This window comes from Burkholderia ubonensis, from assembly GCF_001718695.1.
GTDB lineage: Bacteria > Pseudomonadota > Gammaproteobacteria > Burkholderiales > Burkholderiaceae > Burkholderia > Burkholderia ubonensis_B.
The window spans coordinates 2,614,915-2,727,647 of sequence record NZ_CP013420.1 but is presented as its reverse complement, the minus strand read 5'-3'; the positions used below and the strand labels follow the sequence as shown (position 1 = coordinate 2,727,647).

At 69.3% G+C, this 112,733-nt stretch carries 100 protein-coding genes and 7 pseudogenes (2 of these 107 only partly in view); 48 read left to right on the top strand and 59 right to left on the bottom strand.

The annotated features are described in order from the left end of the window. The 4 genes from WJ35_RS12445 to WJ35_RS12430 all read right to left on the bottom strand — a co-directional run. Positions 1–2,905, bottom strand: the 5' portion of a protein-coding gene (locus WJ35_RS12445) for an indolepyruvate ferredoxin oxidoreductase family protein (RefSeq protein ID WP_060235838.1). Its footprint begins 668 nt before the window's first position; only the first 2,905 of its 3,573 coding nucleotides appear in the window; the start codon lies at positions 2,903–2,905; its stop codon lies off the left edge, out of view. Positions 2,906–4,738: 1,833 nt separating this feature from the next. Next, positions 4,739–5,296 carry a sugar O-acetyltransferase gene (locus tag WJ35_RS12440; protein WP_069239246.1) on the bottom strand — a complete coding sequence of 186 codons (558 nt, stop codon included), beginning with the start codon at positions 5,294–5,296 and terminating at the stop codon, positions 4,739–4,741. Positions 5,297–5,359: 63 nt separating this feature from the next. Then, entirely contained in the window at positions 5,360–6,328 is a 969-nt protein-coding gene (locus WJ35_RS12435; protein WP_069239245.1) for an ion channel, read from the bottom strand. A 92-nt stretch (positions 6,329–6,420) separates the two neighbouring features. After that, positions 6,421–7,443: a sulfate ABC transporter substrate-binding protein gene (locus WJ35_RS12430; RefSeq protein ID WP_010090492.1), complete on the bottom strand. Its 1,023-nt coding sequence runs from the start codon at positions 7,441–7,443 to the stop codon at positions 6,421–6,423. Positions 7,444–7,892: 449 nt separating this feature from the next. Here WJ35_RS12430 and dapA point away from each other — a divergent pair, with 449 nt between their 5' ends. Then, complete coding sequence (dapA, locus tag WJ35_RS12420; protein ID WP_060235708.1) at positions 7,893–8,786, top strand: 4-hydroxy-tetrahydrodipicolinate synthase; 894 nt, start codon at positions 7,893–7,895, stop codon at positions 8,784–8,786. An 80-nt stretch (positions 8,787–8,866) separates the two neighbouring features. On the opposite strand, the gene WJ35_RS12415 is transcribed toward dapA, so the two are convergent. After that, entirely contained in the window at positions 8,867–9,853 is a 987-nt protein-coding gene (locus WJ35_RS12415) for a LysR substrate-binding domain-containing protein (protein WP_415876994.1), read from the bottom strand. A 99-nt stretch (positions 9,854–9,952) separates the two neighbouring features. Here WJ35_RS12415 and WJ35_RS12410 point away from each other — a divergent pair, with 99 nt between their 5' ends. Beyond that, positions 9,953–11,206 carry an MFS transporter gene (locus WJ35_RS12410; protein WP_069239244.1) on the top strand — a complete coding sequence of 418 codons (1,254 nt, stop codon included), beginning with the start codon at positions 9,953–9,955 and terminating at the stop codon, positions 11,204–11,206. Positions 11,207–11,345: 139 nt separating this feature from the next. On the opposite strand, the gene WJ35_RS12405 is transcribed toward WJ35_RS12410, so the two are convergent. Genes WJ35_RS12405 through WJ35_RS12395 form a run of 3 tightly spaced genes read right to left on the bottom strand, consistent with a single transcriptional unit; the run spans position 11,346 to position 15,331 of the window. After that, the gene (locus WJ35_RS12405) at positions 11,346–13,571 is read right to left on the bottom strand and encodes a xanthine dehydrogenase family protein molybdopterin-binding subunit (protein WP_069239243.1); all 2,226 of its coding nucleotides are present in this window, start codon (positions 13,569–13,571) and stop codon (positions 11,346–11,348) included. Continuing rightward, complete coding sequence (locus tag WJ35_RS12400; RefSeq protein WP_011886194.1) at positions 13,568–14,566, bottom strand: FAD binding domain-containing protein; 999 nt, start codon at positions 14,564–14,566, stop codon at positions 13,568–13,570. The genes WJ35_RS12405 and WJ35_RS12400 overlap by 4 nt, the downstream gene beginning before the upstream one ends. A gap of 18 nt (positions 14,567–14,584) precedes the next feature. Continuing rightward, positions 14,585–15,331 (bottom strand): (2Fe-2S)-binding protein, encoded by a 747-nt coding sequence (locus WJ35_RS12395; protein WP_069239242.1) that lies wholly within the window; start codon positions 15,329–15,331, stop codon positions 14,585–14,587. A 545-nt stretch (positions 15,332–15,876) separates the two neighbouring features. Here WJ35_RS12395 and WJ35_RS12390 point away from each other — a divergent pair. Then, positions 15,877–16,155 carry a hypothetical protein gene (locus WJ35_RS12390; protein ID WP_069239241.1) on the top strand — a complete coding sequence of 93 codons (279 nt, stop codon included), beginning with the start codon at positions 15,877–15,879 and terminating at the stop codon, positions 16,153–16,155. Between the two features lie 48 nt (positions 16,156–16,203). Further along, positions 16,204–18,321, top strand: a complete 2,118-nt coding sequence (locus WJ35_RS12385; RefSeq protein WP_060235696.1) for a phosphocholine-specific phospholipase C — start codon at positions 16,204–16,206, stop codon at positions 18,319–18,321. 108 nt (positions 18,322–18,429) lie between these two features. Here WJ35_RS12385 and WJ35_RS12380 read toward each other — a convergent pair whose 3' ends face one another. Then, a complete protein-coding gene (locus tag WJ35_RS12380) occupies positions 18,430–19,053 on the bottom strand; it encodes an RBBP9/YdeN family alpha/beta hydrolase (RefSeq protein WP_060235694.1) in 624 nt (207 codons plus the stop codon). Positions 19,054–19,220: 167 nt separating this feature from the next. Between WJ35_RS12380 and WJ35_RS12375 the strand changes: the two genes are divergently transcribed. From WJ35_RS12375 to WJ35_RS30035, 5 genes and pseudogenes are all read left to right on the top strand, one after another. Then, positions 19,221–19,658, top strand: a complete 438-nt coding sequence (locus WJ35_RS12375; RefSeq protein ID WP_060235692.1) for a VOC family protein — start codon at positions 19,221–19,223, stop codon at positions 19,656–19,658. A gap of 4 nt (positions 19,659–19,662) precedes the next feature. Then, positions 19,663–20,604: a 2-hydroxyacid dehydrogenase gene (locus WJ35_RS12370; protein ID WP_060235689.1), complete on the top strand. Its 942-nt coding sequence runs from the start codon at positions 19,663–19,665 to the stop codon at positions 20,602–20,604. Positions 20,605–20,635: 31 nt separating this feature from the next. After that, the gene (locus tag WJ35_RS12365; RefSeq protein ID WP_060235688.1) at positions 20,636–21,568 is read left to right on the top strand and encodes a hydroxymethylglutaryl-CoA lyase; all 933 of its coding nucleotides are present in this window, start codon (positions 20,636–20,638) and stop codon (positions 21,566–21,568) included. 34 nt (positions 21,569–21,602) lie between these two features. Further along, positions 21,603–22,109, top strand: coding sequence for a YbaK/EbsC family protein (locus tag WJ35_RS12360; RefSeq protein ID WP_010090477.1), 507 nt, complete (start codon positions 21,603–21,605; stop codon positions 22,107–22,109). Next, a pseudogene (locus WJ35_RS30035) lies at positions 22,106–22,307 on the top strand (DUF1289 domain-containing protein). The gene WJ35_RS12360 and the pseudogene WJ35_RS30035 overlap by 4 nt, the downstream one beginning before the upstream one ends. A gap of 201 nt (positions 22,308–22,508) precedes the next feature. Here WJ35_RS30035 and WJ35_RS12355 read toward each other — a convergent pair. After that, entirely contained in the window at positions 22,509–23,411 is a 903-nt protein-coding gene (locus tag WJ35_RS12355; protein ID WP_060235684.1) for a DMT family transporter, read from the bottom strand. A gap of 112 nt (positions 23,412–23,523) precedes the next feature. Between WJ35_RS12355 and WJ35_RS12350 the strand changes: the two genes are divergently transcribed. Further along, positions 23,524–24,015 (top strand): Lrp/AsnC family transcriptional regulator, encoded by a 492-nt coding sequence (locus WJ35_RS12350; RefSeq protein WP_060238027.1) that lies wholly within the window; start codon positions 23,524–23,526, stop codon positions 24,013–24,015. A gap of 34 nt (positions 24,016–24,049) precedes the next feature. Here the strand turns inward: WJ35_RS12350 and WJ35_RS12345 are convergent, their stop codons facing one another. Next, positions 24,050–24,946, bottom strand: coding sequence for an alpha/beta fold hydrolase (locus tag WJ35_RS12345; RefSeq protein WP_060238026.1), 897 nt, complete (start codon positions 24,944–24,946; stop codon positions 24,050–24,052). Positions 24,947–25,219: 273 nt separating this feature from the next. Here WJ35_RS12345 and WJ35_RS12340 point away from each other — a divergent pair, with 273 nt between their 5' ends. Then, on the top strand, positions 25,220–26,179 hold the full coding sequence (locus WJ35_RS12340) for an NAD(P)H-dependent flavin oxidoreductase (RefSeq protein WP_060238024.1): 960 nt from the start codon (positions 25,220–25,222) through the stop codon (positions 26,177–26,179). 204 nt (positions 26,180–26,383) lie between these two features. Here the strand turns inward: WJ35_RS12340 and WJ35_RS12335 are convergent, their stop codons facing one another. The 3 genes from WJ35_RS12335 to WJ35_RS12325 form a co-directional block, all read right to left on the bottom strand. Further along, complete coding sequence (locus tag WJ35_RS12335) at positions 26,384–27,343, bottom strand: LysR family transcriptional regulator (protein WP_069239240.1); 960 nt, start codon at positions 27,341–27,343, stop codon at positions 26,384–26,386. A 170-nt stretch (positions 27,344–27,513) separates the two neighbouring features. Beyond that, on the bottom strand, positions 27,514–28,593 hold the full coding sequence (locus tag WJ35_RS12330) for a porin (RefSeq protein ID WP_060238016.1): 1,080 nt from the start codon (positions 28,591–28,593) through the stop codon (positions 27,514–27,516). A 353-nt stretch (positions 28,594–28,946) separates the two neighbouring features. Then, positions 28,947–29,414, bottom strand: coding sequence for a peptide-binding protein (locus tag WJ35_RS12325; RefSeq protein WP_069239239.1), 468 nt, complete (start codon positions 29,412–29,414; stop codon positions 28,947–28,949). Positions 29,415–29,769: 355 nt separating this feature from the next. Between WJ35_RS12325 and WJ35_RS12320 the strand changes: the two genes are divergently transcribed. The 6 genes from WJ35_RS12320 to WJ35_RS12295 all read left to right on the top strand — a co-directional run bounded on the left by WJ35_RS12320 (position 29,770) and on the right by WJ35_RS12295 (position 36,635). Beyond that, positions 29,770–30,807, top strand: coding sequence for a bile acid:sodium symporter family protein (locus WJ35_RS12320; RefSeq protein ID WP_069239238.1), 1,038 nt, complete (start codon positions 29,770–29,772; stop codon positions 30,805–30,807). A 259-nt stretch (positions 30,808–31,066) separates the two neighbouring features. Continuing rightward, complete coding sequence (locus tag WJ35_RS12315) at positions 31,067–32,902, top strand: EAL domain-containing protein (protein WP_069239237.1); 1,836 nt, start codon at positions 31,067–31,069, stop codon at positions 32,900–32,902. Positions 32,903–33,084: 182 nt separating this feature from the next. Beyond that, the gene (locus tag WJ35_RS12310) at positions 33,085–34,104 is read left to right on the top strand and encodes a LacI family DNA-binding transcriptional regulator (protein ID WP_060238006.1); all 1,020 of its coding nucleotides are present in this window, start codon (positions 33,085–33,087) and stop codon (positions 34,102–34,104) included. Next, positions 34,101–35,381, top strand: coding sequence for an AGE family epimerase/isomerase (locus tag WJ35_RS12305; RefSeq protein WP_010090464.1), 1,281 nt, complete (start codon positions 34,101–34,103; stop codon positions 35,379–35,381). Before WJ35_RS12310 ends, WJ35_RS12305 begins: the two co-directional genes overlap by 4 nt. Next, complete coding sequence (locus WJ35_RS12300; RefSeq protein WP_069239236.1) at positions 35,378–36,286, top strand: carbohydrate kinase family protein; 909 nt, start codon at positions 35,378–35,380, stop codon at positions 36,284–36,286. The genes WJ35_RS12305 and WJ35_RS12300 overlap by 4 nt, the downstream gene beginning before the upstream one ends. 127 nt (positions 36,287–36,413) lie before the next feature. After that, the gene (locus tag WJ35_RS12295) at positions 36,414–36,635 is read left to right on the top strand and encodes a hypothetical protein (RefSeq protein ID WP_069239235.1); all 222 of its coding nucleotides are present in this window, start codon (positions 36,414–36,416) and stop codon (positions 36,633–36,635) included. Positions 36,636–36,769: 134 nt separating this feature from the next. Here WJ35_RS12295 and WJ35_RS12290 read toward each other — a convergent pair whose 3' ends face one another. Further along, the gene (locus tag WJ35_RS12290) at positions 36,770–36,964 is read right to left on the bottom strand and encodes a DUF2905 domain-containing protein (protein ID WP_069239234.1); all 195 of its coding nucleotides are present in this window, start codon (positions 36,962–36,964) and stop codon (positions 36,770–36,772) included. 12 nt (positions 36,965–36,976) lie between these two features. After that, the gene (locus tag WJ35_RS12285; RefSeq protein WP_069239233.1) at positions 36,977–38,188 is read right to left on the bottom strand and encodes a class I SAM-dependent methyltransferase; all 1,212 of its coding nucleotides are present in this window, start codon (positions 38,186–38,188) and stop codon (positions 36,977–36,979) included. Positions 38,189–38,201: 13 nt separating this feature from the next. On the opposite strand from WJ35_RS12285, the gene WJ35_RS12280 reads away from it, so the two are divergent. The 7 genes from WJ35_RS12280 (at position 38,202) to WJ35_RS12250 (ending at position 44,505) form a co-directional block, all read left to right on the top strand. After that, a complete protein-coding gene (locus WJ35_RS12280) occupies positions 38,202–38,963 on the top strand; it encodes an SDR family oxidoreductase (protein ID WP_060235134.1) in 762 nt (253 codons plus the stop codon). Between the two features lie 55 nt (positions 38,964–39,018). After that, on the top strand, positions 39,019–39,423 hold the full coding sequence (locus WJ35_RS12275) for a dihydroneopterin aldolase (protein ID WP_060235135.1): 405 nt from the start codon (positions 39,019–39,021) through the stop codon (positions 39,421–39,423). Then, a complete protein-coding gene (ttcA, locus tag WJ35_RS12270) occupies positions 39,420–40,418 on the top strand; it encodes a tRNA 2-thiocytidine(32) synthetase TtcA (RefSeq protein ID WP_069239232.1) in 999 nt (332 codons plus the stop codon). The genes WJ35_RS12275 and ttcA overlap by 4 nt, the downstream gene beginning before the upstream one ends. A gap of 110 nt (positions 40,419–40,528) precedes the next feature. Further along, a complete protein-coding gene (glmU, locus tag WJ35_RS12265) occupies positions 40,529–41,890 on the top strand; it encodes a bifunctional UDP-N-acetylglucosamine diphosphorylase/glucosamine-1-phosphate N-acetyltransferase GlmU (RefSeq protein ID WP_059724054.1) in 1,362 nt (453 codons plus the stop codon). A gap of 52 nt (positions 41,891–41,942) precedes the next feature. Further along, complete coding sequence (gene glmS / locus WJ35_RS12260) at positions 41,943–43,760, top strand: glutamine--fructose-6-phosphate transaminase (isomerizing) (RefSeq protein WP_069239231.1); 1,818 nt, start codon at positions 41,943–41,945, stop codon at positions 43,758–43,760. Between the two features lie 50 nt (positions 43,761–43,810). Then, positions 43,811–44,287 carry a hypothetical protein gene (locus WJ35_RS12255; RefSeq protein ID WP_069239230.1) on the top strand — a complete coding sequence of 159 codons (477 nt, stop codon included), beginning with the start codon at positions 43,811–43,813 and terminating at the stop codon, positions 44,285–44,287. Then, positions 44,287–44,505 (top strand): hypothetical protein, encoded by a 219-nt coding sequence (locus tag WJ35_RS12250; protein WP_069239229.1) that lies wholly within the window; start codon positions 44,287–44,289, stop codon positions 44,503–44,505. Before WJ35_RS12255 ends, WJ35_RS12250 begins: the two co-directional genes overlap by 1 nt. Positions 44,506–44,577: 72 nt before the next feature. Here the strand turns inward: WJ35_RS12250 and WJ35_RS12245 are convergent, their stop codons facing one another. Beyond that, positions 44,578–45,414 (bottom strand): FTR1 family iron permease, encoded by an 837-nt coding sequence (locus WJ35_RS12245; RefSeq protein ID WP_069239228.1) that lies wholly within the window; start codon positions 45,412–45,414, stop codon positions 44,578–44,580. 12 nt (positions 45,415–45,426) lie between these two features. Continuing rightward, a complete protein-coding gene (locus WJ35_RS12240) occupies positions 45,427–45,759 on the bottom strand; it encodes a cupredoxin domain-containing protein (protein ID WP_010090449.1) in 333 nt (110 codons plus the stop codon). A gap of 305 nt (positions 45,760–46,064) precedes the next feature. Between WJ35_RS12240 and WJ35_RS12235 the strand changes: the two genes are divergently transcribed. Beyond that, positions 46,065–46,265, top strand: a complete 201-nt coding sequence (locus WJ35_RS12235; RefSeq protein ID WP_060235060.1) for a heavy-metal-associated domain-containing protein — start codon at positions 46,065–46,067, stop codon at positions 46,263–46,265. A gap of 50 nt (positions 46,266–46,315) precedes the next feature. Here the strand turns inward: WJ35_RS12235 and WJ35_RS12230 are convergent. Together WJ35_RS12230 and WJ35_RS12225 are read right to left on the bottom strand one after the other, a co-directional pair. Beyond that, positions 46,316–47,808, bottom strand: a pseudogene (locus WJ35_RS12230) (aldehyde dehydrogenase). 109 nt (positions 47,809–47,917) lie between these two features. Further along, positions 47,918–48,469: a cupin domain-containing protein gene (locus tag WJ35_RS12225; RefSeq protein ID WP_010095688.1), complete on the bottom strand. Its 552-nt coding sequence runs from the start codon at positions 48,467–48,469 to the stop codon at positions 47,918–47,920. A gap of 28 nt (positions 48,470–48,497) precedes the next feature. On the opposite strand from WJ35_RS12225, the gene WJ35_RS31215 reads away from it, so the two are divergent. The 12 genes and pseudogenes from WJ35_RS31215 to WJ35_RS12170 all read left to right on the top strand — a co-directional run bounded on the left by WJ35_RS31215 (position 48,498) and on the right by WJ35_RS12170 (position 61,741). Beyond that, a complete protein-coding gene (locus WJ35_RS31215) occupies positions 48,498–48,671 on the top strand; it encodes a hypothetical protein (RefSeq protein ID WP_155121900.1) in 174 nt (57 codons plus the stop codon). A gap of 212 nt (positions 48,672–48,883) precedes the next feature. Beyond that, entirely contained in the window at positions 48,884–49,111 is a 228-nt protein-coding gene (locus tag WJ35_RS32110; RefSeq protein WP_080434950.1) for a hypothetical protein, read from the top strand. Between the two features lie 302 nt (positions 49,112–49,413). Next, complete coding sequence (locus WJ35_RS12215; protein ID WP_060235062.1) at positions 49,414–50,199, top strand: gamma-glutamyl-gamma-aminobutyrate hydrolase family protein; 786 nt, start codon at positions 49,414–49,416, stop codon at positions 50,197–50,199. Positions 50,200–50,227: 28 nt separating this feature from the next. Next, positions 50,228–51,565: a glutamine synthetase family protein gene (locus WJ35_RS12210; RefSeq protein ID WP_069239227.1), complete on the top strand. Its 1,338-nt coding sequence runs from the start codon at positions 50,228–50,230 to the stop codon at positions 51,563–51,565. A 28-nt stretch (positions 51,566–51,593) separates the two neighbouring features. Further along, positions 51,594–53,021: an aspartate aminotransferase family protein gene (locus WJ35_RS12205; protein ID WP_069239226.1), complete on the top strand. Its 1,428-nt coding sequence runs from the start codon at positions 51,594–51,596 to the stop codon at positions 53,019–53,021. Positions 53,022–53,092: 71 nt separating this feature from the next. Further along, on the top strand, positions 53,093–54,211 hold the full coding sequence (locus tag WJ35_RS12200; protein WP_059477281.1) for a polyamine ABC transporter substrate-binding protein: 1,119 nt from the start codon (positions 53,093–53,095) through the stop codon (positions 54,209–54,211). Between the two features lie 138 nt (positions 54,212–54,349). Next, positions 54,350–55,504 carry an ABC transporter ATP-binding protein gene (locus tag WJ35_RS12195; RefSeq protein ID WP_060000960.1) on the top strand — a complete coding sequence of 385 codons (1,155 nt, stop codon included), beginning with the start codon at positions 54,350–54,352 and terminating at the stop codon, positions 55,502–55,504. Next, entirely contained in the window at positions 55,501–56,487 is a 987-nt protein-coding gene (locus tag WJ35_RS12190) for an ABC transporter permease subunit (protein WP_060235064.1), read from the top strand. The genes WJ35_RS12195 and WJ35_RS12190 overlap by 4 nt, the downstream gene beginning before the upstream one ends. Further along, entirely contained in the window at positions 56,484–57,323 is an 840-nt protein-coding gene (locus tag WJ35_RS12185) for an ABC transporter permease subunit (RefSeq protein ID WP_069239225.1), read from the top strand. Before WJ35_RS12190 ends, WJ35_RS12185 begins: the two co-directional genes overlap by 4 nt. Before the next feature lie 98 nt (positions 57,324–57,421). Next, the gene (locus WJ35_RS12180; RefSeq protein WP_069239224.1) at positions 57,422–59,011 is read left to right on the top strand and encodes a DUF3138 family protein; all 1,590 of its coding nucleotides are present in this window, start codon (positions 57,422–57,424) and stop codon (positions 59,009–59,011) included. 100 nt (positions 59,012–59,111) lie between these two features. Continuing rightward, positions 59,112–60,415: pseudogene (locus tag WJ35_RS12175) on the top strand (NAD(P)/FAD-dependent oxidoreductase). Positions 60,416–60,439: 24 nt separating this feature from the next. Further along, entirely contained in the window at positions 60,440–61,741 is a 1,302-nt protein-coding gene (locus WJ35_RS12170) for an NAD(P)/FAD-dependent oxidoreductase (RefSeq protein WP_060235067.1), read from the top strand. 125 nt (positions 61,742–61,866) lie between these two features. On the opposite strand, the gene WJ35_RS12165 is transcribed toward WJ35_RS12170, so the two are convergent. The 9 genes from WJ35_RS12165 to WJ35_RS12125 form a co-directional block, all read right to left on the bottom strand. Next, positions 61,867–62,541 carry a DUF799 domain-containing protein gene (locus WJ35_RS12165; protein WP_069239223.1) on the bottom strand — a complete coding sequence of 225 codons (675 nt, stop codon included), beginning with the start codon at positions 62,539–62,541 and terminating at the stop codon, positions 61,867–61,869. 10 nt (positions 62,542–62,551) lie between these two features. After that, positions 62,552–62,968 carry a DUF4810 domain-containing protein gene (locus WJ35_RS12160; RefSeq protein ID WP_042586491.1) on the bottom strand — a complete coding sequence of 139 codons (417 nt, stop codon included), beginning with the start codon at positions 62,966–62,968 and terminating at the stop codon, positions 62,552–62,554. Between the two features lie 48 nt (positions 62,969–63,016). Beyond that, on the bottom strand, positions 63,017–63,694 hold the full coding sequence (locus WJ35_RS12155) for a CsgG/HfaB family protein (protein WP_045567045.1): 678 nt from the start codon (positions 63,692–63,694) through the stop codon (positions 63,017–63,019). A gap of 507 nt (positions 63,695–64,201) precedes the next feature. After that, entirely contained in the window at positions 64,202–65,557 is a 1,356-nt protein-coding gene (gene gor, locus WJ35_RS12150; RefSeq protein ID WP_069239222.1) for a glutathione-disulfide reductase, read from the bottom strand. A 232-nt stretch (positions 65,558–65,789) separates the two neighbouring features. Continuing rightward, positions 65,790–66,017: a hypothetical protein gene (locus WJ35_RS12145; protein ID WP_059823898.1), complete on the bottom strand. Its 228-nt coding sequence runs from the start codon at positions 66,015–66,017 to the stop codon at positions 65,790–65,792. 333 nt (positions 66,018–66,350) lie between these two features. Then, positions 66,351–67,472 carry a porin gene (locus WJ35_RS12140; RefSeq protein ID WP_060235070.1) on the bottom strand — a complete coding sequence of 374 codons (1,122 nt, stop codon included), beginning with the start codon at positions 67,470–67,472 and terminating at the stop codon, positions 66,351–66,353. A gap of 418 nt (positions 67,473–67,890) precedes the next feature. Next, positions 67,891–68,697: a YoaK family protein gene (locus tag WJ35_RS12135; protein WP_069239221.1), complete on the bottom strand. Its 807-nt coding sequence runs from the start codon at positions 68,695–68,697 to the stop codon at positions 67,891–67,893. Positions 68,698–68,781: 84 nt separating this feature from the next. Beyond that, complete coding sequence (locus WJ35_RS12130) at positions 68,782–69,309, bottom strand: chromate transporter (RefSeq protein ID WP_069239220.1); 528 nt, start codon at positions 69,307–69,309, stop codon at positions 68,782–68,784. Continuing rightward, positions 69,306–69,977 carry a chromate transporter gene (locus WJ35_RS12125; RefSeq protein ID WP_060235073.1) on the bottom strand — a complete coding sequence of 224 codons (672 nt, stop codon included), beginning with the start codon at positions 69,975–69,977 and terminating at the stop codon, positions 69,306–69,308. The genes WJ35_RS12130 and WJ35_RS12125 overlap by 4 nt, the downstream gene beginning before the upstream one ends. Before the next feature lie 96 nt (positions 69,978–70,073). Between WJ35_RS12125 and WJ35_RS12120 the strand changes: the two genes are divergently transcribed. After that, positions 70,074–70,958: a transcriptional regulator GcvA gene (locus WJ35_RS12120; protein WP_060235074.1), complete on the top strand. Its 885-nt coding sequence runs from the start codon at positions 70,074–70,076 to the stop codon at positions 70,956–70,958. Between the two features lie 88 nt (positions 70,959–71,046). Here WJ35_RS12120 and WJ35_RS12115 read toward each other — a convergent pair whose 3' ends face one another. The 13 genes from WJ35_RS12115 to flgB form a co-directional block, all read right to left on the bottom strand. Continuing rightward, entirely contained in the window at positions 71,047–72,354 is a 1,308-nt protein-coding gene (locus tag WJ35_RS12115) for a solute carrier family 23 protein (RefSeq protein WP_060235075.1), read from the bottom strand. Positions 72,355–72,619: 265 nt separating this feature from the next. Continuing rightward, entirely contained in the window at positions 72,620–73,861 is a 1,242-nt protein-coding gene (flgL, locus tag WJ35_RS12110) for a flagellar hook-associated protein FlgL (RefSeq protein WP_069239219.1), read from the bottom strand. Between the two features lie 22 nt (positions 73,862–73,883). Then, complete coding sequence (flgK, locus tag WJ35_RS12105) at positions 73,884–75,869, bottom strand: flagellar hook-associated protein FlgK (RefSeq protein WP_060235077.1); 1,986 nt, start codon at positions 75,867–75,869, stop codon at positions 73,884–73,886. Between the two features lie 163 nt (positions 75,870–76,032). Further along, positions 76,033–76,788, bottom strand: coding sequence for a flagellar brake protein (locus WJ35_RS12100; protein WP_010098155.1), 756 nt, complete (start codon positions 76,786–76,788; stop codon positions 76,033–76,035). Positions 76,789–77,011: 223 nt separating this feature from the next. After that, positions 77,012–78,004 (bottom strand): flagellar assembly peptidoglycan hydrolase FlgJ, encoded by a 993-nt coding sequence (gene flgJ, locus WJ35_RS12095; RefSeq protein WP_060109086.1) that lies wholly within the window; start codon positions 78,002–78,004, stop codon positions 77,012–77,014. Beyond that, the gene (locus tag WJ35_RS12090) at positions 78,005–79,204 is read right to left on the bottom strand and encodes a flagellar basal body P-ring protein FlgI (protein ID WP_029226313.1); all 1,200 of its coding nucleotides are present in this window, start codon (positions 79,202–79,204) and stop codon (positions 78,005–78,007) included. It lies immediately after the preceding gene. Continuing rightward, positions 79,198–79,887 (bottom strand): flagellar basal body L-ring protein FlgH, encoded by a 690-nt coding sequence (flgH, locus tag WJ35_RS12085; RefSeq protein ID WP_010090430.1) that lies wholly within the window; start codon positions 79,885–79,887, stop codon positions 79,198–79,200. The genes WJ35_RS12090 and flgH overlap by 7 nt, the downstream gene beginning before the upstream one ends. A 24-nt stretch (positions 79,888–79,911) precedes the next feature. Continuing rightward, positions 79,912–80,700: a flagellar basal-body rod protein FlgG gene (gene flgG / locus WJ35_RS12080; protein WP_010090429.1), complete on the bottom strand. Its 789-nt coding sequence runs from the start codon at positions 80,698–80,700 to the stop codon at positions 79,912–79,914. A 28-nt stretch (positions 80,701–80,728) separates the two neighbouring features. After that, the gene (gene flgF / locus WJ35_RS12075) at positions 80,729–81,487 is read right to left on the bottom strand and encodes a flagellar basal-body rod protein FlgF (RefSeq protein ID WP_059487648.1); all 759 of its coding nucleotides are present in this window, start codon (positions 81,485–81,487) and stop codon (positions 80,729–80,731) included. Positions 81,488–81,507: 20 nt separating this feature from the next. Next, positions 81,508–82,746, bottom strand: a complete 1,239-nt coding sequence (flgE, locus tag WJ35_RS12070; RefSeq protein WP_069239218.1) for a flagellar hook protein FlgE — start codon at positions 82,744–82,746, stop codon at positions 81,508–81,510. Positions 82,747–82,773: 27 nt separating this feature from the next. Then, the gene (locus WJ35_RS12065) at positions 82,774–83,526 is read right to left on the bottom strand and encodes a flagellar hook assembly protein FlgD (protein WP_069239217.1); all 753 of its coding nucleotides are present in this window, start codon (positions 83,524–83,526) and stop codon (positions 82,774–82,776) included. A 56-nt stretch (positions 83,527–83,582) separates the two neighbouring features. Beyond that, positions 83,583–84,008 (bottom strand): flagellar basal body rod protein FlgC, encoded by a 426-nt coding sequence (flgC, locus tag WJ35_RS12060; protein ID WP_010090425.1) that lies wholly within the window; start codon positions 84,006–84,008, stop codon positions 83,583–83,585. Between the two features lie 31 nt (positions 84,009–84,039). Beyond that, positions 84,040–84,528: a flagellar basal body rod protein FlgB gene (gene flgB / locus WJ35_RS12055; protein WP_010090424.1), complete on the bottom strand. Its 489-nt coding sequence runs from the start codon at positions 84,526–84,528 to the stop codon at positions 84,040–84,042. A gap of 204 nt (positions 84,529–84,732) precedes the next feature. Here flgB and flgA point away from each other — a divergent pair, with 204 nt between their 5' ends. The 3 genes from flgA (at position 84,733) to WJ35_RS12040 (ending at position 86,993) form a co-directional block, all read left to right on the top strand. After that, positions 84,733–86,016, top strand: coding sequence for a flagellar basal body P-ring formation chaperone FlgA (gene flgA, locus WJ35_RS12050; protein WP_069239216.1), 1,284 nt, complete (start codon positions 84,733–84,735; stop codon positions 86,014–86,016). A gap of 118 nt (positions 86,017–86,134) precedes the next feature. Continuing rightward, positions 86,135–86,467, top strand: coding sequence for a flagellar biosynthesis anti-sigma factor FlgM (gene flgM / locus WJ35_RS12045; protein WP_069239215.1), 333 nt, complete (start codon positions 86,135–86,137; stop codon positions 86,465–86,467). 85 nt (positions 86,468–86,552) lie between these two features. Continuing rightward, positions 86,553–86,993 (top strand): flagella synthesis protein FlgN, encoded by a 441-nt coding sequence (locus tag WJ35_RS12040; RefSeq protein ID WP_010090420.1) that lies wholly within the window; start codon positions 86,553–86,555, stop codon positions 86,991–86,993. A gap of 67 nt (positions 86,994–87,060) precedes the next feature. Here the strand turns inward: WJ35_RS12040 and WJ35_RS32640 are convergent. Beyond that, positions 87,061–88,257: pseudogene (locus tag WJ35_RS32640) on the bottom strand (M24 family metallopeptidase); the annotation flags it as partial. Between the two features lie 168 nt (positions 88,258–88,425). Then, a pseudogene (locus WJ35_RS32635) lies at positions 88,426–89,079 on the bottom strand (aminopeptidase P family N-terminal domain-containing protein); the annotation flags it as partial. A gap of 361 nt (positions 89,080–89,440) precedes the next feature. On the opposite strand from WJ35_RS32635, the gene WJ35_RS12030 reads away from it, so the two are divergent. Continuing rightward, a complete protein-coding gene (locus WJ35_RS12030) occupies positions 89,441–90,241 on the top strand; it encodes a helix-turn-helix domain-containing protein (RefSeq protein ID WP_069239213.1) in 801 nt (266 codons plus the stop codon). Positions 90,242–90,547: 306 nt separating this feature from the next. On the opposite strand, the gene WJ35_RS12025 is transcribed toward WJ35_RS12030, so the two are convergent. The 4 genes and pseudogenes from WJ35_RS12025 to WJ35_RS12010 all read right to left on the bottom strand — a co-directional run bounded on the left by WJ35_RS12025 (position 90,548) and on the right by WJ35_RS12010 (position 95,527). Then, positions 90,548–91,789: a multifunctional CCA addition/repair protein gene (locus WJ35_RS12025; protein ID WP_069239212.1), complete on the bottom strand. Its 1,242-nt coding sequence runs from the start codon at positions 91,787–91,789 to the stop codon at positions 90,548–90,550. A gap of 24 nt (positions 91,790–91,813) precedes the next feature. Beyond that, positions 91,814–92,461 carry a glutathione S-transferase family protein gene (locus tag WJ35_RS12020; RefSeq protein WP_059966248.1) on the bottom strand — a complete coding sequence of 216 codons (648 nt, stop codon included), beginning with the start codon at positions 92,459–92,461 and terminating at the stop codon, positions 91,814–91,816. 55 nt (positions 92,462–92,516) lie between these two features. Then, positions 92,517–93,474 (bottom strand): annotated as a pseudogene (locus WJ35_RS12015) (complex I NDUFA9 subunit family protein). 94 nt (positions 93,475–93,568) lie between these two features. Beyond that, the gene (locus tag WJ35_RS12010) at positions 93,569–95,527 is read right to left on the bottom strand and encodes a lytic transglycosylase domain-containing protein (protein WP_069239211.1); all 1,959 of its coding nucleotides are present in this window, start codon (positions 95,525–95,527) and stop codon (positions 93,569–93,571) included. Between the two features lie 8 nt (positions 95,528–95,535). On the opposite strand from WJ35_RS12010, the gene WJ35_RS12005 reads away from it, so the two are divergent. Then, a complete protein-coding gene (locus tag WJ35_RS12005) occupies positions 95,536–96,144 on the top strand; it encodes a 5-formyltetrahydrofolate cyclo-ligase (RefSeq protein WP_060235087.1) in 609 nt (202 codons plus the stop codon). A 22-nt stretch (positions 96,145–96,166) separates the two neighbouring features. On the opposite strand, the gene WJ35_RS12000 is transcribed toward WJ35_RS12005, so the two are convergent. Beyond that, complete coding sequence (locus WJ35_RS12000) at positions 96,167–96,679, bottom strand: winged helix DNA-binding protein (RefSeq protein WP_042586520.1); 513 nt, start codon at positions 96,677–96,679, stop codon at positions 96,167–96,169. A gap of 150 nt (positions 96,680–96,829) precedes the next feature. Here WJ35_RS12000 and pxpB point away from each other — a divergent pair, with 150 nt between their 5' ends. From pxpB to pxpA, 3 genes are read left to right on the top strand one after another with little or no spacing between them, the layout of a single operon-like run. Beyond that, positions 96,830–97,486: a 5-oxoprolinase subunit PxpB gene (pxpB, locus tag WJ35_RS11995; protein ID WP_060235088.1), complete on the top strand. Its 657-nt coding sequence runs from the start codon at positions 96,830–96,832 to the stop codon at positions 97,484–97,486. Further along, positions 97,483–98,556, top strand: a complete 1,074-nt coding sequence (locus WJ35_RS11990; RefSeq protein ID WP_060235089.1) for a biotin-dependent carboxyltransferase family protein — start codon at positions 97,483–97,485, stop codon at positions 98,554–98,556. Before pxpB ends, WJ35_RS11990 begins: the two co-directional genes overlap by 4 nt. A 55-nt stretch (positions 98,557–98,611) precedes the next feature. Further along, the gene (gene pxpA, locus WJ35_RS11985) at positions 98,612–99,376 is read left to right on the top strand and encodes a 5-oxoprolinase subunit PxpA (RefSeq protein ID WP_010090410.1); all 765 of its coding nucleotides are present in this window, start codon (positions 98,612–98,614) and stop codon (positions 99,374–99,376) included. Positions 99,377–99,918: 542 nt separating this feature from the next. Here pxpA and WJ35_RS11980 read toward each other — a convergent pair. The 10 genes and pseudogenes from WJ35_RS11980 to WJ35_RS11935 form a co-directional block, all read right to left on the bottom strand. Continuing rightward, positions 99,919–101,069 (bottom strand): annotated as a pseudogene (locus WJ35_RS11980) (TraB/GumN family protein). Further along, positions 101,062–102,078, bottom strand: coding sequence for a peptide ABC transporter ATP-binding protein (locus WJ35_RS11975; RefSeq protein ID WP_060235091.1), 1,017 nt, complete (start codon positions 102,076–102,078; stop codon positions 101,062–101,064). The pseudogene WJ35_RS11980 and the gene WJ35_RS11975 overlap by 8 nt, the downstream one beginning before the upstream one ends. Continuing rightward, the gene (locus WJ35_RS11970; protein WP_060235092.1) at positions 102,075–103,073 is read right to left on the bottom strand and encodes an ABC transporter ATP-binding protein; all 999 of its coding nucleotides are present in this window, start codon (positions 103,071–103,073) and stop codon (positions 102,075–102,077) included. The genes WJ35_RS11975 and WJ35_RS11970 overlap by 4 nt, the downstream gene beginning before the upstream one ends. A 2-nt stretch (positions 103,074–103,075) precedes the next feature. Continuing rightward, the gene (locus tag WJ35_RS11965; RefSeq protein WP_060235093.1) at positions 103,076–103,993 is read right to left on the bottom strand and encodes an ABC transporter permease subunit; all 918 of its coding nucleotides are present in this window, start codon (positions 103,991–103,993) and stop codon (positions 103,076–103,078) included. A gap of 3 nt (positions 103,994–103,996) precedes the next feature. Then, on the bottom strand, positions 103,997–105,007 hold the full coding sequence (locus tag WJ35_RS11960) for an ABC transporter permease subunit (protein WP_069239210.1): 1,011 nt from the start codon (positions 105,005–105,007) through the stop codon (positions 103,997–103,999). A 112-nt stretch (positions 105,008–105,119) separates the two neighbouring features. Next, positions 105,120–106,748 carry an ABC transporter substrate-binding protein gene (locus WJ35_RS11955; protein ID WP_060235094.1) on the bottom strand — a complete coding sequence of 543 codons (1,629 nt, stop codon included), beginning with the start codon at positions 106,746–106,748 and terminating at the stop codon, positions 105,120–105,122. Between the two features lie 258 nt (positions 106,749–107,006). Next, complete coding sequence (locus tag WJ35_RS11950) at positions 107,007–108,314, bottom strand: MFS transporter (RefSeq protein WP_060235095.1); 1,308 nt, start codon at positions 108,312–108,314, stop codon at positions 107,007–107,009. Between the two features lie 196 nt (positions 108,315–108,510). Further along, complete coding sequence (locus WJ35_RS11945; protein ID WP_069239209.1) at positions 108,511–108,825, bottom strand: high-potential iron-sulfur protein; 315 nt, start codon at positions 108,823–108,825, stop codon at positions 108,511–108,513. 173 nt (positions 108,826–108,998) lie between these two features. Then, positions 108,999–110,108: an NAD(P)/FAD-dependent oxidoreductase gene (locus tag WJ35_RS11940; RefSeq protein ID WP_069239208.1), complete on the bottom strand. Its 1,110-nt coding sequence runs from the start codon at positions 110,106–110,108 to the stop codon at positions 108,999–109,001. Positions 110,109–110,258: 150 nt separating this feature from the next. Then, positions 110,259–111,239, bottom strand: a complete 981-nt coding sequence (locus WJ35_RS11935) for an AAA family ATPase (RefSeq protein WP_010090400.1) — start codon at positions 111,237–111,239, stop codon at positions 110,259–110,261. Positions 111,240–111,576: 337 nt separating this feature from the next. On the opposite strand from WJ35_RS11935, the gene WJ35_RS11930 reads away from it, so the two are divergent. Both WJ35_RS11930 and WJ35_RS11925 read left to right on the top strand, forming a co-directional pair. Beyond that, positions 111,577–112,059 (top strand): hypothetical protein, encoded by a 483-nt coding sequence (locus WJ35_RS11930; RefSeq protein WP_060235097.1) that lies wholly within the window; start codon positions 111,577–111,579, stop codon positions 112,057–112,059. A gap of 6 nt (positions 112,060–112,065) precedes the next feature. After that, positions 112,066–112,733, top strand: the 5' portion of a protein-coding gene (locus WJ35_RS11925; protein WP_060235098.1) for an endonuclease/exonuclease/phosphatase family protein. Its footprint extends 157 nt past the window's final position; the window shows 668 of its 825 coding nt (coding positions 1–668); the start codon lies at positions 112,066–112,068; its stop codon lies beyond the right edge, outside the window.

The following is a 112,733-nucleotide window of genomic DNA, read 5'->3' as shown; positions in this document are numbered from 1 at the left end:
CGTACGCGTCGAGACGCGCTTCGCGATCCGCGATCAGCTCGGCGAGCGTCTCGGGCGCGACGTGCGCCGCCGCCGCATGCCGCGCGTTCCACAGCGCGTCGAGCCCGGCCGGGTCCCCCGCCGCCATCCGGCCGACCGCGAACGCGAGCTTGTTCATCGGCACCGCGACGTTGTTCAGCTCGATCGCGCGCATCATCGCCGCGAGCGACACCGGCACGAGGCCGAGCTGCCATGCGTAGCCGAGCATCAGGATGTTCGCGCCGATCGAGTCGCCGAGGAATTTCGCGGCGAGCGCCTGCGCGTCGCAGCTCGACAGGAAGCCGTCGCCGGCCGCGTGGCGCATCTTCTCGAGCAGCGCGTCCGCGTGCAGGTTCGCGTCCGGGTTCTGCACGAACGACGCGTTCGGAATCCGGTGCGTGTTGACGACGATCCGCGAACGTCCGTGACGCACCGTCTGCAGCGCATCCGCGCTCGCGCCGACGACCATGTCGCATGCCAGCAGCACATCGGCCTGCTGCGTGTCGATGCGCACCTGGTTCAGCCATTCGTCGCGCGCGGCGATCCGCACGAACGACAGCACCGAGCCGCCCTTCTGCGCGAAGCCCATGAAGTCGAGCACCGACGCGCTCTTGCCTTCGAGGTGCGCGGCCATGCTGACCAGCGCGCCGACCGTCACGACGCCCGTGCCGCCGACGCCCGTCACGAGCATGTCGTACGGCGCCGCGTCGAGATGCGTCGCCGGCACCGGCAGCGCATCGACGCGCGCGGCGAGCGCCGCCTCGTCGAATGCCGCGCCCGCGGCCTTCTTCAGCGCCGCGCCTTCGACCGTCACGAAGCTCGGGCAGAAGCCGTTCACGCACGAGAAATCCTTGTTGCACGACGACTGGTCGATGCGGCGCTTGCGGCCGAGCGGCGTCTCGAGCGGCTCGACCGACAGGCAGTTCGACTGCACGCCGCAGTCGCCGCAGCCTTCGCACACCGCGTCGTTGATGAACAGGCGCTTGTCCGGGTCGGGGAACTCGCCCTTCTTGCGGCGGCGGCGCTTCTCCGCCGCGCAGGTCTGGTCGTAGATCAGCACGGTGACGCCCGGCGTCTCGCGCAGCTCGCGCTGCACCGCGTCGAGCTCGCTGCGGTGGTGGAACGTCGTGCCCTTCGGGAACAGCCCGTGATGGCCGTCGTACTTCTCCGGCTCGTCGGACACGACGACGAAGCGCGACACGCCTTCCGCCTCGACCTGCCGCGCGATCTGCGGCACCGAGATGCTGCCGTCGACCGGCTGGCCGCCCGTCATCGCGACCGCGTCGTTGTAGAGGATCTTGTACGTGATGTTCGCCTTCGCGGCGACCGCCTGGCGGATCGCGAGGATCCCCGAGTGGAAGTAGGTGCCGTCGCCGAGGTTCTGGAATACGTGCTTCGTGTTGGTGAACATCGCGTGCGCGGCCCAGTCGACGCCCTCGCCGCCCATCTGGATCAGCCCGGTCGTGTCGCGGTCCATCCACGACGCCATGAAATGGCAGCCGATGCCGGCCTGCGCGATCGAGCCTTCCGGCACCTTCGTCGACGTGTTGTGCGGGCAGCCCGAGCAGAAGTACGGCGTGCGCTTCACCGCGTCCGCCTCGTTCGACAGGATCTGCGGCGCGACCAGATCGACGACGCGCTCGCGGCGGTCGAGCGCCGGCTTGTGGCGCGCGAGCCAGGAGGCGAACACCGGCAGGATCCGCGACGGGCGCAGCTCGCCGAGCTCGGACAGCAGGCACGCGCCTTCGGCATCGTGCTTGCCGAGCACGCGCGGGCGCGCGTGCTCGGCGCGGTTGTACAGGTAGTCCTTGATCTGCTGCTCGATCACCGGGCCCTTCTCTTCGATGACGAGCACTTCGGCGAGGCCGTCGATGAAGGTCTCGATGCGCGTCATCTCGAGCGGATACGACAGGCCGACCTTGTAGATGCGCACGCCGGCCGCGTCGAGATCGGCGACGGTCAGGTCGAGGCGGCGCAGCGCTTCCATCAGGTCGAGGTGCGCCTTGCCGCAGGTGACGATGCCGACGTTCGCCTGCGCGCTCGGCGCGATCCACTTGTCGATGCTGTTCGTGCGCGCGAAATGGCGCACCGCGTCGAGCTTCGCGGCGAGACGCGCCTCGATCGTCAGGCTCGGCAGGTCGGGCCAGCGGTTGTGCAGGCCGCTCGGCGGCGGCGTGAAGCCTTGCGGCGCGGGCCAGTGCGTCTGCAGTGCGTCGAGGTCGACGGTCGAGCCCGATTCGACCGTTTCCGAGATCGCCTTGAAGCCGACCCATGCGCCCGAGTAGCGCGACAGCGCCCAGCCGTACAGCCCGAATTCGAGCATGTCGGCGATGTTCGACGGGTTCACGACCGGCATGTGCCACGCGATCATCGCGAAGTCGCTCTGGTGCGGCATCGACGACGACACGCAGCCGTGATCGTCGCCCGCGACGACCAGCACGCCGCCGTGCGGCGACGAGCCGTACGCGTTGCCGTGCTTCAGCGCGTCGCCCGCGCGGTCGACGCCCGGGCCCTTGCCGTACCACATCGCATAGACGCCGTCGACGGTGCGCTCCGGATCGGCCTCGACGCGCTGCGTGCCGAGCACCGCGGTGCCGCCGAGCTCCTCGTTGATCGCGGGCAGGAAGCGCACGCCGCCGCCGTCGAGCAGTTTCTTCGCCTTCCACAGCTGCTGGTCGACCATGCCGAGCGGCGAGCCGCGGTAGCCGCTGACGAAGCCGGCCGTGTTCAGGCCCTGCGCGGCGTCGGCCGCGCGCTGCATCAGCAGCAGGCGCACCAGCGCCTGCGTGCCGGTCAGGAAGATCCGGCCGCGCGTCGCGGTCAGGTTGTCGGTCAGACGGTAGTCGGATAGGGCGGGCGTGCCGTCGATGGGCAAGCGGGCGGTCATGGGGACGTCTCCTGATTGTGCTTTGTGCTGTGCCGGGCCGCGCGCCGCGGCGTCGGACGACGCCGGCCGCGAGCAGCGGGATGGCTCTATTTTTTCGCGCGGAAAGAAGAATGTTTTTTCTCATCTTGCTGACACGGCGTCGAAGCGAGAAAGACTGCACAGGTTTTGCTGCGGAATTGAGAGAGTTCTGCCGCAGGCTGGTGGGCGGCTCGCGGCGCACGCCGAGACGGGCGGGCGCGCTGCAGCGCTCACGCGGCGAGGCGGCGGCCGCGGGAGCAGCGGCACGTGCGCGCAAGGCCGCGCGGCAACGGTTTGCGCGGCGGATCTCTAGCGTCCTCACCCGTGAAATGCACAGCGTTCGAATTGGTCGCGGGCGCCGGATATCCACAACGCCCGGCTGCAGGCGGACGCTCACCGGTCGATTGCACAGCGTTTCGAGTGTCGTCGGGGGGTGGATTATCCACAACGCAATCGGCCCGCCCATCCAGCGGATCGAGGCGCTCACCATTCAAATCCACAGGGCTGCGAGTCGATCCGGAGGCCGGATATCCACACCCGCCTGCCCGCTTCCCGCCGATGCGGCGGCGACGCTCACCGGTCGAATGCACAGGATTGCGAGTCGATTGGGCGGGGGCGATTGTCCGCAGCGGTGTGCGGCTCGCGATGCTCTATTTACTGCCGGCGCGGCAGGCGCGGAAGCGTGTAGGTGCGGGGCACCTCGGGGGCAGCCACACACTAAAAACCCTGTGAGTTCCGATGGTGAGCAGCGGCACGCAAGCGAATGAGGAGGCCGATTTGGCTGTGGATAGAACCCACCCATCACAACTCGAAACGCTGTGCATTCCGACGGTGAGCGACGGCAAATCGATCGAACGGCCGCGCCGATTCGGGAATGAATGGCCCTTTCCGCGATCACTCGAAACGCTGTGCATTTCAAGGGTGAACGGCGATCGGGAGATCGATGTGGACAACTCACCCATGCAACCACTCGCAACACTGTGAAATCGAACGGTGAGCGTCGGCGGGGTATCGCATGACGACCGCCGATTCGGGCGCGAACCGACGCGCGAGATGCCGCGCAGCCCCGCGCGCCGGGGCTCGCGCACACACGGCCGCGCCGCACGCATCGGCGCTCACCGTCGGGATACACAGCACATCGACTGGTTCGGGCGAGCGCATATCCACATCGCGGCAAGCAGTCGAATGAAACGCGCGATCGCGAGTGCGGTTAGAATGCGCGACCGCCGAAGCCGTCCACGGGAACGCGCTAGGCCACGCAGGCAGACCTCGGGCGCGACCGGGCCGCGACGCTCACCATCGGAATACACAGCGCTGCGACTGCGTTCGGCGGCAAGTTATCCACAACGCGAAACGCGCGCGCGATCGATCGTCGAAGCGAGCCGAGCGCCTGAACGCGCAACGTGCCGAATGTCGTGCGGCGCGCGGAAGCCCGCGCGGCGCAAGCGTCACACGCGAGCGGACGCCGGCGCTCACCGTCCGCGAGCACAGCGTTTTTCGTCGTTGCGCGCCAGGTTGTCCACATGCTGCGGCAGGCATTCCTGCCCACGGGCGCATGCTCACCGACCAAATGCACAGCATTGCGACTGCGTGCGAAGCGAGATATCCACAACCGACATCGCGCGGACGTTGGCCGCCCGCGCATGCGCAACGTCGGCTAATGCACACGCCGGCGCGCCCGCGCCAACCGCCGCAAAGCCGCGCCGCTTCAGGCTTGCGCCGCATGCTCACCGGTCGCTTGCACAGCATTTCGATTGAGCGAAATGCCGGTTGTCCACATCCGCCGCGCAGTGGCGCCGCCGCCGCCCCACGCCGTCACTCCGCGATCGAACGGACGATCCGCGCCGGGTTGCCGGCGACCAGCGTATCCGGCGGGACGTCGCGCGTCACGACCGAGCCGGCGCCGACAACCGAGTTTTCGCCCACCGTCACGCCACCGATGATCGTCGCGCCGGCGCCGATCCAAACGTTGTTGCCGATCGAGATCGGCCGGGCCACGACCGCGTCGCGTCGGCGCGACGGCTCGAGCGGATGGCCCGTCGTGATGAGGCTCACGTTCGGCCCGATCATCACATCGTCGGCAATATCGAGCCCGCCAAGGTCGTAAAAAGTACAGTTCTGGTTGACGAACACGTTCCGGCCGATCCGCGTGGCTGCGCCGCCCGTCGCATAGAACGGCGGAATCAGCAGGAAGCCGTCGTCGATCGGCTTGCCCGTCAGTTCGCCGAACAGGCTGCGGACTTCGTCCGCATCGGCGAACGTCAGCCGGTTGAGCCGCGCGGTGATCGCCATCGCGCGCGCGAGCTCGGCGCGCATCGCCGCCGATTCGGGCGTGCGCCGGGAAATGACCGTCGTGCGGTCGTCGTGGGCCATGCGGTGCCTTCTCCGTGGGTTCGATCCGGCGCGCGGCGCATCACGCTGGGTGCGGCGCGCCGCTCATGCGGCCGGCCCGGGCGCGCGCGCCGACCCGCCCGCATCGACCACCTCGCCCGGCAGACCGCCTGCGTCGCTGTCCGCGTCGATCGGCACGATTTCGTGGAAGTGCGTGTAGTCGATGTGCGTGATGCCGTCCTCCTCGTGCATCAGGTCGACGTAGCGATGAAACCAGCGGATCTCGTCGTGCTCCCATGAGTGGCGGGCCAGCATCACCTGCGAGGTCGTCTCGTCCGAGCCCTCGATCGTGATCAGCAGCGACGCGTCGCGCGCCGCGAGCGACTCGGCCGACTCGCCGAACAGCGGGCTCGACTCGTCGATCACGTGCATCAGGTTCCAGCCGAGCAGGAAGATCGGGTGCTCGCTGCGCACGAGCGGCAGGTCGTGGATCTTGCGCAGCGTATAGCCCTCGTGCGAGCCTTCGACGCGCATCAGCCGCAGCTTCGCGCGCGCCTCGGCGATCACGTTCTGGCGTGCGTTCGCAACCCGCACCATCACCGTCATCCGGCCGTTCAGCGGCCGCACGATCGCGTAGCGTGCGAACAGGATCTTCGCGCGCGGCCGCGAGAAACGGGCGAACACGAGCCCGGTGGCCAGCGCGATCCCCGACATCCCGACGAAGATCTCGAGCGTCGCGACGACGTGCGCGTAGACGGTCTGCGGATGCATGTCGCCGTAGCCGACGGTCGCGAGCGTCTCGACGCTGAAGAAGAACGCGCCGCCGAAGCCGGCCGGCGACTGGTTCGCAATCGGCGTGCTGCCGAGCATGTACAGCGTCGCGAAGCCGCTGTTGATGAGCAGGAACAGCACCGCGAGCGACAGGAAGAACACGGGCCAGCTCACCGTCAGCGCGCGGTGGTACAGGTCGCGCCACCCGAGCGGCGGCATCCCGTACGCGATCACGTGACGGGTGCCCGACCAGATCTTGCGGCCGCGGCCGCGAGGGGGAGAAGCAAAAGAATCGACGTTCATCGCGCGGCGCCGCAGACGGGAAGGCGACGAGCGTAGCACGCGGGCCGCGGAAGCGGAAATGCGCGGCGCGGCCGCGCCGCGTCAGGCCGCCGTCATTTCCGGTCGACGATCACCCGGTCGAACGTGCCGCCGTCGGCGAAATGCGTCTTCTGCGCGTTCGCCCAGCTGCCGAAGACCTGCTCGACGCTGAACGTCTTCAGCGGCTTGAACTCGGCCGCGTGCTTCTTCAGCACGTTCGGGTCGCGCGGGCGCAGATGGTGCTGCGCGATGATCTCCTGCGCGTCCGGCGTGTACAGGTAGTCGAGATACGCCTGCGCGACCTTGCGCGTGCCCTTCTTGTCGACCACCTTGTCGACGAGCGCGACCGGCGGCTCCGCGAGGATGCTGGCCGACGGATACACCGCGTCGAACTGCGCGCCCGACGCGCCGGTGTCCATCAGCGCGACCTCGTTCTCGAACGTGACGAGCACGTCGCCGATGCCGCGCTGCGTGAACGTCGTCGTCGCGCCCCGGCCGCCCGAATCGAGCACCGGCACGTTGCGGAAGATCGCCTTCTCGAAGTCGAGCGCCTGCTGGTCGGTCGCGCCCTTCTGCTTCTGGTAGCCCCACGCGGCGAGATACGCGTAGCGGCCGTTGCCGGACGTCTTCGGGTTCGCGATGATCACCTGCACGCCCGGCTTCGCGAGATCGCTCCAGTCCTTGATCCCCTTCGGGTTGCCCTTGCGCACGAGGAACACCATCGTCGTCGAGTACGGCGAGCTGCCGTCCGGGAAGCGCGCGCGCCAGTCCTTCGGCAGCAGCTGGCCGCGCTCGGCGAGCAGGTCGATGTCGTTCGGCTGGTTCATCGTCACGACGTCGGCCTGCAGGCCCTGCAGCACCGACAGCGCCTGCGCGCTCGACGCGCCGTGCGACTGCTTGATCGCAACCGTCTCGCCGGTCTTCTGCTTGTAGGCGGCGGCGAAGCCCGCGTTGATGTCCTTGTACAGCTCGCGCGTCACGTCGTACGACACGTTCAGCAGCGACGTGTCCGCGTGCGCGGCCGCCGTCGAGACGACCAGCGCCGCTGCGGCGACACCCTTCAGCAGCCGGCTGCCGATTCCGTTCGTGTATCCCATCGTTGAATGCCCCGCTTCCAGTGGTTGATGCGTGCCGGCGCGCGCTCGCGCCGTCATCGAAACGTAAGCGGGCATTCTAGCGGCGGGCCGCGCGGCGCCTTCCAATCAGTCGTGGAAAGCAAAGCAGAATTTCGGATAAGCGACGGCGACCGCTCGCGCACGCGCCGGATGTGATGCTAAGATCGCCGTTCAGCCCTTTTCACGGTCCATCCATGTCCGCCGCCCTGCACCCGCATCCGATCCTCGCCGCCGTCGCGGCAGGCGCGCGCGCGGCCGGGCTGAAACTGAAAAAACGACTCCTCGACTGACGGGGACGTCGCGTCCCGTCAGGCGAATGCCGGACGGGATGCCCGCAGGTCGTTTCTTTCTCCTCGCTCGCAAGCCTCGCTCCGGCACCCCGTCGGCGGAACGGTTCCTTCCCACTTTCCGTTTTCACCATGAGGCTTTGCATGCAAACACGTTTCGAAGGTATCTGGCTGCCGCTCATCACGCCGTTTCACCACGGCGACGTCGACCATGCGGCGCTCGCGCGGCTCGCGCGCCGCTATGCGGCCGCCGGCGTCGCCGGGTTCGTCGCGGGTGCGACGACGGGCGAAGGCGCGCTGCTCGACGCGCGCGAGCAGGATGCGGTGTTCGCAACGCTGCGCGACGCCGCGCCGGGCCTGCCGATCGTCGTCGGGCTGACCGCGAGCGCGACGCAGTTCGCCGCGGCGCGCGCGCGCGAGCTCGCGGCGCTGGGTCCCGACGGCCTGCTCGTGACGCCGCCCGTCTACGTGCGGCCGACGCAGGACGGCATCCGGCGGCACTTCGAAGCGATCGTCGAAGCCGCCGACCGGCCGGTGCTCGTCTACAACATTCCGTACCGCACCGGCGTGAACGTCGAGCTGGAGACGCTGCAGGCGCTCGCGCGCGACGCTCGCGTCGCGGGCGTCAAGGAGTGCGGCGGCAGCATCGAGCGGATGACGCGTCTCGTGCACGAGACGCCGCTCGCGATCCTGTCCGGCGACGACACCCAGAACTTCGCGGCGCTGTGCGCGGGCGCGCACGGCACGATCGCGAGCAGCGCGCACGTGCTGACCGAGTGGCACGTGCGCATCTTCGGGCTGCTGCGCGACGGACGGCTCGCCGACGCGCGGCGGCTCGCGGTCGCGCTGCAGCCGCTCGTCGCGGCGCTGTTCGCTGAGCCGAATCCGGCGCCCGTGAAAGCGCTGCTGGCCGCGCAGGGCTGGTGCGAGGATGGGTTGAGGCTGCCGTTCGTGCCGGCGAGCGACGCACTGCGAGCGAAGGTGGTCGAGCTTCATGCGAAGCTGGAACGAATGGGGCAGGAGGTCGCAGCGGCCTGACACTTGGCACTTGCGGGGCACATGGCTTGTTCCGGTCGCGCGACCGGCGCCAAAGACAATTTCGCGTCAGCGGTAACGGCTCACTCGGCGGTCGCCCCGCTCACCGCCTGCGTCATGATCCGCGCGAGCCGATCGACGGTCGGCGTCGCTGACGGCGCGCGCCGCAGCAACACCAGCGGCACGCTCGGCAATTCGGGCAGGCCGAGCGGCGCGGCGTCGAGCAGCCGCACCGATGCGGGCAGCCCGTAATGCGAGCGCACCGTCAGCCCGAGGCCCGCGGCGGCGGCGGCCCACAGGCCCGCGAGGCTCGGCGTCGTGAACGCGACGCGCCACGGCACGCCCGCGCGGTCGAGCGCGTCCGTCGCCGCGCCGAAGAAACGGCACGGCCGGTCGAACACGACGAGCGGCAGCGGTTCGTCCCGCAAGCGCACAGACGGCTCGCCCGCGTCACCGTCTCCCGCCGCGCCTGAGCCGGCCGCGCCTGAGCCGGCCGCGCCGATCCACCGCATCGGCACGCGTGCGATCTCCTCGCTGTCGATCCCCGTGCGCGCGACGAACGCCGCCGACGCGGGATCGCCCCACACCAGCGCGAGATCGAGCTGGTTCGCGTCGAGCCGTTCGAGCAACGCCGCGTTATGCGCGACGCGCGCCTCGATCCGCACCTTCGGATGCGCGCGCGCGAAACGGCCCAGCACGCCGGGCAGGATCGCTTCGCCGAAATCCTCCTGCAGGCCGATCCGCACCCAGCCGTCGAGACTCACGCCGCGCACCGCGGCGGCAGCCTCGTCGTTCAGCTCGATCATCCGCCGCGCGTAGCGCAGCATCGCGTCGCCGGCATCGGTCAGCGCAAGCCCGCGCCCTGACTTGACGAACAGCGGCGTGCCCGCCTGCTCCTCGAGCTTGCGGATCTGCGCGCTCACCGCCGACGACGAGCGCGCGACCCGGTCGGCCGCCTTCGCGAAGCTGCCGAGATCCATCCCGGCGACGAGACTGCGCAGCGCCGCGACATCGAAGTTGGGTTGAGTCGCGGCGGATCGCGCCACATCGCTTTCAGACATGTCAATCATCCCGTTTTATCGAACGATTCATCAAAAACTTTCCGATTTTCAGGATGAATGTACGGCGCGAGACTGTGCGCGTCAACGGCCACTTCCCCGTCCCCCGTCATGGATACTTGCGCCACCCTCGCCTCCTCGTCGCCGGCACGCCACGCGCGCGGCCCGGCCCATCGCTGGCGTGTGCTCGCGGCCGGCGTCGCCGCGAACATGAGCTTTTCCGCCGCCGCGGCCGGCATCCCGACCACCGCCGTCTGGATGCGCGCCGACTACCGGCTCGACAACGGCGCGCTCGGCGTCGTGCTCGGCGCGCTCGGCCTCGGCGTCGCGCTGTCCGAGCTGCCGTGGGGCATCGCCGCCGACCGCTTCGGCGACCGGCGCATGCTGCTGTCCGGGCTGGTCGCGACCGCCGCGATGCTCGCGCTGATGGCGTTCGCGATCGCGCCGTCCGCGCAGGCGGTGCCGCCGCTGATGCGCGTCGCCGCCGCGCTGTTCGTCGTCGGGCTGCTCGGCGGCAGCGTCAACGGCTCGAGCGGCCGCGCGGTGATGCGCTGGTTCGGCGAACGCGAGCGCGGGCTCGCGATGAGCATCCGCCAGACCGCGGTGCCGCTCGGCGGCGGCGTCGGCGCGGCGCTGCTGCCATCGCTCGCGTCGCACGTCGGCTTCGCCGCCGTGTACGGCGCGCTCGCGCTGCTGTGCGCGGTGTCCGCCGTGCTCACGTGGCGCTGGCTGCACGAACCGCCGGAGCGCGACGCGCCCGTTGCTGCACACGGCCGCGGGCAGCCCGCGCCGCACGCACGCAGCCCGCTCGCGAGCGGCCCGGTGTGGCGGATCGTGCTCGGCATCGGCCTGCTGTGCGCGCCGCAGTTCGCGGTGCTCACGTTCGCGACCGTGTTCCTGCACGATGTCATCCGGCTCGGGCTCGCCGGCATCAGCGCGGCGATGGTCACGCTGCAGGCCGGCACGATGGCGATGCGCGTGTGGAGCGGACGCCATACGGACCGGCACGGCAACCGGCGCGCGTACCTGCGCGGCTCGGTGCTCGTCGCGGTGGCGTCGTTCGCGCTGCTCGCGGCCGCGACCGCCGCGTTCCCGCACGTGCCGCCCGCCGCGATCGTCGCGCTGCTGGTGTTCGCGGGTGTCTGCGTGTCCGCGTGGCACGGCGTCGCGTATACCGAGCTCGCGACGCTCGCCGGCGCGAATCAAGCCGGCACCGCGCTCGGGATGGCGAACACCTGCGTATACCTGGGCCTGTTCGCGACGCCGCTCGCGATCCCGCCGCTGCTCGCGCACGCGTCGTGGAGCGTCGTCTGGCTCGCGACCGCGTTGATCGCAGCGGCGACTTATCCGCTGTTCGCACGCTAACTCACGAGCTAATCGACGGACCAAGCCACCCGCCGACTCACGCGCGGGCGAGTCGGCGCGCGGCACATGCAGCCGCAGCCGCGCGCGACAACGCCCCATGCGCAGCAACTTGCGGCGCAGAACCCCGCGCCGCTGACGCTCAGCCCATCGCCGACGTCACCACCTTGTCGAGCGTGATCGGCAGATCGCGCACGCGCACGCCGGTCGCGTGATAGACGGCATTGGCGATCGCGGCCGGCACGCCGGTGATGCCGATCTCGCCGATCCCGCGGATGCCGAGCGGATTGAAATGCGTGTCGCGCTCGTCGACGAAGATCACGTCGAGTTCGCCGATGTCCGCGTTCACCGGCACGTGATATTCGGCGAGGTTCGCGTTCGTGAAGCGGCCGTGCCGCACGTCGAGATACGACCCCTCCTCGAGCGCGGTGCCGAGCCCCCACACCATGCCGCCGATCAGCTGGCTGCGCGCCGTCTTCGCGTTCAGCACGCTGCCGACGCTGTATGCGCCGACGATGCGCGGCACGCGGATCGTGCCCAGCTCGGCGTCGACGTGCACCTCCGCGAACACCGCCCCGAACGAATGCGACGCATAGCGCGACTTCTCGTCGCCCGGCTTCGTCGTCGCCTGCACGTCGATCGGCCGGCCGCCCGCGCGCGCGATCACCGCCGCGGCGGGATCGCGCCGCGACGGATCGCGGCGATGCACGACCCAGCCGTCGTCGACCGTCACGTCGTCGGCCGCGACGCCGTGCAGCGGCGAACCGGGTGCGCCCACGGCCAGCGCGATCAGCTGCGCGCGCGCCTGCAGCGCGGCCTCGCGCACGGCAGGCGCGACGCTCGCCGCCGTCTGCGAGCCGCCCGACACCGGTGCGCGCGGCAGCCCGGAGTCGCCCAGCACGAAACGCACGTCGCGCAACGCGAAGCCGAGCGCATCGGCGGCCACCTGCGTCATCACCGTGTAGGTGCCCGTGCCGATGTCCTGCGTGCCCGATGCCACTTCAGCCGTGCCGTCCGGCAGAATGCGCGCGCGCGCCGACGCCTCGCTGCGGTTCGCCGGGTACGTGGCGGCCGCCATCCCGAGGCCGATCAGCGTGTCGCCGTCGCGCATCGTGCGCGGCGCGCCGGTGCGGCGCGACCAGCCGAAGCGCTGCGCGCCGAGCCGGTAGCACGCGCGCAGTTCGTTGCTCGACCACGGCTTGCCGTCCTGCGGATCGACCTGCGCGTAGTTCGCGAGCCGCAATTCGACCGGGTCCATCCGCAGCTGCCACGCGAGTTCGTCCATCGCCGACTCGAGCGCGAACGACCCCGACGCCTCGCCCGGCGCGCGCATGAAGGTCGGCGTGCCGACGTTCAGCGACACGATCCGGTGCGTCGTCGCCTGGTTCGGCACCGCGTACATGATCCGCGACGGCATCCCGCACATCTCGGTCCAGTCCTCGAACGTCGAGGTGGTCACGACCGAATCGTGGCGCATCGCGGTCAGCGTGCCGTCGGCGCGTGCGGCCAGCACGACGCGCTGCTCGGTGTACGGCCGCGAGCCGACCGGGCCGAACATCTGCGGTCGCGTCAGCACGAGCCGCACCGGCCGACCGGCCTGCTTCGCGGCCATCGCGCACAGCGACACGTGCGACCACGACGAACCCTTGCAGCCGAAGCCGCCGCCGAGGAACGGCGACAGCACGCGCACCTGCTCCGGCGCGATGCCGAACACCGCGGCCACCGCGGTGCTCGCGCCCGCCACGCCCTGCGTCGCGTCGTGCAGCGTGAGCGTCGGGCCGTCCCAGCGGGCCATCGTCGCATGCGGCTCGATCGGGTTGTGATGCTGCATCGGCGTCGTGTAGGTCGCGTCGATGCGCACCGCGCCTTCGCGCAGCCCCGCGTCGACGTCGCCGCGCTGCGTGTCCATCGGCCGCCCCTGCTGCTTCGGCGGCACGCGCGCGGCCGCCTTCTCGCGCGCGAAATCGAGCGCGGCGGCGCCCGGGCGATAGCGCACGCGCACCGCATCGGCGGCGGCGCTCGCCTGCTCGAGCGTCTGCGCGACGACGACCGCGACGGGCTCGTTGCTGTAGCGCACCGTGTCGTCCTGCAGCAGCGTGAGGTGCCGGCCCGCGGGCGGCGACAGCGGCGGCCGGCCGCCGTTGGGCAGCCGCATCGCGTTCTCGTGCGTGATCACGAGCAGCACGCCGGGCATCGCCCGCGCACGCGCCGTGTCGATCGATTCGATCCGCCCGGCCGCGATCGTGCTCGTCACGAGCACCGCGTGCGCGAGCCGCGGATCGGCGAATTCCGCCGCGTAATGCGCGCCGCCCGTCACCTTCAGCATGCCGTCGACGCGATCGAGCGGCTGTCCGGTCAGCGTGTTCATGCTGCACCTCCATTGGCTGCGGCGCGTTTCACCGCGCGCACGATCGCGCGCTGCGCGAGCGCGACCTTGAACGCATTGCCGTCGAGCGGCCGCGCATCGCGCAGCGCGAGCGCGGCGGCGTCGTGCAGCAACGCATCGGTCGGCGCGCGTCCCGCGAGATGCTGCTCGGCGAGCGTCGCGCGCAGCGGCTTGTGCGCCACACCGCCGAGCGCGATGCGCGCCTCCTCGATGCGCGCGCCGTCCATCCGCAACGCGGCCGCCACCGACACGAGCGCAAACGCGTAGCTCGTGCGATCGCGCACCTTCAGGTAATGCGCATGGCCGGCGAAGCGCGGCGGCGGCAGGTCCACCGCGGTGATCAGCTCGCCGGGCGCGAGCGTCGTGTCGAGATCGGGCCGGTCGCCGGGCAGGCGGTGAAACGACTCGAACGGGATCTGCCGCGCGCCGCGCGGGCCGCTCACCTGCACGACGGCGTCCAGCGCGGCGAGCGCGACGCTCATGTCCGACGGGTTCACTGCCACGCACTGCGGACTCGCGCCGAGAATCGCATGCATCCGGTTGTGGCCGCCGATGGCCGCGCAGCCGCTGCCCGGCTCGCGCTTGTTGCATTGCGCGAAGGCCGTGTCGTAGAAGTACGGACAGCGCGTGCGCTGCATCAGGTTGCCGCCGATGGTCGCCATGTTGCGCAGCTGCGCCGACGCGCCCGCGAGCAGCGCCTGCGACAGCAGCGGATAGTCCGCGCGGATGCGCGCATGATCGGCCGCATCGCTGTTGCGCACGAGCGCGCCGATCCGCAGCCCGCCGTCGGGCAGCGCGTCGACCGTATCGAGGCCCGCGATGCGCGTGATGTCGATGAGCGCGACCGGTCGCGCCACGCCGCCCTTCATCAGATCGAGCAGGTTCGTGCCGCCGCCGATGAACGCCGCGCCCGGACGCTGCGCCGCGCGCACCGCGCCGGCGACGTCGGCCGCACGTTCGTAGGTGATCGCTTCCATTGCGATGCCCTCCGCCGGCTATGCGCTCGCCGCGTGCGCGGCGCGCACGGCGGCGACGATGTTGGAATACGCGCCGCAGCGGCACAGGTTGCCGCTCATGCGTTCGCGGATCTCGGCGTCCGTCAGCTGCACCGGGCGATGCCGCACGTCGGCGGTGACCGCGCTCGCCGCGCCGGCCGCGAACTCGTCGAGCAGCGCGGTCGCGGCGCACACCTGGCCGGGCGTGCAGTAACCGCACTGGAACGCATCGTGTGCGACGAACGCGCGCTGCACCGCGCTCGGCACGCCGTCGCGCGCGAGCCCTTTGACCGTCGTGATGCGCTGGCCTTCGTGCATCACCGCGAGCGTCAGACACGCATTGATGCGCCGCCCGTCGACGAGCACCGTGCAGGCGCCGCACTGCCCGCGGTCGCATCCCTTCTTCGTGCCGGTCAGCCCCGCGTACTCGCGCAGCGCGTCGAGCAGCGTGACGCGCGGCTCGAGTTGCAGCGTGTACGCGCGTCCGTTGATGTCGAGATGCACCGGCCGCGCGGGCACCGCGTCGCGGTGCGCAGGCGGCGCTGCGGCGGCCTCGCCCTGCGCATGCACGTGCGGCGCGGCGCCGACCGTCGCGGCGGCCGCCGCCGATTGCAGGAAGCGGCGACGCGCCGCGCTCGACGGCGTATCGGCCGGCTGCGACGGCGCCGGCCGGCCTTCGCCGAGCGGCGCGCGCGACGCGGCGCGCCCGGGTTCGGCAGATGAGGAATCGGATCGATCGGTGGACATGAGTTCTGCTCGCTCGATGAGGGATGGACGCGGATAGGTGGCCCGTGCCGGACCGGTCGTGCGCGAGCGCGCGCGCAGCGGCCCTCGGAGCAATTCCGGTGCCGCGCAGCAGCGATGCCGGCGTGCGTGCGCCGAGCACTCGGCCGGGATCGCGATGCGCGGCCGTATCCGAGCGCTGGATGGCGGCACGCTGACGCGCTGCTGGCAACGCGCCGACGAAGCGGCAACAAATACCGGCTCGCGGCATCGGAGGCGACATATCGACCGCCGCTCGCGCGCTGGCCGCGTCGCACTGCGCGCACATCGCGCGCGACACCGGTTCGCGCCTTCGCGTTGCACACGCATGTAAATGCGGCACGTCGTGCGCGTCCCGCTGGCAAATTCCGCCATGCACGTCTGCCTCGTGCAGCCTTCGCCGAAAGCCACGGGACAGCTTCGCGAAAGCGTTTCGCGATCATGTTCCGGTCGCAAACGATTCACCGAAACGTCGCATCGCGCCGGCATACTGGAAAACGTTTGCCGATCAGCCTGCCAGGAGAGAAGTGATGCGTCGTGTCGTCGTTGCCGCCGTTCTGTGTGCCACCGCGCTCGTCGCCGCCTGCAGCGACGACGCGCCGCACGACGAGCAAGCGGCCGACGCGTCGCAGCAGGCCGGCGCGTCGTCGGGCACCGCGAGCGCGTTCAACAGCGATGCCGGCGCGCACGCTGCCGCGGCGGATGCCGCGCCGCTCGCGCCGCCCGTCGTCCACTATCCGCCGGAAGACGACGACGATGCAAAACCGGCGGCCGATGCGTCGGCCGCCGCGGCATCGTCGCCGCATTGATCGCGCCGTCCCCGCTCCCGTCCCGCTCGCAGAACCGAGGTGAAAAACATGACGTCATCCAGCCGCCGCCGTTTCCTGCATACCGTCGCGCAGTCCGCGGGCGCCGCCGCCGCGCTCGGCGCGTTCCCCGAATCGATCCGCCGCGCGCTCGCGATTCCCGCCGCGCGCGGCACCGGCACGATCCGCGATGTCGAGCACATCGTCGTGTTCATGCAGGAGAACCGCTCGTTCGACCATTACTTCGGACACCTGCGCGGCGTGCGCGGCTACAACGACCGGTTCCCGATCCCGCTGCCGAACGGCAAGCCCGTGTGGTACCAGCCGTCGAAGGCGGACCCGGCGAAGCCCGTGCTGCCGTTCCGGCTCGACACGAAGACGACCAGCGCGCAGTGCCTCGGCGCGCTCGACCACTCGTGGGCGAAGACCCACGCGGCGATCGACGGCGGCCGCTACGACCAGTGGCCCGCGAACAAGACCGACATGACGATGGGCTACCACGTGCGCGAGGACATCCCGTTCCACTACGCGCTCGCCGATGCGTTCACCGTCTGCGATCACTACTTCTGCTCGCTGCCTGGCCCGACGCACCCGAACCGCGCGTACCTGATGACGGGCACGATCGACCCGACCGGCAAGTTCGGCGGCCCGCTGCTCGACAACGCCGACTACGTCGACGGCAACCTGCCGCCCGCGTACCAGCTGCTCACGTGGCAGACCTTCCCCGAGCGGCTCGAGGCGCGCGGCATTTCGTGGCAGGTCTACCAGCAGGGGCTCACGTGGGCCGATCCGGTCAACGGCAACTACGGCACGAACATCCTGCAGAACTTCGCGAACTTCATCCACGCGCAGCCGGGCTCGTCGCTGTACCGGCGCGCGCAGACGGTGCGCACGCTCGACGACCTGAAGTCCGACGTGATCAACGACCGCCTGCCGCAGGTGTCGTGGCTGCTGCCGCCCGCGGTGTTCTCCGAGCATCCGAAATACACGCCCGCCTACGGCGCGAACTACACGTCGCAGATCCTCGACGCGCTCACCGCGAACCCGGACGTGTGGAGCAAGACCGTGCTGTTCATCATGTATGACGAGAACGACGGCTTCTTTGATCACATCGTGCCGCCGCAGCCGCCGACGTCGGCCGCGCAGGGCGCGTCGACCGTCACGACCGACGGCGAGCTGCACACGGTCGTGAACCCGGGGCGCGGCGGCAGCTACACGGCCGACGGCCTGCCGTACGGCCTCGGCCCGCGCGTGCCGATGACGGTCGTGTCGCCGTGGACCAAGGGCGGCTTCGTGTGCTCGCAGGTGTTCGACCATACGTCGGTGATCCGCTTCATCGGCGAGCGCTTCGGCGTCGACGAGCCGAACATCACGCCGTGGCGCCGCACGGTGTGCGGCGACCTGCGCGCCGCGTTCGATTTCCGCACGCAGGACGCGACGTTCCCGCCGCTGCCCGACACGAGCCAGTACCGCTCGATCGCCGACCAGCAGTGCACGTCGCAGCCCGCGCCGACCGTGCCCGCGCAACCGGCGCCGATCGATCCGCAGGAGCCGGGCGTGCGGCCGGCGCGCGCGCTGCCGTACGAACTGCATGTGAACGCGCGCGTCGACGGCGCGAACCGGCTGCGCATCGAATTCGCGAACCGCGGCGAGCAGGGCGCGCACTTCAACGTGTATGCGACGAACCGCAGCGACGGGCCGTGGCGCTACACGGTCGGCGCGCACCGCACGCTGCACGCGGACTTCGACCTGACGGCGACGAACGGCGCGTATGCGTTCTCGGTGTACGGGCCGAACGGCTTCGTGCGGATCTTCTCGGGCAACGCGTCGGCCGCGGCCGCGCATCGGCGCAACCACGCGCAGCCGGAGGTCAAGGCCGGCTACGACGTCGCGAACGGCAACCTGTACCTGAAGCTGCGCAATCACGGGACGGGCCACGTCACGCTGACGCTGACCGACAACGCGTACGGCGCGCCGGCGCGGCAGGTGACGCTGCACGCGGGCGACGAGCGCGTCGAGAAATGGCTGCTCGCGTCGAGCCACCAGTGGTACGACGTGACGGTGAGCGACGGCGCGAACGGCACGTTCTCGCGCCGCTTCGCGGGCCACGTCGAGAACGGGCGGCCGAGCTATTCGGATCCGGCAGCGGTGAAGCCCGTCACCGCGTAACGGCCGCTCGCGCCGCGCGTCGAACGACGACGCCCTGCAGGGCGGGCATCGGCCCGCGCCGCAGGGCGTTGTTCATGGTGGCGCGCGGCATCGCGGATTCTCAATGCGTCAGACCGCGTGCGCGAGCACCCTGCCGGCGAAGGCGGCATCGAACTCCCCCGCGTCCTCCCGAAACCGCAGCGGCGCCGCGCAATGCACGAGCGTGTCGATGAAGTACTTCGCGCGCGGCCACGGCCCGAAGCCGGCCGCGGTGTTGATGTGGCCCGCGTCGCCGAGGTTGACGAACGCGCTGCCGAGCCGCTGCGCGAGGGTGCGGGCATCGCCGAGCGACATCCACGGATCGGTCTCGCTGCCGATCACGATCGACGGCACCGCGAGGCGCCGCGCATCGAACGCGCCGGCGAACGTGAACTTCCGCGGGCTGGCCGGCGCGACCAGCAGCACGCCCGCGACTTCGCCGGCATGCGGCCACTGCGCGAGCGCGTGCGCGGCCGCAAGGCAGCCGAAGCTGTGCGCGGCGAGCACGAACGGGCCGCGCTCGCGCTCGAGCAGCGTGCGCACGGACTGCGCCCAGCCCGCGAGATCCGGCGCGTCCCAGTCCGCCTGCTCGACGCGCAGCGAACGCGGGAACTGCCGTTCGAGCCAGGTCTGCCAGTGAGCGCCTTCGCTGCCGTGCAGGCCGGGAACGGTGACGAGCCGCGGCGGCCAGACCGATTTGCTGCATGCGCCCATGATTGCCCTCGCTGGCTTGAAGACGAGGCCCGATTGTGGCGCGCCGCGCGCGGCGGCCGAACCAATATTTTGTGCTTTGCTTTTCGGCGGGCGGGATCGCGCCCCCGCCCGCCGACGCAACCCGCCGCGAAACCGTAGAATGTGAGGTTCCAGAAAGGAGACACCCGATGCCCGCTACGCCCGCCGGCGCGCTGCGCCCGTTCCATCTTGCCTTTCCCGTGTCGAGCCTCGCCGACGCCCGCGCGTTCTACGGCGGCCTGCTCGGCTGCCCGGAAGGCCGCAGCTCGGATCATTGGGTCGATTTCGACTTCTTCGGCCACCAGCTCGTCGCGCATCTCGCGCCGCACGAAACAGGCGCGAGCGCGGTCAACCCGGTCGACGGCGACGACGTGCCGGTGCGCCACTTCGGCGTCGTGCTGGCGATGGACGAATGGCACGCGCTCGCGGACAAGCTGAAGGCCGCGCACACGCGCTTCGTGATCGAGCCGCACATCCGCTTCAAGGGCGAGGCCGGCGAGCAGGCGACGATGTTCTTCCTCGATCCGTGCGGCAACGCGCTCGAGTTCAAGGCATTCGCCGACATCGGCCAGCTGTTCGCGAAATGACCGCATGAAGATCCTGTTCCATTCGCCGCATCAGGAAGCCGGCGCGTGGCGCGACGAGCTCGCGCAGGCGCTGCCGGAAGCCGAGCTGCGCGCGTGGCAGCCGGGCGACACGGCCGCCGCCGACTACGCGCTCGTGTGGCGCGCGCCGCGCGAGCTGTTCGCGCCGCGCGACGGCCTGCGCGCGATCTTCAACCTGGGCGCGGGCGTCGACGCGCTGCTCGCGCTCGAACGCGCGCATCCGGGCACGCTGCCGCCGCACGTGCCGCTCGTGCGGCTCGAGGATTCGGGCATGGCGCAGCAGATGGTCGAGTACGTGACGCACGCGGTGCTGCGCTACCTGCGCCGCTTCGACGAATACGACGCACTGCAGCGCGAGCGCCGCTGGCACGTGCTCGAACCGCATCCGCGCGCGACCTTCACGGTCGCCGTGCTCGGCCTCGGCGTGCTCGGCGCGCAGGTCGCGCGAGCGCTCGCCGCGCTCGGCCTGCCGGTGCGCGGCTACAGCCGCAGCCCGAAGCAGCTCGACGGCATCGAGACCTGCGCGGGCGACGGCGCCTTCGACGCGTGCGTCGCCGGCGCGAAGGTGCTCGTCAACCTGCTGCCGAGCACGCCGGACACCGACGGCATCCTCTGCGCGCGCACGTTCGCGCGTCTCGCCCCCGGCGCCTACGTGATCAACGTCGCGCGCGGCGCGCATCTGGTCGAGGCCGACCTGCTCGACGCGCTCGCGGGCGGCCGCGTCGCCGCCGCGACGCTCGACGTGTTCCAGCACGAGCCGCTGCCGGACGACCATCCGTTCTGGCGCGCACCGCGCATCACGATCACGCCGCACAGCTCCGCCGAGACGCTGCGCGCGGAAGCGGTCGAGCAGATCGCCGGCAAGATCCGCGCGTTCGAGCGCGGCGAGCCCGTCAGCGGGATCGTCGACTACGCGCGCGGCTACTGAAAACGCGCATTCCAAAGACAAGGAGACAGTCATGACCTTCCCCACCGCCGTGAAGATCGTCGAAGTCGGCCCGCGCGACGGGCTGCAGAACGAAAAGACCTTCGTGCCCACCGACGTGAAGATCGCGCTGGTCGACCGCCTGTCGCACGCCGGCTTCCGCAACATCGAGGCCGCGTCGTTCGTGTCGCCGAAATGGGTGCCGCAGATGGCCGACGGCGCCGACGTGATGGCCGGCATCGAACGGCGCGCCGGCACCGTCTACTCGGTGCTCACGCCGAACCTGAAGGGCTTCGAGGGCGCGCTCGCCGCGCGCGCGGACGAGGTCGTGATCTTCGGCGCGGCGAGCGAGGCGTTCTCGCAGCGGAACATCAACTGCAGCATCGCCGAGAGCATCGCCCGCTTCGAGCCGGTCGCGAAGGCCGCGAAGGACGCGGGCCTGCGGCTGCGCGGCAGCGTGTCGTGCGCGCTCGGCTGCCCGTACCAGGGCGACGTGCCGGTCGCGTCGGTCGTCGACGTCGTCGAGCGCTTCGCGGCGCTCGGCTGCGACGAGATCGACATCGCCGACACGATCGGCGTCGGCACGCCGCAGCGCACGCGCGAGGTGCTCGCGGCGGTCGCGCGCGTGTTTCCGCGCGAGCGCCTGTCGGGCCACTTCCACGACACCTACGGGCAGGCGCTCGCGAACATCTACGCGGCGCTGTTCGAGGGCATCGAGATCTTCCACGCGTCGGTCGCGGGCCTCGGCGGCTGCCCGTACGCGAAGGGCGCGACCGGCAACGTCGCGACCGAGGACGTGCTGTACCTGATGCAGGGCCTCGGCATCGACACCGGCGTCGATCTCGCGCAGGTCGTCGCCGCCGGCGAATTCATCTCGAACGCGATCGGCCGCGCGAACGTGTCGCGCGCCGGCCGCGCGCTGCTCGCGAAGGCGCAAAGCGCGGCCGACGCGCCGAGCTGCGCCTGACCCCAGGCTTCATGCATTCAACGGATCCGACCACATGACGACACCCACTTCATTCGATTCCCTCCCCGATTCCGCGCGACGCGTCGCGACGCTGCTGCGCGAGCGCGGCCATGCGAAAGGCATCGTGATGCTGTCCGAAACCGGCAAGACGTCCGCGGAGGCGGCGGCCGGGCTTGGCTGCTCGGTCGCGCAGATCGCGAAGTCGATCCTGTTCCGCCGCCAGTCGGACGGCGCGCCGGTGCTGGTCGTCGCGAGCGGCGCGAACCGCGTCGACGAGCAGAAGGTCGCCGCGCAGGTCGGCGAGGTCGGCCGCGCGGACGCGAAGTTCGTGCGCGACAACACCGGCTATGCGATCGGCGGCGTGTGCCCGATCGGCCATCTGGTCGAGCCCGTCACGCTGATCGACGCCGACCTGCTCGCGCTCGACAGCCTGTGGGCCGCGGCCGGCCATCCGCACGCGGTGTTCAACCTGTCGCCGCAGGAGCTCGTCACGCTGACCGGCGCGCCGGTCGCCGACGTCGCGCTGCGGGAGACCGCATGAGCGACGTGCCGCAAAGCGAGCGCCGTCGCATCGCCGTGCACCGGCGTGTGCAGGATCGATCCGCGCACCGAATGGTGCGCGGGCTGCCTGCGCACCCGCGACGAGATCAAGGGATGGCGCGCGTCGGACGACGACGCGAAGCGTGCGGTGCTCGCGCGGCTCGACGCGCGGCGTGCGCTCGCGGCGAGCGACGCATAAAAAAAATGCCGTTCGGCCTGGCAGGCGAACGGCATCTCGAATCGGAATCCTGTGAACGTGATCAACGTCACAGCACGCATCATACGAGCGACGCCGACTGCATCGCATCGGGTGTTTCCCTACAAGTTCTTACAGGCCGTTTCATGTGCGCGCGGGGGACGTTTTTCGCGCCGCTGCGGCATGCCAAATCGCACGACCCTTTCAGCGCCCCGCCACCGCGCGGCGCGCCGGCACGATGCGCCAGCCGAGATTGACGCCGGCCGCCGCGAGCAGGATCAACAGCGCGCCGAGCACCTGCGTCCACACGAGCGTCTGCCCGAACGCGACGCGGTCGACCGCGATCGCGACGACCGGATAGACGAACGACAGCGCGCCCGTCATCGCGGTCGGCAGCTTCTGGATCGCACCGTACAGCAGCACGTACATCACACCCGTGTGCACGATGCCGAGCACGACGAGGTCGAACCATTGCGACGGCGTCGCGGGCAGCGTGTCGAAGCGGGTGAACGGCGCGAGCATCACGACGCCGAGCCCGACCTGCAGCAGCGCGATCAGGTGCGGCGGCGTGCCCTTCAGGTGCTTGGCGACGATCGACGACACCGCATACAGGAACGCGGCGCCGAGCGCGAGCGCGACGCCTTCGAGATACGCGCCCGGCACCGCGAGCACGGCCGGCTCGACGCGCACCACGCACACGAGGCCGACGAACGCGAGCAGCAGCCACACGAGCGTCGACGCGGTGATCCGTTCGCGGAACACGAGCGCGCCGAGCGCGACGAGCATGAACGGCTGCGTGTTGTAGACGGCGGTCGCCATCGAGATCGACGCGCGCGAATACGCGGCGAACAGCAGCAGCCAGTTCGCGACGATCGCGACGCTGCCGAGCGCGGCGAGACCGAGCATGCGCCACGAGAACAGCGAGCGGCGCAGGAGCCCGAGCGCCGCGCAGACGAGCGCGAGCGTCGCGCCGCCGAACACGCAGCGGAAGAACACGACGTTGGCGAGCGGCTGCCGCGACGACATCACGAGCCAGCCGATCGTGCCGGACATCAGCATCGCGACGACCATTTCGGCGGCGCCGCGGCGAATTTCGTTTGAGGCCATCGTGGGCTCCGGTGGCGAGGGAAGATGACTTCGATTCTAGGAGCTTGCTTTCCGTGCATCCACGGCTAAACTGAAGCGAATCATTCGATTCACCTTCGAAAGCAAAGCGATCATGACGAAACGCCTTTCCCCTCCATCCGTCGCCACGCTCGACGCGACCGACCGCGCGATCCTCGCCGCGCTCGCCGACGACGCGCGCATCGCGACCAGCGAGCTGGCGCGGCAGATCGGGCTGTCGGCGCCCGCGACCGCGGACCGCGTGCGGCGCCTCGAGGCGCAGGGCGTGATCGCCGGCTTCACCGTCGAGCTCGACCCGCGCGCGCTCGGCTATACGCTGCAGGCGATCGTCCGCGTGAAGCCGCTGCCCGGCCAGCTGCATCTCGTCGAGGAGCTGCTGCGGCGCATCCCCGAATTCGTCGAATGCGACAAGGTGACCGGCGACGACTGCTTCATCTGCCGGCTCTACCTGCGCTCGATCGAGCAGCTCGACGGCATCCTCGCGAAGGTGACCGAGCGCGCGGAGACGAGCACCGCGATCGTCAAGTCGACGCCGGTGCCGCGCCGGCTGCCGCCGCTTTCGGACGACGACGCGGCGCGGCGGTGACGCACGCGCGCCGCCGCCCGCGCCGCCATCCCCATCAGGCCGCCGGGTCGCGCGCCTCGAAGAACGCGAGCATCTCGTCGATCAGGTCGACCGGCGCCTCTTCCGGAATGTAGTGTCCGCACGGGAGCGCGCGGCCGCTGACGTCGCGCGCGACGTGCCGCCATTCGTCGAGCGGATCGAAGCAGCGTTCGACGATCCCGTCCGCGCCCCACAGCACGCGCAGCGGGCACGCGACCTTGGTGCCGCGCTCGAGATCCGCACGGTCGTGCTCGAGGTCGATCGTCGCCGACGCGCGGTAGTCCTCGCACATCGCGTGCACCGCGCCCGGCTGCGCGAGCGCTGCGCGATACGCGGCAAGCGCGTCGGGCGCGAACGGCGCGAGGCCCGCCGAGCGATTGCCCATCACGCGCTCGATGTACGCGTCGGTGTGGCCGCCGATCAGCGTCTCCGGCAGCGGCTCGGGCTGGATCAGGAAGAACCAGTGGAAGTACGCGGTCGCGAATGCGCGATCGGTCTTCTCGTACATCGCGAGCGTCGGTGCGATGTCGAGCAGCATCATTCGCTCCACCGCATCGGCATGATCGAGCGCGAGCCGGTGCGCGACGCGCGCGCCGCGATCGTGCGCGCACACGTAGAACCGCTCGAAGCCGAACTGCCGCATCACCGCGACCTGGTCGGCCGCCATCGCGCGCTTCGAATACGGCGTGTGCTGCGCGTCGCTCGCGGGCTTGCCGGACGCGCCGTAGCCGCGCAGATCGGTCGCGATCACCGTGAAATGATTCGCGAGCGTCGCGGCGACGCGATGCCAGATCATGTGGGTCTGCGGATGGCCGTGCAGCAGCAGAAGCGGCGGCCCCGCGCCTCCTTTGACACCGAAGATGTCGGTGTCCTGCACCGTTACGCGAAACGGTGCGAATGTCTCGAACGGCATGGTCTGTTTCTCGTTGGTTTGTTATAGGCGGCTATTGTAGGAGCGCGCTCGAAGCCGCACAGCGGCGTGGATACCCGAATTCGTAGAAAGAGAGCACTCACTCGATTGCCCGCACGCGGCGCGCTTTGCTAAGCTCGCATGCAAACGCACGATCGTTCGTATTAATATGTGCGGCAGACCTGCGCGGCGGCCGCACCGGCTACACTCGAAACGCCGTTCGCGCTGTCACTGTCACGTACAGCCACGATCAGGATCAGTATCAGGAGACTCCACATGGCACTGCCCGCCGTCCTTCAGCATCTGACGCTGCCCGTCATCGCGTCGCCGATGTTCATCGTCAGCTATCCCGAACTCGTTCTCGCGCAATGCAAGGCCGGCATCGTCGGCTCGTTCCCGGCGCTCAACGCGCGCCCGCCCGAACTGCTCGACGAATGGCTCACGAAGATCCAGGCCGAGCTCGCCGACCACAAGGCGAAGCATCCGGATGCGGTGATCGGCCCGATCGCGGTCAACCAGATCGTCCACCAGTCGAACGAGCGGCTCGAGCACGACATCCGCGTGTGCGTCGACCACAAGGTGCCGATCTTCATCACGAGCCTGCGCGCGCCCGCGCGCGAGATCGTCGACGCAGTGCACAGCTACGGCGGCATCGTGCTGCACGACGTGATCAACCTGCGGCACGCGCAGAAGGCGCTCGAAGCGGGCGTCGACGGGCTGATCCTCGTCGCGGCCGGCGCGGGCGGCCACGCGGGCACGACGTCGCCGTTCGCGCTCGTCGGCGAGGTGCGCAGGATGTTCGACGGCCCGATCGTGCTGTCCGGCGCGATCGCGAACGGCGGCTCGATCCTCGCCGCGCAAGCGATGGGCGCCGACCTCGCGTACATGGGCACGCGCTTCATCGCGACGCAGGAAGCGCACGCGATCGAGGACTACAAGCGCGCGATCCTCAACGCGAAATCCGCCGACATCATCTATACGAACCTCTTCACGGGCGTGCACGGCAACTACATCCGCGAAAGCATCGAGAAGGCCGGCCTCGATCCGGAAGCGCTGCCCGAATCCGACAAGACGAAGATGAATTTCGGCGGCGACAAGGCGAAGGCGTGGAAGGACATCTGGGGCGCGGGCCAGGGCGTCGGCCTGATGGACGACCTGCCGAGCGTCGGCGCGCTCGTCGAGCGGCTGAAACGCGAGTACGACGACGCGAAGGCGCGGCTCGGCATCACGCGCTGACGGATACGCGCGGCGCGGGCGCCGCGTGTGCGTCGCGCGGAGGTCGCGCGCACGTCACGCATGCGCCATCACGCGGACCACTGCAAGTCGCACGCACCGCGCGCGCGTCGCGTCACTCGCGTCAACCGCGCCGCAATGAAAAAAGCGCGAACCCAGTTACGGTTCGCGCTTTCTTCATCGACGCACGCTCGCGTGCAAACCCAGTCAAGCTCGCTTGATCCGCGTGATCGGCAGCACGCGCAGGCGCGCCTCGACCGACGGGCACAGCGATTCGTTCTCGAACCGCGCGGCGAGGAAATCGACGAACGAGCGCACCTTCGCCGACACATGGCGGCGGCTCGCGTACACCGCGTAGATCGGCAGCTCGCGCGGCGGCACCGCGTCGAGCAGCACCGGCACGAGACGCCCGGCCTCGACGTCGTCGCCGACCACTTCGGTGCCGAGCAGCGCGATGCCCGCGCCGCCGAGCACGGCCGCGCGCAGCCCTTCGAGGTGGTTGACGATCAGGTTGCCGTTGAGATTCACGCGCGACGCGGCGGCCGCGTCGGTCACCATCGCATCGAGCATCGTCGCGTTCGTGTCGCGCCGCAGGTAGTTGTGGTGCGCGAGATCGGCGATCGTCTGCGGCGTGCCGCGTTTCTCCAGATAGTCGGGCGACGCGACGAGCATGATGTGCGCGGTCGCGATCTGCCGCGCGACCAGCGACGACGACTTCAGCCCGCTCGGCGCCGCGCGCACCGCGACGTCGTAGCCTTCATCGATCAGCTCGACGACGCGGTCGGACAGCGTGATCTCGACCGTCACGTCGGGGTAGCGGTCCGCGTAGTCGGTGACCGCCCGCATCACGTGGCGCAGCCCGAACGCGGACAGCGACGTCACGCGCAGCCGGCCCTGCGGCACGACGCTCGCGGCGCCGACCGCCTGCCCGGCTTCGTCGAGTTCGGACAGCGCCTGCACGAGGCGCTCGTAGTATTCGCGCCCCGCTTCGGTGGGCGCGACGCGGCGGGTCGTGCGATGCAGCAGCCGCGCACCCAGCTGCTGCTCGAGATGCATCACGTGCTTGCTCGCCATCGCCGCGGACATCTGCATGCGCTCCGCCGCGCCGACGAAGCTGCCCACTTCGACGACGTAGCGAAACACATTCATGCTGACGAGGGTATCCATCGAACTGGCTCGCAATCCCAAAGAATCGAGAAATTACGAGATAGAGTAGCAAAAGAGAGGAAGCAAAAAGGTCAACAAACGCAAAACGGCGCCGCAATTGGCGGCGCCGTTCAACAAAACGAAACAGGGCACGAATCCGGCGCGGCTCGCGCGGCGGCGTGCCCGCGGGGTCAGAACTTCGCGCGAATGCCGGCGCCGAACGTGTTGCCGTTCGACAGGCTGCTGATGTGGTCGTTCATGTACGCCGCGTAGACGTCGGTGCGCTTCGACAGCGGATAGTCATAGCCGACGGCCCACGTCTGGCGCGTCTGGTTCAGGCCGCCCGCGTCGCGCGAGTATGCGTAAGACGCCATCGCGGTGCCGGTGCCGAGCGGCACCGTCACGCCGCCCTGCCCGGTATTCACGTGCCAGCTGCCCGCGACCTGGTCGTTCTTCGTATACATGTACTGGCCGAACAGCTTCACGACCTTCAGGTCGTAGGTCGCGCCGACCTGCGCGATGCCCTGGCTCTTCATGCCGGTGACGCCGGGAAGCGAGCCCAGGTCGCGCGGGCCGTTGTTGAAGTTCACGTACTGATACACCGCGGTCGCCGCGAACGGCCCGTTCGCATAGTTGAACTGAGCACTCCACTTCTTTGCGCCGTTGTCGCCCGCCTGGTTGCCGAGCCCGTACATCACGCCGAAGTTCGCGCCGCCGAACGCCGGCGACGTATACGACACCGCGTTGTTCCAGCCCGAATCGCCGACCGCGCCCTGGTCGCTCGGATAGGTCGGGAACGTGCCGAGGCCGAGAAACGTGTGATAGACCATCGGCGAGAACACGTACGAGTCGAAGAACGGGTTGAACAGGATCGTCGACAGGAACAGGTGCGTGGTCAGGCGGCCGGCGGTCACCGTGCCGTACGGCGAGCCGATGCCGACGTACGCGTTGCGCGCGAAGAAGGTGTCGCCGTCGAAGCGGCCGAACTTGCCGTTCTGCGCGCGGAAGAAGCTTTCCAGCGTGAAGATCGCCTTGTAGCCGCCGCCGAGATCCTCGGTGCCGTGCATGCCCCAATACGACGTCGACATCCCGCCGCCCGACACGTTCCATGCGCGATCGCTGCCCGGGAATTTCGTCGCGCCGACCCACTCGTCGACCTGGCCGTGCAGCGAGACGCTCGATTGCGCGTGGACGGGCGCGGCGGCGACGCAGGCGGCGGCCGCGACCAGCGCGGCGGACGTGCTCGACGCACGGCGGGCAAATGCTTTCATGGGATCTCCAGGGATTGTCGATAAGAAACCGGGCGGCGCGAGCGTTGTTATAGGGGCCGCTGCTTGCGTCGTGCTGGGGCGCAGCCATCTTTGCGGATCATTTCTCCGGTCAAAAATGCGTGTGCTTATTGCGGGTATAGCGGCGGCATTAACTTCGCGGCGGCGGTTCGAGGGCAGACGGGGCGCGGCGGCAACGCGCGAGCGCGTCACGCGGCGGCACGGCGGCGCGTCACGCGCGAACCGGGCGCGAAAGATAGCGCAATGCGGCGGGAAAATCAGCGGAAATCGATGCGCGACTGTGGCGAATTCGCATCAGTCGGCGGGGGACGGAACGCGGGCGCGTTCAGTTTCGCTCAGTTTCGGTAAAACGGCGAGAAATACGGCGAATGCGCGGGCTCTTCCTGCGCGCGCGGCGACGGCAGCGGGCGGCCGCCGCGCTCCTCGTTGTAGCGGGCGACGTCGGCGCGGATCGACCCGGCGCGCAGCGGCACGTTGCCGCCGCCCGGCGGGCGCGGCACCTGGCGCGCGTCGGCGCTGATCGGGCGGTACGGGCTCTGCGCGGCGTAGTGGCCGTACGACGGCGTCGGCCGCAGGCCCCAGCGGGGGCCGGAGCCGTTGACGCCCATGCGGGCCCCGGGGTTGCCGCCCCACTGCGGCGCATGGCGCCAGACAGGCGGGCCACCGGACGGACGCAGGCCGCGATCGCCGCCGCCGAACCCGTGTCCGTCGTGCGGGGGCTGCGCGAGCGCAAGCGGCACCAGCAGCGCGCCGAGCACGCCTGCCGCCCATCGTCCGATCTTCCGTTTCGCCCGTTCCGCCATCGCTCAGTGCCTGTTGCGGCCCGCAGCCGGACACTCCCCGGCCGACGCAAGCCTTTCAGCAGTAATTTATGAGCGAGGCGAAATCGTGTCGAGCCAAAAAGTGTTAGGTCCGGGGCATCGGTGTAACACCATGTTACTGCTGGGTTTTTTCACTTCCTGACGCGATCGTCGCAGAACATTCTTCGGTGGATTAGCGCAGATTTCGACCCGCCGCGACACCGGCTCCCGTGCAATGGAATCATCAATCGATTCCTACAATGAATTTGTGTATTGAATTCGCTGGCCGGACAATAGCGGCTTCGCGCGCGCGACACGCGCGCCTGCCCCCGCCGTTGTTTCCGACTCGAGTTTCACCATGGCCCGTCCCCGCTTTCTTCCCGACAACTTCACGCTCGCCCTCGTCGGCACCGTCGTGCTCGCGAGCCTGCTGCCGTGCCGCGGCCCGGCCGCGCACGCGTTCAACTGGGCGACCAACCTCGCGGTCGGCCTGCTGTTCTTCCTGCACGGCGCGAAGCTGTCGCGCGAGGCGATCGTCGCGGGTGCGACGCACTGGCGGCTGCACGCGGTCGTGCTGCTCAGCACCTTCGCGCTGTTCCCGCTGCTCGGCCTCGCGCTGAAGCCGCTGCTGCAGCCGCTCGTCACGCCGGCGCTGTATGCGGGCGTGCTGTTCCTCTGCACGCTGCCGTCGACGGTCCAGTCGTCGATCGCGTTCACGTCGATCGCGAAAGGCAACGTGCCGGCCGCGGTCTGCGCGGCGTCCGCGTCGAGCCTGCTCGGCATCTTCGTCACGCCGGCGCTCGTCGGGCTGATGATCACGACGCAGTCGGCGGCGAGCGCGTCGCCGTGGAGCACCGTCGGCAGCATCGTGATGCAGCTGCTCGTGCCGTTCGTCGCCGGCCAGCTGCTGCGGCCCGTGATCGGCGGCTGGATCGAGCGCAACCGCGCGGTGCTGCGCTTCGTCGACCAGGGCTCGATCCTGCTCGTCGTCTACGTCGCGTTCAGCGAGGCCGTGGACCAGGGCCTCTGGCACCAGATTCCGCCGCGCGCGCTCGCCGGGCTGCTGGCCGTCAACCTGCTGCTGCTCGCGCTCGCGCTGCTGCTGACCGCGTTGGTCAGCAAGCGGCTCGGCTTCAACCGCGCCGACCAGATCACGATCATCTTCTGCGGCTCGAAGAAAAGCCTCGCCGCCGGCGTGCCGATGGCGAAGGTGATCTTCTCCGCGCACGCGGTCGGCGCGATCGTGCTGCCGCTGATGCTGTTCCACCAGATCCAGCTGATGGCCTGCGCGGCGCTCGCGCAGCGCTGGGGCGCGCGCGACACGAGCGGCGAAGATGGGGGACGGGTCGCCGCGGGCGCACGCGGCGGCCGCGGGCTGAACGCGGGCAGGCGCTGACGCGGGCGGGCGCAGGTGGCGTAGCGGTAGGAGGCGGTTGGCTGGGTGCTTGCCGCGGGCGGGGTTCGCGGGCTGCGGCGTTGTGGGTTTTGCGGTCCCGGCTCGCTCTCGCTTGCGGCTGCTCGCCTGCGCGCCGTGTCCTCTTCGCCGCTCGCCGCACACCGACGCACCATCCTCGTGCATCAGGTCACGAAATCTTCACTCAATTGTCCGCGCGAGTTGCCGTTAAAGTCTGGCGTACCCTCGCTTCAGCCCGCCCATGCCTCCGCCCTCTTCCGGCTCCGCTGCCGCCGTCACCACGCGCCTGATCGCGGATCGCGCGCTCGCCGCCGTGTTCCAGCCGATCGTCGACCTCGGCTCCGGCACGGTCATCGCCTATGAGGGCCTGATCCGCGGCCCGCACGGCACCGACCTGGAGCTGCCCGCCGCGCTGTTCGCGCAGGCGGCGCGCGAAGGCGCGACCATCGCGCTCGAACACGCGGCCGCCATCACCTGCCTCGACGCGTTCGCGGCGCTCGGCTGCGACGGCAAGCTGTTCCTCAACTTCAGCGCGGGCGCGATCCTGGCGCTCGCGCGCGAACGCGAGCACGCGCGCATGCTGCTCGAGCGCGCGCAGATCGCCGCCGAGCGCATCGTGATCGAGCTGACCGAGCAGAATAATGCGTCGACCGATCTCGCGCAGGTCGCGCCGGCCGTCGCGTCGCTGCGCGACGCGGGCATTCAGTTCGCGCTCGACGACTACGGCACCGCGAACGCGAGCATGAACCTGTGGCTGCGCCTGCATCCCGACGTCGTGAAGATCGACCGCTTCTTCATCCACGACATCGCCCTCGATCCGCTGAAGTTCGAGGCGGTCAGGGCCATGCAGCACTTCGCGCACGCGAGCGGCGCGAAGCTGATCGCCGAAGGCATCGAGCACGAACGCGACCTGATCGTCGTGCGCGACATGGGCATCTGCTGCGTGCAGGGCTTCCTGCTGGGCCGCCCGCATGCGCGGCCGGAGCGCGTCGTCGCGCCCGCCGCGCGCGATGCGATCCGCGCGCCGCACATCGCGGTGTTTCCGGACGCGTCGCGCACGGCCCGCCCGAGCGGCACGGTCGCCGCGAAGATGCTCGTCGCCGCGCCCGCGCTGCCGCGCGACGTGACCAGCAACGACGTGCTCGCGCTGTTCAACCGGATGCCCGAGCTGCACGCGGTCGCGCTCGTCGAGCATGAGCGGCCCGTCGCGCTGGTGAATCGCCGCAGCTTCATGGACCGCTTCGCGCTGCCGTACCACCGCGAGGTGTTCGGCAGGAAGCCGTGCCTGCAGTTCGCGAACGACGCGCCGCTGATGATCGAGAACGCGACGACGGTCGAACAGCTCGCGCTGCTGCTCGCCAACAACGACCAGCGCTATCTCGCGGACGGCTTCGTGATCACCGAGCACGGCCGCTATGTCGGCCTCGGCACCGGCGAGAGCCTCGTGCGCGCGGTGACCGAGATGCGCATCGAGGCCGCGCGCTACGCGAACCCGCTGACGTTCCTGCCCGGCAACATCCCGATCAGCGCGCACATCGACCGGCTGCTCGCGCGCGACGCCGGGTTCCACGCGTGCTACGTCGACCTGAACCAGTTCAAGCCGTTCAACGACCAGTACGGCTACTGGCAGGGTGACGAGGTGCTGAAGTACGCCGCAACCGTGCTGGCCGGCATCTGCGATCCGCAGCGGGACTTCCTCGGCCACGTCGGCGGCGACGATTTCCTGGTGCTGTTCCAGAGCGACGACTGGCATGCGCGCGCGGCCGCCGCGATCGGCCGCTTCAACGAAGGCGCGCAGCGCTTCTACACGCTGGTCGACCAGCGCGCGGGCGGCCTGCGCGGCGAGGATCGCCACGGCAACCCGGCGTTCTTCGGCTTCGTGACGATGGCGATCGGCGCGGTCGGCGTGCCGGCGGGCGCGCACCGCGCGATGCGCTACGGCAGCGACGAGATCGCGTCGGTCGCGGCGCTCGCGAAACGGCGCGCGAAGCAGCAGCCCGGCGGCCTCGCGGTCGTCGATCTCGACGCGGGCCGCGCGGCGCTGCTCGCGCGCGGCGAACCGCCCGCGGCGCACTGAGCGCCACGCGCGGACACCTTGCCTTTTGCCGCGCCTGTTTAGTATTTTTAGTAAAAGCGCCAACGCAGATTAGTGCTTTAGATTCGCATATTTACGGGTATTCCCCGGGAATCTGGCGCGATTTTACCGATACGTTTTACTATACAATCGCCGTCACCCTAAACAAACCGGATTTCCGAACGATGGGCACCACCATTCGCGACGTGGCGCGGGCGGCAGAGGTCTCGATCGGCACCGTGTCCCGCGCGCTGAAGAACCAGCCCGGCCTGTCCGAAGCCACGCGCGCGCGCATCGTCGAGATCGCGCAGCGCCTCGGCTACGATCCCGCGCAACTGCGGCCGCGCATCCGCCGGCTGACGTTCCTGCTGCACCGCCAGCACAACCGCTTTCCCGCCAGCCCGTTCTTCTCGCACGTGCTGCACGGCGTCGAGGACGCGTGCCGCGAGCGCGGCATCGTGCCGACGCTGCTGACCGTCGGCCCGAACGACGACGTGCTGCGCCAGATGCGCCCGCACGCGCCCGACGCGATCGCGGTGGCCGGCTTCATGGAGCCGGAGACGATCGAGGCGCTCGCCGCGACCGGCCGCCCGCTCGTGCTGATCGACCTGTGGGCGCCCGGGCTGCGCTCGGTCAACATCGACAACGCGACCGGCGCGGCGCTCGCGATGCGCCACCTGCTGGCCACCGGCCGCTCGCGCATTGCGTTCATCGGCGGCTCGCCGGCGCACTACAGCATCACGCAGCGCGCGATCGGCTACCGGCGCGCGTTCTTCGAGGCCGGGCGGCTGTTCGACCCGGCCTACGAAGTGACGATCGACGCCGGACTCGACCCGGACGCCGGCGCCGCGCGCGCGATGCAGCAGCTGCTCGACGCGCCGGGCCCGCGCCCGGACGCGGTGTTCGCGTACAACGACGCGGCCGCGCTCGCCGCGCAGCGCGTGTGCCTTGCGCGCGGGCTGCGGGTGCCGGACGACATCGCGATCGTCGGCTTCGACGACATCCCCGCCGCCGCGCACGCGAGCCCGCCGCTCACGACGCTCGCCGTCGACAAGGAAGCGCTCGGCCGCCGCGGCGTCGAGCTGCTGCTGGCCGAAGCGCCCGAGCACACCGAGATCTGCCTGCCCGTCGAGCTGATCGTGCGGGCCAGCAGCCGGCCCGCCGCGACGCGGGCGCCCGTCACCGCCACGAGCACCGAACCATGACTACGCCCCCGGTCCAACCCGCCCCGGCGACGCCGGCCGCGCATGCCCATCCGGCCCCGTTCGTCGCGAGCTTCCGCGATCCGTCGTTCCTGCTGTCGCACGTCGAGGACACGCTGCGCTTCTATGCGCCGAACGCGCTCGACCCGACGGGCGGCTTCTACCACTACTTCCGCGACGACGGCAGCGTGTACAACCGCACGTCGCGCCACCTCGTCAGCAGCTGCCGGTTCGTCTTCAACTACGCGATGGCGTACCGGCATTTCGGCGATCCGCGCCATCTCGACTACACGCGCCACGGGCTGCGCTTCCTGCGCGACGCGCACTGGGACGACGCGCTGCAAGGCTACGACTGGGAGCTCGACTGGCGCGACGGCGCGAAGCGCGCGACGCTCGACGGCACGCGCCACTGCTACGGCCTCGCGTTCGTGCTGCTCGCCGCCGCGCACGCGACGATGGCGGGCGTCGACGAGGCGCGGCCGCTGATCGCCGCGACCTACGAGCTCGCCGAGCATCGCTTCTGGGACGCCGCCGCGGGCCTCTACGCGGACGATGCGTCGCCGAACTGGATCGTGTCGAGCTACCGCGGCCAGAACGCGAACATGCACATGACCGAGGCGCTGCTCGCCGCGTACGAGGCGACCGGCCACCTCACCTACCTCGACCGCGCGGAAAAGCTCGCGACGCACATCACGCGGCGCCAGGCGGCGCTGTCGGGCGGCCTCGTGTGGGAGCACTATCACGCGGACTGGTCGGTCGACTGGGACTACAACAAGGAAGACAGCTCGAACATCTTCCGCCCATGGGGTTTCCAGCCGGGGCACCAGACCGAGTGGGCGAAGCTCCTGCTGATCCTCGAGCGGCACCGCCCGCTCGACTGGCTGGCCCCGCGCGCGGCCGAGCTGTTCGACGCGGCGCTCACGCACGCGTGGGACGCCGATCACGGCGGGCTCTGCTACGGCTTCGGCCCCGACTTCACGATCTGCGATCACAACAAGTATTTCTGGGTGCAGGCGGAATCGTTCGCGGCGGCCGCGATGCTCGGCGCGCGCACCGGCGCCGAACGCTACTGGGACTGGTACGACGAGATCTGGCGCTACTGCTGGGCGCATTTCGTCGATCACCGCTACGGCGCGTGGTACCGGATCCTGACCTGCGACAACCGCAAGTACGGCGACGAGAAGAGCCCCGCCGGCAAGACCGACTACCACACGATGGGCGCGTGCTACGACGTGCTCGCGACGCTCGCGCGCGCGGCGCGCAGCGAACCCACGCAATGAGCGGCGGCGGCTTTCCGGCGTTCGTGTCCGCCGGCGACATCCTGACCGACATGGTGCGCGCGGGCGACGCGCGCTGGACTTCGGTGCCGGGCGGCGCCGGCTGGAACGTCGCGCGCGCGGTCGCGCGGCTCGGCGTGCCGAGCGCGCTCGCCGGCGCGATCGGCGAGGACTGCTTCTCCGACACGCTGTGGCGCGCGAGCGACGCGGCCGGGCTCGACATGCGGTTCCTGCAGCGCGTCGCGCGAGCGCCGCTGCTCGCGATCGTCCACGAGACGCGGCCGCCTGCCTATTTCTTCATCGGCGAAGCGAGCGCCGATCTCGCGTTCGACCCGGCGCGGCTGCCGGCCGGCTGGGCCGATCACGTGAAATGGGCGCACTTCGGCTGCATCAGCCTCGTGCGCGAGCCGCTCGCCGGCACGCTGATCGCGCTCGCCGCCGACCTGCACGCGCGCGGCGTGAAGATCAGCTTCGATCCGAATTACCGGAACCTGATGACGGCCGCGTACCGGCCGACGCTCGAGAAGATGGCGGGCCTCGCGGACCTGATCAAGGCGTCCGACGAAGACCTGCGGCACCTGTTCGGCGGCAGCGAGGCCGCTGCGATCGCAGCGCTGCGCGCGCTGAATCCGCGCGCGGCGCTGCTGGTGACGCGCGGCGCGGACGCCGCGACGCTGTACGCGGACGGCGACGCGCACGAAGCGCGCCCGCCGCGCGTCGAGGTGGCCGACACGGTCGGCGCGGGCGACGCGTCGATCGGCGGGATGCTGTTCAGCCTGATGGCGGCGCCGCAGCGGGCGTGGCCGGAGCACCTCGCGTTCGCGCTCGCCGCGGGCGCCGCCGCGTGCCGCCACACCGGCGCGCACGCGCCGACGCTCGACGAGGTCGTGGCGCTGCTCGAACGATGACGCGTGACGGGGCGCGGACGGGCCGCGAACGGGGCACCGGCGACGCGTCGATCGGTCGCCGTTTCGCGGTGCTGTACATGTTGCGGCGCGGTGCTACGATGAAGTGTCCTTTTGCGGGAGAGGCATCATGGACACCAACACGTTCACGAAGGGCATCTACACGGCCAAGGCGCATACCCGGCACGCCGGCCACGGCCAGTTCCAGGGCTACGTGATCCTCGCCCGGGACGACGGCAGCGAGACCGAAAACATGCGCTACGACGTCCATACGACGAGCACGAGCGAGGAAGAGGCATTCGAGGAAGCGATCGCGCTCGCGCACCGGATCCTCGGCGAGATCGAGCTTTGAGATGTGCGCTTTGATCCGCGAGCGTTGATCCTCGGGCTTGGACCTCGAGCTTCGACTCACGCGCCGCCACCAACCCAACCCTCAAGCGCGCGCCACGACCCCAGCCGTGGCGCGCCGCCGCCGTTGCGGGCCGCTCACAGCAGCCGCGCGACCATCGACACCAGCATCGTGATCACCAGCGTCGACATGAACGGAAACGGGTAGCGCCGCCCGCCGAGCGTCAGCGTCACGTCGCCGGGCAGCCGCCCGACGCCCAGCTTGCCGAGCCACGGCCAGCAGCGCGTGAGGATCATCACCGCGACGAATGACGCCATCAGCCAGCGCAGCATCGGCCGTTCCCGTCAGAGCGCATGCGAGCGGTCGCCGCGCGCGAACGCGTCGAGCGTGCCGTCGAGGCCGCGCGAGAACGCGATCACCTTGAACAGCTCGCCCATCTCCGCTTCCGAGATCAGCTTCTGCACCGCGTTCGCGGCGGGCAGGAACGCGTGGACGTCGGACGGATCGATCGCGGCGAGCACGTCGGTGATGCCCGCATTGAGCAGGAAGCGCGCCTGCGACGTGTAGCCGAGCAGGTCCGCGCCGGTCGCGACGCCAGCCGCGTAGATCCCCGAGAATTCGACGTGCGCGGTAATGTCCTGCAGGCCCGGATAGAGGAACGGATCATCGTGTGCGCGGTGCCGGTAGTGGCACATCAGCGTGCCGCGGTCGCGCTGCGGATGGTAGTACTCGTGCGCGGGGAAACCGTAGTCGATCAGCAGCACCGCACCGCGCGCGAGCATCGTGCAGACGGTGCGGGTGAACGCGAGCGCCGCCTCGTGCGTCTCGGTCACGTAGCCGTCGCCGGCATCGGCATCGGCATCGAGCGCGGCGAGCGCCGGCGGCAAGTCGGCCGACGCGGCCGGCGCGGCCGGCCGGTCCTCGAACACGAACGCCTGCCGCGCGTCGAGCGCGACGCCGCGCTCGCGCCACGCGCCGTCCGCCTTCGCGAACAGCCGCACCGGCATCGCGTCGAGCACCTCGTTGCCGACCACGACGCCCTCGAAGCGCTCGGGCAGCGCGTCGAGCCAGCGCACCTTCGACGCGAGGCCGGGAGCAGCAGCGGCGATCGTGTCGCGTTGCCGCTCGCGCAACTCGCCGGACAGGTCGACAATCAGGTATTCGTCGAGCTCGGCCGCCAGCGCGTCGAGCGCCGCGAGCAGCCCCGCCGCCAGCTTGCCGGTGCCCGCGCCGAATTCCATCACGCGGCGCGTGCCGCTCGCCGCGAGCGCCTGCGCGACGGGCCGCGCGAGCGTCTGCGCGAACAGCGGCGACAGCTCGGGCGCGGTGACGAAGTCGCTGCCGTCGTCGGCGCGGCGGCCGAACTTGCGGGCGCCGCCGCTGTAGTAGCCGAGGCCGGGCGCGTACAGCGCGCGCTCCATGAAGAGGTCGAACGGCAGCCAGCCGCCGGCCGCCGCGATCTCGCCGCGCAGCTGCGCGGCGAGGGTTTCGGACTGCGCAAGCGCGTCGGGGCCGGGAGCAGGTAAACTAGCGGGTTCGTGAGCTTTCGGGTTCATCCCGGCATTGTAAATGACCGTTTCAGCCGATACGTCGACCGCGCGCGTGGTGCTCGTCGCGGGCGCCCTGGACAGCGCGGCCGACGCCGCGTCGATCGGCCGCGCGCTCGCCACGGGGTTCGCCCGGCGCGGCTGGGACGTCGCGCTGCAGCGCGGCCGCGACGCGCCGCCCGCCGTGTCCGACGCGCTCGTCGCCGAGGTCGGGGCGCTCGGGCGCCGCGCGGCCGTGCTCGATGCCGATCTGGCCCTCGAAGCCGAGGCGGCCGGGCTCGTCGCGGCCTGCGGCGCGGCGCTCGGCCGGCCGGCGTGCGTCGTGTTCCACAGCGCGCCGACGGGCGCCGACGACGCGCGCTCGGTGCGCCACGCGTCGCTCGCCGCCGCGCTGGCCCGCAACGTCGCCGCGCCGCTCGCGCTGGCCCGCGCGCTCGACGCCGCGACGCCCGACGCCGCGCGCGCCGACGAAGCGCTGCGCGCGTGCGCGATCCACGTGCTGGACCAGGCGCTGTTCCACCCGGCGCCCGAACGGCTGTCGCACGCGCTGATGCAGGCCGCGCTGAACCGCGCGACCGCCGCGCTGGCGCTGACGCTCGCGCCGAAGGTGCGCATCGCGGCGCTCGTGCGCGGGCGCGCGCCGCACGCCGACGACATCGCGGCGGCGGCCTGCTACCTGGCGGACGCGCCCGGCATCACCGGCGCGACGCTGACCGTCGACGGCGGCGAGCACCTGGTGCCGCCTGCCGCCGGCCCGAATGAACCGCACGGGCGCGCGCCATGACGGCCGCCGCCCGCGCCGCTTTGCGTGCGCGCACGCCAATTTGACTGGAACGACCATGCATTCCGCCCTCCTGCACCCCCGCCTCGCGGATTGCCGCAGGCTCTACCTGCGCGACTACGAGGTGCATATCAACATCGGGGCATTCGAGCACGAGAAGCGCGGCGAGCAGCGCGTCGTCATCAATGTCGACCTGTTCGTGCCGCTTGCGCAGTCCACCCCCGTCGACGACCGGCTGCATGAAGTCGTCGACTACGACCTGATGAAGCAGAGCGTCGCGCAGTGCGTGGCGCGCGGCCACATCCACCTGCAGGAAACGCTGTGCGACGCGATCGCCGCGCGCCTGCTGGCGCACGACGCCGTGCGCGCGGTACGCGTCCGTACCGAGAAACCGGACGCCTATCCGGACTGCGACGCCGTCGGCGTCGAAGTCTTTCGCATCAAGGACGAGGAGCGCGCATGAACGCCCCCCATACCCCCCATCTCCCCCATCTGAATGAAGCGGCGGCCGATGCCGCGGCGGCCGACGCCGGCCGCCCGGCGCTGACGCGCCGCGAGCAAAAGGAAGCGTACGAGAACAACAAGCTGTTCAAGCGCATCGTGCGCCAGGTCGGCCAGGCGATCGGCGACTACAACATGATCGAGCACGGCGACAAGGTGATGGTCTGCCTGTCGGGCGGCAAGGACAGCTACGCGATGCTCGACGTGCTGCTGCGCCTGCGCGAGCGCGCGCCGATCGACTTCGACATCGTCGCCGTCAACCTCGACCAGAAGCAGCCGGGCTTCCCGGAGCACGTGCTGCCCGAGTACCTGACGCGGATCGGCGTGCCGTTCCACATCGAGAACCAGGACACCTACAGCATCGTCAAGCGCCTCGTGCCCGAGGGCAAGACCACCTGCTCGCTGTGCTCGCGGCTGCGCCGCGGGATCCTGTACCGCGTCGCGGGCGAGCTCGGCGCGACCAAGATCGCGCTCGGCCATCACCGCGACGACATCGTGCAGACGCTGCTCCTGAACATGTTCTACGGCGGCAAGCTGAAGGGGATGCCGCCGAAGCTGCAGTCGGACGACGGCAAGAACGTCGTGATCCGCCCGCTCGCGTACGTGAAGGAAACCGACCTCGAGAAGTATGCGGAGCTGCGCGAATTCCCGATCATCCCGTGCAACCTGTGCGGCAGCCAGCCGAACCTGAAGCGCGCGGAAATGAAGGCGCTGATCCGCGAGTGGGACAAGCGCTTCCCGGGCCGCGTCGACAACATGTTCAACGCGCTCGCGAAGGTCGTGCCGTCGCACCTGATGGACACCACGCTGTTCCCGTTCACGGCGCTGCGCGCGACCGGCGAGGCCGATCCGCAGGGCGACATCGCGTTCGACGAGGAACCGTGCTCGACGGGCGACGACGCGGCTGCGCCGGGCGCGGCCCAACCGATCTCGCTCGTCCGGTTCGACGATCTGTAAGCGCCGCGCAGGGCCCGGCGACGCCCGCCGGGCGGGCCCGCCAGCCCCGCTCGGCGGGTGGGGCCCATGCTAAAATGATTAGCTTCGAACTCTTCAGACAAGCTGGCGCCATGAATATCGTGATTTTGGCGGCAGGCACCGGCAAGCGCATGCGTTCCGCGCTGCCGAAAGTGCTTCATCCTCTGGCCGGCAGGCCCCTCCTCTCCCACGTCATCGCCACCGCGCGCGCGCTGCAGCCGTCCCGGCTCGTGGTCGTCGTCGGCCACGGCGCGGAGCAGGTGCAGGCTGCCGTCGCCGCGCCCGACGTGCAGTTCGCGGTGCAGGCCGAGCAGCTCGGCACCGGCCACGCGGTGCGCCAGGCGCTGCCGCTGCTCGATCCCGCGCAGCCGACCCTCGTGCTGTACGGCGACGTGCCGCTCACCCGCGTGTCCACGCTCGAGCGCCTCGTCGCCGCCGCGCGCGAAGGCCGCTACGGCATCCTGACGGTCACGCTCGACGATCCGACCGGCTACGGCCGCATCGTGCGCGACCCGGCCGGCTTCGTCACGCGCATCGTCGAGCAGAAGGACGCGTCGCCCGAAGAGCAGAAGATCGCCGAGATCAACACCGGCATCGTCGTCACGCCGACCGCGCAGCTCGCGATGTGGCTCGGCGCGCTGAACAACGACAACGCGCAGGGCGAGTACTACCTGACCGACGTCGTCGAGCTGGCGATCGACGCCGGCTTCGAGGTCGTCACCGCGCAGCCGGACGCCGAATGGGAAACGCTCGGCGTGAACAGCAAGGCGCAGCTCGCGGAGCTCGAGCGCGTGCACCAGCGCAACCTCGCCGACGCGCTGCTCGTCGACGGCGTGACGCTCGCCGACCCGGCGCGCCTCGACGTGCGCGGCACGCTGCGCTGCGGCCGCGACGTGTCGATCGACGTGAACTGCGTGTTCGAAGGCAACGTGACGCTCGCCGACGACGTGACGATCGGCGCGAACTGCGTGATCCGCAACGCGTCGATCGGCGCGGGCGCGCGCATCGACGCGTTCACGCACATCGACGGCGCCGAGCTCGGCGCGCACACGGTGATCGGCCCGTACGCGCGGCTGCGCCCGGGCGCGCAGCTCGCGGACGAGGCGCACGTCGGCAACTTCGTCGAGGTGAAGAACGCGGTGATCGGCCACGGCTCGAAGGCGAACCACCTCACGTACATCGGCGACGCCGACATCGGCGCGCGCGTGAACATCGGCGCGGGCACGATCACCTGCAACTACGACGGCGCGAACAAGTTCCGCACCGTGATCGAGGACGACGTGTTCGTCGGCTCGGACACGCAGCTGGTCGCGCCGGTGCGCGTCGGGCGCGGCGTGACGATCGCCGCGGGCACGACGATCTGGAAGGACGTGGCCGAAGGCATGCTCGCGTTGAACGACAAGACGCAGACCGCGAAGAGCGGCTACGTGCGCCCGGTCAAGAAGAAAGGCTGAACACCCCGCGGGCGCCATGGTCGCGCCCGCTTCGACTTACAGGACTGTTTCCATGTGCGGCATTGTCGGCGCAGTTGCAAAGCGTAATATCGTTCCGGTGCTGATCGAAGGTCTGCGGCGCCTCGAATACCGTGGCTACGATTCGTGCGGCGTCGCCGTGCTGGAACCGGACGCACCGCACCGCGCGCGCAGCGTCGCGCGCGTCGCCGACCTCGACGCGCAGGTGCGCGAGTCGCATCTCGAAGGCGTCACGGGCATCGCGCACACGCGCTGGGCCACGCACGGCGCGCCGGTCACGCACAACGCGCACCCGATCTTCTCGTCGAACGCGCTCGCGCTCGTCCACAACGGCATCATCGAGAACTTCGAGCCGCTGCGCGACGCGCTGCGCGCGAAGGGCTACGAATTCGTGTCGCAGACCGACACCGAGGTGATCGCGCACCTCGTGCACAGCCTGTATCGCGGCGACCTGTTCGCCGCGGTGCGCGACGCGGTGCAGCAGCTGCACGGCGCGTATGCGATCGCGGTGATCCACAAGGACCAGCCGCACACGGTCGTCGGCGCGCGCCAGGGCTCGCCGCTCGTCGTCGGCTACGGCGCCGGCGAGAACTTCCTCGCATCCGACGCGCTCGCGCTGGCGGGCAGCACCGACCACTTCACCTTCCTCGAGGAAGGCGACGTGTGCGAGCTGTCGCTCGACGGCGTGAAGATCGTCGACCGTCACGGCGCGGCGGCGCAGCGCGAAGTGCGCGTCGTCAGCGCGTACGGCGGCGCGGTCGAGCTCGGGCCGTACCGGCACTTCATGCAGAAGGAAATCTTCGAGCAGCCGCGTGCGATCAGCGACACGATCCCGCAGGCCGACGCGTTCGACGCGTCGTTGTTCGGCGACGCCGCGGCCGCCGCGTTCGGCGAGATCGACAGCCTGCTGATCCTCGCGTGCGGCACCAGCTACTACTCGGGCCTGACCGCGAAATACTGGCTCGAATCGATCGCGAAGATCCCGACCCAGGTCGAGATCGCGAGCGAATACCGCTACCGCGAATCGGTGCCGAACCCGCGCCAGCTCGTCGTCGTGATCTCGCAGTCGGGCGAGACGGCCGACACGCTCGCGGCGCTCAAGCACGCGCAGTCGCTCGGCCATGCGCACACACTCGCGGTGTGCAACGTCGCGACGAGCGCGATGGTGCGCCTCACCGAGCTGCAGTTCCTCACGCATGCGGGCACCGAGATCGGCGTCGCGTCGACGAAGGCGTTCACGACCCAGCTCGTCGGGCTGTTCGTGCTGGCCGCAACGCTCGGCAAGCTGCGCGGGCACGTCGACGCCGCGCAGGAAGCCGAATACCTGAAGCAGCTGCGCCACCTGCCGGCCGCGCTGAACAGCGTGCTCGCGCTCGAGCCGCAGATCATCGCGTGGTCGGAGGAATTCGCACGCAAGGAGAACGCGCTGTTCCTCGGCCGCGGGCTGCACTACCCGATCGCGCTCGAAGGGGCGCTGAAGCTGAAGGAAATCTCGTACATCCACGCCGAGGCGTATCCGGCGGGCGAACTGAAGCACGGGCCGCTCGCGCTCGTCACGGAAGCGATGCCGGTCGTCACGGTCGCGCCGAACGACACGCTGCTCGAGAAGCTGAAGTCGAACATGCAGGAAGTGCGCGCGCGCGGCGGCGAGCTGTACGTGTTCGCGGACGCGGACACGCAGATCGTCAACGACGACGGCCTGCACGTGATCCGGATGCCGGAGCACTACGGCCAGCTGTCGCCGATCCTGCACGTCGTGCCGCTGCAGCTGCTCGCGTATCACACGGCCTGCGCGCGCGGCACCGACGTCGACAAGCCGCGCAATCTCGCGAAATCGGTGACGGTGGAATAAGCAATCGGCGCAGCGCAGCCCGGCGCGCCGACGAGACTGACGGAGAGACCATGGTAAGACTGTTTGGATGCGGATTGCTGGCGCTGAGCGTCGCGTCGACGGGCTGGGCGGCCGAGCACTACGTCGAGGTGTGGAATCCGCCCGAGGCGCGCACGCCGGCCGCGCACGCGGCGGATGCCCATACGCCTACCGCACGTACCGGCAGCAGTGCCGACTCGCATGCCGGCGGCAAGACCGCGGAAAAGCACGCCAGCGCTCAACCGAAGGCTTCCGTCAAGCCGCACAAGCGCCGCGTCGCGCAAGCCGTCAAAGCCACGCCGCATCGACCGCCTGCCGCGGCGGCCGACGCGCCGGCCGCGCCGCGCCCCGTCGCCCAGCCCGCGCCGGGCCGGCTCACGGTGATGCAGCCGGACGCGCAGGATTCGCCGCATGGCCTCGCCTTCACCGACATCCCGCGGCAATACACGCCGGACGGCAACGTGCTGCGCGTCGGCACCCGCAACGGCCCCGCCAAGGTGACACGATAATGGAAGCGGAAACCTACCACGGCTACCAGATCTGGGGCCACGCGATCCTGCAGCAGGACGAGATCATGCAGCCCGAGCGCTTCGCGGCAAGCGGCACGATCACGCAGAACAACAAGCTCGTCGAGGCATCGGGCGTGCTCGGCGTGTTCGATACCGAGGACGAGGCGCGCGTCGCGGGGCTCGAATGGGCGCGCGCGTGGATCGACGGTCATCAGTGAACGGCCCGCACGACGGGCGCATGCAACAAGGGGCGTCGACGACGCCCCTTGTTGCATGCGGATAGCGGAAATTCAGGCCGCGGCGCGCGGCGGCCGCACGGCCGGCTGCGGCCGGCCGACGAGCCGTGCCAGCGCGACGATCGCGACCAGCGTCGCGACGTACACGACGATCTGGATGCCCGCCGGACGCGCGGTATAACCGATCAGCGTATGCAGCGCCTTGCCGACGAGGCTCGAATCCTTCAGCAGCCATGACGTATCCCACACCGCGTCGCCCCACGACGGCACGAGGCCAGCCGCCAGCAGGAAGCCGACGCACTGGCTCGCCATCCCGGCCGCGAGCAGCACGATCAGCCCGTTGGTGACGGAGAACAGGCGCTTCAGCGGAATCCGCAGCAGGCCTGCATACATCGCATAGCCGAGCCCCGCGCCGCCGAGCACGCCGAGCAGCCCGCCGGCGATCATCTGCGGCGTCTGCCCCGGATCGCCCGCCGCGATGCCGTACAGGAACAGCACCACCTCGGAACCTTCACGCAGCACCGCGACGCCGACGACGATCGCGAGCCCGGTCAGCGGCTTGCTGCCCGCCGCGACGGCCCGGCCGACCGCGGTCATGTGCTGCGCCATCTCGCGGCCGTGCTTGCTCATCCAGATGCAGTGCCATGCGAGCATCAGCGTCGCGACGAACATCACGCCCGCATTGAACACCTCCTGCCCCATCCCGGACGCCCACTGCGAGATCGCGTCGGCGAACGCGGCAATCAGGCCCGCGCCGACCACGCCGCCGACCAGCCCGCTGCCGACCCACCAGCCGCGCCGCGGCACGCCCTTCGTGGCGGCCATCACGATCGAGACCACCAGCGCGGCCTCGAGCACTTCACGAAAGACGATCAGGGCGGTGGACAACATGACGGTATGCGCTTACTTGACGGTGAGCTTCGTCTTCGACTGAGCTTCGTGGTACTCGTCGTGGAACTCGTAGGTGCCGGCCTTCAGCGGCCCGACCAGGATCTCGACCGACTTGCCGGCGGGAACGACCTTCTCCGCCTTGAAGTCGTCGCTTTCGAATTCGGCGGGCGTCGCGTCGAGGTTCTTCACGACGAACTTCACCTTCTTGCCGGCGGGAATCGTCACGCCTTCGGGCGAGAACTTGTGGTCCTTCAGGGTCAGGTTGACGACGTCGTCGGCCGCGAATGCGGAGGTGGCCGACGCGCCCAGCAGGGCCAGCGCAAAACCGAGAGCGAAACGATTCATGATCAGGAGTAGAAAAGAGTGCGGAAGAGGAATTGATATTAGGAGCGATTCGCATTTCCGCATCAATTACCCTTGATCACCGAATGGGGATCGCGCTTCACATCGTTTCGCAAGCCTTTGTCTTGAAAGGAATTTTGCGACATCCGCGTCCGACCCTGAACGGTCAATCGGGCTAAATACCGACTGACGTTCCGACCGACGCTCTTATTTGTCTGATTACACGCTGACGAATGGCTGTCGCACGCTTGACCTTCCCACGGTGGCAAGCTTCATGCTGTGCGGGTTCGTCAACTCAGGAGAGAACCATGGAATTCGAAGTTCAGGACATGACCTGCGGCGGCTGCGCGAACGCGATCACCCGCGCGGTGACCGCGGCCGATCCCGGCGCGAAGCTCGACATCGACGTCTCGGCGAAGACCGTCAAGGTCGACTCGACGCAATCCGCGGCGAGCGTGCAGTCGATCATCGAAGCCGCGGGCTTCCATCCCTCGCTGCGCGCCGCGTAACGCGCACCGCCGGCTCCCGCGCAGCGGCGGAGCCGGCGGCGCGGCCGGCGTCACCGCAAGCGCACGAGCGTCGACTTCAGCTCCGTGTACTTCTCGAGCGCGTGCAGCGACTTGTCGCGGCCGTTGCCCGACTGCCGGTAGCCGCCGAACGGGAAGTTCATGTCGCCACCCTCGTCGTAGCAGTTCACCCACACGGTGCCCGCGCGCAGGCGTCGCGACACCTCGTGCGCGGTCGTCAGGTTCGACGTCCACAGCGCCGCGGCGAGGCCGTACTCGGAATCGTTGGCGATGCGCACCGCTTCGTCGACGTCGTCGAACGCGATCACCGACAGCACCGGCCCGAAGATCTCCTCGCGCGCGATCCTCGCGTCGGGCTTCACCTCGAACACCGTCGGCTCGACGTAGAAGCCGCCCGTCTCCCGCATCACGCGCGCACCGCCCGTCACGAGGCGGCCTTCGTGGCGCCCCGCGTCGATGTAGCCGAGCACGCGCTCGAGCTGGATGCCGTCGACGATCGCGCCCATCGACACCGAGGGGTCGAGCGGATTGCCGGGCACGTACGCGCGCGCGGCCGCGACGAGCTTCCCGACGAACACGTCCTTGATGTCGCGATGCACGAGCAGGCGCGAGCCCGCGGTGCACATTTCGCCCATGTTGTAGAAGATCGCGCCGGCCGCGGCCTGCGCCGCGCGATCGAGGTCCGGGCAGTCCGGCAGCACGATGTTCGGCGACTTGCCGCCGAGCTCCAGCCACACGCGCTTCAGGTTCGATTGCGCCGCGTATTGCATGATCAGCTTGCCGACCGCGGTCGAGCCGGTGAACGCGATGCAATCGACGTCGCGATGCAGCGCGAGCAGCTTGCCCGGCTCGCCCGCGCCCGGCACGACGTTGAACACGCCGGCCGGAATGCCGGCTTCGTGCGCGAGCTGCGCGACCTTGATCGCCGTGAGCGGCGACTTCTCCGACGGCTTCAGCACGACGCTGTTGCCGGCGGCGAGCGCGGGGCCGAACTTCCATGCGGCCATCAGGATCGGGAAATTCCACGGCACGACCGCCGCGACGACGCCGACCGGCTCGCGCGTGACGAGCCCGACCAGATGATGATCGGCCGGCACGACTTCGCCGCCGACCTTGTCGATCGCTTCGGCGAACCATTCGACGCAATACGCGGCACCCGGCACGTCGACCGTCGTCGTGTCGCCGATCGGCTTGCCGGCGTCGAGCGTTTCAAGCAGCGCGAGCTCGTCGAGATGCGCGCGCATCAGCGCGGCCCAGCGCAGCAGCACCGCCTTGCGCGCCCGCGGGTTCAGCCCCGCCCACACCTCTGCGCGTCGAATGCGCGGCGCGCGGCCGCGACGGCCGCGTTCACGTCCGCGTCGCCGCAATCGGCGACCTTCGCGAGCACGCGGCCGTCGATCGGGCTCACGCAGTCGAAGGTCCTGCCTGACTGCGCATCGCGCGACGCGCCGTCGATGAACGCGCGCCCTTCGATCGCGAGCGACGCTGCCTTGTCCTGCCAATCCTTCAAAGTCAACTGGTTCATCAGGATGCCTCAAGGGTTGTGGCATTCACCGCGCACAGGCGGCAGCGCACGTCGCGCAGCCGGCGGCGAATACGGCGAATGCGGCGGTGAAGCGCGGCCGGAAGGCGGGTCAGAAGGTCGGCGGCGAGTTGGCCGAGACGACCTCGCAGACTTGCTCCGCGCTGGGATTGCGAAAACGGTGCGGCAAACGGCTTTCGAAGTAGTAGCCGTCTCCGGGATCGAGCAGCCAGGTCGCGCCGTCGACGGTGAGCTCGAGCCGGCCCGACACGACGACGCCGCCTTCGTGCCCGGCATGCGCGAGCATCTCGGGCCCGGTGTCCGCGTGCGGCTGGTAGACCTCGCGCATGATGCACATGTTGCGGTCCTTCACGCCCGCGCCGACCAGATGAAACGCGAGCGCGTCGTTGCCGAGGTTCGGCATCTCGTCGCGGCGCGACACCACGGTGCGCGATTCGACGAGCTCGAACGTGAAGAATTCCGCGAGGCTCATCGGGATGCATTCGAGCAGCTTCTTCAGCGAGCCGACCGACGGGCTCACGCGGCCCTGCTCGATCAGCGAGATCGTGCCGTTGGTCACGCCGGCCCGCTTCGCGAGCTCGCGCTGCGACAGCCCATGCTTGTTGCGCACGTAGCGCAGTCGCTCGGCGACTTCGGTGGACATCGATTCGGTTTCGGACACGATAAATGCGATGAAAAAAGGACGCGACGCGTGGAACACGCCGTTGAATATTCTAATCACTTTATATCGCGTATTGGCGGGGAAAACCCTGAAAGCCGTCCGAAATAATCAACACTTCGCCGCCATTCCATTTACGCATATTTTGTTTGCAGTGCTTCGGGTAAGCCCTGATCCGGGACCATAAAAAAACATTTGACGCCGTTTTTGACTCGTATATGCTGGCTCTCAGGTCAGCGTCATTGAACCGTCACGCGCATCAAAAAGCGTTATTGCAACGCAAGAAATCGATGCCCGCCGATGTTCATGACGCCCGGCCAGCGCCTCGATTATTTAAACGCCCCGCGCGTTCTGGCAATCAGGTGTTCAATACTTTCAACGAACCAGTCGAGTGTAATCGTGAGAGTCCGTGGCCCTCTGGTGAGGTGGGATCGTGGCGATGCGCGAAGTAAGCGCAGCGCGGCATCCACCGTCGCCGATGGCAGTTGCGGCTGGCATAGTCCTCGCCTGCTGCATCTGTCCATCTACACCATCCTGTCCCGTCGTTCCGTCCGGCGTCACAACGCCGTCTCCGCACGCGCGTTCGTCGCCGTCGATACCGACGAAGTGGCGTCGCTGCTGCCATAGCGCCTCTCTCCCTTTCACGTCGTCCGTTTCGCCCGCATCCCGTCCGCCGTGTCGCTTGACCGGTGACGGATGGCGCTCGCGCATGCCTTGCCGCACGCATTGCCGCGCACCGCGCCGCACAACGAAACGGACGTCGGCCTGATCGTCGCGCGCAGCACTGATCTTCTGCTGCGCTCCTTCGTCAGCGGCCATGCGCATCGCGCACGGCTGCGGGGCCGTGCCGCGCCCGCGATTTGCGCAAGCCATGCTTGCCGCGCCGATCGCCGCGCGTCACGGCCTGCTTAGGTAACCTGATCGACGCCATGGAAAGGAAACCCCTCGTCGGCATCACCGCCGACATGACGCAAATCGGCTCGCATCCGTCGCATACCGTCGGCGACAAGTATGTCGCCGCCGTCGTCGACGGCGCCCATGCGCTCGCGATGGTGCTGCCCGCGCTCGGCGAGCGCCAGTCGGTCGACGACATCGTCGATGCGGTCGACGGGCTGCTGTTCACCGGCAGCTATTCGAACGTCGAGCCGCATCGCTACGGCGGCGAACCGAGCGCGCCCGGCACGAAGCACGACGCCGCGCGCGACGCGACGACGCTGCCGCTGCTGCGCGCGGCGATTGCGGCCGGCGTGCCCGTGCTCGCGTTGTGCCGCGGCTTCCAGGAGCTGAACGTCGTGTTCGGCGGCACGCTGCATCAGCGCGTGCACGAAGTGCCGGGCCTCGCCGATCACCGCGAGGACGACGACGCGCCGCTCGACACGCAATACGGCCCCGCGCACGCGGTGCGCCTGACGCCCGGCGGCGTGCTGCACGCACTCGCGGACGGCCGCGACGAAGTGCGCGTGAATTCGCTGCACAAGCAGGGCATCGCGCAGCTCGGCGCCGGCCTCGCGATCGAGGCGGTCGCGCCGGACGGCCTGGTCGAGGCCGTGAGCGTCGCCGGCGCCGCCGCGTTCGCGCTCGCCGTGCAATGGCATCCGGAATGGCGGCATGCGCACGACCCGCTGTCGACCGCGATCTTTCGCGCGTTCGGCGACGCGTGCCGCGCCCGCCGGGACGCCCGCGCACGCGCCGGGGCCGCCGCCGCGCTCGCATGAGCGCGCCGACCAACCAACGAGAACAACCATGCAAGACATCGACGAATTCCTGAAGAAACACCGGATCACCGAGATCGAGGCGATCATCCCCGACATGGCCGGCATCGCGCGCGGCAAGATCACGCCGCGCAACAAGTTCACGTCCGGCGAATCGATGCGCCTGCCGCAGGCCGTGATGGTGCAGACCGTCACCGGCGAATATCCGGAAGACGGCTCGCTGACCGGCGTGACCGACCCCGACATGGTGTGCGTGCCCGACACGTCGACGATCCGCCTGATCCCGTGGGCGGTCGACCCGACCGCGCAGGTGATCCACGACTGCGTGCACTTCGACGGCTCGCCGGTCGAGATCTCGCCGCGCTACGTGCTGCGCCGCGTGCTCGAGCTGTACAAGGCGAAGGGCTGGAAGCCGGTGGTCGCGCCCGAGCTCGAGTTCTACCTGGTCGACATGAACAAGGATCCGGACCTGCCGCTGCGTCCGCCGGTCGGCCGCACCGGCCGCCCGGAGACGGGCCGCCAGTCGTATTCGATCGAGGCCGTCAACGAGTTCGATCCGCTGTTCGAGGACATCTACGAGTACTGCGAAATGCAAAACCTCGACATCGACACGCTGATCCACGAAGTCGGCGCCGCGCAAATGGAGATCAACTTCATGCACGGCGACGCGCTGTCGCTCGCGGACCAGGTGTTCCTGTTCAAGCGCACGGTGCGCGAAGCGGCGCTGCGGCACAACATGTACGCGACGTTCATGGCGAAGCCGATGGAGGGCGAGCCCGGTTCGGCGATGCACGTGCACCAGAGCATCGTCGACGAGGAAACCGGCCACAACCTGTTCACGTCGAAGGAGACCGGCGGCGCGACGTCGATGTTCTACAACTTCCTCGCGGGCCTGCAGAAATACACGCCGGCGCTGATGCCGATCTTCGCGCCGTACATCAACTCGTACCGCCGGCTGTCGCGCTTCATGGCCGCGCCGATCAACGTGCAGTGGGGCTACGACAACCGCACGGTCGGCTTCCGCATTCCGCACTCGGGCCCGGCCGCGCGCCGCATCGAGAACCGCATTCCGGGCGTCGACTGCAACCCGTACCTCGCACTCGCCGCGACGCTCGCCGCCGGCTATCTCGGGATGACGCAGCGGCTCGAACCGACCGAGCCGCTCGTCAGCGACGGCTACGACCTGCCGTACCAGCTGCCGCGCAACCTCGAGGAAGGGCTGACGCTGATGGCCGCGTGCGAGCCGATCGGCGAGATCCTCGGCCACAAGTTCCTGAAGGCGTACTTCGCGCTGAAGGAAACCGAATACGAAGCGTTCTTCCGCGTGATCAGCTCGTGGGAACGCAAGCATCTGCTGCTGCACGTGTGAGCGTGCGCCACCGCACTCCGGAGGAAACATGACCTATCGCAACGAATCGGCCTGGATCCAGCCCGCCGCGCCCGCGGCCCGCACCACGCAGGCCCGCACCACCGCCGAATACCGCGCGCTCGACGCCGCGCACCACATCCATCCGTTCTCCGACATGGGCGCGCTCAATCGCGCGGGCAGCCGCGTGATCGTGAAGGCGGACGGCGTCTACCTGTGGGATTCGGACGGCAACAAGATCATCGACGGGATGGCCGGCCTGTGGTGCGTGAACGTCGGCTACGGCCGCAAGGAACTCGCCGATGCCGCGTACCGCCAGCTGCAGGAGCTGCCGTTCTACAACACGTTCTTCAAGACCACGCATCCGCCGGTGATCGAACTGTCGGCGATGCTCGCCGAAGTCACGCCGCAAGGGTTCAACCACTTCTTCTATTGCAACAGCGGCTCGGAAGGCAACGACACCGTGCTGCGCCTCGTCCATCAATACTGGCGCGTGCAGGGCCAGCCGCAAAAGAAGTACGTGATCTCGCGCCGCAACGGCTATCACGGCTCGACGATCGCGGGCGCGACGCTCGGCGGGATGGACTACATGCACGAGCAGATGCCGTCGAAGGTCGAGCACATCGTGCACATCGACCAGCCGTACTTCTTCGGCGAAGCGCAAGCCGGCGAGACGCCCGAGGCGTTCGGCCTCGCGCGTGCGCGGCAGCTCGAAGCGAAGATCCTCGAGCTCGGCGCGGAGAACGTCGCCGCGTTCATCGGCGAGCCGTTCCAGGGCGCGGGCGGCGTGATCTTCCCGCCGTCGACGTACTGGCCGGAGATCCAGCGGATCTGCCGCAAGTACGACATCCTGCTCGTCGCCGACGAGGTGATCGGCGGCTTCGGGCGCACCGGCGAATGGTTCGCGCACCAGCACTTCGGCTTCGAGCCGGACCTGATCACGCTCGCGAAGGGGCTGACGAGCGGTTACGTGCCGATGGGCGCGGTAGGCATCCACGAGCGCGTCGCGCGGCCGATCATCGACAACGGCGAATTCAACCACGGCCTCACCTACTCGGGCCATCCGGTGGCGGCGGCGGTCGCGGTCGCGAACCTGAAGCTGCTGCGCGACGAAGGCATCGTCGCGCGCGTGAAGACCGACACGGGCCCGTACTTCCAGGCGCTGATGCGCGAGACCTTCGCGCGCCATCCGATCGTCGGCGAAGTGCACGGCGCGGGCCTCGTCGCGAGCCTGCAGCTCGCGCGCGATCCGGGCAAGCGCGAGCGCTTCTCGAACGGCGGCGACGTCGGCACGATCTGCCGCGACTTCTGCTTCAACGGCAACCTGATCATGCGCGCGACCGGCGACCGGATGCTGCTGTCGCCGCCGCTCGTGATCTCGCGCCAGGAAATCGATGAACTCGTGTCGAAGGCGAAGCAGGCCGTCGATGCGACCGCCCAGCAGCTGGGTCTTTCGTAACGGCTTTGCCTACGGGCCGCGGCGTGCGCACGGTGCGGCGCGGCGGCTCACCTTACCAGGGGAACTCCACCATGCGTGCTCGCACTCTTCGCCAAGCCTGTTCAGCCGCCGCCCTCGCCGCCGCGGCCGCGTTCACGTCGGTCGCCAGCCCGCCGGCGCAAGCCGCCGACGAGCTGAACGTCTACAACTGGTCCGACTACATCGCGCCCGACACGATCCCGAACTTCCAGAAGCAGACCGGCATCCACGTCAAGTACGACAACTACGACAGCGACGACACGCTGCAGGCGAAGCTGCTCGCCGGCAGCTCGGGCTACGACATCGTCGTGCCGACGTCGAACTACATGGCCAAGCAGATCCAGGCCGGCGTCTACCAGAAGCTCGACAAGTCGAAGCTGCCGAACCTCGCGAACCTCGATCCGCTGCTGATGAAGATGATCTCGGACGCCGACCCCGGCAACCAGTACGGCGTGCCGTGGGCGTACGGCACGGACGGCCTCGGCTACAACGTGCAGGCGGTGAAGAAGGCGCTCGGCGAGAACGCGCCGGTCGACAGCTGGGCGCTGGTGTTCGACCCGGCGAACATGTCGAAGCTCAAGAGCTGCGGCGTGTCGTTCCTCGACCAAGCGGTCGACGTGTTCGCCGCGACGCTGCAGTACATGGGCAAGAACCCGAACAGCACGAACCCCGCCGACTACCAGGCGGCGTTCGAGGTCCTGAAGAAAGTCCGCCCGTACATCACCCAGTTCAACTCGTCCGGCTACATCAACGACCTCGCGAACAACGACATCTGCGTCGCGCTCGGCTGGTCGGGCGACGTCGGCATCGCGCACCGCCGCGCGTCCGAGGCGAAGCGTTCGTACGACATCAAGTTCGCGAATCCGAAGGAAGGCGGGCTGCTGTGGTTCGACGTGATGGTGATCCCGAAGGATGCGCCGCACCCGGAGGCCGCGCTGAAGTGGATCAACTACATCTCCGATGCGAAGGTCAACGCGGCGATCACCAACACGGTGTTCTACCCGACCGCGAACAAGGCCGCGCACGCGTTCGTGACGCCGGCCGTCGCGCAGGACCCGACCGTGTATCCGGCCGAGGACGTGCTGAAGAAGATGACGCTGATGAAGCCGATGCCGGCCGACATCCTGCGTCTCGAGAACCGGCTGTGGGCGCAATTGAAGACCGGCCACTGATCGCCCTGCGCGCCGCGTACTGACCGTCCGCCCGCGCGCCCCGCTCCACCGGCACGAGCCGTTTTCCGCGAGTCGCGTCCTGCGCCTCGCGCGGGAACGCTCACGCCTGCAATCCGTGACGAACGAATGGTGAACCCCATGCAATCGATTCCCTCTTCCGCGGCTGCGCGCCATGCGCAGCCGGCCACCGCGGCCCGCACGAAGCACGACGCGTTCGTGCGCATCGAGAACGTCGTGAAGAAGTTCGGCGACAGCACGGCCGTCGACAACGTGAACCTGACGATCGCGAAAAACGAGCTGTTCGCGCTGCTCGGCAGCTCGGGCTGCGGCAAGTCGACGTTGCTGCGCATGCTCGCCGGGCTCGAAACCGCGACCGCCGGCAAGATCACCGTCGACGGCGAGGACCTCGCGTCGCTGCCGCCGTACCGCCGCCCGGTGAACATGATGTTCCAGTCGTACGCGCTGTTCCCGCACATGACGGTCGAGTCGAACGTCGCGTTCGGCCTGAAGCAGGAAGGCACGCCGAAGCACGAGATCAAGGAACGCGTCGCCGACGCGCTCGCGCTGGTGCAGATGAGCAAGTACGCGAAGCGCAAGCCGCACCAGCTTTCCGGCGGCCAGCAGCAGCGCGTCGCGCTCGCGCGCTCGCTCGTCAAGCGCCCGAAGCTGCTGCTGCTCGACGAGCCGATGTCCGCGCTCGACAAGAAGATCCGCCAGAAGACCCAGCTCGAGCTCGTGAACATCATCGAGAAGGTCGACGTGACCTGCGTGATGGTCACGCACGACCAGGAGGAGGCGATGACGATGGCGAGCCGCCTCGCGGTGATGAGCGAAGGCAAGATCGTGCAGATCGGCTCGCCCGGCGAAGTGTACGAATACCCGAACAGCCGCTTCTCGGCCGAGTTCATCGGCTCGACCAACCTGTTCGAGGGCCGCGTGGTCGAGGACGAGCCCGACCACATCTTCGTCGAGAGCGACGACCTCGAGGCGCGCATGTACGTGAGCCACGGCGTGACGGGCCCGCTCGGGATGCCGGTCGGCATCTCGGTGCGGCCGGAGCGCATCCACGTGTCGCGCGAGAAGCCGCGCTCGCCGCACAACTGGGCGCGCGGCGTCGTCACCGACATCGCGTACATGGGCAGCTACTCGCTGTACCACGTGCGCCTGCCGAGCGGCAAGACCGTCGTGTCGAACCTGTCCAGCTCGCACCTGATGCACGACGGTGCGCCCGCCTACAACGACGACGTGTTCGTCTCCTGGTCGCCCGCCAGCGGCGTGGTGCTGACGCAATGAGAACTTCCGCCCCTTCCTCCTCCGCGCCGGTGTCGTCCGGCGCCGTGGCCGCGGCAGCGGCCCCCGCGCGCAAGCGCCGCTTCGCCGCGCTGTCGCGCGTCCTGCCGTCCGGCCGCGGCGTCGCGATCGGCGTGCCGTTCGTGTGGCTCGCGCTGTTCTTCGCACTGCCGTTCGTGCTGGTGCTCAAGATCAGCTTCGCCGACCAGGTGATGGGCATTCCGCCGTATTCGGCGCTGATGCAGATCCAGGACGGCGTCGTGCACTTCGCGATCCAGCTCGGCCACTATGCGTTCCTGCTGAAGGACGACCTGTACGTCGCGACCTACCTCAGCTCGCTGAAGATGGCCGGCGTGTCGACGCTGTTCTGCCTGCTGATCGGCTATCCGATGGCGTACTACATCGCGCGCTCGGAACCGGGCACGCGCAACGTGCTGATGATGGCCGTGATGCTGCCGTTCTGGACGTCGTTCCTGATCCGCGTGTACGCATGGATCGGCATCCTGAAGGACGACGGCCTGCTGAACCACGCGCTGATCGCGCTCGGCATCATCCACACGCCGCTGCGGCTCTATCACAGCGACGCGGGCGTCTACATCGGGATGGTCTATTCGTACCTGCCGTTCATGGTGATGCCGCTCAACGCGCACCTCGTGAAGATGGACCTCACGCTGCTCGAGGCCGCATACGACCTGGGCGCGAAGCCGTGGGTCGCGTTCACGCGCATCACGCTGCCGCTGTCGAAGAACGGGATCATCGCCGGCAGCCTGCTGGTGTTCATCCCGGCCGTCGGCGAGTACGTGATTCCCGAGCTGCTCGGCGGCGCGGACACGCTGATGATCGGCCGCGTGATGTGGGACGAGTTCTTCAACAACATGGACTGGCCGATGGCGTCCGCGGTGACGGTGGCGATGGTGCTGCTGCTGCTCGTGCCGATGGCGCTGTTCCAGTACTACCAGGTCAAGGAACTGGAGGACGCGAAATGATCAAGCCGAGCAAACCGCTGTCGACGGGCGTCCTCGCATTCGGATTCCTGTTCCTGTACATCCCGATCATCAGCCTGATCGTCTATTCGTTCAACGAGTCGAAGCTCGTCACCGTGTGGTCGGGCTTCTCGCTGAAGTGGTACGCGTCGCTGTGGCAGGACGACGAGCTGCTGACGGCCGCGTGGCTGTCGCTGAAGATCGGCCTGCTGACGGCCACCGCGTCGGTCGTGATCGGCACGTGGGCGGGCTTCGTGCTCGCGCGCTTCGGGCGCTTTCGCGGCTTCACGCTGTACACGGGGATGATCAACGCGCCGCTCGTGATTCCCGAGGTGATCCAGGGCATCTCGCTGCTGCTGCTGTTCGTCGCGCTGGAGCAGATGTTCGGCTGGCCGAAGGGGCGCGGGATGGTCACGATCTGGATCGGCCACGTGATGCTGTGCGTGTCGTACGTCGCGATCATCGTGCAGTCGCGCGTGAAGGAGCTGAACAGGTCGCTCGAGGAAGCCGCGCTCGATCTCGGCGCGACGCCGCTGAAGGTGTTCTTCGTGGTCACGCTGCCGCTGATCTCGCAGGCGCTGCTGTCGGGTTGGCTGCTGTCGTTCACGCTGTCGATCGACGATCTCGTGCTGTCGGCGTTCCTGTCGGGCCCCGGCTCGACCACGCTGCCGCTCGTCGTGTTCTCGCGCGTGCGGCTCGGCCTGAATCCGGAGATGAACGCGCTCGCGACGCTGTTCATCACGGCCGTCACGATCGGCGTGATCGCCGTGAACCAGATGATGATCGTGCGCGAACGACGGCGCGTGGCCGACATGAAGGCGGCGTTCGCGGCCGCGTGAGTTGCGTTTCCAGCTGTTCATAACATGACCGCGCGCCGCGCGATGCGGCGCGCAATACAGATCACACATTGACAGGTGCACGACAAGGAGAGTCCGCAATGAAGAAGAAACTGATCTGCCTGCTGGTGGCCGGCGCGCTGCCGGGCATCGCGCTGGCTGACTCGACGTCCGCCCAGATCAAGGCGCTGCAGGCGCAGGTCGCCGCGCTGCAGAAGCAGATGAAGGCGATGCAGGCGCAGCTCGCCGCGCAGCCGGGCGGCGGCGCGGGCGCGATCGCACAAGGCGGCGCGCCGGCCGGCGGCAGGCCGGCCGCGGTGGCCAAAGTGGCCGCCGATCCGGCGTCGCCCGACTACGGCAAGTCGCAGGCGCTGCTGACCAACGACGACGTGACCGAGATGAAGCAGCAGATCGCGAACCAGCAGCTCAAGGTCGACTCGCTGACGGACGCGGCCAGCACCGGGCCGATCGCCGGCCTGTCGGTGACGGGCTACATCGATCCAACCTATATCTACAACCGCGCGCCGGGCACGTCGTCGTTCCTGTTCGCGAACCACGAGAACGCGTACAACTACTTCAACAGCACGTTCGGCGACCTGTACCTCGACATCAAGAAGACCTTCGGCGTCGGCCCGATGGCGCCGTCAGCCGAGATCACGCTGATGCCGAACCGCGGCAACGGCATCACGCTGCTGCAGAACTCGCGCGGCTCGATCACCGACAACCTGCTGAACACGGCGGTCGTCAACGTGCCGATCACCGCGTCGACGACGCTCGTCGCCGGCCTGATCCCGAGCTTCGGCGGCTACGAGGTGCAGCAGTCGAACCAGATGCTCACGCTCACGCACAACCTGCTGTACGACTTCTCCGACCCGGGCAGCTACGTCGGCATCGGCGCGAACTACACGAAGGGCAGCTGGGCGTGGAAGTTCTTCGTCGGCAACGAGCAGTACCGCACGTATGGCTCGGTCACGCAGACCGGCACCAACGCGCTCGGCGACCCGATCACGACCAGCAACAAGGTGCCGACCTTCACCGCGCGTGCGGACTACACGTGGTCGAGCGCGCTCGGCCTCGGCGGTTCGTTCAACATCGGCCGCCAGACGCTCGCGAGCGCGATCGACTCGAACGGCGTGGTCCACTACGGCCCCGGCGGCAACGCGCCGAGCGCGTACGGCACGTTCTTCTTCGGCGAGCTCGACGCGACCTACACGCTCGCCGACGTGCAGTACAACGCCGAAGTCGATTACGGCCGCCAGGAGCATGCGGCCTACAACGGCGGGCTCGCGCAGTGGTACGGGCTGTCGCTGCTCGCGCACCGCAAGTTCAACGCGCCGGTGGTCGGCCGCATGGGCGTGACGCTGCGCTACGATCTGCTCGCGAATAGCAAGAACGGCGGCGGCGGCGGCGGCATCGCGCTGAACGGCAACGGGATGGACCCGAACAACGGCTTCGGCGTCGACGCGGACTGCCTCGCGATGTCGAAGGCCGGCGGCGGGCTCGGCTTCGAGTGCAAGGGCGCGGTGCGCCAGGACGTCGCGCTCGACCTGCTGTTCTATCCGACCCAGCAGATCACCGTGAAGGTCGAATACCGGCACGACTGGGCGAACAACAAGGTGTTCCTGCGCCACGACGGGTCGTACGGCAAGTCCAACGACCTGCTCGCGACGCAGTTCATCTACTCGTTCTGATGCCCGCCGCGCGGGACGCCGTGCAGCGCGCGCGGCTTCCCGCGCGACGCATCGAGCAGGATTCCGGCGCCTCGCGCGCCGCATGGAGGAAATCGGTTTCATGAGCCAGTCTTTCACCCGCCGCGCCGACGCGCTCGCGCGCGACTCGTACTACGAAGCGAGCGCCGCGCGCGCCGCGGGGACGACCCGTCGCTCGACGGCGCGCTCGACGTCGACGTGTGCGTGATCGGCGCCGGCTTCGCGGGCCTGTCGACCGCGCTCGACTGCCGCGCGCGCGGCTTGTCCGTCGCCGTGATCGACGCGCACCGGCCCGGCTGGGGCGCGTCGGGCCGCAACGGCGGGCAGGCGATCGCCGGCTTCGCGAAGGACGACGCGATCGAGCATCAGCTCGGCGCCGACGGCGCGCGCGCGGCGTGGGCGCTGTCGCTCGACGGCGTCGCGCTGATCGCCGAGCGGATCGCGCGCTACGGGATCGACTGCGACTTCACGCGCGGCTACCTGACCGTCGCGACCCGGCCGCGCCGCGTCGGCGACCTGCGCGCGTGGATGGACGCGGCGAGCTCGCGCTGGGGCCATCCGTCGCTATCGTGGCTCGACACCGACGCGATCCGCGCGCGCATCGCATCGACGCGCTATCTCGCAGGCGTCCACGATCCGCTGTCCGGCCACCTGCATCCGCTCAAGTACTGCCTCGGCCTCGCCGACGCCGCGCGCCGCGAAGGCGTCGCGCTGTTCGCGCACACGCCGGCGCTCGACGTCGCGCGCGGCGCGCGGCCCGTCGTGCGCACGCCGTCCGGCGAGATCCGCTGCCGCTTCGTCGTGTCGTGCTGCAACGCGGGGCCGGGCGGCGTGCTGCCCGCGGCGACGGCCGCGCGCATCGCGCCGGTCGCGTCGTACATCATCGCGACCGAGCCGCTCGGCAAGACACGCGCCGACGCGCTGATCGCGCGGCGCGAAGCGGTGTGCGACAACAACTTCTTTCTCGACTACTTCCGGCTGTCCGCCGACCACCGGATGCTGTTCGGCGGCCGTGCGAGTTCCGCGGGCGCGTCGCCCGCCGCGCTCGCCGGCGCGATCCGGCGGCGCATGACCGGCGTGTTCCCGCAGCTGGCCGACGTGCGCGTCGACTACGCATGGGGCGGCTTCGTCGACGTCACGCGCAACCGCGCGCCGGACTTCGGCGCGATCGACCCGAACTTCTTCTACGTCCAGGGCTTCAGCGGGCATGGCGTCGCGCTCACCGGCATCGCCGGGCGCGCGGTCGCCGGCGCGATCGCGGGCGACGCGCGCGCGTTCGACCTGTTCGCGCGCCTGCGCCATCGCCGCTTCCCGGGCGGCGATGCGTGGCGGCAGCCCGCGCTCGAACTCGGGATGCTGTATCACCGCGTCCGGGAATTGTTCTGAGCCATTCATTCGTGTTTCCTGACCATGAAGAATTTCGCGAACCAACCGCATGCCGCGTCGTACTACGCGGCCACCGCCAACGATGCGACGCGTCATCCGCCGCTCGCCGGCGCCGCCGACGCCGACGTGTGCGTGATCGGCGCGGGCCTGACCGGCCTGTCGGCCGCGCTCAATCTCGCCGAGCGCGGCCATTCGGTCGTCGTGCTCGAGGCGTCGCGGGTCGGCTGGGCCGCGAGCGGCCGCAACGGCGGGCAACTGATCGGCGGCTACGCGTGCGACATCGACACGTTCGCGCGCTACCTGCCGGACGCCGACGTGAAGCGCATCTGGGAGATGGGGCTCGAAACGCTGTCGCTCGTGAAGTCGCGCATCGCGCAGCACGGCATCGAATGCGCGTTCACGCCGGGCTACGTCACCGCCGCGAACACCGCGCGCGACGCCGATGCGCTCAAGCGCTGGCGCGACGAAGCCGCGACGCGCTTCGGCTACGACCGCCTGCGGTTCGTCGAAGCGGACGACATCGGCGGCTACGTGCAGTCGTCGCGCTACCGCGGCGGCCTGTACGACCCCGACAGCGGCCACCTGCATCCGCTGAACTACACGCTCGGCCTCGCGCGCGCGGCGACCGGGGCCGGCGTGCGCATCCACGAGCAGAGCTGCGTGACGCGCGTGCGCGACATCCCGGCCGGCCATCTCGTCGAGACGGCGCAGGGCCATGTGCGCGCGCGCTTCGTCGTGCTCGCGTGCAATGCGTATCTCGGCGCGCTCGCGCCGGCGCTCGCGAGGAAGATCATGCCGGTCGGCACCTACGTGATCGCGACCGAGCCGCTCGGCGAATCACGCGCCGCCGCGCTGATGCCGGCGCGCGCGGCGGTCTGCGACAGCCGCTTCGTGCTCGACTATTTCCGGCCGGCGCCGGACACGCGGCTCGTGTGGGGCGGCAAGGTCAGCTACTCGACGCGGCAGCCGCGCCATCTCGCGCAAGCGATGCGCGCCGACATGCTGAAGACGTTCCCGCAGCTCGCGGACGTGAAGGTGGAATACGCGTGGGGCGGCTTCGTCGACATCACGATGAACCGCGCGCCGCATTTCGGGCGGGTCGCGCCGACGCTGTATTTCGCTCAGGGGTTCTCGGGGCACGGCGTGAACACGACCGCGCTGGCGGGCAAGCTGATCGCCGAGGCGATCGACGGGCAGGCGAGCCGCTTCGACCTGTTCGGCAAGATCCCGCATCGCGATTTCCCGGGCGGCGCGCTGTTGCGCACGCCGGCGCTGGTGCTCGCGATGAGCTGGTATCGGCTGCTGGATGCGTTCGGCGTGCACTGAGCGGCGCGTGCGGCACGCGCTCGCGCTGCAACGCAAAACGGCCGCGCATGCGCGGCCGTTTCATCGGCTATCGCGGCTTCCGCGCAACGGGCAAGCGGGGTTGCCGAGGTGCGGAAGCGCCCCGCTTAGTCGGTGCCGTACTTGCGCGAACGCGGGCCGTACAGCAGGCCGGTCGGCGGGCCGGCCGACAACAGGCGATTGCTGGTCAGCGCGGCCACGTCGTGGGCTTCATCGGTCAGCGAATGCGCGATCTGCTTGACGGCGGCCTGCACGAGCATGCCGACGATCCCGAACCCGCCGACGTTCACGTTGTTGCCGAGTTCCTTGCCGCTCGCGCTGCCTTGCCCCTGCCACAGCACGTCGCCCGTTTTCAGGTCGACGAGCTTGGCCGACGCGGTCACCACCGTCGTGCTGTCGATGACCTGGTACACCGAGCCGTACTTCGAGACCTTCGCATACAGCGCGGCATCCGCGCCGAAGATTTCGCGCAGCTTGGCCGGCGACGTCTCCTGGATCTCGGCGGCGTTGGTCAGGCCGTTCTGCTTGAAGGCCTCGTCCATCACCGCGACCGGCACCACGTAATAGCCGGCCTCGGCGAGCGGCAGCGTCATCTGCGACAGCATCCCGTAGGTCGCCGCGACGTCGCTGGTTTCGTTGAGCGGCGGCAGCACGAGGATCGAGCGCGGCTGGCTCTTCTTGAACGCCGTGTAGTCGGCGTGCTTCACCGGCTGCGCGCAGGCGCTCAGCAGCGCGACGATCGACAGCACGGACAGCAGCTTGAATGAAATGGTCTTGAACATGGCAGGTGCGTCACTGTTTGGCGGTGTTCTGATCGGCCGGCTTCTGCTCGGCCGTTTTCTGCTCGGCCGGCTTCTTCGCCGCCGGCTTGTGCTTCATCAGGAAGTCCATGAACGGCGACGATTCCGGAAACAGCTGCTTCTCCGCCTGCAGTTCCTGTTCGGCCTGCTGTTCGCTGCCGATGCTCGCGTACAGCATCCCGAGATGCGCATGGAAGCCCGGCGGCGGCGTGTTGCCCTTCGCCCGGATCTGCTGCAGCGCCTTTTCGAGCGCGTCGATCTGCTGCTGCGGCGACGTCTTGCCCTTGAAGTACTCGTACACCTGCGGCTGGTAGCCGTTCCATTGATAGAGCGGCGGCGTGGTCGGTGCCGCGCAGCCCGCGAGCAGCAATGCGGCGGCCGTCGCCGGCAGCCAGATACCCCGTTTCATGGTCGTTTCTCTTCTGGTTGATGTGGTGAATCGGTGAAGCCGCGATGCTTACTTCGCCGGCTTCAGCGCGCCGGCGTCGACCTGGTCGACGAGATGGTTGACGGCCTCCTGGATCGCGAGGTCGAGCACCTTGCCGTTGAGCGTCGAGTCGTAGCTCGCGGTGCCGCCGAAGCCGATGATTTCGCGGTTGGACAGGCTGAATTCGCCCGCGCCCTGGCTCGACGCGATCACTTCCGACGTCGTCGTGTCGACGATGTTCAGGTTGACCTTCGCGTACGCGACCTGCGTCTTGCCGCTGCCGAGGATGCCGAACAGCTGGTGATCGCCGACTTCCTTGCGGCCGAACTCGGTCACGTCGCCCGTCACCACGTAGTTCGCGCCCTTCACCGCCTGCGCCTTCTTCATGAAGCCGGCCTCCTGCTTGATCTCCTCGAGGTTCTCGCGATCGAGCACGTTGAAGCGGCGGCTCTGCTGCAGGCGCGTGACGAGGATCGTCTTCGCCTGGCCGCCGAGGCGGTCGATGCCGTCCGAGAAGATGCCGCGCATGTAGCTCGAACGGTTGTCGAACTTGCCGACCGCGATCGCGACCGGCTTGCCCGAGTACGGGCGCTGCGCGCTGCTGACGGCCGGCACGTCGAGCGTGCGCGACGATTCGGTCGCGCAGCCGGTCAGCGCCGCGACGAGCGCCGCGGCGACGAGGACGTTGCGTCGTGTCTGGATGTTCACTGCTGATCTCCTTGCGTGGAAAGAATGCCCATGACGGGCGCGCCGGCTCGCGGGCGAGCCGGACTTCAACGCGGCCCGGCGACGTGCACGCGCGCACGCGCGCGCACCGATGCGTCGCTCGACGCGACGGGCGTCACGCAACGCGGCAGGCGTCGCGTTGGGCGCTATGCGGGAAATGAATGCGGATGCGCGCGTGACGGACGCGTCACGGCGAATGGCGGTCGGGCGGCGCAATCGTCACGATTCGCGCGCGGCGTGGTTACCCCGTTGTTCTGAATGCTGCGCTGTTGATCGCGCATGGTCGGCCCCGTATTTGGTTTTGGCGGATGATACCAAACGCGTTGTCGAATACGCTCCATCGTGAATCGAAAGCCGTCGTTCGGAACCTTGCTGCTCGTTATATCGGCAATCGGGCCGCATTCTGTAGGGGCCGTGCGGTCGCGGCACGCCCGGATCGAGCACCCGCGCGCGCGTCCTGCGGCCGCACGCGCCGGCACGCACCGCAGGTCAATCCGCCGCCTTCTGCCGCATCGTGACGAATTCCTCGGCCGCGGTCGGATGGATGCCGATCGTGTCGTCGAACTGCGCCTTCGTCGCGCCCGCGCGGATCGCGATCGCGATGCCCTGGATGATCTCGCCCGCGTCGCGGCCGACCATGTGCGCGCCGACCACGCGCTGGCTGTCGCGCGCGACGACGAGCTTCATCAGGGTGCGCTCGTCGCGCCCGGACAGCGTGTGGCGCAGCGCCTTGAACGACGTGCGGTAGACGTCGACGTCGCCGTGCACGTCCCGCGCGCGCGCCTCGGCGAGGCCGACCGTCGCGACCTCGGGCTGGCTGAACACCGCCGACGGCACCCATTCGTGATCGGCCGCGACGCGCCGCCCGCCGAACAGCGTCAGCGCGAGCAGGCCGCCGTCGCGCGTCGCGACCGGCGTGAGCTGCGGCCGCGACGTCACGTCGCCGATCGCGTGGATCGATGCGACCGACGTCGCGGAGTACGCATCGACCGCGATCGCGCCGCGCGCATCGAGCGCGACGCCCGCCTGCTCGAGCCCGAGGCGCTCGACGTTCGGCACGCGGCCGGTCGCGTAGAGCACCGCGTCGTACGGCCCGTGGTGCGCGCCGCCGACGCGCACCGCGAGCGTGCCGTCGTCCGCGCGCTCGATCGCATCCACCTGCGCGTGCGGATGAATCGTCACGCCCTGCTTCGTCATTTCGTCGGCGAGGAACTGCCGGACGTCGTCGTCGAAGCCGCGCAGGATCTGCGCGCCGCGATAGAACAGGTCGACGCGGCTGCCGAGCCCGTTGAAGATGCCCGCGAACTCGACCGCGATATAGCCGCCGCCGACCACCGCGACGCGCGCCGGCAGCGTCGCGAGCGACAGCGCCTCGCGCGACGTTATCGCGTGCTCGATGCCGGGCAGCGGCGGCAGCGACGGGCGCGAACCCGTCGCGATCGCGATGTGGCGCGCGGTGACGCGGCGCTCGCCGAGCGCGACCGTGTGCGCATCGACGAGCGTCGCGCGCGCCGCGTGCATCTCGACGCCGGACTGCCGCAGCAGGTTCACGTAGATGCCGCTCAGCCGGTTGATCTCGCGATCCTTCGCGGCGATCAGCGCGGGCCAGTCGAGCGCGCCGGCGCCGAAGGTCCAGCCGAAGCCCTGCGCATCCTCGACTTCATGCGGGTAATGCGACGCGTAGACGAGCAGCTTCTTCGGGATGCAGCCGCGCAGCACGCAGGTGCCGCCGATCTGCTCTTCTTCCGCAATGCCCACGCGCGCGCCGTATTGCGCCGACATCCGGGCCAGCCTGACGCCGCCCGAGCCGGCGCCGATCACGAACAGGTCGTAGTCGAATTCCATCGCATGCCCTCATCGAGTTCGGATGACGGCACGATAGCAAGATTCCGGTTTTCCTGCGGCGCACGGCGCCTGCGCAAAAAAAACGGCGAGAGACCATGCCTCTCGCCGATCAATCCGGCTGCCGGGTTCGCCATGCGTCACCGATCGACCGCATGCCCGGCCCGCCGGCTGCGCGACGCCGGCTCGACCGTCCGCGCGGATTGCGCCGGCGCGGCCGAGCCGGCCGCCATGCTCATGCCTGCGACGTGTCGCCGCCGTCGGTCGCCTGCGTGTCGTCCGCGGCCTGCTCGGGCTTCTCTTCCTTCTTCTCGAGCATGCCTTCGAGCGCTTCCGCGCCCTTGAAGCCCGCGACGGCCGCCGCCGCCTTGGTCAGGAGACCCGCATCCGGATCGACTTTCTCCACCGCCTCGACGGCCGCCACGGCGCCCACGATTTCGCCAACGGTGTTCAGGATACCCATCGCCTTCTCCTTTCAGGAAACTCGTGAAGCGCATCGTTCCACGAAAAAAAACCGGCTGACAGCGTTTGTCATCACCGGATACACAATTTACCCACCAGGCCGGCCGCGCGCGAACCCGCGCGCCGGAACGACGCCCGCGCACACCGCGGACCATGCGCGCAGCGTAGCGCAAACGCGTCGCGCGCACTGTCAAAGTATGTTCTGGATTGCCGACGGAACGCTTACGGGCAGCACGAGCGCCCGCGGCGCGGCGCACGGGCAAAAAAAGAGGCTCCCGCAGGAGCCTCCCGGATGCGCGCCGCGCGTGGCGCGGCACAGCTGCGACGGTTCTCGTCAGAAGATATTGCGCAGGCCGATCGCGATGCCGGTCTGGTTGCTGCGGCCCGGCAGCTGGACGTTGGCCGCGCCGTTCGTCTTGTTGAAGTCGACCGTGCCGTAGACTTCCGTGCGCTTGCTCAGCGCGTACTCGGCGATGCCGACGATCGCGTAGCGGTTGCCGCTCGCGAGCGTGCCGTTCGCGGTCATCGCGTTGCGCATGTGGTCGTAGTAGAACGCGCCCGTCAGCGTCAGCGGCGCGGTGACCTGCCAGCTCACGCCCGCGAACGGACCGTCGTCGATCCGGCCGGTGCCTTGCGCGACCGTGATCTTCTGCTGCGCGAGCAGCCCGTCGACGAAGCCCGTGTCGTCCTTCGAGCGCAGGTAGCCCGCGTAGACCTTCACCTTGCTGAACGCGTAGACGACGTTCGCGTGATAGATCGTCTGCTTGCGCGCCGAGTTGTTGCTGTTCTGCTGCGCGCCGGCCGCGATGCTGAGCGGGCCCATCACGTAAGACAGCGAGAAGCCCCACGCATTGCCCTTGCCGAGCGAGCCGGGGATCTGGCCGGAGAAGCCGCCGGGGCCGGTCGACTCATAGTTCGTACCGGTCGAGTACATCGCGGTCGCGGTCAGGCCGTTGAACGTGCCCGTGTACTTGATCTGGTTGTCCGCGTACAGCCCGCCGCCGAGCGCGACCGGCAGCCACGCGTTCTCGAGATAGTTACCGACGGTCAGCGGATCGTAGGTGTCCGACAGCAGGTCGAACAGCGGCGTCTTCTGGCGGCCGAGGGTCACGGTGCCGTACGGGCTCGACAGGCCGACGTATGCGGCACGGTTGAAGATGCGACCACTATCCGCGAACGCACCATTCTGCAGGTTCACGCCGCTCTCGAGCTTGAACAGCGCCTTCAGCCCGCTACCGAGGTCTTCCGTGCCGTAGATGCCGAAGCGGCTGTTCGTGATCGCGCCGTTCGACATCGACAGCAGGCCGTCGTTCTTGGCGTTCGCGTTGGTCAGGTAGCGGACGCTGACATCGGCGACGCCCCACAGCGTGACCGAGCTTTGTGCTGCCGCGTATTGGCTGGCGAAGGCCAGCGCGGCGCCCCCTGCGAGTGCTGCGAGTCTGGTGGTCTGCTTCATGAGCGATCCCTTATTTGTTGGTGTCTCCGTACATTGCCGGCCGCGTGCGCAGCCGGGTGGCAATCGCGGGCGCTCATGGCGCCCGCGATGTCGGCAGAATCATAAGACCAGTACGCGGAACGAAAGAAATTGAAACGTCCGCGCACGCGCGATTGTCGTCAGCGAACAACGGTCGATTGGGCGGGCGGGGATTGCGCCGGCGGGAGGCCGGGCGCGGCGCGGCGAGGACCGTGCGGGGTTGGAGGCGATGACGCTGCGTCGGGGCGCGCCGTCGTGCACGTGCAGGAGTGCTGCGGTTGCCGGTATCGGAGGCGGCGGGCCAGGGCTCGGGCAATCGGGTGCGGCGGCTGATCGGTGGCGCGATGAGTGCGCTGCAGCAACGTACCGAGACGGCTGCTCGCTGCGACGCCCCGGGGTGTCACGCCCGCTGCGATGTTACGTACTCCGACTCCGGTGCGGCGGCGTTGGTGGCGTTGGTGGCGTTGGTGGCGTTGGTGGCGTTGCCGCCATCGCTGCCGTTACCTCCATCCCCGCCCGCGCCGCCTGCCGGATCCCCCGCCCGCTGCCGCGCGCGCCGCACGATTTCGGCGAACGCGCCCGCGAGCAGCAGCACCGCGCCCCACAGCGCGACGTCCGGCACGAGCCGCGTGACGAGGCCGCCGGCCACGGCGCCCGCGAGAAAGCAGAAGCTGATCGTCGCGAGCAGCGCCGAATCGTGCAGCGCGCCGGCGTCGTAGCGCGGAATCAGCCCGACGAACAGCTTCTGCGCGGCGCGCCGCAGGTTGCCGGTCGTCATCACGGACGTGTACGACAGCGCCTCGAGGTGCGTGAACGACAGCGTCTGCAGCGTCGCGACGAACGAGATGCCGGGAATCAGCCACGCGCTCGACGCGCCGACGACGCCGCTCGCGGCGATGCCGAGAAACGCGATCTCGACGACCAGGCTCGCGAACGCGGTGTGCCGCATCCAGCCGCGCTGCGCGGCGAGCCCGAGCAGGTGCGCGACGAACACCGCGATCACGAAGCCGACGAGCGGCGGCACGTGGTGCAGCGCCGCGGCCCACTCGCCGGCCGACAGGTTGATGCCGAGCAGCGCGACGTTGCCCGTCATCGTGTTCGCGAACACGTGGCCGTGGCCGACGTACGTGTACGCGTCGAGATAGCCGCCGGACAGCGTCAGCAGCGCGGCGACCGTCAGATTGCGGCTGGCGCCGTCGAGATCCATCGATCCTCCATGTGGTGTGCCGCCCGGCCGCATGCCGCGCACGGCGGGCGATTCATCGGCGTCGGCGCGGCGGCCGGCCGCCCTTCACTGGCCGATGCCGGTGAGCCCGATCAGCGCGCCGGCCGCGAGCAGCCACAGCGGATGGATGCGCGTGCGGTAAGCGAGCACCGCGCATGCGGCGGTGATGCCCCACTGCACGGCCGTGTGGTTCGACGCGTCGGCGATCAGCACCGCGCTCGCGACGACGAGCCCCGCCGTGACGGGCACCATGCCCTGCTGCACGTAGCGCCGCCACGGCCGGTTGCGGAAACGCTCCCACGCGTGCAGCGCGAGCACCGTGACCACCGACGACGGCCCGAACTTCGCGAGCGTCGCGACGAGCAGCCCCGGCCAGCCGGCCACGTGCCAGCCGACGAGCGACACGATCATCATGTTCGGCCCCGGCGCCGCCTGCGCGAGCGCGAACAGCGCGGTGAACTCGGGCGCGCTCATCCAGTGGTGCACGTCGACGACCTGCCGCTGCATCTCCGGCAGGATCGTATTGCCTCCGCCGAACGCGAGCAGCGACAGTTGCGAGAAGATGGTCGCGAGCGCGAGCAGCGTGTCGTTCATCGCGCGCCTCCGTCATGCGGGCCGCGCTGCTGCGCGTCGTGCGGCGCGACGGCGTCGGCTGCCCCCGGCGGCGCAGCGGGCGCGGCGGCCGGTGCCGTGGCCGGTTCGGCGCGCCGCGCGGCGAGCCACACGCTGAGCGGCGTCAGCACCAGCATCGTCGTCAGCAGCGGAATGCGCAGCACCGCGATCGCGACGAACGCCAGCGCCGCGATGCCCGCCGCCGCGCGCGCGTGCCGCAGCGGCTTCGCGACCTTCACCGCCATCGCCGCGAGCAGGCCGGCCGCGGCGGCCGACAACCCGGCGAACAGGTGCCGGACGGCCGGCTCGTTCGCGGTTTTCGCATACAGCACGCCGAGCGCGACGACGACGAGCGTCGGCCCCGCGATCAGCCCGAGTATGCCGGCGAACGCGCCCGGCACGCCGCGAAAGCGCATCCCGACCGCGACCGACAGGTTGATCACGTTGCCGCCCGGCAGGAACTGGCACAGGCCGAGCAGATCGGTGAACTCGTCGGCGGAGAGCCACTTGCGCTCCTCGACGATCGTGCGGCGCGCGAACGGCAGCGCGCCGCCGAACGACATGAGGCCGAGGGACAGGAAGCCGGTGAACAGCTCGGCGACGCCGACGTCGCGCGGCGCGCCGGCGGGCGGCGGGGAAACGGATTGCATGGGAGTCCTCGATAAACGACAGGTCGAGATTACCGCCGCGCGGCCCGCCCGCAAAACGATTTTATCGGCTCTCGCTTGTGATCTAGAATCACAAGCATGGCACGCGACCTCCCGCCCTTTTCCGCGCTTCGGGCCTTTGAAGCCGCGGCACGACACGAAAGCTTCAGCGCCGCCGGCGACGAGCTGCATGTGACTCATGGTGCCATCAGCCGGCAGATCGCCGGGTTCGAGGCGTGGCTCGGCCGGCCGGTGTTCCACCGCATCGGCAAGCGCGTGAAGCTCACCGACGAAGGCCGCCAGTACCTGGACACCGTGCGTGCCGCGTTCGACAGCATCGCGCTCGCGACCGAGCGGCTGCGGCGCACCGGCGCCGCGCGCGTGCTGCGCATCAACGCGCTGCCGACCTTCGCGATGAAATGGCTGCTGCCGCGCCTGTCGCGCTTCCAGCGCGACGTGCCGAACGTGGAGCTGAAGCTGTCGACGTCGAACGTGCCGCTCGACATGCTCGACGGCTTCGACGTCGCGATCCGCCGCGGCCCGGGCCACTGGCCGAACTGCGCGAGCGGCCGCTTTCTCGACGAAAGCGTGATCCCGGTCTGCAGCCCCGCGCTGGCGAAGCGCCTGCCGATCGCGCGCGCCGACGACCTGGCGCGGCACGTGCTGCTGCATTCGGATACGCGCCCGGAAGGCTGGCGCGACTGGTTCGCGGCCGCCGGCGCGACGATGAAGGGCCGCAAGCGGCAGTCGTTCGACCACTTCTACCTGGCGCTGCAGGCGGCGGTCGACGGGCTCGGCGTCGCGCTCGGCCCGCTGCCGCTGATCGACGACGAGCTCGCGAGCGGCCGGCTCGTGATGCCGCTCTCCGGCCCGCGCATCGCGACGCGCAGCTACTGGTGGATCACGCCGCGCGAGCACGCCGGCGAGCCGGTCGTCGCGCAGTTCTGCGCATGGCTGGAAGCGCAGGCGAACGCCGGCGCGTGACATGGGGTGAAATGGCGTGACGCGGCAGGCAGCGTGGCGCCGCCCGCGCCGTGATTCGTCCCCGTCCATGACGGGCAAGCGCCGGGCGTCAGACCACCGGCCCCGGCTCCTTTTCCTTGCGCAGGATCGCGTAGAGGAGGATCGCGCCGAACGTCGCGGTGCCGATCCCGCCGAGCGCGAAGCCGCCGAACTTCAGCGAGAAGTCGCCCGCGCCGAGCACCAGCGTGACGGCCGCGACGATCAGGTTGCGGTTGTCGGAGAAATCGACCTTGTTGACGACCCAGATGCGCGCGCCCGTCACCGCGATCAGCCCGAACACGACGATCGACACGCCGCCGAGCACCGGCCCCGGAATCGTCTGGATCACCGCGCCGAACTTCGGCGAGAAGCCGAGCCCGATCGCGATCAGCGCGGCCACGACGAACACGAGCGTCGAGTAGATGCGCGTGACGGCCATCACGCCGATGTTCTCCGCGTAGGTGGTCACGCCCGTGCCGCCGACGCTGCCCGACACGATCGTCGCGAGCCCGTCGCCGATGAACGCGCGGCCGACGTAGCGGTCGAGGTTCTGGCCCGTCATCGCGCTCACGGCCTTGAGGTGGCCGAGGTTCTCCGCGACGAGGATCACCGCGATCGGCGCAAGCATCAGCATCGCGTGCGGATCGAACACCGGCGCATGGAAGCTCGGGACGCCGAACCACGCGGCATGCGCGACGATCGCGAAGTCGATCGGCTTGCCGAGGCCCATCCCGTTGGTCGCGGCCGCGTAGATCGCGTAGGCGATCACGAGCCCGACGAGGATCAGGAGGCGCTGCATCATCCCGCGCGCGAACACCGCGACGCCGCCGACGGACAGCACGGTGACGAGCGCCATCGCCGAGTCGAAGGTCGACGCGGACACGCCCCTCACCGCGATCGGCGCGAGATTCAGCCCGATCACCGCGACGATCGCGCCCGTGACGACGGGCGGCATCAGCGCCTCGATCCAGCGCGTGCCGACCGCCGACACGATCGCGCCGAGCGCGACGTACACGACGCCGCACGCGATGATGCCGCCGAGCGCGACCGGGATGTTCGGGTTCGGGCCGCTGCCGCCGTAGCCCGTCACCGCGATCACGAGGCCGATGAACGCGAAGCTCGAGCCGAGGTAGCTCGGCACCCGGCCGCCGACCAGCGCGAAGAACAGCAGCGTGCCGACGCCGGACATGAAGATGCACAGGTTCGGGTCAAAACCCATCAGGAGCGGCGCGAGCACGGTCGAGCCGAACATCGCGACGACGTGCTGCACGCCCATCGCGATCATCTGCGGCCACGACAGGCGTTCGTCGAGGCCGACGACGCGCGCGGCCGCGCCGGGCGGTTGCACCCGCCAGCGCGGGAAATAGGAATCGGACATCGGGACACGCTCCTGTCTTGTCGGTCGCCGGCTGCGGGGGATGCGCCGGTCTGGAATCTGGCGCGCAGTGTACGGAGCGGAAATAGGGCTGGCAAGCGCGCCGCCGCACGCGCGGCAATGGCGCGCCGGGAGCGGGCTTGCGGTATGACGGGGGAACGAGTCGGCCGGGCGGCCGTGGGTCACCGCGCCGGTCGCCGCGCGGGCGACCGGCACGCGCACCGCGCGACGTGAGCGAAGGCTCACATCGCACGATGCTGCGCGCCGATCAAGGATTGACGTACTGGAACAGCGACAGGTTCTGCATTTGCACGAACGCCTTCTGCGCGCCGGTCAGCGCGTTCTGCAACTGCGTGAACTGGCTGATCGTCGACACGATGTTGGTGCTCGTCAGGTCTGCGAGATTGCTGGAAACCTGCAGCGAGTTGGTCTGCGTGACCGCCTGCATTGCCTTGATTTCCTGCTCGCGGCCGCCGACGTCCGCCTGGATCGTCGTGACGTTGCGCATCGTGTTGCCGACCTTGATCGAGCCGGTCATCATCGCGTTCGACAGCGCGGCGGCCGCGACGGGATTGCCCGTCACCGGCGTCTTCAGCGCGGCGACGATCGAATCGAGCGTCGAGAACACGTCGGCGCCGCCGGTTGCCTGCGGGCCGGGCGTGACCGAGAACGAGTCCCCGGCCGACGGCGTGCCGGACACCGCGACCGTCATGCCGCCGCCGAGCGATATCGCCGCGCCGGCCGTATACGGCTGCGCGGCCGTCGTGGTCGGCGGCTTGGCCGACGAATCGGTGACCGTGTAGGTCGGCGCGGCCGGCGTGCCGCCGAACGTGATCGCGAAATGATGGCCGTTGGTCGCGGCCGACGGGCTCGTCACGGTCACCGCGGTAATCCGGCCGGTGCCCGTGTTGGCGGCGTCCGCCGCCGGCACCGGGACGCTGCCGAGCGACTGCACCGACATGAACACGGCGGCGCCGTTGTCGCCTTGCGCGACGCTGCTCGAATCGCCGATCTGCACCTGGCGCGTGCCCGAATCGCCGACATACGACACGGTGCCGTTCGGGCTGCTCGTAAACGGCGCCGACGAATTGTTGACCCCGGCGAACAGATAGTTGCCCGCGCCGTCGTCCGAGTTCGCGATCGTCAGCAGCTGGTCGCGATAGCCTTGCAGCTGGGTCGCGAGCGCCGCACGGTCGCTGTCGGCGAGCGAACCGTCGCCGGCGCGCACGGTCAGCGTCTGCACGCCGGTCAGCACGGTGCTCACGCTTTGCAGCGTCTGGTCCTCGGCCTGCAGCGACGCCAGCGCCGCGCTCTGGTTGCTCGTGTACTGCGACAGCGTCGCCGACGTCATCGACAGCTGCACCGCCTGCGCAGCGCCGACCGGGTTGTCCGCGGGCGTCGTCAGGCTCACGCCGCTCGACAGCTGCTGGTACAGCTGCGCGAGCTGCGCCTGCTGGTCGTTCATCGTGGCGACGTTCAGCTGGAAAAACTGGGCGCTGGAAATTCGCATCGCTTCAATCCTCGAAATCCGGTCAGTTGAACAGGCCAAGCACGGTCTGGAACAGCGTCGACGCCGTCTGGATCACCTTCGCGTTCGCCTGGTAGAGCTGCTGGTACTGCATCAGGTTGGCCGCTTCCTCGTTCTGGTTCACGCCCGACACCTCCTGCTGCGCCTTCGTGATCTGGCCGACGAGCGCGGTCTGCGCGGCGTTCGACGACTTCAGCTGGCTCGCGGTGTTGCCGATCCCGTTCACGTAGTTCGCGTACGCGCCGGTCAGCGTCGTCGTGCCGTTGCCGAGCGTCTTCGCGGTCACGAGCTGCGAGAGCGCGAGCGCGTTGCTGCCGTCGCTGGTGCCGCCCGAGTACGGGCCGATCTTGAAGGTGTCGCCGGTGCTCGGCGTGCCCGACAGCGTGATCGTCACGCCGTTGATCGCGCCCGCCGCGGTGCCCGTCATCGTCATCGTCGCGCCCGTCGCCGGGGTGTACGGCACCGTCGTCGTCGGGCCGGCGATCGGCACCGTGGTCGGCGGCGTGCCCGCGATCGTCACCGTCGTGCCGGCAGGGAAGCCGGACAGCGTGTTGGTCGTCGCGTCGTAAGTCAGCGTCGTGCCGCCGGCCGGAATCTGATAGCCGGCGGTCACCGCGCCTTGCGTGATCTTGCCGGTGCCCGTGTTGGTCCCCGACGCCGACACGGCGACCGGCGACGCCGCCGCGATCGCCGAGCCGTTCGCGGTCGCGAGCGAGAACCCGCCGAGCGCGCCGCGCGTCGGCAGCACCGTGAACGAATCGCCGGCGTTCATCGTGCCGGACGAGAACGAGAAGTTCAGCCCGCCGATCGAGCCCGGCATCGACGTCGACGTGCCGACCACCGAGCCGTTCGCGCGGTCCGTCAGCGTGTACTTGGCGCCGTCGTACGACAGCGAGTAGTCGCTCGTCGTCGGCTGCGAAGGGTTCGCGAACGACACGTTGAGCGTCGCGTTGCCGGTGTTCGCCTGGTTCGCGAACACGGTCGGGCTGCCGGTCGAGAACAGGTTGCCGCCGGGATTGCCGGACAGGTCGACGCCGAGCGCGTTCTGCGCGTTGACCTGCGCGGCGAAGCTGGTCGCGATCGCGCCGAGCTGCGCCTGCGCGGGGTCGAGCGTCTGGCGGCGGAACGCGAGCAGGCCGCCGAGCGTGCCGCCCGACAGCGACGCATCCGGCAGCGCCTGGTTCGGTCCCGGCGGGTTCGCGCCGGCGATGCCCTGCGACACGATGGTCAGCTCGCTCGGGTCCGACGACGACGTGACGGCCGCGAGCGTATAGCTCTTGTCGGCGACGACGAGCGGCTGGCCGCCGGCCATGAACACGCTGTAGCCCTGGTCGTTGCGCACGACCTGGATGCCCGCGAGGCTCGACAGGTTCGACACCGCCTGGTCGCGCTGGTCCATCAGCTGGTTCGGCGGCTGGCCCTGGCTGCCCGCCGTCGCGATCTGCTGGTTCAGCTGCGCGATCTGCGTCGTATACGTATTGATCTGCGCGACGGTGGCGGACAGCTGCGTGTTCACGCTCTGGCGCAGCGCATCGTATTGCGCGCCGGCCGCCTTCAGCTGGTCGGCCAGCACCTGCGCGTTGCTCATCGCGGTCTGCCGCACCGACGTGTCGGCCGCCTTGTTCGCGACGTTCTGCAGCCCGGTGAAGTAGTTGGTGATCGCGGTCGAGATCCCGGCCGTCGGGCTGCCGACGTAGTTGTTCAGCTGCGCGACGAGCGTATTCCAGGTCGACAGCGCGCCGCCCTGGGTCTGCGCGCTGTTCAGCTGGTCGCTCAGGTACTGGCTGTACTGGCGCTGGACGGTGACGGTGTTCACGCCCTGCGGCAGGTAGCCGCTGCCGGTGTACTGGCCGCTCGCCTCCGCGTAGACCGGACGCTCGATCGTGTAGCCGGGCGTCGCCGCGTTGGCGATGTTGTTGCTGGTCGTCGTCAGGCCCCAGATGGCGGCGTTCAGGCCGCTGATACCGAGGTTCATGAGTGTATTGGACATGCGCGATCCTGAAGGGTCGGCCGCGCTGCGGCCGCCGGGTTGCGTGACTCCCGGTATAACGGCCGCGGATCGAAAAAATTGAGGGGAAAATGCGGGCCGCCGTGCGCAATCGCAGCGGGCGGCCGGGGCGCGCCCCGCCGACCGGCGGGCGCGGCGAACGACGTCAGGCGCGCGCGAGCTGGCGGCGCTTCATCTCGAGCTGGGTGATCAGGCGCTGCAGCGTGTTCTCGGCGCTGCCCGGCAGCGACATGAAGCGAAAGCCGAGCTGGTAGCGCCGCGTGCCGTTCGGCACCTCGGTCGAGCGCTGCGACACGAGCTGCAGGTCGAGCGACAGCTTGCCGTGCCCGTTCAGCTCCAGCTCGACGTCGGGCAGCACCGTGCCGAGCTCGAGCGCCGCGACGCGCTCGTCGGCCGTGCGCAGCCCGACCCCGCCGAGCGACAGGTTGTGCACCTCGAACAGGAAGCTCTCGCCGTCCGGCAGCTTGCCGCGGCACAGGTACGGATCGATGATCGGCGCGTCGACCCGGAAATATTCGCGCCGCTGGATGCAGTACAGCACGTCCGGAAAGTCGGCCTCGAACGCGGGCAGCCCCTCGTAGCGGGTCTCGCGCGGCGCGCCGGTGCCGAACTCGACGCGCACGCCTTCCGGCGAGGCCGAGAACTTGCAGTGCGCCGCGGCGAGGATGCCGCTGTTCTGCTCGGCGAGCGCGCCCCAGTCGAACGTGAAGGTGCGCGCGCCGACGTCGACCTCGAGCAGCCGGGTGACGAGCTGGCCGCCCGGGTACTCGACGGTCAGGAAATCGCCGCGGTTCACGAGGTTGCGCAGCTGCACGCCGATTTCCAGCGGATTGCGGCGGGCGTAGTCGGGCCCGGAGTGCCCCGCGTCCTGGCTCGGGTCCATCGACAGTTCGATATTCATGGCTTGCCGGTCTCTTTCTTGTCATGAGCGCCCGGGAACCGGTGCGCAAAAAACCGGGCCAGATCGTTGGCCCGGTCGCAGGTCTCTCACACTTAGCGGCAGTGCTGCCCGAAAGTTTAGATCGATTTTCCGATATTTTTCGCGCAAACGTTCAAAACCGCGCGCGGCGGGGCCGGGCGCGGTCCGAAAACAGGAGCCGGCAAGGGGGACGGCGGCGGCCCGGTCAGCCGATCTGCTGCATGATCGAGATGAGCTTCTTCGCGTAGTTCGGGTCGGTCGCGTAGCCGGCCTTCTGCATCCCGTGCGCGAAGCCCTCGACGCTGCGGCTCGCGCTCAGCACGCCCGCGTAGCGCGGATTGTTCTTCAGCAGGTTCGCGTAGTCGGTCATCGCGTGCTCGTAGGAGTCGTACGCGCGGAACTTCGCGACGACGCGGCGCGGCTCGCCGTTCACGTATTCGGTCGTCAGCGCCGACACCGTGCGGCCGGTCCAGCCCTTGGTCGCCTTGATGCCGAACACGTTGTAGCTCGTCGAGCCGTCGGCCGCGCGGATCTCGCGCTTGCCCCAGCCCGATTCGAGCGCGGCCTGGCCGACGATGAAGCGCGCCGGCACGCCGGTCGTCGCGCTCGCCGCCTGCGCCGGGCCGGCGAGCCGGTCGACGAATGCATCGGCGTCGGGCGAGCCGCCCGCGCCCTTCACCGGCGGCGTCAGCGCGCTGCCCGCGGAATAGCCGCGCCCGCTCGCCAGCGCGCCGTTGTTGCCGGCCGCGCTCGCGTAGGCGCGCGCCATCGCGTTCATCGCGGCCATGCCGCCCTCGTTGCCGGCGATGCCCGCGCCGGCCATCCCGAGCCCGGCCGCGCCGGCGTCGGCCGAACCGGCCGCGCCCGCGCCGAGGTTCGCGTTGCGCATCAGCTGCTTCATCAGCGCGTCGGCCACGCCGATCCCGCGCGACGACATGTGCTGCGCGAGCTGCTGGTCGAGCATCGACGTGTACATCTTCGACGTGCTCGAGTCGAACAGCCCGCCGTCGGGCGTCGCATCGCGCATGCTCTTCAGCATCATCTGCGTGAACATCGCGTCGAACTGGCCCGCGACGAGCTTCATGCCGGCCTGCGGCGACTGCTTGACCTGCGCGCGCAGCGCGTCGAAGCCCTGCACGTCGAGCGCGAAGCGCTGCGACAGGTCGTTCGCGTTGGAGAAGTTCGCGGAATTCGCCATTTAGATGATCTCCAGGTCCGCGCGCAATGCGCCGGCCGCCTTCATCGCCTGCAGGATCGACATCAGGTCCGCGGGCGTAGCGCCTAGCGAGTTGAGCGCCTTCACGACGTCGGCGAGGTTCGCGCCCGCCGTCACCATCTTCAGCGCGCCGTTGTCCTGCTTCAGCTGGATCTGCGACTGCTGCGCGGCGACCGTCTGCCCGTTCGAGAACGGCCCCGGCTGCGACACGACCGGCTGCGTGTTGACGACCACCGACAGGTTGCCGTGCGCGACCGCGCAGCTTTGCAGCGTGACCATCTGGTTCATCACGATCGAGCCCGTGCGCGCGTTGAGGATCACCTTCGCGGCGGCCTTGTCCGGGCTCACGTCGAGGTTCTGCAGGCGCGCCATGAACGCGACCTGCTGCGCCGAATCGGCCGGCGCCGCGAGCTGGATCGTGCGGCCGTCGAGCGCGGTCGCGGTGTTCGGCCCGAAGCTGCCGTTGATCGCCGACACGATGCGCTGCGCGGTGCCGTAATCCATGTCGTTGAGCTGCAGCTGCAGCATCCCGTTCATCTGCGCGACCGCGTTCGGCACCGAGCGCTCGACGATCGCGCCGCCGGCGATGCGGCCCGACGCGAGCTGGTTCACCTGCACGCGGCTGCCGTTCGCGCTCGCGCCCGCGCCGCCGACCGCCATGTTGCCCTGCGCGAGCGCGTACACCTGCCCGTCCGCGCCCTTGAGCGGCGTGAGCAGCAGCGTGCCGCCGCGCAGGCTCTTCGCGTTGCCGAGCGACGACACGGTGACGTCGACCGCCTCGCCCGGCCGCGCGAACGGCGGCAGCGTCGCGGTGACCATCACCGCCGCGACGTTCTTCAGCTGCATGTTCGACAGCGACGAGCCGCCGCCGTTGGCCGAGCCGTTGTTGATCGAGATGCCGAGGTTCGCGAGCATGTTCGCGAGCGTCTGCGTCGTGAACGGCGTCTGCATCGTCTGGTCGCCGGTGCCGTCGAGACCGACGACGAGGCCGTAGCCGATCAGCGGGTTGTCGCGCACGCCCTGGATCTGCGCGAGGTCCTTCAGGCGCTCGGCGCGCGCGGCCGCCGGCACGAGCGCCAGCACGCAGCAGGCGGCGAGCGCGCAGCGCACGGCGGCCGATCGGTTCGATCGGGCGAGGTGGCGCATCACGCGCACGAGCATGGTACGCATCGTCATCACCACGGCGAAATGTTGAGGAAGAAGCGCTGCAGCCAGCCCATCGTCTCGGCTTCGTTGATGTAGCCCTTCGCCGAGTATTCGATCTTCGCGTCGGCGACCTGCGTCGAGAAGACCGAGTTCGCGCCGGAGATCGTGTTCGGGTTCACGACGCCCGAGAAGCGCACGAACTCGTTGCCCTGGTTGATCAGCATCTGCTTCTCGCCGCTGACGATCAGGTTGCCGTTCGGCAGCACGTTGGTCACGGTCACCGTGATCGTGCCGTTGAACGTGTTCGCCGCGCTCGCGCCGCCGGTCGCGGTGAACTTGTTGCCGCCCGCCGCCGACAGGTTCGCCTTGGCGAACAGCCCGCCGAGGAAGCCGGCGGTCGGCACGTCGAAGTTGGTGTTGCCCGCGCGGTTGGTGTTCGCGCCGGACGACTTCGTCGCGTTGATGTTCTCGGCGATCACGATCGTCAGGATGTCGCCGACGTTGCGCGGGCGCTGATCCTCGAACAGCGGCCGGCCCGCATAGCCCGGGTTGTAGATCGAGCCGGGCGCCTGCATCGACGGCGGAATCGGCGGCTGCGCCGACATCGGCTGCTGGATGATCGGCTCGCGGGGAATCTGCGCGCAGCCCGCGAGCGCCGCCGCCGCGAGCACGCAGGCGGCGCGGGCGGTGGCGAACGGGAAGTGACGAACCTGCTTCATTGCTGCGGCGACGAGTGATTCCGGTTAGCTCTTCATCTGCGTGACGTTCTGCAGCATCTGGTCGGAGGTCGTCACGGCCTTGCTGTTGATCTCGTACGCGCGCTGCGTCTGGATCATGTTGACGAGCTCCTGCACGACGTTCACGTTCGACGCTTCGACATAGCCCTGGTTGAGCGAGCCCGCGCCGTTCAGGCCCGGCTGCGACACGTTCGGCGCGCCCGACGACGTGGTCTCGGCGAACAGGTTCTCGCCCTTCGCCTCGAGGCCGGCCGGGTTGATGAAGGTCGCGATCTGGATCGAGCCGATCTGCACCGCGTTGTTCGAGCCCGCCTGCTTGACCGACACCACGCCGTCCTTGCCGATCGTCAGCGCCGTCGCGTTCTGCGGCACGGTGATCGCCGGCAGGACCTGGTAGCCGCTCGACGTGACGAGCTGGCCCTGCGCGTTGGTCTGGAACGAGCCGTCGCGCGTGTACGCGTTCGTGCCGTCCGGCATCAGCACCTGGAAGAAGCCCGCGCCATCGATCGCGAGGTCCTTCGAGTTGCCGGTCTGCTGCAGGCTGCCCTGCGTGTACAGGCGCTCGGTCGCGACCTGCTGCACGCCGGTGCCGAGCTGCAGGCCCGACGGCAGCTCGGTCTGCTGCGTCGAGTTCGCGCCGGGCTGGCGGATCGTCTGGTACAGCAGGTCCTCGAACACCGCGCGCGAGCCCTTGTAGCCGTTGGTGCTGACGTTCGCGAGGTTGTTCGAGATCACGTCCATCTGCGCTTGCTGCGCGTTCATGCCGGTAGCGGCGATGTAGAGCGAACGGTTCACTTTGAATTGACTCCTTCGTTGGCTGGCGTCAGCTGAAATTGAGCAGCTGGTTCGCCGACTGCTCGTTCTGGTCGGCGGTCTGGATCATCTTCGACTGCAGCTGGAACGCACGCGCGTTGTCGATCATCGCGACCATCGCGTTCACCGGGTTGACGTTGCTGCCTTCGAGCGAATTCGGCACGACGACGACGTTCGGGTCGGCGTCCGCCGGGTTGCCGTCGGTGGTGCGGAACAGGCCGTCGTTGCCGCGCGTGATCGTCGCCGGATCGGGATTGACGAGCTTCATCCGGTCGATCATCGCGACCGCGGTCGGCGGGTCGCCCGGCATCAGCGCGGACACCGTGCCGTCCTTGCCGATCGTCACCTCGGCATTCGGCGGCACCGAGATCGGGCCGCCGTTGCCGACCACCGGCAGGTTGCTCGCGTTGACGAGCTGACCGTCCTGGTTGACGTGCAGGTTGCCGTCGCGCGTGTACGCCTCGCTGCCGTCGGCCAGCTGCACGGACAGCCAGCCGGCGCCCTGCACCGCGACGTCGAGCGGATTGCCGGTGCGCGAGATCGGCCCCGGCGCGAAGTCCGAGCCGGGCGTCGACGACAGCACGTAGGTGCGCGTCGTCGTCGGGTCGATGGTGCTGCCGTCGCCGAAATTCATCGGCACCGCACGAAAGGTCGCGAGCTGCGCGCGAAAGCCGGTCGTCGACGCGTTCGCCAGATTGTTCGCGACGATCGCCTGCTGGTCGAGCGCCTGCGACGCGCCCGTCATCGCCGTGTATATCAGTCGGTCCATGGCTGCCGGTTATCCGCGCGTCAGAGGTTGATGACCGCCTGGTCGACGGCCTGCTGCGTCTTGATCGTCTGCGCGTTCGCCTGGTAGTTGCGCTGCGCGGTGATCAGGTTGACGAGCTGGGCCGTCAGGTCGACGTTCGAGTTTTCCAGCGCGCTGCCCTGCAGCACGCCGTGGTTCGTGCTGCCCGGCGCGGAGATCTGCGGCACGCCCGACGCGGAGGTCTCGGCGTACTGGTTGCCGCCGAGGTTCATGAGGCCGTTCGGGTTGTTGAAGTTCGCGAGCGCGATCTGGCCGAGCACCGCCGTCTGGCCGTTCGAGTAGTTGCCGGTCAGCTTGCCGTCCGCGCCGATCGAGAAGGTCGTCAGCGTGCCGCTCGCGTAGCCGTCCTGCGCGAGGTTGTTCACGCCGTCCTTGCCGCCGTACTGGGTCGTGCCGGTCAGGTCGAGCGTCAGCGGCTGCGGCGTGAAGGAGCCGCCGGTGGCCGGGATCGTGAACTGGAACTTGCCGGTCGAGCCGGTGACGGGCGCCAGGGGCGTCGTGCTCGCGATCTGGCCCGACGTGTTGAACTTCACCGAGCCGAGGTCGGTCGGCGTCTGTCCCTTGACGCCCGAGTAGACTTCCCACTGGCCGGCCGTCGCGCTCTTCACGAAATACATGTCGACCTGCTGCGCGCCGCCGAGCGTGTCGTACACCTGGATCGACGTCGAGTAGTTGTACGACGTGTTGTCGGTCGCGGAGAACGGCGTCGTGGCCGGCACCGCGTCCTGCGAGTTCAGGTTGAACTGGCCGGTGATCCTGGTCGTCGCGGTCGGCGCGAGGTTGGCGGTCGGCGCCTGCAGCGGCACGGTCGCCGCGGTGTTGATCACGCCGCCCGCGGTCGCGTTGTAGCCCATCAGGTTGCGGCCCTGCGAATCGACGATGAAGCCGTTCTTGTCACGCTGGAACGTGCCGTCGCGCGAATACGTGACCACGCCGTTGTTCGACATCTGGAAGAAGCCGTTGCCGTTGATCGCGACGTCGAGCGCGTTGTTCGTCGTGTTGATCGTGCCCTGGCCGAAGCTCTGCTGCACCGACGAGATCCGCGTGCCGATGCCGATCTGGGTGTTGACCGACGTCGCGACCGAGTTCGCGTACATGTCCGCGAACTGCGCGGTGCTCGACTTGAAGCCGACCGTGTTCGCGTTCGCGATGTTGTTGCCGATCACGTCGAGCGCGTTCGACGCACCCGAGAGGCCGCTCAGACCCTGTTGATAACCCATTTCGGTCTCCGTTTCGTGGAAGCTGAATCAGTTGGTGGTGGTGCCGCCGGTCGACGACGACGCGTTCGGGAAAATCGACGCGACCTGGGTGAGCCCCACCGTCGTGCCGTTCGACAGCACGAGCCCCGCCGTGCCGTCCGCCTGCTTGATCACGCTCTGGACCTGCGCGGCCGTCAGCGAGGTCGCCGTATACGTCTTGCCGTCGCTGCCGACGTACTGCGCGGTGACCGTGTACTTGCCGTCCGGCAGCGTGTTGCCCGCCGCGTCGGTCGGCTTCCAGTTGAACGGCACGGTGCCGGCCGACTGCCTGCCCGCGTTGATCGAGTTGACGACGACGCCCGCGTCGTTCTTCACCGTGATGGTCAGGTTCGACACGTCGTTCGACAGCTGCACGCCGAACGGCGACGCCGCGCCGCCCTTCACCGCGACGCCGTTGCCCGGCGCGAGCACATTGGTGCCGATCAGCATCGCGGCCTGGGTCTGCTGGCCGGCCGTGAGCTGCGTCGACAGCGACGTCAGCGACGAGTTGAGCTGCGCGATGCCGCTCACCGTGTTGATCTGCGCGAGCTGCGAGGTCATCTGCGAGCTGTCGACCGGGCTGGTCGGGTCCTGGTTCTTCAACTGCGTGACGAGCAGCTTCAGGAACGTCGACTGCAGGTCGCTCGCCGACGTGGTCGACAAGGTGCCGGTGGTCGACACCTTGTTCGTGTTCATCGTGTCGGTCGGCAGCGTCGACGTGCTCGTGCCGTTGCCGCCGATCGTCGTGTTGGAGGATGTCATCCTGGTGGCCTTGGGTCGGAACTGTCGGAACTGTCGAATCTGGCGCGGCGCGCGGCTTACGTGCCGATCGTCAGCGTCTTCAGCATCAGTTGCTTCGCGGTGTTCAGCGTCTCGACGTTGGCCTGGTACGAGCGCGACGCCGAGATCATGTTCACCATTTCCTGCACCGGATCGACGTTCGGCATCTGAACGTAGCCGTTCGCGTCGGCGGCCGGGTTCGCCGGGTCGTAGGTCGACTTCATCGGCGACGGATCGTCGATCACCTTCGCCACGCGCACGCCGCCGACGCCCTGGCCGGACGCGGTGCGCGCGCGGCCCTGCGGATCGGCCGCGAACACGACCTGCTTCGCCTTGTACGGCTTGCCGTCGGGGCCGGTCGCGCTGTCGGCGTTCGCGATGTTCGACGCGGTGACGTTCAGGCGCTGCGACTGCGCGGACAGCGCCGAGCCGGCAACGCCGAAGATGTTCATCAACGAGGGCATGGAGGCTCCTTATGCTCGATGCGGATTGCGGTCACGAGTTCGACGTGATCGCGGCGATCATCGCCTTGATCTGCTGGGTCATCACGGTCATCCCGCTTTCGTAGTGCAGCGCGTTGTTCGCGAACTGCACGCGCTCGACGTCGAGCTCGACCGTGTTGCCGTCGAGCGCCGGCTGCGTCGGCTGGCGGTATTGCGGGCGGCCGTAGTCGTCGGCCGGCCCGCCGGTCGGGATCAGCTTCGCGTTGCCGGCCATGTGGCCGGGCGCCGTCGACGCCATCGTCATCCCGCTCGTCACGCCGGCCGGCTGCGCGAGCGGCAGCTGCGCGGCGTTGCTCGGCGCGACGCCGCCGTTCACCTGTTTCAGCGAGCGGGCGAGCGTCGACGAGAAATCGACGTCGCGCGCCTGGTAGCCCGGCGTGTCCGCGTTCGCGATGTTCGACGACAGCAGTTCCTGCCGATAGGCGCGCACGTCGAGCGCCTGGCGGCCGAATGCGAATTCGGCATCGAGTCTGTCCAGCATGTGTGCGTCTCTCCGTTTGAAGCGCTGCACCGCTCTTTCGCCGCACGGCGGCCAAAGAGGCTTTTTTCCATGACACGCATGGTAGGCGGCGCCCGCAACCGGCAATCGGGCGAATAACGCGGCAAAGCCCCCCTCTATTCATCGTTTGCGCGGCGGCCCCGCTCCCTAGAATGCCAATCGGATCAACGGATCGAGGACACGACGATGACCGGCAGCGCACTTCGCAACGACGGCGCACGCGGCAAGCGCGTGCGGCGTGCGTTCGCGCTCGCCGCGGCGTTGTGGCTCGCGGCGCCGGGCGCGCACGCGGACGACGGGATGATCGTGATCCCCGGCCGCGGCGAGTCGGCCGAGACCGCGCTCGCCCATGCGAGCGCGGCGGGCGTGGCGGGTGTGGGACAACCGGGCCGCGGCGGCGCAGGCGGCGCAGGCGTTGCGACGGTCGCGGGCAGCGGCGGCGCGGCGCCGGTCGGGAATGCCGGTGCCGGCATGGTCGGCGCGGGCACGGTTGCACCTGCCGCGCAGCCGGCCGGCACGATGGTCGTGGTCGACGTCCCGGCGCCGGCTGCGGTGCCGAGCGCCGCCCCGCGCGCCGCCTACGCGGACGCGCGCGCCAATTCCGTCAGCAGCGCCTATGCCGCGCACGCCGCTACTGCCGCTACCGCCTCCAGTTACGCCGCTCCCCGCTACGCGGCACCGCGCGCTGCCGATCCGGGCGCCGTCGCGACCGTCGTCGCCGGCGCGCCCGAACCGGCGTCGAACGCGCCGCGGCCGGCCTTCGCCGCGCGCGCGGCCGCCGTGCGCACCGCGTACGCCGCGCCCGCGCCCCAGCCGGCCGCCGCGGCGCAGCCTGCGACCCCGCCCGGCCAGCAGGACCCCGACACGATCCGGCGCACGGCGCTCGCCTTCCTCCAGCAGCAGATCGCCGGCCTGCCCGGCAAGCCGGCGGCGAGCGTCGCGCCCTCCTTTCCGCGCGGGCTCGCCGCGTGCACGACGCTCGAGCCGTTCCTGCCGACCGGCGCGCGCCTGTGGGGCCGCACGACGGTCGGCGTGCGCTGCGCGGGCGAGCGGCCGTGGACCGTCTACCTGCAGGCGAAGGTCACCGTGCAGGCCACCTATTACACGGCCGCGCGGCAGATCGCGCCGGGCGAGGTGCTCACCGCGGCCGACCTCGTCGCGCGCGACGGCGACCTGACCCTGCTGCCGCTCGCGGTCATCACCGATCCGGCGCAGGCGGTCGGCTCGACCGCGCTCGCGCGCGTCGCCGCGGGGCTGCCGTTGCGGCAGGACATGCTGAAGAGCGCGGCGTCAGTGTCGGCCGGCCAGACCGTGCGGGTCGTCGCGGCCGGGCCGGGTTTCACGATTTCCGCCGAAGGCAGCGCGCTCGCCAACGCGGCGCCCGGCCAGTCGGTACGGGTGCGGATGGCGGCCGGGCAGATCGTCACGGCGATCGTCAAGGACGCCGGCACGGTGGAGATTCCGCTATAGGGACCGGACCCACCGCAACATTGCAAAGAATTGTTTATTCGGAGAATTTCGCACCCGCGATGCTAAAGTTCGGGCCGGACCGGCCGTTATCTGGGTCAAACCGCACAGGAATGCCATCGTGAAAATCGATTCCACTCCGAACCCGAGCCCACTCGCGCCCACCGGCAACGGCGCGACCCGCGCGCAATCCGGCGCGGCTTCGTCGTCGTCCGCGCAGGCCGGCGACGCTGGATCGACCGGCGGCGACACGAGCGTGAACCTGTCGGGCCTGTCCGGTCAGCTGCGCACGCTGTCGGCGTCCGGCAACGCGGACATCGACACGGGCCTCGTCCAGTCGATCAAGGACGCGCTGAGCAACGGCACGCTGACGATCGACGCGAGCAAGATTGCCGACGGCGTACTGAATACCGCCCGCGAACTGCTGCAACGGCAGCGCTCGCAGAGCAACTGAGCCGGCCCGGGGCCCGTCACGCCCTGACCGGTCCCCTGGATGGCCGGCATGCGGGAACGCGTGCCGGCGCGACGAGCATGACGCGATGAGAGACGAGCTGCTGGCCACGGTCAACGACGAACACGCGACGGTCGAAGCGTTCGCGTCGCTGCTCGCCTATGAGGAAAAGGCGCTGACGACGCCCGAGCCGCTCGAGGCGCTGCCCGACATCATCGAGAAGAAAACCGTGCTGATCGACCGGCTCGCACAGCTCGAGCGCACCCGCGACACGCAGCTGTCCGCACTCGGCTTTCCCGTCGGCAAGAAAGGGATGGACCAGGCCGCCGAGCGCGACGCGCGCCTGTCCGGCAGCTGGCAATTGCTGCAGCAGGCCGCCGATCGCGCGCGCCGCGCGAACGCGAACAACGGCATGCTGATCCGCATCCGGATGGACTACAACGAACGCGCGCTCGCGGTGCTGCGCGACGCGCCCGCGCGGGTCGGCTTCTACGGCCCCGACGGCCGCGTGTCGGCGCTGGTGCGCTGAGCGCCGCGCGCGCCGCAGCGCCGGCGCCCCGTCGCACCATGCGCGGCCGCGCCGCACTCCCCTTCCTTTACAGCAACGGACACGCGGTGACCTGCGTGCCGCGTTGCGCGCAAAGCCGTTCGTAGTCGCGCAGATACGCGCGCTCGTCGTCGTCGAGCAGCGCGACGTCGATCAGGTCCCAGTCGTAGCCCACGGTGACGAGGTTTTCGAACGCGACGGTGCCCGCTTCGGCGTCGTCCGCATGGATGATCACGATGTTCTCGATCCGCACCCCGCCCTTGCCCGGCACGTAGATGCCCGGCTCGACCGAGATCACCGCATTCGGCACCAGGCCGTACTTCGACCCCGGCGCGAACCGCACCCCGCCTTCGTGCACGTGGATCCCGACGCCGTGCCCGGTGCCGTGGCCGAAATCATGGCCGTGATCGCGGCACACCTGCCGCACGGCCGCATCGACGTCGCCGCCCGTCGCGTCCTTCGGGAACGGCGTGACGAGCCCCTTGATGCACGCCTTCAGCGCGACCGTGTAGATCTCCCGCTGCCACGGCTGCGCGACCGTGTCCGGGCGGGTCCGGCGCAGCACGACGCGCGTGCAGTCCGTCGCGAAGCCGCCCTCGTAGTACGCGCCGCTGTCGAGCAGCACCAGCTCGCCCTCCGTCAGCTCGACCTCCGGGCTCGCCGCCGTGTAGTGCGCGGACGCGCTGTTCGCGCCGTTCGCCGCGATCGTCGTGAACGTCAGCGCCACCGCCGAGCGCGCGCCGTATGCGTCATTGATCACGCGGGCCAGGTCGTATTCGGAATGCCGCTGCCCCGGCTCGCCCGTCTTCGCCCAGCGCATCGCGTCGGCGATCGCCGCGGAGCTGCGCGCGAACGCGTCGCGGAACTGGTCGAGCACTTCCGGCGTCTTCGCGGCCCGCATCGCCTCGACCGGGCTGAAATCGGCATGCCCGGCCTGCGGCCACACGCGGCGCACCGTGTCGACGAGCGCGCAGTTGACCGACTCGAAGCCGTAGCACACGTGCTCGGCCACGAACTGCGCGAGGAAGCGCTCGAGCTCGTCGAAGTCGCGCCGGATCACCTGCAGCACCGGATACGATTCGAGGTCGACCGGGCAACGGTCGCAGCCTTCCGGCAGGAACAGCACGACCTGCGCGCCGATCACGAACAGGAAGCCCAGGTGCGACGACGCATTCGGGATGTGATAGCCGCGGCTGTTCAGCAGATAGCCGAGGTCGTCGGACGCGCAGGTGACGAAGGCGGTCGTGGGGGGCGTCGTGTCGGTCGTCGTGTCGGTCGTCGTGTCGCTCGTCGTGTCGCTCGTCGTGTCGCTCGTCGTGTCGGTCGTCGTGTCGGTCGTCGTGTCGGTCGTCGTGTCGGTCGTCGTGTCGGTCGTCGTGTCGCTCGTCGTGGCGGTCGCCGTGGCGGTCGCCGTGTCGCTCGCCGTGGCGGTGTGCGCGGCGAGCCGGCCGTTCAGCGCGTCGAGGTTCTGCGCGACGCTCACGCCGGTCATCGATTCCGGCAGCTCGAAGATCGGCCGCTCGACCACCCAGCCCGGCAGCGCGATCGCCCGGTCGATTTCGCGGCCGACGAGGCTCGTCCAGTCGAACCGCGCCGCCTGCGTGCGGTCGAGCAGCCGGTCGCGCTGCGCGACGCTGATCCGCAGCCCGTCGTAGCCGACCCGCTTGAGCCGGCCCGCATGGGCGACGAGCCAGTCGGCCATCGCCGCCCAAATCGACACGTTCAGCCCGAGCTTCTCGACGTGCACGCGCGCCGGGTTGCACTGCTGCTCCGCCTGCAGGTGATAGCGGCCGTCGACGAACAGCACGAACTGCGGCACGCCGAGCGCCTGCGCCGCCGCCGCGCCGAGGAAGATGCCGGAGCCTGCCGAGCCGTCGAAGCCCGACAGCGCGTAGCGCTGGTTGTTGCGACGCGGCACGTACTCGGAAATGAATTCGTCCTGCGACGTGATCACGACGGCGTCGAGCTGCGCGGCGTCGAGCAGGCGCGACAGGCCGGCCTGCGTGTCGGCGACGCGCGCATCGTACGCGGCAAGGCCGGAGAAACTGTATTTCAGTCGATCGATCATCGGATACCCGTCATTGATTGTTGTCGACGGCCGGCGGCGGCGTGGCGGCGAACGCCCCGACGCTGCGGCTCAATTTTTGTCCTACTTAACTTTGTTTGATGAGGGACAAAATCTAGAGCACGCATACAGGGCGGTCAAGCGCAAATTTTCGTAGGGCTAAAATTACCGATCGTGACGCGGCGGCCCGCTCGGCGACCACCGACGGCTACGGGCGGCGTCACGATGCCGCGGGTACAATGCGCCGGCATCGTCGCCCGAACGGCCGTGCCGCGGGCGATGCGCGGCATGCTGGGGCGCGGCCGCCGCGCCGCGTGTTGCGCGCTTTCCGGTTCGTTGCCACGAGTTGCCACGAAAGAGATTCATGGATTCAGACATCATGCGTATCGGCCAGCGCATCCGGCGCCTGCGCCGGGAATCGAAGAAAACGCTGCTGGAAATCGCGACCGAGGCAAAACTGTCGGTCGGGTTCCTGTCCCAGGTCGAACGCAATCTCACCGGCATTTCCATTTCGTCACTCGTCAACGTCGCCAAGGCGCTGAACGTGCCGCTCGGCGCGCTGATCGACCAGCCCCGCCAGCCGCAGCCCGATTCGCATCAGGGCAACCGGGAGTCGTATGCGGTCGACAGGGCGTCGCAGCGCTACGAGCGGCTCTCCACGACCTTCGACGGCAGCCTCATCAACGCCGTCAAGGTTCAGATGATGGAAGGCTACTGCTCGGAATGGGTCGCGCACGGCGGCGACGAATTCGTCTACGTGCTCGCCGGCCGCGTGTGCTACACGATCGGCAAGCGCGATTACCCGCTGTCGGCCGGCGATTCGCTGCATTTCGATGCGAGGAAGCGCCATCGCGTCGCCAACGTGGGCGCCGGGCCTGCGGAGCTGATCGTGGTCGGCACGCTGCCGCTGTTCGACGACGGTGCGGAATTGGGCTCGGCGGCCATGAAGATCAGGCTGCTCGCGCGCGAGGCCGGCGCGACGCCCGGCGAGCCGCGCGTGAGCCGGCGCGAATCGGTGTCGAATGGCGTGCGGGCCGAGGACGAGCCGGCCGCCTCAGCCGCTGGCACACCGGCGCGTGGCACGACACAGCCGGCCGGCGGGAAACCACGCGCGGCCGCGGGCAAGGGCCGGGTTGCCGCGGCACGCGCGCGGACGAAGCAGTGAATCGGCCGGGCTGGGATTGACGAGACGCGACAAGCCGGCCGTGACTGGATGGGCCGCGATTAACCGGGCCACGATTGGCCGGGCCGGGATTGGGCGGGCTGGGATTCAACGGGTCGAAATTCGTTGGGCCAGGATGCGCCGGGTCGTGATCCGTCGGGCCAACACACGCATGACCCAGACGGGCCGAGCCTCAACAAGCCGCGCCGCGCTCATCCGGGCGTAACCGGCCGCGCCGTAATCGACCCGGCCGCGATCCCCCCCGCCGCGACGAGCCACCCGGCCCCCACCCCACCACCCGCCCCTCGCCTATTCCGCGATCGCCAGCGCCTGCTTGACCGCGTCGATCCGCGCGCGATGCACCGCGTCCTTGATCTGCATCGCATCGTTGCCGATACCGCGCGCGATCGCGCCCGCATCGACGCCGCGCGCCGCCACCAGCGCCACGCGCAGCCGCTCGGCCTGCGGATACGGCTGCGTCTGAAGCCCGAGCCGGCCGCGCGCATCGGCTTCGCACGCCTGCACCATTTCGGCGAAGCGCGCCGGCTTGCGCAGCGCGTCGGTGCGCTCGAACAGCCGCACCAGCGCCGCCGCGCCCATCTCCATCACGCGATGCAGGTTGCCGTGCTCGCGCGCGACGACGAGCGCGAGGTCGCGGCACTCGTTCGGCACCCGCAGCCGGTCGCACAGCGGCTTCAGCAGGTCGACGCTGCGGCCTTCGTGGCCGATGTGGCGCGGCAGCACGTCCTCGGGCGTCGTCGCCTTGCCGAGATCGTGGGTCAGCGCCGCGAAGCGCACCGCGAGCGAATAGCCCTGCTTCGCCGCGTGGTCGACCGCCATCATCACGTGCACGCCCGTATCGACTTCCGGGTGATAGTCGGCGCGCTGCGGCACGCCCCACAGCGCATCGACCTCGGGCAGGATGCGCGCGAGCGCGCCGCACTCGCGCAGCGCGTCGAACATCCGCGACGGCCGCGCCTCCATCAGCCCGCGCGCGAGCTCCTGCCACACGCGCTCCGCGACGAGCGCGTCGACTTCGCCCGCGTCGACCATCCGCCGCATCAGCGCGAGCGTGTCGTCGGCGACGGCGAAGCCGGTGAAGCGCGCGGCGAAGCGCGCGATGCGCAGGATCCGCACCGGGTCCTCGACGAACGCGTCGCTCACGTGCCGGAACACGCGCGCGCGCAGGTCCGCCTGCCCGTCGAACGGATCGATCACGGGCCCGGCCAGCGAGCCGTCCGGGCTCACCTCGCGCGCCATCGCGTTGATCGTCAGGTCGCGCCGCGCGAGATCCTCGTCGAGCGTCACGTCCGGCGCGTAGTAGAACTGGAAGCCGTGGTAGCCGGCCGCCGTCTTGCGCTCGGTGCGCGCGAGCGCGTACTCCTCGTGCGTCTGCGGATGCAGGAACACCGGAAAATCCTTGCCGACCGGCTTGAAGCCCTGCGCGACCATCTGCTCCGGCGTCGCGCCGACCACCACGTAGTCGCGGTCCTGCACCGGCACGCCGAGCAGCTCGTCGCGGATCGCGCCGCCTACTGCGTAGACCCTCATGCGCAGCCCCTCACGCGCAGCCCCTCACGGCGTCGGCTCGTAGTCGGCGATCACGTGCGTCTCGCGGCGCGCGCCGTCGATCCACCGCTGCACCGCCGGCAGCGCGGTCACGCGCTCGACGTAGCCGGCCGCTTCCGGCGACAGGCCCGGCGCATACGTGTTGAAGCGCATCACGACCGGCGCATACATCGCGTCGGCGATGCCGAATTCGCCGAACAGGAACGGCCCGCCCGACGCTTCGAGGCATTCGCTCCACAGCGCGTCGATGCGCGCGACGTCGGCGAGCGCGTCGGGCGTCGCGCCGCGGCCCGGCATCGACGCGCGCACGTTCATCCCCATCTGCTCGCGCAGCGCCGCGAAGCCCGCATGCATCTCCGCCGACACGCAGCGCGCATGCACGCGCTCGAGCGGATCGGCCGGCCACATCGGGTACTGCGGATAGCGCTCGGCGAGCGTCTCGGCGATCGCGAGCGAATCCCAGATCGCGACGCCGTGGTCGTCGATCAGGCACGGCAGCTTGCCGGACGGCGCGTGTTCGAGGATGCGCGCCTTCGTGTCGTCGCGGCGCAGCTCGATGACGATTTCGTCGAACGGGATGCCGAAATGTTCGAGCAGCAGCCAGGGCCGCATCGACCACGACGAGTAGTTCTTGTCTCCAATGACGAGTCTCATGGCGGTGTTCCGATTAGCACGAGGTTGGACGACGGAAAGCGACGGCCGGCGGCGCCTAGCGGCGCGAGCGGAACCAGTCGAAGCGGGACCGCAGCGCCGCGTCGCCGAGATACGCGGGCACGATGCTCTCGAGGCTCACGGGCTGGATGCCGAGCTCCGGCGCGAGCGGGCCGGACAGCACGTTCGGCACCGACATCGACGCGAGGTTGTCGCGCGTGATCACCGGCTCGCCCGGCAGGCATTCGAAGAAACGCCGCCTGCAGCCGCGCGATCGCGTCGGGCAGCCGCACGATCGGCGCCTCGCGGCCGGCCAGCGTGCCGCAATAGCGGACCAGCGCCTCGAGCGTATAGACCTTCGGGCCGCCGAGCTCGTAGGTCTTGCCGCGCGCGGCCGCGAGGTCGAGCGTGTTGACGATCGCGCGCGCGACGTCGCCGACGAACACCGGCTGGAACTGCGCGTCGGGCATCGCGAGCGGAATCGCCGGCAGCGTGCGGTGCAGCCGCGCGAACGTGTTGAGGAACGCGTCGCCCGGCCCGAACACGACCGACGGCCGGAAGATCGTCAGCGCGAGCGAATCGGTGGCCGCGACCGCGTGCAGCGCGGCCTCGCCGTCGCCCTTCGAGCGCTGGTACATGCTCGCGCCGTGCGAATTCGCGCCGAGCGCGCTCATGTGCAGCAGGCACCGCACGCCGGCCTCGATGCACGCGCTCGCGAGCGCGGCCGGCAGCGCGACGTGCGCGCGCTCGAAGCCGGCGCCGTACGGCGTGCCGTGCCCGCCGTGCAGCACGCCGACGAGATTCACGGCCGCGTGCGCGCCGGCGACGAAGCGGGCCAGGCTGCGCTCGTCGAGGCTTTCGAGCTCGACGATCTCGACCGGCAGCATCATCAGGTGGCGCGCATGCTCGCGGCGGCGGGTGCCGATCCGCACGTGCTTGCCGGCATCGATCAGCGCACTCACGAGCCGGCTGCCGATGAAGCCGGTCCCGCCCAGCAGCGCGATGGTCTGATCCATGTTCGACCCTCCATCGGGCCCGCCCGCGCGCACGCGGATCGCAGGCCCCAAAAGCGCACTGCCGCGTCTCGCGCGGCAGTGTGCAGGTTGCAGATCAGGGCGAGATCATGCCTAGCCGCTTCTTCAGCGACTGCGGCTTCCCTTCGAAGAGCGCCGCGTAATACGTCGTGTTCGACAGCACGTTCTTCACGTAGTCACGCGTCTCGTTGAACGGGATCGTCTCCGCAAAGATCGCGCCTTCGACCGGCTGCGTCAACACCTGCCGCCACTGGCGCGGCCGGCCCGGGCCCGCGTTGTAGCCGGCGGTGGCGAGCACCGGCGAGCTGTCGAAGTTGTTGTAGATGTCCGCCAGATACCAGGTGCCGAGCTGGATGTTCGTGTCGATGTCGTGCATCTGCGCGCGCGAGATCGTGCCGAGCCCGAGCTTCTTCGCGACGAGCTGCGCGGTCGCCGGCATCAGCTGCATCAGGCCGCCCGCGCCGACCGACGAACGCGCGCTCGTGATGAAGCGCGATTCCTGGCGGATCAGCCCGTACGCCCATTCGACGTCGAGCCCGGTCGACTGCGCGTAGCGCTCGACGATGCTGCGGTACGGCGACGGGTAGCGCAGCGTGAAATCGTGCTCGGCCTTCGTGCGGTCGGCCGTGTTCACCGTGCGGTCGAGCAGGTCGACGCGCTTGCCGTACTCGGCGGCCGCGAGGAGCTGCCGGTCGGTCATCCCGCGCAGCGGCCAGTTCCATTCGCGGTTGCCTTCGAGGCGCAGGTTCAGCGCATAGAAGCGCTGCGCGAGCGCGAAGCCCGGCACCTTGGCCATCTCGCCGATCTCGGCGTCGGAGACCGTGGTGCGCGGCGGGATCTTCGTGCGCTGGCCGAGCTCCTCGCCGGCGAGCTGCCCGTAGAAGTTGAACTGCCCGGCGATCTGCTCGAACTCCTGGTTCGCCTGCAGCGTGTCGCCGCTCTGCTTGAGCGCGCGCGCATGCCAGTAGACCCACGCCGGATCGTTGCGCAGCGACGGCGGCATCTGTTCGATCGACCAGCGCACCATCGGCCAGTTGCCGACGAGCAGCGCGCTGCGCGTGCGCCATTCGTACGCGGCGTTCGACAGCGGCGCGTTCGCCGATTTCGCATACCAGACCGACGCGAGCGCCGAGCGCTTCACCGCGCCCTGATAGCCGACCGCGCCCCACGCGATCGCCTGCTCCTGCTTCGTCAGCGACGACGCGAGCGACGTGACCATGCCGGCCGCCTGGTCCGGATCGTTGCGCGCCATGCGGCCGATCGCGATCAGCGCGAGCTGGTGCGACACCGCGTCGGGGCCGACGCCGCGCGCGAGGAACAGCGGCGGCGCGCTCGTCGCCTGGTCGAACGCGACCGGGCGCGGGCCGAGCGCATCGGCGATCTTGCCGCCGAGCGTCGTGTAGTTCTGCTCGAACGCGAGGCGCACCTGCTGCCACACGTCGTCGCTCGAGAACTGCTGGTTGACGGTGAGCGCGGTGATCAGGTCGACGCACGCGTCGCCGTAGTTCTTCGGCTCGACGAGCAGCGCGCGCGCCGCGTCGGCGACGTTCTCGCCGCGCGCGGCCCGCGATTCGAGCGCGTAGCACTTCACCTGCGTGTCGTCGTCGAGCACGAAGCGCTTGTACTGCTCGTCGAAATTGCGCCAGTCGTGGCGCGCGCCGAGCACGAGCAGGTAGTCGTTGCGCATGCGGTCGGCGATCGCCTGGCCGTCGTAGCGCTGCAGGAACGACAGCACGGGCGCGTCCGGCGCGTCGACGCGCGCGCGGCCCGTGGCATCGAACAGCTGCGGCTTGATCTGGAAATACTCGAGGTACGACGGGACCGGATAGTTCGGGATCATCGCGGCGAGCTGCGCGGCCTTCGCGGCGTCGTTGCGGCGCGCGGCTTCGCGGAGCTGGATGAAGGTCTGGTCGTCGTCGTCCCCGGCGAGCGCGTCGCCGGACGGCGCGGCGCACGCGGCCGTGCCCGCGACGACCGCGGCGGCCGAAAGCGTCAGCGCGACCGCGCGATATACTCGAAAAAGGCTGTTCGACATCGTTTTGAATGGAGCACGGAGTGAGCGAAAGCATAGCACGCAACCATCTGGCCGAACGGAAGCAGGCATTGCGCCGGGCGCTGTCCGAGGCCCGCCGCGACGCCGCGTCGCGCCCCGCGGTGAACGACGCGCTCGATGCGCGGCTGCGTGCGTTGCTCGATCGGCTCGCGCCGCGCACGGTCGGGTTCTACTGGCCGCTGCCAGGGGAATTCGACGCGCGCGCGGCGGTGCTCGCGTGGCGCGCGGCGCAGCCCGGCCGGCAGGTGGCGCTGCCGGTGATCCGCGAGCAGCGCACGCCGCTCGAGTTTCATGCGTGGGACGACGCGACGCCGATGCGCGAAGGGCACCACCGGATTCCGGAGCCGGCGTCCGGCGTGGTCGTGGTGCCGGACCTGCTGCTGATTCCGTGCGTCGGATTCGATACGTGGCTGTACCGGCTCGGGTACGGCGGCGGGTATTACGACCGCACGCTCGCCGCGTGGCCGGGCGGGTCGCTGCCGGTGACGGTCGGCATCGCGTACGAGGCGTGCAAGGTCGACGCGCTGCCGGCCGAGGATCACGATCTCGCGATGCGCTGGGTCGTGACGGACGAGGAAACCTACGTGGCCGACGCGTAGGTGTTTAGTCCCGCGCGCCCGGCTACAGCGACGCGGCCGCCCGCGCGGCCGTGTCGTACAGCCCGGACGCGTGGCGCAGCAGCTGCGCCGCGTCGCCGATCTGCTCGTTGGTGAGGCCGCTGTCCTTGAGCGTCTCGATCAGGCAGTGTTCGCGCACCTCGCGATACTTCAGGCACAGGTCGCGCCCGGCCTCGGTCGCGAAGAAGAAAACTTCCTTGCCGCTTTTCTCGCTCTTGACGTAGCCTCGGGCGATCAGCTTTTTCAGCGCGTAGGTCGCGACGTGCGTATCCTCGATATTGAGCACGAAGCAGATGTCGGCGAGCTTCTTCTGGCGTTCGCGATGGCTGACGTGATGCAGCAGCGACACCTCGACCGCCGTCATGTCCTTCGCGCCCGCGGCCGACATGCACCGCACCATCCAGCGGTTGAACGCGTTGCCCGCCATGATGAGCCCGTATTCGAGCTCGGACAGCTCCGCGCTCGAATCGGAAACCAGGTGTTCGGAAGAGACGATCTTGGTCGGATGACGCTTCATGGGACAGTTCGGCGCACGCAGGATGTCAGGGTGTGCCGAGTGTACGTCAGAAGCCTGCGCGCACCAGCTAGGCAAAAACGCGCACTGGCAAGTTATCGATATCTTCTTGACAATGTACGTTAATATTGCCGCCCGAACCGGGCCAGACCGATGACGCATCCACGCATCTATCCGCTCGGCGACGCCGCGCTCGTCTGCGAGGTGCCGCCCCCCGCCACGCTCGATTGCCAGCGGCGCGTCTGGGCCGTTGCCGAGGCCGCGCGCGCGTGGCCGCACGTGATCGACGTCGTGCCGGGCATGAACAACCTGACGATCGTGTTCGACGTGCTTGCCGCGTCCGCCGGCACGCTGTCGGACGCGCTGCTCGACGCCTGGGAAACCGCCGACGTCGAGCATGCGCCCGGCCGCGAGATCGAGATTCCGGTCGAATACGGCGGCGCGGCCGGCCCCGACCTGCAGGCGGTCGCCGCGCATGCGGGCCTGTCGGCCGACGAGGTGGTCGCGCGCCATGCGGGCGCCGAATACGTGGTGTTCTTCCTCGGCTTCCAGCCGGGGTTCGCCTATCTCGGCGGCCTCGACGCCGCGCTGCACATGCCGCGCCGCGCGGCGCCGCGCCTCGAGGTGCCGGCCGGGTCGGTCGGCATCGGCGGCGCACAGACCGGCATCTACCCGGCCACGTCGCCCGGCGGCTGGCAGCTGATCGGCCGCACGGCGCACGTGCTGTTCGATCCGTCCCGGCAGCCGCCGACGCTGCTCCTGCCCGGCGACCGGGTGCGCTTCACCATTGCGGGAGTCCACGCGACATGACCCAGAGCAAAGCGCCTGGCAGCATCGAGGTGTTGCGGGCCGGCCCGCTGTCGACCGTGCAGGATCTCGGCCGCCAGGGCGCGCGCCATCTCGGCGTCGCGCAGGGCGGTGCGCTCGACAGCCTCGCGCTCGAGGTCGGCAACCGGCTCGTCGGCAACCGCCCGGACGCGGCCGCCGTCGAGATCACGATCGGCCCGGCCGCCTTCCGTTTTCCGCGCGCGACGCGCATCGCGATCACCGGCACCGAATTCGGCGCGACGCTCGACGGCAAGCCCGTCCATTCATGGTGGAGCCTGCCCGTCGAGGCCGGCCAGACGCTGGCGATGCCGGCCGCGAAGCGCGGGATGCGCGGCTATCTGTGCATCGCGGGCGGCATCGACGTGCTGCCGATGCTCGGCTCGCGCAGCACCGATCTCGCGTCGCGCTTCGGCGGCCTCGGCGGCCGCGCGCTGCGCGACGGCGACCGGCTGCCGGTCGGCGTGCCGCCGGCGACCCTCGGCTGCCTCGCGGCCGACGCGCCCGAGTTCGGCGTCAAGGCGCCGGCGTGGTGCGGTTTCGCGCGCGTCGACGAGCCGCCGCGCCGCCACCGGCCCGCCCATGCGCACGCGCCGTGGGCGATGCCGGTGCGCGTGCTGCCCGGCCCCGACTACGCGTCGTTCGGCGCGGAATCGCAGCAGGCGTTCTGGGATGACGAATGGCTCGTCACGGCCAACAGCAACCGGATGGGCTACCGCCTCGCCGGCGTCGAGCTGACCCGCGAACGGCCGGTGGAGCTGCTGTCGCACGCGGTGCTCCCCGGCACGATCCAGGTGCCGCCGAACGGCCAGCCGATCGTGCTGATGCACGACGCGCAGACGACCGGGGGGTATCCTAAGATCGGAACGGTAATTCGCGCGGACCTGTGGAAGCTTGCGCAGGCGCGGCTGAACCTGCCGATCCGCTTCGTGCGCACGACGCCGGACGCGGCGCGCGACGCACTGGCCGCGGAGCGGGCCTACCTGCGGCAGATCGACGTCGCGATCGCGATGCGCGAGGAGGCGCGCCAGCGCGCGCAATCGCGCGCAGCGTGACAATGGCGCAAGCAGTACGCAACACGGCCCGCGCAGCCCGCGGGCGAGGAACATCATGGAAATCGATCTGAACGCCGACCTGGGCGAAGGATACGGATCGGACGAGGCGCTGCTCGACCTCGTTACGTCGGCCAACATCGCGTGCGGCTGGCACGCGGGCGGCGCGAACGCGATGCGCGACTGCGTGCGCTGGGCCGTGCAGAAGGGCGTGTCGATCGGCGCGCATCCGAGCTTTCTCGATCCCGAGAATTTCGGCCGCAAGGAAATGCAGCTGCCGGCGACCGACATCTACGCGGGCGTGCTTTACCAGCTCGGCGCGCTATCTGCGATCGCGCAGGCCGAAGGCGGCCGCATCGCGCACGTGAAGCCGCACGGCGCGCTGTACAACCAGGCCGCGCGCGATCCGCTCATTGCCGACGCGGTGGTGTCCGCGATTCACGATTTCGATCCGTCGCTCGCGGTGTTCGGCCTCGCGAACAGCGTGTTCGTCGCGGCCGCGCGGCACGCGGGGCTGGCGGCGATCGAGGAGGTGTTCGCCGATCGCGGCTATCGCGCGGACGGTACGCTCGTGCCGCGCAGCGAGCCGGGCGCGCTCGTCGACGACGAGGACGAGGTGATCGCCCGCACGCTCGACATGGTGCGCGACCGGCGGGTGCGCGCGGTCAGCGGCGAATGGGTGCCGCTCAATGCACAGACGGTCTGCCTGCATGGCGACGGACCGCATGCGCTGGCGTTCGCACGGCGGATTCGCGCGGCGCTCGAAAAGGCGGGAATCGACGTCGTGGCGCCGGGCGCGCTGCACGCGGACGAAGGCGCGTGACGTGCGCCGCCGAGTCGGCATATCCGAAGAATGAAGAACGCGGAACCGTAGCGGGACCGGAAAGAAAAAAGCGCCCTGGAGGCGCTTTTCCGTTGGCCGAACCGCATCGCCGGATGCCGGTTCGCCCAGCTGAAGCCGTCTGTCGACGGCGCCCGGAAAGACCCGCTCCGGATCAAAGTACGTCCGCCGCCGCCCGCTGTTGCATCCCCCGGTCGGACGACGGAACGTTGCTTATCCGCAAGTCGGCCCGCATGCGATTGAGATCGGACGATGGTTGGCCCCGCCGTGCATGCAGACACTCCGCGGCCGGCACGCGATACACGTGCCGGCGACGCTCACCCCGCGCTTTTTTTGCTACCCCGTAGAACTTATCTGTTCTTTTCAATTTTTCAACTTGTGGGATGAAGAATAGAGATTGCCCGAACGAGATGTCAATCGTTTGAAACGCTATTTTCTGACGAATCGAGGGTTTTCCTTAGACGACGTGCGGCACGCCAATCGTCGATCAAACGGGGAAGGATAGGCACGCCGCATCGGCGCGATCAGTTCGCGTCGACCCGGTAACCGTGCTGGCGCAACAATTCGAGCACGCCGCGCGGGCCGCCCAGATGCAGCGCGCCAATCGCGACGAACAGCGGCCGGTTCGGCGCGGCGATTGCCGTCATCCGTGCAACGAAGCGCCGGTTGCGCTCATACAGGATCTTGTTGTCCATCGACGCGGACAGCGCCTTCGAACGCGACAGGCGCTCGCTCTTCGCGACCGCCCACGCGGCGAGCGCATCGGCGTCGCCGATCCGCCACAGCCGGTGCAGCGCCTTCACGTCGGCGGCGTTCTGCGCGGGCGTCTGCACCATGTCCTGCGCGAGCATCTCGCGCTGCTCGGCGAGCGTGAGGCCGGTGAACGCGCGCATCTGCTCGGCGAGCGTCTCGAGCCCGACCACCCGGCCGCCCTTCTTCTTCAGGTACACGTTCTGCAATTGCGCCTCGGTGCCGTACTCGGTCTGCAGGCCGGCCGACAGCGAATCGTAGGTCTCGACGACGAGCGCGGCGAGCCACGGCCGCATCTTGCGGATTCCGGCGAGCGCGGCCGAATTGCCGCGCAGCCGGCCGGCGAGCTGCTGCCACAGCGGCTCGGGCAGCAGGCGCGGCAGGCACGCGTAGTTGCAGATGCCGTACTTCGACACGTCGTCCTGCGATTCGAGCAGGTCGTCCGGCGACAGCTCGAGTGCGAGCGTCGGCGCCGCGGCGAGCGCCGCGAGGATGCGCGGCCGGAACGGCTGCGCGCCCGGATAGTCGGACGGATCGCCGAGACGTGCAGCGTGCCGAGCACGTAGATCGTGACCTTGCCCTTGGTCGCGACGTAAAACGGCATCCGTGCCGGCTGCGCGCGCACCGCGCCGCTCGCGACCGTGCCGTTCGACACCGACGGCGGCGGATGGAAGCCCGGCAGGGTCATGCCGGGCGGCGGCACCTGCGAAGGATGGAGCGGCGCCGTCGCCGACGCGCGCGCCTCGGCCCGCGCGAGTCCGACGGGTACGGCAAGGCCGGCCACCGCGCACGCACCGGCCAGCGCCGCGCCGGTCACGGTGCGCACGCTCCAGCGGCGTGCGTTGCGGTACGCGCGACGCACGCGCATACCGCCGATGCGCTCACGGCGCGCAGTCGAAGCGCGCGCCGCCAGGCCTTCAGGCATCCTCCTCCCCCACCTCCTCGGCGCGATGGCAGGCAACGCGCCGGCCATCGACGTCGCGCAGCTGCGGCTCCTCGGCCCGGCAGCGCGCGACCGCATACGGGCAGCGCTGATGGAACGCGCAGCCCGACGGCGGATTGAGCGGCGACGGCAGCTCGCCCTGCAGCTTGATCTGCACGCGGCGGTCTTCCTCGAAGATCGCCGGCGTCGCCGACATCAGCGCGCGCGTGTACGGATGCCGCGGGCGCGCGTAGATCGTCGCCTTGTCGCCGAGCTCCGCGACGCTGCCGAAGTACATCACCATCACGTCGTCGGCGACGTGCTCGACCACCGCGAGGTTGTGCGAGATGAACACGTAGCTGGTCTTGAACTGCTCCTGCAGGTCCATGAACAGGTTGAGGATCTGCGCCTGGATCGACACGTCGAGCGCGGACACCGGCTCGTCGGCGACGACGATCCGCGGATCGAGGATCATTGCCCGCGCGATCGCGACGCGCTGCCGCTGGCCGCCCGAAAACATGTGCGGATAGCGCTTCGCATGCTCGGGCCGCAGGCCGACCGTGCGCATGATCTGCGCGACGCGCTGCGCGCGCTCGGCGGCCGTCAGGTTCGTGTTGATCTCGAGCGGCTCGGCAAGCGTCTGCTCGACGGTCTTGCGCGGGTTCAGCGACGCGAACGGGTTCTGGAACACCATCTGCACGCGGCGGCGCAGCTCGGCGACCGTCCGGCGGTCCGCACCGGCGACGTCCTTGCCGTCGATCGTCAGGTGTCCGGAGGTCGGCGTCTCGATCATCGTCAGCTGGCGCGCGAGGGTCGACTTGCCGCAGCCGGACTCGCCGACGACCGCGAGCGTGCGGCCGCGCTTCAGCGTGAACGACACGCCGTTGAGCGCCTTCACGGTGCCCTGGCCGAACATCCCGCGCTTCACCTGGTAGTGCTTCGCGAGCTGGTTCGCGACCAGCACCGCATCCTCGTCGTGCGCCGTGCGGCGCGTTTCGTTGACAGCATTCATCGTGCGCCTCCCGTCAGGTCGAGGTTCGTCAGATTGAGCGGCTTGATGCAGCGCGCACGCATCGCATCGTTGCCCGGCACCAGCGTGTCGAGCGACGGACGCGCCTTGCGGCAATCGTCGACGACGTACTTGCAGCGCGGCGCGAACAGGCACCCGGACGGGCGATCATCGCGGCCCGGCACCATCCCCGGCAATGCGGCAAGCCGCCGCGCCCCCTTGTTGTGCTCGGGAATCGCCGCGAGCAATGCTTCGGTGTACGGATGATGCGGCTGCGCGAAGATGTCCGGCACGCGGTTGGTCTCGATGATCTCGCCCGCGTACATCACCGCGACGCGCTGCGCGACCTCCGACACCACGGCGAGATCGTGCGAGATCAGCACGAGCGCCATCCCGCGCTCCTTCTGCAGCTTCACGAGCAGATCCATGATCTGCGCCTGGATCGTCACGTCGAGCGCGGTGGTCGGCTCGTCGGCGATCAGGAGCTTCGGGTTGCACGCGACGGCCATCGCGATCATCACGCGCTGGTTCATCCCGCCCGACATCTGGTGCGGAAACGAATCGATCCGGCTCTTCGGGTCGGGGATGCCGACCTGGTCGAGCAGCTCGAGCGCGCGGCGGTGGAGCGCATCGCCGCGCAGCCCTTCGTGCAGCTTCAGCACTTCCTTGATCTGGTAGCCGACCGTGTAGCTCGGGTTCAGACTCGTCAGCGCGTCCTGGAACACCATCGCGACGTCCTTGCCGATGATCCTGCGCCGCGCCTTCGGCGACGCCTTCAGCAGGTCCACGCCGTTGAACGTGACTTCGTCGGCCGTCACCTTGCCCGGCGCGTCGATCAGGCCCATCAGCGCCATCATCGTCACGCTCTTGCCCGAGCCCGATTCGCCGACGACGCCCACCACCTCGCCCGGCGCGATCGACAGGTTGATCCGGTCGACGGCGGGCAGGCCGTTGAAATTGACCGCGAGATTGCGGATGGTCAGAAGGTTCTCGCTCATGTTCAGGCCATCCGTTTCAGTTTGGGATCGAGCGCGTCGCGCAGCCCGTCGCCGAGCAGGTTGATCGCGAGCACCGAGATCAGGATCGACAGGCCCGGCATCGTCACGATCCACCATGCGTTGTCGATGTAGTCGCGCGCGGAGGCCAGCATCGCGCCCCATTCGGCGGTCGGCGGCTGCACGCCGAGGCCGAGGAAGCCGAGCGCGGCCGCGTCGAGGATCGCCGACGAGAAGCCGAGCGTCGCCTGCACGATCAGCGGCGCCGTGCAGTTCGGCAGCACCTGCGAGAACATCAGGCGCAGCGTGCCGGCGCCCGCCACGCGCGACGCCGTCACGTACTCCTTCTGCAGCTCGCCGAGCGCCGATGCGCGCGTCAGGCGCACGTACGCGGGCAGCGCGACGATCGCGATCGCGAACATCGTATTGGTGAGGCCCGGGCCGATGATCGCGACGACCGCGACCGCGAGCAGCAGCGACGGCAGCGCGAGCAGCACGTCCATCACGCGCATCACGGCCGTGTCCGCCCACTTCTGGAAGAACGCGGCGACGAGCCCGAGCACGATGCCCGGGATCAGCGCGAGCACGACCGATACGAAGCCGATCCAGAACGACATCCGCGCGCCGTACATCAGCCGGGACAGGATGTCGCGGCCGGCTTCGTCGGTGCCGAGGATGAACTGCCAGTTGCCGCCGTCGAGCCACGCGGGCGGGATCTTCACGTAGTCGCGGTATTGCTCGACCGGGCTGTGCGGCGCGATGAGCGGCGCGAACAGCGCGATGACGATCAGCACGAGCACGACGATGCCCGCGCCGACCGCGCCGCGGTTGCGCGAGAAGTTGGCCCAGAATTCGCGCAGCGCGAGCGTGCGGCCGCCAGCCGGCACCGATTCGCTCGGCAGGGTGTTTTGCAGGTTGCTCATGATTTACCTCGTGTGGCGGATGCGCGGGTTCAGCACGCCGTACAGCAGGTCGACGGCCAGGTTCACGACGATCACGAGGGTCGCGATCAGCAGGATGCCGCCCTGCACGACCGGATAGTCGCGGCGGCCGATCGCGTCGATCAGCCACTTGCCCACGCCGGGCCACGAAAACAGCGTCTCGGTCAGCACCGCGCCGGCGAGCAGCGTGCCGATCTGCAGGCCGATCACGGTGACGACCGGGATCAGCGCATTGCGCAGCGCGTGCACGACGACGACGCGCACGGGCGACAGCCCCTTCGCGCGCGCGGTGCGGATGTAGTCCTCGCGCAGCACTTCGAGCATCGACGAACGGGTCATCCGTGCGATCACCGCGAGCGGAATCGTGCCGAGCACGATCGCCGGCAGGATCAGGTGGCTGACCGCCGACTTGAACGAGCCTTCGTCCGGCGCGAGCAGCGCGTCGATCAGCATGAAGCCGGTCGGATGCGGGAAGTCGTATTCGACGGCGATGCGGCCCGACACGGGCGTCCAGCCGAGATACGACGAAAACACCATGATGAGGATCAGCCCCCACCAGAAGATCGGCATCGAATAGCCGGTGAGCGCGGTGCCCATCACGCCGTGGTCGACGATCGAGCCGCGCCGCAGTGCCGCGACGACGCCGGCCGGCAGGCCGACGACGAGCGCGAAGACGAGCGCGCACAGCGACAGCTCGACGGTCGCCGGGAAGCGCGCGAAGAACTCGCCCGCGACGCTCGTGTTGGTGATGATCGACGTGCCGAGGTCGCCCGACAGCGCGCGGCCGATGTAGTGGACGTACTGCACGGGCAGCGGCTGGTCGAGCCCGAGGCGCTTCATCGCCTCCGCGTGCATGACGGGATCGACGCCGCGCTCGCCCATCATCACTTCGATGGGGTCGCCCGGAATCAGGTGAATCAGCGCGAACGCGAGGATGGTGATGCCGATGAAGGTCGGGATCACCATCCCCACGCGGCGCAATACGAATCGGAGCATGATGCGTCTCGTATTTTCTTGTGGGAAATGTGCGACCGGCGACGAGGAGCTCGTGGCCCCTCGCCGCCGGGTGTTTTCAAGCCGGTTTTCGTGACAGCTTACGCTCGTCGCGTCACTTCACGCTCACGCCGTCGAAACGTGCATAGCCGAGCGGCTCGATGCGCATGTCGACGACGTTCTTGCGCACCGGCTGGTAGACGGTCGAGTTCGCGATCGGCGAGAACGGCACCTGCTGCGCGAAGATCTGCTGCGCCTGCGTGTAGATCTTCGTGCGCGCATCCTGGCCCGTCGTCGAGCGGCCCTTCTGGACGAGGTCGTCGAACGGCTTGTAGCACCACTTCGAGAAGTTGTTGCCCTTCACCGCCTCGCAGCCGAGCAGCGTGCCGAGCCAGTTGTCGGGGTCGCCGTTGTCGCCGGTCCAGCCGATCAGCATCGTGTCGTGCTCGCCCGCATGCGAGCGCTTCATGTACTCGCCCCACTCGTACGTGACGATCTTCGCCTTCACGCCGATCTTCGCCCAGTCGGCCTGGATCATCTCGGCCATCAGGCGCGCGTTCGGGTTGTACGCGCGCTGCACCGGCATCGCCCACAGCGTGATCTCGAAGCCGTTCGGGAAGCCGGCCTTCGACAGCAGCGCCTTCGCCTTCGCGGTGTCGTACGCGGGCATCTTCAGGCTCTTGTCATACGACCATTGCGTCGGCGGCATCGGTGCGCTCGCGGCCTGGCCCGCGCCCTGGTACACCGATTCGAGGATCGCCTTCTTGTTGATCGCCATGTCGAGCGCCTGGCGCACCTCGAGCTTGTCCATCGGCTTGTGCTCGACGTTGTACGCGAGGTAGCCGAGGTTGAAGCCCGCCTGCGACGGCATGTCGACGCCCGAATCCGCTTTCAGCGTCGCGATGTCGGCCGGACGCGGATAGGTCATCACCTGGCACTCGTTGCGCTTGATCTTCTGCACGCGCACGCCCGGATCGGGCGTGATCGAGAAGATCAGCTTCGCGATCTTCACTTCGCCCTTCTTCCAGTAGTCGGGATTGCCGTCGAAGCGAATCGTCGCGTCCTTCGTATAGCTGCGGAAGATGAACGGGCCCGTGCCGATCGGCTTCTGGTTGATGTCGGCAGCCTTGCCGGCCTTCAACAGCTGGTCCGCGTATTCGGACGACAGGATCGACGCGAATTCCATCGCCATGTTCTGGATGAACGGCGCGTTCGGTTCCGCCAGCGTGAATTTCACCGTGTACGGATCGACCTTCTCGACCTTCGTGATCAGCTTGTCGAGGCCCATGTCGGTAAAGTACGGGAACGACACCGGGTAGGCCTTGCGGAACGGCTGGTTCGGGTCGAGCATGCGCTGGAACGTGAACACGACGTCGTCCGCGTTGAATTCGCGCGTCGGCTTGAAGAAGTCGGTCGTGTGGAACTTGACGCCGTGGCGCAGGTGGAACGTGTAGACCTTGCCGTCGGGCGACACGTCCCACTTCTCGGCGAGGCCGGGCTCGACCTTGGTGCCGCCGCGCTCGAATTCGACGAGGCGGTTGTAGACGGTGAACGTGGACGCCGTGAAATCGACGCCGGTCGTGAATTGCGCGGAATCGAAGCCCGCCGGGCTGCCTTCTGAGCAGTAGACGAGCGTTTTGTTCGGGATCTGTGCGAATGCAGAGCCCGCGATGCCGAACGATGCCGCTGCCACGCCTGCCATGGCGGTAACACGCAGGGTGTGCAACAGACGGTTGTATTCCATGTTTCCTCCAGGTCTCCAGATCGGAACCGACCCTTCAGCAGGGGCCGGCGTACGCGGATATTACTTGAGCTAGCGATTGCACAACAAGCTGGAGAAAAAACCCGTCTCCGCGCGCCGCAGCGGGTGTGCGCGGATGTTGCCGACGCATGACGGCGGCCCGGGCGCGCGCGAGCGGCGGTTCCGCTGATGCAGCGCGTGTTTCCTTCGTCAACTAAACACCCTCCGCGCTGCGGCGGACGGGGCGCGACGCACGGCGGCTCAGCGGCGCGCGTCGAGATCCGCGCTGCGCGCCGGCACGAACGCGACCGCGACGATCGACAGCGCGAGCCCCGCCATCACGTACCAGGTCGGCGCGAGCGGCGAGCCGGTGGCCTTGATGAGCCACGTGACGATGAACTGCCCGAAGCCGCCGAACAGCATCACCGCGACGTTGTACACGATCGACAGGCCGGTCGAGCGCACGTTGGCCGGAAACAGCTCGGCGATCATCGCGCCGAACGGGCCGTAGTAGCCCGCGAGCGTCACCGACAGCACGGCCTGCACGGCGATCAGCCGCGCGATGCTCGGCGCGGCGTCGAGCCACGCGAACAGCGGGTACATCAGCGCGCACGTGATCGCGAGCGACCACAGCGACAGCCCCTTGCGGCCGATGCGGTCCGACCACGCGCCCGCGAGCGGCGACAGCGCGACGAGCAGCACGTTGCCGACGATCACCGCGTAGAACGATTGCGCATACGGCAGCTTCAGCTGCTTCACCGCGAAGGTCGGCAGATAGCCGATCAGCACGTAGATCGTCACCGTCAGCGCGATCACCGCGCCGAGCCCGCACAGCATTTCGCGCGAATGGCGCGCGAACACTTCGCCGAGCGTCGCGCGCCGCGCGCTCTGCTGCGCATGCAGGAAGGCTTCCGAATCGGCGAGATGGCGGCGGATGTAGACGCCGATCGGCCCGATCACGAGCCCGGCGATGAACGGCACGCGCCAGCCCCACGCGCGCAGCGCGTCCTGCGACAGGCCGTGCGTGACGGCCGCGCCGACGAGCGCGCCGATCAGGAGCGCCGCGGCCTGGCTCGACATTTGCCAGCTGCCGTAGAAGCCGCGCTTCGAGAACGGCGCGGCTTCGATCAGCAGCGCGGTCGCGCTGCCGAACTCGCCGCCCACGGAAAAGCCCTGCAGCAGGCGGCCGAACACGATCAGCAGCGGGCCGCCGATGCCGATCGCCGCATACGGCGGCGCGACCGCGAGCAGGAAGATGCCGGCCGTCATCAGCAGGATCACGAGCGACAGCGCGGCCTTGCGGCCGGCGCGGTCGGCATACAGTCCGAGCACGACGCCGCCGATCGGCCGCATGAAGAACGCGACGCCGAACGTCGCGGTGGCCAGCAGCAGCGACGAATATTCGCTGGTCGTCGGAAAGAACAGGTCGGCGATCACGACCACCATGAAGCTGAAGACCGTGAAGTCGTACCACTCGAGCGCGTTGCCGATGACCGCCGCCGCCACCGCGCGCCGGTTCAGCGCGCGCTCGGGCCCGACCGCTTTCGTTGAACGCGCAATCGTCGCCATGCGTGTCTCGCCCTCGTGAATTCGCCGTGTCGGGCGGTCGCGGATCGCACGGGAGCGTTCGCGGCGCGCTGGTGTGCAGCGAGTGTAGAAAGCGAAGAAACCGATTTCAAGCGATAAAAAACGCCCGCCATCGAACGATGGCGGGCGTTTTGCGGTTTTCGCCACATTGCGGCATCGCACGATGCCGCCACCGACGTCAGCCCATCTTCGAGAACGCGTTGCACCAGCCCTTGGCCGACACCTGCTTGCCGGGGAACGCGCCGCACGGGCCGGACGCCGAACCCGGCTTGCCCTGGTACAGCATGCAGGCCGCGCAGTCCTGGCCCGCCGCGTATTTCGGGAATTTCGCCTTGTCGACCTTCGTGGCGTCCATCTTGTAGCCGAGCGCCTGCGCGGCCGGATCGCTTTCGGACAGCATCGGCAGGTCGGCGGCCAGCGCTTCGCGCGACAGCGCCATGGCCGAGACGACGCCGACGCTCGTGATCAGGAAACTCCGACGGGAAGTTTTCATGGGGACTCGCTCCAATGTTATCGATTTGAAAGCCGTTCTGGCGACGGCCGCTCGACAGAATAACCGCGCGGCGAACAAATGTGCGCGCCGAAATGCCGGAGATAACGGATTTCGCAGGCGCAGCGAAGCCGCGTCGGGCGGCCCGCGCGCGGACGCTACGCGTGAGGTGCGCGTCAGGTGCGCGACGCGATGTCGCCGACCCGCTGCGCGAGCGCGAGCGCCGCGGTCAACCCCGGCGACTCGATGCCGAACAGGTTCACGAGGCCGCGCACGCCATGCTGCGCCACGCCCTGCACGATGAAGTCGGCGGGCGCTTCGCCCGGCCCCGCGAGCTTCGGGCGGACGCCCGCATAGGCCGGCTGCAGCGCACCGTCGGGCAGTGCCGGCCAGTACGCGCGGATCGGCGCGTAGAACGCCTCCGCGCGCGCCGGGTCGACGTCGTAGCGCGGCGCGTCGATCCACTCGACGTCCGGCCCGAAGCGCGCCTGCCCGGCGAGGTCCAGCGTCAGATGGATGCCGAGCCCCGCGCGGTCGGGCACCGGGTAGACCAGGTGCGAGAACGGCGCGCGCCCGGACAGGCTGAAGTAGTTGCCGCGCGCGAGATAGAGCGGCGGCACCCAGCGCGGATCGAGGCCGCGCGTGCGACGCGCGAGCGCCTGCGCGCCGAGCCCCGCGCTGTTGATCACGCACGCCGCCTCGATCTCGGCCGGCGTGTCGCCGCCGGTGCGCACGACGAAGCGCGCGCCGCGCAACACGTCGATCGATTCGACCGGGGACTTCAGCGCGCACACGGCGCCGTTGCGTTCGGCGTCGCCGAGCAGCGCGAGCATCAGCTGATGGCTGTCGACGATGCCCGTGCTCGGCGAGAACAGCGCCTCGACGCATTCGAGCGCGGGCTCGAGCACCTGCGCCTCGCCGCGCGTGAGCGGCATCAGGTCGAGCACGCCGTTCTCCTCGGCGCGCGCGGCGATCGCCTTCAGCTGTTTCACCTGCGCGGCGGACGTCGCGACGAGCAGCTTGCCGACGCGGCGATGCGGGACGTGATGCGTTTCGCAGAATTCGTACAGCAGGTCGCGGCCGTGCACGCACGACATCGCCTTCAGCGAGCCGCGCGGATAGTAGAGGCCTGCGTGAATCACCTCGCTGCTGCGCGCGCTCGCGCCGGTGCCGATCGCGTCGGCCGCCTCGAGCACCAGCGTCTCGCGGCCGCGCGCGGCGAGCTCGCGAGCGATCGCGAGCCCGACGACGCCCGCGCCGATCACCACACAGTCCGTCTGCTCCATGGCTTTTCGCGTCGTTATCGCGTCGAGGGAGAGAAGACGATTGTACGTCCCGGTCCACACGCATGCAGGACACATGTGTAGCCGGATGTTTCTCGCCGATCCCGCGTCGCCGGCAGCGCCTCTCCCTGGTATCCCGAGTGATCCCGAGTGTCAGAACCCGATCGGGCGGCGCTTCGTCGCGCCTTCGTCCGCGCGGATGTCGCGCGCCTCGATCGCATCGCGCCCGTCGAGGCGCGCGGCGCCGAACGCGTGCAGCAGCGCACGCCGCATCGTGCGCGGCGGCGTCGCGGCGAGCACGTCGAGCGCGTCGTCGCCGAGCGCGTCCGGAAAGCGCCGGCCCCACGCGTGCGACGTGCGGATCTCGTCGTAAATCGTCTGCGCGATGCGGCGCGCGCCGGCCGCGTCGGGCGGCGCGATCTCGTACACGTTCATCCGGTTGAGCAGCGGCTCCGGAATCGCCTGCGCATCGTTCGCGGTCGCGACCCAGATCACGTTGCCCGCATCGATCGGCACCTCGGCGAATTCGTCGACGAACGCGCGCGCGGTGTCATGCTCGAGCAACGCATAAAGCGCGCCGAGCGGATCGTATTGCGCGTCGCTGCCCGCCTTGTCGATCTCGTCGACCGTGATCACCGGGTTCGCGTAGCTGCCGTTGACGAGCGCATCGAATACCTTGCCCGGCTTCGCGTTCTTCCACTGCGACGACGCGCCCGAAAGGATCCAGCCCGCCGTCAGCGAACTCATCGGCACATAGTGATACGACGTGCCGAGCAGCTGCGCGAGCGCCTTCGCGAAATAGGTCTTGCCGATGCCCGGCGGGCCGAGCAGCAGGATCGGCATCAGTTCGAGCCGGTCGTCGGTTTCGAGGCACAGCGCGACCTGCTTGCGCACGTCGCCGAGCGGCTCCGTGAAATTTGGCAGCGCCTCGCCGAGCGCGTCGAACGACGGCATCCGGTTCGGCTTCACGCAAAAGCGCAGATTGCCGGTCTTGAGCATCCTCTCGTAGGTGGCGCGCAGCGCGTCGCTCGCGCCGTCGTTCAGGTCGTTCAGCGCCGTCTCGACCTGCTCGAGGTCATACACCGTGCTGAAGGACGCCACCGCCAGTTCCTGTTTCACCATCGCCGTCGTCATACCAACCTCGCACCCGCTTGCATGCCGCACCATCAGACCCCTTCGATTTCAGTGTAGCGATCCAGAATCCCGGTGCAAGCAAGCAGCCGCGCGCGTGTGCTGCTGACAGCCGGCGCGCGCGGCAGGTTCGCGCGACGCGCAAATGTGACCGACGCGCGCCGGTCGAGGCGTTCACGCGTTTTTTTGCTTGAAAACGCGTGACGCGCACTTACCTTTCAAGCAGGACCGCATCGCGTGACACACGCGTCGCGCCACCTCCGGTCGCATCGCCGTCGATGCCGATCGGGCGTAAGATGTGCGTCCGTTTCCCGCTACACCGCGATTCCGGAGAGGCTTCATGCTGAAACACGGCCTGGCCGTCCTGCTGGCGAGCGTCGCGCTCGCCGCCCATGCGCAGAGCCCCGCGCCCGCCGTCGTCGCATGGGAGATCCAGGTGGTGCGCGACGGTCAGACGATCGACACGTTCCAGCAGAAAACCACCGTGGGTCAGACCCGCACCGACACCCATCGTTATCCGTCCGCCGTGCCCGTCGGCTGCGGCGACCAGGCGCGCGTCGTGCCGACCGAGCGTTCGCGCTCCGTCACCGTCGCGCCGCTCGCGGTCGACGCGAACGCGATCTCGCTCGCGCTCGACGTGCAGGAAACGCTCGACGACCCGGGCGCGAAGCCGCGCGATCCATGCCTGCCGAGCTCGCCGCGGCAAATCGTCGCGAGCCATCCGGGGCTGTCGATCGGCGGCGACAACTGGACCGACTGGACGCTCGTCGACCAGCATCCGCACCTCGTGTACCGCCTGCGCGCGCACGTCAGCAAGGACTGAGCCGACATGCAAGCGCACGATGCCCTGTCCGTCCCGTTCGCCGAGCCGCACGCCGCGCCCGACGAACTCACCGCGGTGAGCTGGAACCTGCACAAGGGCCGCACGCCGCTCGGCTTCACCGCGTGGAACGCGATGCGCGACTGGATGCGCTCGACGCACGCCGACGTGTATTTCCTGCAGGAAGCGATGGCGCGGCGGCTGCCGCGGCCCATGCTCGCGCCCGGCTTCGGCGCGCCGATGAACGATGCGTACGACGACGTCTGGCATTGCCAGGCCACCGAAATCGCGCATGCGCTCGACTGGCAGATCGCGCTTGGCCCGAACGTGTTCAAGCCGTCGTGGCGGCACGGCAACGCGATCCTGTCGCCGCATCCGCTCGACCTCGGCGGACGCTGGGACATCTCCGCGCACCGCTTCGAGCGGCGAGGCCTGCTGGTCGCGCGCGCGACGCTGGCCGGCGCGCGCCCCGTCACGCTGCTGTGCGCGCATCTCGCGCTCACGCGCGCCGCGCGGCTGCGCCAGATGCACTGGATCGCGCACTGGATCGTGCGCCACGCGAAGGACGGCCCGCTCGTGCTGGCCGGCGACTTCAACGACTGGCGCAACGATTCGATTCCGCTGTTCGGCGAGATCGGCCTGACCGAGGTCGCGACGCTGCTCGGCGAGTCGGGACG

Excerpts from the sequence above, each read along its gene's own strand:
- WJ35_RS12440 (WP_069239246.1), bottom strand. The coding sequence starts at position 5,296 with ATGGCCCACGACGACCGCACGACGGTCATTTCCCGGCGCACGCCCGAA.
- WJ35_RS12435 (WP_069239245.1), bottom strand. The coding sequence starts at position 6,328 with ATGAACGTCGATTCTTTTGCTTCTCCCCCTCGCGGCCGCGGCCGCAAG.
- WJ35_RS12430 (WP_010090492.1), bottom strand. The coding sequence starts at position 7,443 with ATGGGATACACGAACGGAATCGGCAGCCGGCTGCTGAAGGGTGTCGCC.
- dapA (WP_060235708.1), top strand. The coding sequence starts at position 7,893 with ATGCAAACACGTTTCGAAGGTATCTGGCTGCCGCTCATCACGCCGTTT.
- WJ35_RS12415 (WP_415876994.1), bottom strand. The coding sequence starts at position 9,853 with ATGATTGACATGTCTGAAAGCGATGTGGCGCGATCCGCCGCGACTCAA.
- WJ35_RS12410 (WP_069239244.1), top strand. The coding sequence starts at position 9,953 with ATGGATACTTGCGCCACCCTCGCCTCCTCGTCGCCGGCACGCCACGCG.
- WJ35_RS12405 (WP_069239243.1), bottom strand. The coding sequence starts at position 13,571 with ATGAACACGCTGACCGGACAGCCGCTCGATCGCGTCGACGGCATGCTG.
- WJ35_RS12400 (WP_011886194.1), bottom strand. The coding sequence starts at position 14,566 with ATGGAAGCGATCACCTACGAACGTGCGGCCGACGTCGCCGGCGCGGTG.
- WJ35_RS12395 (WP_069239242.1), bottom strand. The coding sequence starts at position 15,331 with ATGTCCACCGATCGATCCGATTCCTCATCTGCCGAACCCGGGCGCGCC.
- WJ35_RS12390 (WP_069239241.1), top strand. The coding sequence starts at position 15,877 with ATGCGTCGTGTCGTCGTTGCCGCCGTTCTGTGTGCCACCGCGCTCGTC.
- WJ35_RS12385 (WP_060235696.1), top strand. The coding sequence starts at position 16,204 with ATGACGTCATCCAGCCGCCGCCGTTTCCTGCATACCGTCGCGCAGTCC.
- WJ35_RS12380 (WP_060235694.1), bottom strand. The coding sequence starts at position 19,053 with ATGGGCGCATGCAGCAAATCGGTCTGGCCGCCGCGGCTCGTCACCGTT.
- WJ35_RS12375 (WP_060235692.1), top strand. The coding sequence starts at position 19,221 with ATGCCCGCTACGCCCGCCGGCGCGCTGCGCCCGTTCCATCTTGCCTTT.
- WJ35_RS12370 (WP_060235689.1), top strand. The coding sequence starts at position 19,663 with ATGAAGATCCTGTTCCATTCGCCGCATCAGGAAGCCGGCGCGTGGCGC.
- WJ35_RS12365 (WP_060235688.1), top strand. The coding sequence starts at position 20,636 with ATGACCTTCCCCACCGCCGTGAAGATCGTCGAAGTCGGCCCGCGCGAC.
- WJ35_RS12360 (WP_010090477.1), top strand. The coding sequence starts at position 21,603 with ATGACGACACCCACTTCATTCGATTCCCTCCCCGATTCCGCGCGACGC.
- WJ35_RS12355 (WP_060235684.1), bottom strand. The coding sequence starts at position 23,411 with ATGGCCTCAAACGAAATTCGCCGCGGCGCCGCCGAAATGGTCGTCGCG.
- WJ35_RS12350 (WP_060238027.1), top strand. The coding sequence starts at position 23,524 with ATGACGAAACGCCTTTCCCCTCCATCCGTCGCCACGCTCGACGCGACC.
- WJ35_RS12345 (WP_060238026.1), bottom strand. The coding sequence starts at position 24,946 with ATGCCGTTCGAGACATTCGCACCGTTTCGCGTAACGGTGCAGGACACC.
- WJ35_RS12340 (WP_060238024.1), top strand. The coding sequence starts at position 25,220 with ATGGCACTGCCCGCCGTCCTTCAGCATCTGACGCTGCCCGTCATCGCG.
- WJ35_RS12335 (WP_069239240.1), bottom strand. The coding sequence starts at position 27,343 with ATGGATACCCTCGTCAGCATGAATGTGTTTCGCTACGTCGTCGAAGTG.
- WJ35_RS12330 (WP_060238016.1), bottom strand. The coding sequence starts at position 28,593 with ATGAAAGCATTTGCCCGCCGTGCGTCGAGCACGTCCGCCGCGCTGGTC.
- WJ35_RS12325 (WP_069239239.1), bottom strand. The coding sequence starts at position 29,414 with ATGGCGGAACGGGCGAAACGGAAGATCGGACGATGGGCGGCAGGCGTG.
- WJ35_RS12320 (WP_069239238.1), top strand. The coding sequence starts at position 29,770 with ATGGCCCGTCCCCGCTTTCTTCCCGACAACTTCACGCTCGCCCTCGTC.
- WJ35_RS12315 (WP_069239237.1), top strand. The coding sequence starts at position 31,067 with ATGCCTCCGCCCTCTTCCGGCTCCGCTGCCGCCGTCACCACGCGCCTG.
- WJ35_RS12310 (WP_060238006.1), top strand. The coding sequence starts at position 33,085 with ATGGGCACCACCATTCGCGACGTGGCGCGGGCGGCAGAGGTCTCGATC.
- WJ35_RS12305 (WP_010090464.1), top strand. The coding sequence starts at position 34,101 with ATGACTACGCCCCCGGTCCAACCCGCCCCGGCGACGCCGGCCGCGCAT.
- WJ35_RS12300 (WP_069239236.1), top strand. The coding sequence starts at position 35,378 with ATGAGCGGCGGCGGCTTTCCGGCGTTCGTGTCCGCCGGCGACATCCTG.
- WJ35_RS12295 (WP_069239235.1), top strand. The coding sequence starts at position 36,414 with ATGGACACCAACACGTTCACGAAGGGCATCTACACGGCCAAGGCGCAT.
- WJ35_RS12290 (WP_069239234.1), bottom strand. The coding sequence starts at position 36,964 with ATGCTGCGCTGGCTGATGGCGTCATTCGTCGCGGTGATGATCCTCACG.
- WJ35_RS12285 (WP_069239233.1), bottom strand. The coding sequence starts at position 38,188 with ATGAACCCGAAAGCTCACGAACCCGCTAGTTTACCTGCTCCCGGCCCC.
- WJ35_RS12280 (WP_060235134.1), top strand. The coding sequence starts at position 38,202 with ATGACCGTTTCAGCCGATACGTCGACCGCGCGCGTGGTGCTCGTCGCG.
- WJ35_RS12275 (WP_060235135.1), top strand. The coding sequence starts at position 39,019 with ATGCATTCCGCCCTCCTGCACCCCCGCCTCGCGGATTGCCGCAGGCTC.
- ttcA (WP_069239232.1), top strand. The coding sequence starts at position 39,420 with ATGAACGCCCCCCATACCCCCCATCTCCCCCATCTGAATGAAGCGGCG.
- glmU (WP_059724054.1), top strand. The coding sequence starts at position 40,529 with ATGAATATCGTGATTTTGGCGGCAGGCACCGGCAAGCGCATGCGTTCC.
- glmS (WP_069239231.1), top strand. The coding sequence starts at position 41,943 with ATGTGCGGCATTGTCGGCGCAGTTGCAAAGCGTAATATCGTTCCGGTG.
- WJ35_RS12255 (WP_069239230.1), top strand. The coding sequence starts at position 43,811 with ATGGTAAGACTGTTTGGATGCGGATTGCTGGCGCTGAGCGTCGCGTCG.
- WJ35_RS12250 (WP_069239229.1), top strand. The coding sequence starts at position 44,287 with ATGGAAGCGGAAACCTACCACGGCTACCAGATCTGGGGCCACGCGATC.
- WJ35_RS12245 (WP_069239228.1), bottom strand. The coding sequence starts at position 45,414 with ATGTTGTCCACCGCCCTGATCGTCTTTCGTGAAGTGCTCGAGGCCGCG.
- WJ35_RS12240 (WP_010090449.1), bottom strand. The coding sequence starts at position 45,759 with ATGAATCGTTTCGCTCTCGGTTTTGCGCTGGCCCTGCTGGGCGCGTCG.
- WJ35_RS12235 (WP_060235060.1), top strand. The coding sequence starts at position 46,065 with ATGGAATTCGAAGTTCAGGACATGACCTGCGGCGGCTGCGCGAACGCG.
- WJ35_RS12225 (WP_010095688.1), bottom strand. The coding sequence starts at position 48,469 with ATGTCCACCGAAGTCGCCGAGCGACTGCGCTACGTGCGCAACAAGCAT.
- WJ35_RS31215 (WP_155121900.1), top strand. The coding sequence starts at position 48,498 with ATGAAAAAAGGACGCGACGCGTGGAACACGCCGTTGAATATTCTAATC.
- WJ35_RS12215 (WP_060235062.1), top strand. The coding sequence starts at position 49,414 with ATGGAAAGGAAACCCCTCGTCGGCATCACCGCCGACATGACGCAAATC.
- WJ35_RS12210 (WP_069239227.1), top strand. The coding sequence starts at position 50,228 with ATGCAAGACATCGACGAATTCCTGAAGAAACACCGGATCACCGAGATC.
- WJ35_RS12205 (WP_069239226.1), top strand. The coding sequence starts at position 51,594 with ATGACCTATCGCAACGAATCGGCCTGGATCCAGCCCGCCGCGCCCGCG.
- WJ35_RS12200 (WP_059477281.1), top strand. The coding sequence starts at position 53,093 with ATGCGTGCTCGCACTCTTCGCCAAGCCTGTTCAGCCGCCGCCCTCGCC.
- WJ35_RS12195 (WP_060000960.1), top strand. The coding sequence starts at position 54,350 with ATGCAATCGATTCCCTCTTCCGCGGCTGCGCGCCATGCGCAGCCGGCC.
- WJ35_RS12190 (WP_060235064.1), top strand. The coding sequence starts at position 55,501 with ATGAGAACTTCCGCCCCTTCCTCCTCCGCGCCGGTGTCGTCCGGCGCC.
- WJ35_RS12185 (WP_069239225.1), top strand. The coding sequence starts at position 56,484 with ATGATCAAGCCGAGCAAACCGCTGTCGACGGGCGTCCTCGCATTCGGA.
- WJ35_RS12180 (WP_069239224.1), top strand. The coding sequence starts at position 57,422 with ATGAAGAAGAAACTGATCTGCCTGCTGGTGGCCGGCGCGCTGCCGGGC.
- WJ35_RS12170 (WP_060235067.1), top strand. The coding sequence starts at position 60,440 with ATGAAGAATTTCGCGAACCAACCGCATGCCGCGTCGTACTACGCGGCC.
- WJ35_RS12165 (WP_069239223.1), bottom strand. The coding sequence starts at position 62,541 with ATGTTCAAGACCATTTCATTCAAGCTGCTGTCCGTGCTGTCGATCGTC.
- WJ35_RS12160 (WP_042586491.1), bottom strand. The coding sequence starts at position 62,968 with ATGAAACGGGGTATCTGGCTGCCGGCGACGGCCGCCGCATTGCTGCTC.
- gor (WP_069239222.1), bottom strand. The coding sequence starts at position 65,557 with ATGGAATTCGACTACGACCTGTTCGTGATCGGCGCCGGCTCGGGCGGC.
- WJ35_RS12145 (WP_059823898.1), bottom strand. The coding sequence starts at position 66,017 with ATGGGTATCCTGAACACCGTTGGCGAAATCGTGGGCGCCGTGGCGGCC.
- WJ35_RS12140 (WP_060235070.1), bottom strand. The coding sequence starts at position 67,472 with ATGAAGCAGACCACCAGACTCGCAGCACTCGCAGGGGGCGCCGCGCTG.
- WJ35_RS12135 (WP_069239221.1), bottom strand. The coding sequence starts at position 68,697 with ATGGATCTCGACGGCGCCAGCCGCAATCTGACGGTCGCCGCGCTGCTG.
- WJ35_RS12130 (WP_069239220.1), bottom strand. The coding sequence starts at position 69,309 with ATGAACGACACGCTGCTCGCGCTCGCGACCATCTTCTCGCAACTGTCG.
- WJ35_RS12125 (WP_060235073.1), bottom strand. The coding sequence starts at position 69,977 with ATGCAATCCGTTTCCCCGCCGCCCGCCGGCGCGCCGCGCGACGTCGGC.
- WJ35_RS12120 (WP_060235074.1), top strand. The coding sequence starts at position 70,074 with ATGGCACGCGACCTCCCGCCCTTTTCCGCGCTTCGGGCCTTTGAAGCC.
- WJ35_RS12115 (WP_060235075.1), bottom strand. The coding sequence starts at position 72,354 with ATGTCCGATTCCTATTTCCCGCGCTGGCGGGTGCAACCGCCCGGCGCG.
- flgL (WP_069239219.1), bottom strand. The coding sequence starts at position 73,861 with ATGCGAATTTCCAGCGCCCAGTTTTTCCAGCTGAACGTCGCCACGATG.
- flgK (WP_060235077.1), bottom strand. The coding sequence starts at position 75,869 with ATGTCCAATACACTCATGAACCTCGGTATCAGCGGCCTGAACGCCGCC.
- WJ35_RS12100 (WP_010098155.1), bottom strand. The coding sequence starts at position 76,788 with ATGAATATCGAACTGTCGATGGACCCGAGCCAGGACGCGGGGCACTCC.
- flgJ (WP_060109086.1), bottom strand. The coding sequence starts at position 78,004 with ATGGCGAATTCCGCGAACTTCTCCAACGCGAACGACCTGTCGCAGCGC.
- flgH (WP_010090430.1), bottom strand. The coding sequence starts at position 79,887 with ATGAAGCAGGTTCGTCACTTCCCGTTCGCCACCGCCCGCGCCGCCTGC.
- flgF (WP_059487648.1), bottom strand. The coding sequence starts at position 81,487 with ATGGACCGACTGATATACACGGCGATGACGGGCGCGTCGCAGGCGCTC.
- flgE (WP_069239218.1), bottom strand. The coding sequence starts at position 82,746 with ATGGGTTATCAACAGGGTCTGAGCGGCCTCTCGGGTGCGTCGAACGCG.
- WJ35_RS12065 (WP_069239217.1), bottom strand. The coding sequence starts at position 83,526 with ATGACATCCTCCAACACGACGATCGGCGGCAACGGCACGAGCACGTCG.
- flgC (WP_010090425.1), bottom strand. The coding sequence starts at position 84,008 with ATGCCCTCGTTGATGAACATCTTCGGCGTTGCCGGCTCGGCGCTGTCC.
- flgB (WP_010090424.1), bottom strand. The coding sequence starts at position 84,528 with ATGCTGGACAGACTCGATGCCGAATTCGCATTCGGCCGCCAGGCGCTC.
- flgA (WP_069239216.1), top strand. The coding sequence starts at position 84,733 with ATGACCGGCAGCGCACTTCGCAACGACGGCGCACGCGGCAAGCGCGTG.
- WJ35_RS12040 (WP_010090420.1), top strand. The coding sequence starts at position 86,553 with ATGAGAGACGAGCTGCTGGCCACGGTCAACGACGAACACGCGACGGTC.
- WJ35_RS12030 (WP_069239213.1), top strand. The coding sequence starts at position 89,441 with ATGGATTCAGACATCATGCGTATCGGCCAGCGCATCCGGCGCCTGCGC.
- WJ35_RS12025 (WP_069239212.1), bottom strand. The coding sequence starts at position 91,789 with ATGAGGGTCTACGCAGTAGGCGGCGCGATCCGCGACGAGCTGCTCGGC.
- WJ35_RS12020 (WP_059966248.1), bottom strand. The coding sequence starts at position 92,461 with ATGAGACTCGTCATTGGAGACAAGAACTACTCGTCGTGGTCGATGCGG.
- WJ35_RS12010 (WP_069239211.1), bottom strand. The coding sequence starts at position 95,527 with ATGTCGAACAGCCTTTTTCGAGTATATCGCGCGGTCGCGCTGACGCTT.
- WJ35_RS12005 (WP_060235087.1), top strand. The coding sequence starts at position 95,536 with ATGGAGCACGGAGTGAGCGAAAGCATAGCACGCAACCATCTGGCCGAA.
- WJ35_RS12000 (WP_042586520.1), bottom strand. The coding sequence starts at position 96,679 with ATGAAGCGTCATCCGACCAAGATCGTCTCTTCCGAACACCTGGTTTCC.
- pxpB (WP_060235088.1), top strand. The coding sequence starts at position 96,830 with ATGACGCATCCACGCATCTATCCGCTCGGCGACGCCGCGCTCGTCTGC.
- WJ35_RS11990 (WP_060235089.1), top strand. The coding sequence starts at position 97,483 with ATGACCCAGAGCAAAGCGCCTGGCAGCATCGAGGTGTTGCGGGCCGGC.
- pxpA (WP_010090410.1), top strand. The coding sequence starts at position 98,612 with ATGGAAATCGATCTGAACGCCGACCTGGGCGAAGGATACGGATCGGAC.
- WJ35_RS11975 (WP_060235091.1), bottom strand. The coding sequence starts at position 102,078 with ATGAATGCTGTCAACGAAACGCGCCGCACGGCGCACGACGAGGATGCG.
- WJ35_RS11970 (WP_060235092.1), bottom strand. The coding sequence starts at position 103,073 with ATGAGCGAGAACCTTCTGACCATCCGCAATCTCGCGGTCAATTTCAAC.
- WJ35_RS11965 (WP_060235093.1), bottom strand. The coding sequence starts at position 103,993 with ATGAGCAACCTGCAAAACACCCTGCCGAGCGAATCGGTGCCGGCTGGC.
- WJ35_RS11960 (WP_069239210.1), bottom strand. The coding sequence starts at position 105,007 with ATGCTCCGATTCGTATTGCGCCGCGTGGGGATGGTGATCCCGACCTTC.
- WJ35_RS11955 (WP_060235094.1), bottom strand. The coding sequence starts at position 106,748 with ATGGAATACAACCGTCTGTTGCACACCCTGCGTGTTACCGCCATGGCA.
- WJ35_RS11950 (WP_060235095.1), bottom strand. The coding sequence starts at position 108,314 with ATGGCGACGATTGCGCGTTCAACGAAAGCGGTCGGGCCCGAGCGCGCG.
- WJ35_RS11945 (WP_069239209.1), bottom strand. The coding sequence starts at position 108,825 with ATGAAAACTTCCCGTCGGAGTTTCCTGATCACGAGCGTCGGCGTCGTC.
- WJ35_RS11940 (WP_069239208.1), bottom strand. The coding sequence starts at position 110,108 with ATGGAGCAGACGGACTGTGTGGTGATCGGCGCGGGCGTCGTCGGGCTC.
- WJ35_RS11935 (WP_010090400.1), bottom strand. The coding sequence starts at position 111,239 with ATGACGACGGCGATGGTGAAACAGGAACTGGCGGTGGCGTCCTTCAGC.
- WJ35_RS11930 (WP_060235097.1), top strand. The coding sequence starts at position 111,577 with ATGCTGAAACACGGCCTGGCCGTCCTGCTGGCGAGCGTCGCGCTCGCC.